The 115343-nt window shown below is 35.1% G+C and carries 95 protein-coding genes, 8 tRNA genes, 1 other RNA gene and 3 pseudogenes (2 of these 107 only partly in view); 78 read left to right on the top strand and 29 right to left on the bottom strand.

The genetic code is table 11. From position 1 onward, the window contains the following. Window positions 1–523, top strand: partial view of a Crp/Fnr family transcriptional regulator gene (locus tag ACPUVN_RS11725; protein WP_426360149.1) — the 3' portion only. 188 nt of this gene lie to the left of the window's left edge; the window shows 523 of its 711 coding nt (coding positions 189–711); its start codon lies off the left edge, out of view; it ends in the stop codon at window positions 521–523. 88 nt (window positions 524–611) lie between these two features. On the opposite strand, the gene ACPUVN_RS11720 is transcribed toward ACPUVN_RS11725, so the two are convergent. Continuing rightward, window positions 612–1286 (bottom strand): hypothetical protein, encoded by a 675-nt coding sequence (locus ACPUVN_RS11720; RefSeq protein ID WP_426369140.1) that lies wholly within the window; start codon window positions 1284–1286, stop codon window positions 612–614. Window positions 1287–1501: 215 nt separating this feature from the next. On the opposite strand from ACPUVN_RS11720, the gene ACPUVN_RS11715 reads away from it, so the two are divergent. Both ACPUVN_RS11715 and leuD read left to right on the top strand, forming a co-directional pair. Then, complete coding sequence (locus ACPUVN_RS11715) at window positions 1502–2905, top strand: 3-isopropylmalate dehydratase large subunit (RefSeq protein WP_426360151.1); 1404 nt, start codon at window positions 1502–1504, stop codon at window positions 2903–2905. Further along, entirely contained in the window at window positions 2905–3519 is a 615-nt protein-coding gene (gene leuD / locus ACPUVN_RS11710; protein ID WP_426360152.1) for a 3-isopropylmalate dehydratase small subunit, read from the top strand. Before ACPUVN_RS11715 ends, leuD begins: the two co-directional genes overlap by 1 nt. A 173-nt stretch (window positions 3520–3692) precedes the next feature. Here leuD and ACPUVN_RS11705 read toward each other — a convergent pair whose 3' ends face one another. Beyond that, window positions 3693–4556 carry an NmrA family NAD(P)-binding protein gene (locus tag ACPUVN_RS11705; RefSeq protein WP_426360153.1) on the bottom strand — a complete coding sequence of 288 codons (864 nt, stop codon included), beginning with the start codon at window positions 4554–4556 and terminating at the stop codon, window positions 3693–3695. A 388-nt stretch (window positions 4557–4944) separates the two neighbouring features. Between ACPUVN_RS11705 and ACPUVN_RS11700 the strand changes: the two genes are divergently transcribed. After that, entirely contained in the window at window positions 4945–5838 is an 894-nt protein-coding gene (locus ACPUVN_RS11700) for a DUF4437 domain-containing protein (protein WP_426360154.1), read from the top strand. A gap of 247 nt (window positions 5839–6085) precedes the next feature. Here the strand turns inward: ACPUVN_RS11700 and ACPUVN_RS11695 are convergent, their stop codons facing one another. Then, window positions 6086–7537: a catalase gene (locus ACPUVN_RS11695; RefSeq protein WP_426360155.1), complete on the bottom strand. Its 1452-nt coding sequence runs from the start codon at window positions 7535–7537 to the stop codon at window positions 6086–6088. Window positions 7538–8724: 1187 nt separating this feature from the next. Here ACPUVN_RS11695 and ACPUVN_RS11690 point away from each other — a divergent pair. From ACPUVN_RS11690 to miaE, 3 genes are all read left to right on the top strand, one after another. After that, window positions 8725–9399, top strand: coding sequence for a response regulator transcription factor (locus ACPUVN_RS11690; protein ID WP_426360156.1), 675 nt, complete (start codon window positions 8725–8727; stop codon window positions 9397–9399). Then, window positions 9400–10692 (top strand): sensor histidine kinase, encoded by a 1293-nt coding sequence (locus ACPUVN_RS11685; RefSeq protein ID WP_426360157.1) that lies wholly within the window; start codon window positions 9400–9402, stop codon window positions 10690–10692. A 91-nt stretch (window positions 10693–10783) separates the two neighbouring features. After that, complete coding sequence (gene miaE / locus ACPUVN_RS11680; RefSeq protein WP_426369139.1) at window positions 10784–11542, top strand: tRNA isopentenyl-2-thiomethyl-A-37 hydroxylase MiaE; 759 nt, start codon at window positions 10784–10786, stop codon at window positions 11540–11542. A gap of 708 nt (window positions 11543–12250) precedes the next feature. On the opposite strand, the gene ACPUVN_RS11675 is transcribed toward miaE, so the two are convergent. The 3 genes and pseudogenes from ACPUVN_RS11675 to ACPUVN_RS11665 all read right to left on the bottom strand — a co-directional run bounded on the left by ACPUVN_RS11675 (window position 12251) and on the right by ACPUVN_RS11665 (window position 15063). Further along, window positions 12251–13249: a GGDEF domain-containing protein gene (locus ACPUVN_RS11675; RefSeq protein WP_426369138.1), complete on the bottom strand. Its 999-nt coding sequence runs from the start codon at window positions 13247–13249 to the stop codon at window positions 12251–12253. A 531-nt stretch (window positions 13250–13780) separates the two neighbouring features. Beyond that, window positions 13781–14525 (bottom strand): annotated as a pseudogene (locus ACPUVN_RS11670) (UDP-2,3-diacylglucosamine diphosphatase). A 43-nt stretch (window positions 14526–14568) separates the two neighbouring features. After that, entirely contained in the window at window positions 14569–15063 is a 495-nt protein-coding gene (locus ACPUVN_RS11665) for a peptidylprolyl isomerase (RefSeq protein WP_426360161.1), read from the bottom strand. A 210-nt stretch (window positions 15064–15273) separates the two neighbouring features. Between ACPUVN_RS11665 and cysS the strand changes: the two are divergent. Further along, window positions 15274–16657, top strand: a pseudogene (gene cysS / locus ACPUVN_RS11660) (cysteine--tRNA ligase). 92 nt (window positions 16658–16749) lie between these two features. On the opposite strand, the gene folD reads toward cysS, so the two are convergent. Next, window positions 16750–17601 carry a bifunctional methylenetetrahydrofolate dehydrogenase/methenyltetrahydrofolate cyclohydrolase FolD gene (gene folD, locus ACPUVN_RS11655; RefSeq protein ID WP_426360163.1) on the bottom strand — a complete coding sequence of 284 codons (852 nt, stop codon included), beginning with the start codon at window positions 17599–17601 and terminating at the stop codon, window positions 16750–16752. A gap of 270 nt (window positions 17602–17871) precedes the next feature. Here folD and ACPUVN_RS11650 point away from each other — a divergent pair. Together ACPUVN_RS11650 and ACPUVN_RS11645 are read left to right on the top strand one after the other, a co-directional pair. After that, a tRNA-Pro gene (locus tag ACPUVN_RS11650) sits at window positions 17872–17948 on the top strand. A 118-nt stretch (window positions 17949–18066) separates the two neighbouring features. After that, window positions 18067–18143 (top strand) — tRNA-Arg (locus ACPUVN_RS11645). 263 nt (window positions 18144–18406) lie between these two features. On the opposite strand, the gene ACPUVN_RS11640 is transcribed toward ACPUVN_RS11645, so the two are convergent. Continuing rightward, complete coding sequence (locus ACPUVN_RS11640) at window positions 18407–19951, bottom strand: DUF3612 domain-containing protein (protein ID WP_426369137.1); 1545 nt, start codon at window positions 19949–19951, stop codon at window positions 18407–18409. 140 nt (window positions 19952–20091) lie between these two features. Here ACPUVN_RS11640 and ACPUVN_RS11635 point away from each other — a divergent pair, with 140 nt between their 5' ends. The 10 genes from ACPUVN_RS11635 (at window position 20092) to ACPUVN_RS11590 (ending at window position 33714) form a co-directional block, all read left to right on the top strand. After that, window positions 20092–22281: a malate synthase G gene (locus ACPUVN_RS11635; protein WP_426369136.1), complete on the top strand. Its 2190-nt coding sequence runs from the start codon at window positions 20092–20094 to the stop codon at window positions 22279–22281. 56 nt (window positions 22282–22337) lie between these two features. Then, window positions 22338–23936: an isocitrate lyase gene (locus tag ACPUVN_RS11630; RefSeq protein WP_426360166.1), complete on the top strand. Its 1599-nt coding sequence runs from the start codon at window positions 22338–22340 to the stop codon at window positions 23934–23936. Between the two features lie 537 nt (window positions 23937–24473). Next, window positions 24474–24549, top strand: a tRNA-His gene (locus ACPUVN_RS11625). A gap of 33 nt (window positions 24550–24582) precedes the next feature. Then, a tRNA-Pro gene (locus tag ACPUVN_RS11620) sits at window positions 24583–24659 on the top strand. A 287-nt stretch (window positions 24660–24946) separates the two neighbouring features. Continuing rightward, the gene (gene tig / locus ACPUVN_RS11615) at window positions 24947–26254 is read left to right on the top strand and encodes a trigger factor (RefSeq protein ID WP_426360167.1); all 1308 of its coding nucleotides are present in this window, start codon (window positions 24947–24949) and stop codon (window positions 26252–26254) included. Between the two features lie 88 nt (window positions 26255–26342). After that, the gene (gene clpP / locus ACPUVN_RS11610; RefSeq protein WP_426369135.1) at window positions 26343–26978 is read left to right on the top strand and encodes an ATP-dependent Clp endopeptidase proteolytic subunit ClpP; all 636 of its coding nucleotides are present in this window, start codon (window positions 26343–26345) and stop codon (window positions 26976–26978) included. Window positions 26979–27067: 89 nt separating this feature from the next. Continuing rightward, window positions 27068–28345, top strand: coding sequence for an ATP-dependent protease ATP-binding subunit ClpX (gene clpX, locus ACPUVN_RS11605; protein WP_426360168.1), 1278 nt, complete (start codon window positions 27068–27070; stop codon window positions 28343–28345). A 138-nt stretch (window positions 28346–28483) separates the two neighbouring features. Continuing rightward, a complete protein-coding gene (lon, locus tag ACPUVN_RS11600) occupies window positions 28484–30832 on the top strand; it encodes an endopeptidase La (protein ID WP_426360169.1) in 2349 nt (782 codons plus the stop codon). A 312-nt stretch (window positions 30833–31144) separates the two neighbouring features. Continuing rightward, window positions 31145–31420, top strand: coding sequence for a nucleoid-associated protein HU-beta (hupB, locus tag ACPUVN_RS11595; protein WP_426360170.1), 276 nt, complete (start codon window positions 31145–31147; stop codon window positions 31418–31420). A gap of 392 nt (window positions 31421–31812) precedes the next feature. Continuing rightward, window positions 31813–33714, top strand: coding sequence for a SurA N-terminal domain-containing protein (locus ACPUVN_RS11590; RefSeq protein ID WP_426360171.1), 1902 nt, complete (start codon window positions 31813–31815; stop codon window positions 33712–33714). Between the two features lie 396 nt (window positions 33715–34110). Here the strand turns inward: ACPUVN_RS11590 and ACPUVN_RS11585 are convergent, their stop codons facing one another. The 6 genes from ACPUVN_RS11585 to pspF are packed head-to-tail and all read right to left on the bottom strand — an operon-like array spanning window position 34111 to window position 40521. Continuing rightward, a complete protein-coding gene (locus tag ACPUVN_RS11585; RefSeq protein WP_426360172.1) occupies window positions 34111–34893 on the bottom strand; it encodes an ATP-binding cassette domain-containing protein in 783 nt (260 codons plus the stop codon). Further along, window positions 34894–35883 carry an oligopeptide/dipeptide ABC transporter ATP-binding protein gene (locus ACPUVN_RS11580; RefSeq protein WP_426360174.1) on the bottom strand — a complete coding sequence of 330 codons (990 nt, stop codon included), beginning with the start codon at window positions 35881–35883 and terminating at the stop codon, window positions 34894–34896. After that, window positions 35883–36776, bottom strand: a complete 894-nt coding sequence (locus tag ACPUVN_RS11575; protein ID WP_426360175.1) for an ABC transporter permease subunit — start codon at window positions 36774–36776, stop codon at window positions 35883–35885. Before ACPUVN_RS11575 ends, ACPUVN_RS11580 begins: the two co-directional genes overlap by 1 nt. Further along, a complete protein-coding gene (locus ACPUVN_RS11570; protein WP_426360176.1) occupies window positions 36766–37794 on the bottom strand; it encodes an ABC transporter permease in 1029 nt (342 codons plus the stop codon). The genes ACPUVN_RS11575 and ACPUVN_RS11570 overlap by 11 nt, the downstream gene beginning before the upstream one ends. After that, a complete protein-coding gene (locus tag ACPUVN_RS11565) occupies window positions 37794–39425 on the bottom strand; it encodes an ABC transporter substrate-binding protein (RefSeq protein ID WP_426360177.1) in 1632 nt (543 codons plus the stop codon). Before ACPUVN_RS11565 ends, ACPUVN_RS11570 begins: the two co-directional genes overlap by 1 nt. Then, the gene (gene pspF / locus ACPUVN_RS11560) at window positions 39415–40521 is read right to left on the bottom strand and encodes a phage shock protein operon transcriptional activator (protein ID WP_426360178.1); all 1107 of its coding nucleotides are present in this window, start codon (window positions 40519–40521) and stop codon (window positions 39415–39417) included. Before pspF ends, ACPUVN_RS11565 begins: the two co-directional genes overlap by 11 nt. 224 nt (window positions 40522–40745) lie before the next feature. On the opposite strand from pspF, the gene pspA reads away from it, so the two are divergent. The 10 genes from pspA (at window position 40746) to ffs (ending at window position 49433) form a co-directional block, all read left to right on the top strand. Further along, on the top strand, window positions 40746–41405 hold the full coding sequence (gene pspA / locus ACPUVN_RS11555) for a phage shock protein PspA (protein ID WP_426360179.1): 660 nt from the start codon (window positions 40746–40748) through the stop codon (window positions 41403–41405). A gap of 84 nt (window positions 41406–41489) precedes the next feature. After that, window positions 41490–41717 (top strand): envelope stress response membrane protein PspB, encoded by a 228-nt coding sequence (pspB, locus tag ACPUVN_RS11550; RefSeq protein WP_304369757.1) that lies wholly within the window; start codon window positions 41490–41492, stop codon window positions 41715–41717. Then, window positions 41714–42163, top strand: a complete 450-nt coding sequence (pspC, locus tag ACPUVN_RS11545; protein ID WP_426360180.1) for an envelope stress response membrane protein PspC — start codon at window positions 41714–41716, stop codon at window positions 42161–42163. Before pspB ends, pspC begins: the two co-directional genes overlap by 4 nt. A 339-nt stretch (window positions 42164–42502) precedes the next feature. Further along, window positions 42503–43879, top strand: a complete 1377-nt coding sequence (locus tag ACPUVN_RS11540) for a YcjX family protein (RefSeq protein ID WP_426369134.1) — start codon at window positions 42503–42505, stop codon at window positions 43877–43879. Continuing rightward, window positions 43876–44874: a YcjF family protein gene (locus ACPUVN_RS11535; protein WP_426360182.1), complete on the top strand. Its 999-nt coding sequence runs from the start codon at window positions 43876–43878 to the stop codon at window positions 44872–44874. The genes ACPUVN_RS11540 and ACPUVN_RS11535 overlap by 4 nt, the downstream gene beginning before the upstream one ends. A gap of 297 nt (window positions 44875–45171) precedes the next feature. Then, window positions 45172–45960: a phenylalanine 4-monooxygenase gene (gene phhA, locus ACPUVN_RS11530; protein ID WP_426369133.1), complete on the top strand. Its 789-nt coding sequence runs from the start codon at window positions 45172–45174 to the stop codon at window positions 45958–45960. A 53-nt stretch (window positions 45961–46013) separates the two neighbouring features. Continuing rightward, on the top strand, window positions 46014–46352 hold the full coding sequence (locus tag ACPUVN_RS11525; RefSeq protein ID WP_426360183.1) for a 4a-hydroxytetrahydrobiopterin dehydratase: 339 nt from the start codon (window positions 46014–46016) through the stop codon (window positions 46350–46352). A 186-nt stretch (window positions 46353–46538) separates the two neighbouring features. Beyond that, a complete protein-coding gene (gene tyrR / locus ACPUVN_RS11520) occupies window positions 46539–48089 on the top strand; it encodes a transcriptional regulator TyrR (protein WP_426360184.1) in 1551 nt (516 codons plus the stop codon). Window positions 48090–48280: 191 nt separating this feature from the next. Next, window positions 48281–49177, top strand: coding sequence for a DUF3014 domain-containing protein (locus tag ACPUVN_RS11515; protein WP_426360185.1), 897 nt, complete (start codon window positions 48281–48283; stop codon window positions 49175–49177). A gap of 159 nt (window positions 49178–49336) precedes the next feature. Next, an RNA gene (ffs, locus tag ACPUVN_RS11510) (signal recognition particle sRNA small type) lies at window positions 49337–49433 on the top strand. Between the two features lie 810 nt (window positions 49434–50243). On the opposite strand, the gene ACPUVN_RS11505 is transcribed toward ffs, so the two are convergent. The 3 genes from ACPUVN_RS11505 to ACPUVN_RS11495 form a co-directional block, all read right to left on the bottom strand. Next, the gene (locus tag ACPUVN_RS11505; RefSeq protein ID WP_426360186.1) at window positions 50244–50510 is read right to left on the bottom strand and encodes a late competence development ComFB family protein; all 267 of its coding nucleotides are present in this window, start codon (window positions 50508–50510) and stop codon (window positions 50244–50246) included. 153 nt (window positions 50511–50663) lie between these two features. Continuing rightward, on the bottom strand, window positions 50664–51275 hold the full coding sequence (gene priC / locus ACPUVN_RS11500) for a primosomal replication protein PriC (protein ID WP_426360187.1): 612 nt from the start codon (window positions 51273–51275) through the stop codon (window positions 50664–50666). Window positions 51276–51282: 7 nt separating this feature from the next. Beyond that, entirely contained in the window at window positions 51283–52056 is a 774-nt protein-coding gene (locus ACPUVN_RS11495) for a sulfite exporter TauE/SafE family protein (RefSeq protein ID WP_426360188.1), read from the bottom strand. Window positions 52057–52626: 570 nt separating this feature from the next. On the opposite strand from ACPUVN_RS11495, the gene ACPUVN_RS11490 reads away from it, so the two are divergent. Genes ACPUVN_RS11490 through ACPUVN_RS11465 form a run of 6 tightly spaced genes read left to right on the top strand, consistent with a single transcriptional unit; the run spans window position 52627 to window position 57570 of the window. After that, the gene (locus tag ACPUVN_RS11490) at window positions 52627–53406 is read left to right on the top strand and encodes a DUF3450 domain-containing protein (RefSeq protein WP_426360189.1); all 780 of its coding nucleotides are present in this window, start codon (window positions 52627–52629) and stop codon (window positions 53404–53406) included. Further along, the gene (locus tag ACPUVN_RS11485) at window positions 53406–54749 is read left to right on the top strand and encodes a MotA/TolQ/ExbB proton channel family protein (RefSeq protein WP_426360190.1); all 1344 of its coding nucleotides are present in this window, start codon (window positions 53406–53408) and stop codon (window positions 54747–54749) included. Before ACPUVN_RS11490 ends, ACPUVN_RS11485 begins: the two co-directional genes overlap by 1 nt. Continuing rightward, window positions 54749–55273, top strand: coding sequence for a MotA/TolQ/ExbB proton channel family protein (locus ACPUVN_RS11480; RefSeq protein WP_426360191.1), 525 nt, complete (start codon window positions 54749–54751; stop codon window positions 55271–55273). The genes ACPUVN_RS11485 and ACPUVN_RS11480 overlap by 1 nt, the downstream gene beginning before the upstream one ends. Window positions 55274–55285: 12 nt before the next feature. Continuing rightward, the gene (locus tag ACPUVN_RS11475; protein ID WP_076418675.1) at window positions 55286–55687 is read left to right on the top strand and encodes an ExbD/TolR family protein; all 402 of its coding nucleotides are present in this window, start codon (window positions 55286–55288) and stop codon (window positions 55685–55687) included. A gap of 3 nt (window positions 55688–55690) precedes the next feature. After that, window positions 55691–56308, top strand: coding sequence for an energy transducer TonB (locus ACPUVN_RS11470; protein ID WP_426360192.1), 618 nt, complete (start codon window positions 55691–55693; stop codon window positions 56306–56308). Window positions 56309–56310: 2 nt separating this feature from the next. Beyond that, entirely contained in the window at window positions 56311–57570 is a 1260-nt protein-coding gene (locus tag ACPUVN_RS11465) for a tetratricopeptide repeat protein (RefSeq protein ID WP_426369132.1), read from the top strand. Between the two features lie 1094 nt (window positions 57571–58664). On the opposite strand, the gene ACPUVN_RS11460 is transcribed toward ACPUVN_RS11465, so the two are convergent. Continuing rightward, window positions 58665–59642: a tRNA-dihydrouridine synthase gene (locus ACPUVN_RS11460; RefSeq protein WP_426360194.1), complete on the bottom strand. Its 978-nt coding sequence runs from the start codon at window positions 59640–59642 to the stop codon at window positions 58665–58667. 470 nt (window positions 59643–60112) lie between these two features. Next, window positions 60113–60721, bottom strand: a complete 609-nt coding sequence (can, locus tag ACPUVN_RS11455; protein ID WP_426360195.1) for a carbonate dehydratase — start codon at window positions 60719–60721, stop codon at window positions 60113–60115. Window positions 60722–61134: 413 nt separating this feature from the next. On the opposite strand from can, the gene ppiC reads away from it, so the two are divergent. Further along, complete coding sequence (ppiC, locus tag ACPUVN_RS11450; protein WP_426360196.1) at window positions 61135–61413, top strand: peptidylprolyl isomerase PpiC; 279 nt, start codon at window positions 61135–61137, stop codon at window positions 61411–61413. Between the two features lie 14 nt (window positions 61414–61427). Here the strand turns inward: ppiC and ACPUVN_RS11445 are convergent, their stop codons facing one another. Together ACPUVN_RS11445 and ACPUVN_RS11440 are read right to left on the bottom strand one after the other, a co-directional pair. After that, window positions 61428–61595: a DUF2897 family protein gene (locus ACPUVN_RS11445; protein WP_426360197.1), complete on the bottom strand. Its 168-nt coding sequence runs from the start codon at window positions 61593–61595 to the stop codon at window positions 61428–61430. A 10-nt stretch (window positions 61596–61605) separates the two neighbouring features. After that, complete coding sequence (locus ACPUVN_RS11440; RefSeq protein ID WP_426360198.1) at window positions 61606–62247, bottom strand: PilZ domain-containing protein; 642 nt, start codon at window positions 62245–62247, stop codon at window positions 61606–61608. 245 nt (window positions 62248–62492) lie between these two features. Between ACPUVN_RS11440 and ACPUVN_RS11435 the strand changes: the two genes are divergently transcribed. Genes ACPUVN_RS11435 through ACPUVN_RS11425 form a run of 3 tightly spaced genes read left to right on the top strand, consistent with a single transcriptional unit; the run spans window position 62493 to window position 65712 of the window. Then, window positions 62493–63749: a lipoprotein-releasing ABC transporter permease subunit gene (locus tag ACPUVN_RS11435; protein ID WP_426360199.1), complete on the top strand. Its 1257-nt coding sequence runs from the start codon at window positions 62493–62495 to the stop codon at window positions 63747–63749. Further along, window positions 63742–64443: a lipoprotein-releasing ABC transporter ATP-binding protein LolD gene (gene lolD, locus ACPUVN_RS11430; protein WP_426360200.1), complete on the top strand. Its 702-nt coding sequence runs from the start codon at window positions 63742–63744 to the stop codon at window positions 64441–64443. The genes ACPUVN_RS11435 and lolD overlap by 8 nt, the downstream gene beginning before the upstream one ends. Window positions 64444–64446: 3 nt before the next feature. Next, window positions 64447–65712, top strand: coding sequence for a lipoprotein-releasing ABC transporter permease subunit (locus ACPUVN_RS11425; protein ID WP_426360201.1), 1266 nt, complete (start codon window positions 64447–64449; stop codon window positions 65710–65712). 6 nt (window positions 65713–65718) lie between these two features. On the opposite strand, the gene ACPUVN_RS11420 is transcribed toward ACPUVN_RS11425, so the two are convergent. Continuing rightward, entirely contained in the window at window positions 65719–66822 is a 1104-nt protein-coding gene (locus ACPUVN_RS11420) for a GGDEF domain-containing protein (RefSeq protein ID WP_426360202.1), read from the bottom strand. 87 nt (window positions 66823–66909) lie between these two features. Then, window positions 66910–67428, bottom strand: coding sequence for a DUF2062 domain-containing protein (locus ACPUVN_RS11415; protein WP_426360203.1), 519 nt, complete (start codon window positions 67426–67428; stop codon window positions 66910–66912). A 37-nt stretch (window positions 67429–67465) separates the two neighbouring features. Here ACPUVN_RS11415 and ACPUVN_RS11410 point away from each other — a divergent pair, with 37 nt between their 5' ends. From ACPUVN_RS11410 to kdsB, 5 genes are all read left to right on the top strand, one after another. Further along, window positions 67466–69979, top strand: a complete 2514-nt coding sequence (locus tag ACPUVN_RS11410) for a DNA internalization-related competence protein ComEC/Rec2 (RefSeq protein WP_426360204.1) — start codon at window positions 67466–67468, stop codon at window positions 69977–69979. Window positions 69980–70104: 125 nt separating this feature from the next. After that, entirely contained in the window at window positions 70105–71886 is a 1782-nt protein-coding gene (gene msbA, locus ACPUVN_RS11405) for a lipid A export permease/ATP-binding protein MsbA (RefSeq protein WP_426360205.1), read from the top strand. A gap of 8 nt (window positions 71887–71894) precedes the next feature. Beyond that, entirely contained in the window at window positions 71895–72932 is a 1038-nt protein-coding gene (lpxK, locus tag ACPUVN_RS11400; protein WP_426360206.1) for a tetraacyldisaccharide 4'-kinase, read from the top strand. A 21-nt stretch (window positions 72933–72953) separates the two neighbouring features. Beyond that, entirely contained in the window at window positions 72954–73130 is a 177-nt protein-coding gene (locus ACPUVN_RS11395) for a Trm112 family protein (RefSeq protein ID WP_426360207.1), read from the top strand. Window positions 73131–73148: 18 nt separating this feature from the next. Next, complete coding sequence (gene kdsB / locus ACPUVN_RS11390) at window positions 73149–73913, top strand: 3-deoxy-manno-octulosonate cytidylyltransferase (RefSeq protein WP_426360208.1); 765 nt, start codon at window positions 73149–73151, stop codon at window positions 73911–73913. Between the two features lie 237 nt (window positions 73914–74150). Here the strand turns inward: kdsB and ACPUVN_RS11385 are convergent, their stop codons facing one another. Continuing rightward, window positions 74151–75251, bottom strand: coding sequence for a 1-acyl-sn-glycerol-3-phosphate acyltransferase (locus tag ACPUVN_RS11385; protein ID WP_426360209.1), 1101 nt, complete (start codon window positions 75249–75251; stop codon window positions 74151–74153). Window positions 75252–75844: 593 nt separating this feature from the next. Here ACPUVN_RS11385 and hpf point away from each other — a divergent pair. The 3 genes from hpf to nudC all read left to right on the top strand — a co-directional run bounded on the left by hpf (window position 75845) and on the right by nudC (window position 77917). Further along, the gene (gene hpf / locus ACPUVN_RS11380) at window positions 75845–76204 is read left to right on the top strand and encodes a ribosome hibernation-promoting factor, HPF/YfiA family (RefSeq protein ID WP_426360210.1); all 360 of its coding nucleotides are present in this window, start codon (window positions 75845–75847) and stop codon (window positions 76202–76204) included. Window positions 76205–76299: 95 nt separating this feature from the next. Next, window positions 76300–76710 carry an alternative ribosome rescue aminoacyl-tRNA hydrolase ArfB gene (gene arfB / locus ACPUVN_RS11375; RefSeq protein WP_426360211.1) on the top strand — a complete coding sequence of 137 codons (411 nt, stop codon included), beginning with the start codon at window positions 76300–76302 and terminating at the stop codon, window positions 76708–76710. A 232-nt stretch (window positions 76711–76942) separates the two neighbouring features. Further along, complete coding sequence (nudC, locus tag ACPUVN_RS11370; protein WP_426369131.1) at window positions 76943–77917, top strand: NAD(+) diphosphatase; 975 nt, start codon at window positions 76943–76945, stop codon at window positions 77915–77917. Between the two features lie 113 nt (window positions 77918–78030). Here the strand turns inward: nudC and ACPUVN_RS11365 are convergent, their stop codons facing one another. Continuing rightward, window positions 78031–78825: a peptidylprolyl isomerase gene (locus ACPUVN_RS11365; RefSeq protein ID WP_426360213.1), complete on the bottom strand. Its 795-nt coding sequence runs from the start codon at window positions 78823–78825 to the stop codon at window positions 78031–78033. A gap of 261 nt (window positions 78826–79086) precedes the next feature. On the opposite strand from ACPUVN_RS11365, the gene ACPUVN_RS11360 reads away from it, so the two are divergent. Beyond that, entirely contained in the window at window positions 79087–79494 is a 408-nt protein-coding gene (locus ACPUVN_RS11360) for a hypothetical protein (RefSeq protein WP_426360214.1), read from the top strand. A 162-nt stretch (window positions 79495–79656) separates the two neighbouring features. Here the strand turns inward: ACPUVN_RS11360 and pheA are convergent. After that, window positions 79657–80836, bottom strand: a pseudogene (pheA, locus tag ACPUVN_RS11355) (prephenate dehydratase). A gap of 798 nt (window positions 80837–81634) precedes the next feature. Between pheA and ACPUVN_RS11350 the strand changes: the two are divergent. From ACPUVN_RS11350 to msrQ, 5 genes are all read left to right on the top strand, one after another. Then, a complete protein-coding gene (locus tag ACPUVN_RS11350) occupies window positions 81635–82054 on the top strand; it encodes a hypothetical protein (RefSeq protein WP_426360216.1) in 420 nt (139 codons plus the stop codon). Window positions 82055–82241: 187 nt separating this feature from the next. Continuing rightward, on the top strand, window positions 82242–82793 hold the full coding sequence (locus tag ACPUVN_RS11345; protein WP_426360217.1) for a DUF2058 domain-containing protein: 552 nt from the start codon (window positions 82242–82244) through the stop codon (window positions 82791–82793). Window positions 82794–82883: 90 nt separating this feature from the next. After that, window positions 82884–83243: a glutaredoxin family protein gene (locus tag ACPUVN_RS11340; RefSeq protein ID WP_426369130.1), complete on the top strand. Its 360-nt coding sequence runs from the start codon at window positions 82884–82886 to the stop codon at window positions 83241–83243. Window positions 83244–83433: 190 nt separating this feature from the next. Beyond that, complete coding sequence (msrP, locus tag ACPUVN_RS11335) at window positions 83434–84456, top strand: protein-methionine-sulfoxide reductase catalytic subunit MsrP (protein ID WP_426369129.1); 1023 nt, start codon at window positions 83434–83436, stop codon at window positions 84454–84456. Beyond that, window positions 84456–85058, top strand: coding sequence for a protein-methionine-sulfoxide reductase heme-binding subunit MsrQ (gene msrQ, locus ACPUVN_RS11330; protein WP_426360220.1), 603 nt, complete (start codon window positions 84456–84458; stop codon window positions 85056–85058). The genes msrP and msrQ overlap by 1 nt, the downstream gene beginning before the upstream one ends. A 130-nt stretch (window positions 85059–85188) precedes the next feature. Here the strand turns inward: msrQ and ACPUVN_RS11325 are convergent, their stop codons facing one another. The 3 genes from ACPUVN_RS11325 to cmoA all read right to left on the bottom strand — a co-directional run bounded on the left by ACPUVN_RS11325 (window position 85189) and on the right by cmoA (window position 88629). Then, a complete protein-coding gene (locus tag ACPUVN_RS11325; protein WP_426360550.1) occupies window positions 85189–86538 on the bottom strand; it encodes an anti-phage deoxyguanosine triphosphatase in 1350 nt (449 codons plus the stop codon). 394 nt (window positions 86539–86932) lie between these two features. After that, on the bottom strand, window positions 86933–87898 hold the full coding sequence (gene cmoB / locus ACPUVN_RS11320) for a tRNA 5-methoxyuridine(34)/uridine 5-oxyacetic acid(34) synthase CmoB (RefSeq protein ID WP_426369128.1): 966 nt from the start codon (window positions 87896–87898) through the stop codon (window positions 86933–86935). Continuing rightward, on the bottom strand, window positions 87895–88629 hold the full coding sequence (gene cmoA / locus ACPUVN_RS11315; RefSeq protein ID WP_426369127.1) for a carboxy-S-adenosyl-L-methionine synthase CmoA: 735 nt from the start codon (window positions 88627–88629) through the stop codon (window positions 87895–87897). Before cmoA ends, cmoB begins: the two co-directional genes overlap by 4 nt. 370 nt (window positions 88630–88999) lie before the next feature. Here cmoA and aspS point away from each other — a divergent pair, with 370 nt between their 5' ends. The 24 genes from aspS to ACPUVN_RS11195 all read left to right on the top strand — a co-directional run. Further along, window positions 89000–90781, top strand: coding sequence for an aspartate--tRNA ligase (gene aspS, locus ACPUVN_RS11310; protein ID WP_426360223.1), 1782 nt, complete (start codon window positions 89000–89002; stop codon window positions 90779–90781). Between the two features lie 665 nt (window positions 90782–91446). Next, window positions 91447–93633: an ABC transporter substrate-binding protein gene (locus ACPUVN_RS11305; RefSeq protein WP_426369126.1), complete on the top strand. Its 2187-nt coding sequence runs from the start codon at window positions 91447–91449 to the stop codon at window positions 93631–93633. 123 nt (window positions 93634–93756) lie between these two features. Next, on the top strand, window positions 93757–94299 hold the full coding sequence (ruvC, locus tag ACPUVN_RS11300; RefSeq protein WP_426360225.1) for a crossover junction endodeoxyribonuclease RuvC: 543 nt from the start codon (window positions 93757–93759) through the stop codon (window positions 94297–94299). Between the two features lie 97 nt (window positions 94300–94396). Beyond that, window positions 94397–95014 carry a Holliday junction branch migration protein RuvA gene (ruvA, locus tag ACPUVN_RS11295; RefSeq protein ID WP_304369832.1) on the top strand — a complete coding sequence of 206 codons (618 nt, stop codon included), beginning with the start codon at window positions 94397–94399 and terminating at the stop codon, window positions 95012–95014. 77 nt (window positions 95015–95091) lie between these two features. After that, window positions 95092–96102, top strand: a complete 1011-nt coding sequence (gene ruvB / locus ACPUVN_RS11290) for a Holliday junction branch migration DNA helicase RuvB (RefSeq protein WP_426369125.1) — start codon at window positions 95092–95094, stop codon at window positions 96100–96102. Window positions 96103–97195: 1093 nt separating this feature from the next. After that, the gene (gene ybgC, locus ACPUVN_RS11285; protein WP_426360227.1) at window positions 97196–97603 is read left to right on the top strand and encodes a tol-pal system-associated acyl-CoA thioesterase; all 408 of its coding nucleotides are present in this window, start codon (window positions 97196–97198) and stop codon (window positions 97601–97603) included. Further along, entirely contained in the window at window positions 97593–98267 is a 675-nt protein-coding gene (gene tolQ, locus ACPUVN_RS11280; protein WP_426360228.1) for a protein TolQ, read from the top strand. Before ybgC ends, tolQ begins: the two co-directional genes overlap by 11 nt. A gap of 20 nt (window positions 98268–98287) precedes the next feature. Beyond that, the gene (gene tolR / locus ACPUVN_RS11275) at window positions 98288–98716 is read left to right on the top strand and encodes a protein TolR (RefSeq protein ID WP_426360229.1); all 429 of its coding nucleotides are present in this window, start codon (window positions 98288–98290) and stop codon (window positions 98714–98716) included. Window position 98717: 1 nt separating this feature from the next. Further along, window positions 98718–99614 (top strand): cell envelope integrity protein TolA, encoded by an 897-nt coding sequence (gene tolA / locus ACPUVN_RS11270; protein ID WP_426369124.1) that lies wholly within the window; start codon window positions 98718–98720, stop codon window positions 99612–99614. A 35-nt stretch (window positions 99615–99649) separates the two neighbouring features. After that, window positions 99650–100996, top strand: a complete 1347-nt coding sequence (gene tolB, locus ACPUVN_RS11265; protein WP_426360231.1) for a Tol-Pal system beta propeller repeat protein TolB — start codon at window positions 99650–99652, stop codon at window positions 100994–100996. Window positions 100997–101029: 33 nt separating this feature from the next. Further along, complete coding sequence (gene pal, locus ACPUVN_RS11260; RefSeq protein ID WP_426360232.1) at window positions 101030–101572, top strand: peptidoglycan-associated lipoprotein Pal; 543 nt, start codon at window positions 101030–101032, stop codon at window positions 101570–101572. Window positions 101573–101584: 12 nt separating this feature from the next. Then, window positions 101585–102376, top strand: coding sequence for a tol-pal system protein YbgF (gene ybgF / locus ACPUVN_RS11255; protein WP_426369123.1), 792 nt, complete (start codon window positions 101585–101587; stop codon window positions 102374–102376). Between the two features lie 145 nt (window positions 102377–102521). Then, a tRNA-Lys gene (locus tag ACPUVN_RS11250) sits at window positions 102522–102597 on the top strand. A 46-nt stretch (window positions 102598–102643) separates the two neighbouring features. After that, window positions 102644–102719: transfer RNA gene (locus ACPUVN_RS11245), tRNA-Lys, on the top strand. Window positions 102720–102763: 44 nt separating this feature from the next. Further along, window positions 102764–102839: transfer RNA gene (locus ACPUVN_RS11240), tRNA-Lys, on the top strand. A gap of 407 nt (window positions 102840–103246) precedes the next feature. After that, entirely contained in the window at window positions 103247–104296 is a 1050-nt protein-coding gene (gene nadA / locus ACPUVN_RS11235; protein WP_426369122.1) for a quinolinate synthase NadA, read from the top strand. Window positions 104297–104409: 113 nt separating this feature from the next. Further along, window positions 104410–104499: transfer RNA gene (locus ACPUVN_RS11230), tRNA-Ser, on the top strand. 292 nt (window positions 104500–104791) lie between these two features. Then, the gene (locus ACPUVN_RS11225) at window positions 104792–106681 is read left to right on the top strand and encodes a methyltransferase domain-containing protein (RefSeq protein ID WP_426369121.1); all 1890 of its coding nucleotides are present in this window, start codon (window positions 104792–104794) and stop codon (window positions 106679–106681) included. A gap of 755 nt (window positions 106682–107436) precedes the next feature. Further along, window positions 107437–110100: a hypothetical protein gene (locus ACPUVN_RS11220; protein ID WP_426369120.1), complete on the top strand. Its 2664-nt coding sequence runs from the start codon at window positions 107437–107439 to the stop codon at window positions 110098–110100. Between the two features lie 2 nt (window positions 110101–110102). Continuing rightward, window positions 110103–112646 carry a hypothetical protein gene (locus ACPUVN_RS11215; RefSeq protein WP_426369119.1) on the top strand — a complete coding sequence of 848 codons (2544 nt, stop codon included), beginning with the start codon at window positions 110103–110105 and terminating at the stop codon, window positions 112644–112646. A 234-nt stretch (window positions 112647–112880) separates the two neighbouring features. Continuing rightward, entirely contained in the window at window positions 112881–113471 is a 591-nt protein-coding gene (locus ACPUVN_RS11210; protein WP_426369118.1) for a hypothetical protein, read from the top strand. Further along, window positions 113465–114334 (top strand): DEAD/DEAH box helicase, encoded by an 870-nt coding sequence (locus ACPUVN_RS11205; RefSeq protein WP_426369117.1) that lies wholly within the window; start codon window positions 113465–113467, stop codon window positions 114332–114334. The genes ACPUVN_RS11210 and ACPUVN_RS11205 overlap by 7 nt, the downstream gene beginning before the upstream one ends. Further along, a complete protein-coding gene (locus tag ACPUVN_RS11200; protein ID WP_426369116.1) occupies window positions 114288–114779 on the top strand; it encodes a hypothetical protein in 492 nt (163 codons plus the stop codon). Before ACPUVN_RS11205 ends, ACPUVN_RS11200 begins: the two co-directional genes overlap by 47 nt. A 142-nt stretch (window positions 114780–114921) precedes the next feature. Beyond that, window positions 114922–115343 carry the 5' portion of a hypothetical protein gene (locus tag ACPUVN_RS11195; protein WP_426369115.1) on the top strand. The gene runs 391 nt beyond the window's last position, so the window shows 422 of its 813 coding nt (coding positions 1–422); its start codon is at window positions 114922–114924; its stop codon lies beyond the right edge, outside the window.

Raw genomic sequence — 115343 nt, 5'->3', positions numbered from 1 at the left:
TATTGCCAGCGGCATTGCTTTAATTGAGCGAATTGCAAGTAATGGTGATAGACAAGTATTAGCCTTTATTTTTCCAGGTGATTTTGTTGGTTTAACTCAATCTGAACACTTTGAATATGGTGTGAAGTGTATAACTGAAATGCAAGCTTATGCATTTAAGCGTACTGAGTTTACGGCGTTAACAGAAGAAATATCGCAGCTTAAGAAAAATGTTTCAGATATTGGTGCAAACGTATTAGCACGTGCTTTAGATCAGGTTTTTATTTTAGGGCAAAAGAAAGCAGAAGAAAGGTTATGCTTTTTATTTTTGCAATTACTTGAACGCTTACCAGGCGCAACACCTGACTATATTCACCTACCAATGACACGACAAGATATTGGTGATTATCTAGGACTAACTGTTGAAACTGTAAGCAGAGCGTTAGCCAAATTAAAGAAAGAAGGATTAATTAGTATTCCTTCACCACATATTTTAAAAATTGAAGATTTAGATGGTGTAACTGATTTAGGTGAAGTTGAATAATAAGCGTATTAATTTTTGTTATTATCGCATCATAAAAAAGCCTTAACTTTAAAAGTTAAGGCTTTTTTAATACGTTACATCTTATAAATTAGAAAGGTTTAGTTGCGCCTAAGAAAGCAACTGAAAGTATACCAACCCAATATAAGTAAGCTATATATCTTGATGTACGAATAGACTTCTCTAATTTCGCTTCCAATGCATCATCATGTTTAATGGCTAACTCTCTAAATACAGTTGTCCACTCACGCATAATAAATCTAAGGTATAAACCTATCATTAATAACCCAGAGAAAATTAATATTTTAACTGAAAACCAACGCATACCTTCAAACGCTACGAACGGTCCATGACCTAGTAAAGAAGATATTGAGCATATTATGAGAGCAGGAATTAATATGAACCTAAGACGTTCGTTTATTTTGGTTAACATAATACCTCGGTCGGTTTCGCGGAAATAAAACGCAGACCAACATAATAGAACCCAAGCAGAGAAAATACTCCAACTTGCTACAAGCGCCCAACCACCATGCGGCTGTACACCCCAATATGTTCCCATATGAAAGCCTAGAGGGAATAATAATAAAATTCCTGTTCTAGCTAAAACATCTATGCGGTAAGCGGTTTCGAGGTGACGTCTTCTTTCTTCCATCGACAATTTTCTGTTAACAATATTATAAGATGTTTGAAAGACCCCCCATTCACCACCAAGCCAATACACCATGCAAACTATATGTAACCAACGTAATACAGTTAATTCAACCATTGATCTCTCACAAAATTATAAGAATAAGATAGTGTCAAATTATCTGAAGCAGCAATAGGGCGCTTTAACAAATGTCAATTGCCTTCAAAATAGTTAAACTTTTCAGGTATCACTTACGTATTAACATGAGTTCTTAGTAACAAAATTGAAATAAAGGATATAAACGTATATAGTTATAACAATTGTTGTTTTGTTTTTATGATGAGTTAGTGAATATGGCAAAAACATTATTTGATAAATTGTGGGCAGATCATGAAGTGGCGGTATTGGAAGACAATGTTTCGTTACTTTATATTGATAGAATTTTTCTTCATGAACGAACAGGTTCTATCGCGTTAGAAAGTTTAGCTAGTGACGGAAGAGTCGTTAGAAACCCTGAAAAAGTCTTTTGTACTATGGATCATATTGTTGATACTCATACGGGTAGAACAGATGAAACGTTAGTACCAGGCGGAAAACAATTTATTCAATCTACGCGTGCCGCAAGTAAAGCCGCAGGAATAAAGTTATTTGATATAACGGATCCTTGGCAAGGTATTGCTCATGTTATTTCACCTGAATTAGGCATAGTTCAACCTGGTTGTACGTTAATTTGTCCTGATAGTCATACTTGTTCACAAGGTGCCTTAGGTGCTTTAGCTTGGGGTGTAGGTTCGAGTGAAGCTGAACATGCTATGGCGACTAATACGCTTGTTGTAAAACGACCGAATACTATGCGTGTTAATTTTGTAGGTAAATTACCTTTAGGATTAACGGCAAAAGATTTGATTTTACACCTCATTTCTAAATATGGCGCAGCGGGTGGTTCTGGTTGTGCGATTGAGTTTGCTGGTGAAGTTGTTGAAAGCTTAAGTATCGAATCACGTTTAACCTTATGTAATATGGCTGTTGAGTTTTCTGCTTTTACGGGCTTAATAGCGCCTGATCAAAAAACCATAGATTACCTTCGGGGTAAACAATACGCTCCAAAAGGTGAGAAATGGCTTGAAGCTAATAAATACTGGGCAACTCTATCTACAGACAGTGATGCTGTTTTTGATAAAGAAATTACGATTGTTTGTGATGAGTTGGCGCCTGTTGTTACTTGGGGAACTAGCCCTCAACATGCCTGTGGTGTATCAGATAATGTACCAAGCATCCCTTTTACCCTTGATGCAAATGATAAAGCGAGCTACACACGAGCCTATCAATACATGGATCTTCATGCGGATCAATTAATGGAAAGTCTTTCAATTGACGCTGCTTTTATCGGTTCTTGTACTAACAGCCGAATTACTGACTTACGTGAAGCTGCAGGTATATTAAAAGGGCGTAAAGTCGCCGAAGGTGTTAATGCTATTTGTGTACCTGGCTCTAAAGAAGTTAAGCGTATGGCAGAAAAAGAGGGCTTAGATAAGATATTTATCGATGCAGGCTTTGAATGGCGTGAACCCGGTTGCTCGATGTGCTTTTTTGCTGGAGGAGAAAACTTTGGTTTTCGTAAACGCGTGATCAGCAGCACTAATCGTAATTTCGAAGGAAGACAAGGGCCTGAAACTCGCTCGCATTTAGCTAGTCCTATTACGGTGGCCGCTTCAGCCATTACAGGTAAAATTACAGATCCTAGGAAGTTTTTATAATGAAAAAACTGGTCACACATCAAGGTGTAACAGCACCATTATTAAGAACAAATATTGATACCGATGCCATTATTCCATCTAGAGAAATGAAGTTAGTCTCTAAAAAAGGTTTGGGTGAAGGTTTATTTGCTGGTTGGCGATATACTGAAGCGGGTGGAAGAACACTTGATCCCGATTTTATTTTAAATAAAGATGCTTACAAAAATACAAGTATCATTTTATCGAGTAAAAACTTTGGTTGTGGCTCTTCAAGAGAACATGCGGTTTGGGCTTTAGCTGAATATGGAATACGGGTAATAATCGCGTCGAGCTTTGGTGCTATCTTTTATGGTAACTGTACTCGTAATGGTATTTTACCTGTTGTTCTACCTGACGATGTGATTGTGGAGCTTGCGGCACAAATTGAAGACCCTCAAACTGATAAAATTACGGTAGACCTCAAAGAAAAAGTTGTTATCTCAGTTAAAGGTGAAAAGCATTCTTTTATCATTTCTAATGGTTGTAGAGAGATGCTGCTAGAAGGTTTAGATCAAATAGGTATTACCATGAAGCAAGGCGCTGAAATTGTTAACTTTGAGAATACGTATACTAAAAGAAGATCTTGGCTTTATTGATATTAAAATATTATAAATATTGATGTACTAGGTATTTTACTTCAGATAATACCTATAAAAATGAATTCTATTTCAACAAATTCTTTAATTAAATGCCTTTGGTTATAACCCCAGCTTCCCCAGCTTCCCCGGCTTAGGTAGCTTAAATAACCGGAGGCATTTACTCCTCTATTCTACTCTTTTATAAAAGCAACTTTGTTATCTTCTACAAATTGCTGAACCGTTCTAGCAGGGCGTCCTAAAATTCTCTTTATATTTCCGGCTGCAATATAGTGTAAAGAGGAGGTTGATAAGCTATGCAACTCTTCGCAAACTGCATTAATTCGCCATTCATCATTGAGCCGTGTTTCTAACATTTTTCGATATTCAATAAGCGGTTGGCTCACATAATTAATTTCTCTATTAAGTACCTTAGAAAAAATTGCCGCTATGGTGTTAAAAGACAAAAACTCTGCGCCTGAAATGTCGTAACTTTTATTAATATGCCTAGGCTCTGTAAGTACTGTAGCCGCTATTTCCGCAACATCTCTAACATCTGTTGCTGCTACACAACCATCTGCCATTGGAAATATTAATGTGTTGTTAGCTTGAATTGTGTGAGCACACATTAATAACATTTGATTGAAGAAGGTAGGGCGTATTATCACCCAATCAAGACCTGAGTTTTTTATGTATTGTTCTGATTCAAGGTGAGCTTTAGGGATTGGATTGTTTGGATAAATTCTTGTTTCTAAAGAAGACTGCTTAACCAGTAATTTCACACCCGATTTTTTTGCACAATCGGTGATTAATTTTTCTTGTGTAAGCTGCTCTTCACTATTAGCTAATACGAGATAAACTTTCTCAATACCTTTAAGTGCTTGAGTTACAGCTTCTGGATCGCTCGCATCACCTATAACAACATCTATACCTTTTTCTATAAAGTATGTAGCTTTGTTAGAGTCACGTATTAATACTCTTATTGGTACATTACGGACTAATAGCTGTTTAATAATTTCACTACCGGTTTTACCTGTAGCACCAAAAATCAAGATCATTACCAACTCCAATATTGTATTAATGAGATATCATTATACTTAGTTTTTTTTAGATGTCTTTATGAATATAAAATATACGAAATGTATCTTTGTTTTTTTTAGTATGTAAAACAATCAATCATTAGTGTTTGTTTTATATTGTCTGTAGAGGTTTATATCTGATCTGATGTAAGTTGTTTTTACAGGAAAATGATTTTTTTCAATAATATAAACGTTGTCTTTTTGATGTGTAGCTCTGTTTGATTGAGTTAAGTACGAGAAGGTTTTTATGGTGTTTAATGGACGTGATTAAAAATACTTTAGAAACATGACATAAGTCATTGTTGAGTTATCGAGTATCAGTCAAAGTTTGTGCATACTTTACCAAATAATAATTATAGGAAAATATATGCGTCCTCATGTAGAACAAATTGATGAAAAAGATCTGATTTGGCATCCATCTGAATTAGTAGGTGCTACAGCAGGTAGTGCTAAACAACGTAACCTATCTTATGATGAAGAAAATGGTGCGGTTTCAGCTAAAATACAATTTGAATCATTTTGGTCTCGTCCTGAAGGCGTTCACAAAGCGCAAACTGAATGGTTTGTACTAAGTGGCGAAGTTAAAATTGGGGATGAAGTACTTATTGAAGGCGGTTATTGGTGTACACCTCCTGGCGTTGTATGTCCTGCGTTAGAAGTACAAGAAGGTACTGAAATTCTTTATTTCCGTGAGTTTGCTGGGTGGGAATTTGAAGCGGGTGCAAAGCAAAAAGATTTTGTACGTGAAGACCAAGCATTAGTCATTAAACACAGTAACTTGATGGAGTGGGTACCTGTTGAAATAGGTAGTCCAATGGATTTTTCTGCTGGTGGTTCGCCAGTACCAGGCTTATTTATAAAGCTATTGTGGAGAGATGTGAAAACTGATTTCTATACGCGTTTAATAAAAGCTAAAGCTGATTGGGTAGAGCATCCTTTAGCTCATCACCCTTGTTCTGAAGAAGCTTATACGTTGCAAGGAAGTTTTGATTTTAACTTTGGTCCACAATGGCCTGGTATATACTTCTATCGTCCACCTTTAATTCGCCATGGTGATTTTAAAGCAGGACCTGAAGGTGCTACATGGTTACTTCGTTGTGATGGTCGTTTAGTTGATTGGTATACTGATAATGCCAGAATGGAAATGCATGGTGACCCTGTAAACTGGGGATCTGACTATCCAGGTACGCAAGATCCTGCGCCATTACAACCAGTACGATCTAAATCTGCTGGTCCTATGAAAGACCCTTATTACACATAATATCTACATATAGGCTCTTTTAAAGAGTAGATATAGTGAATGTGAAAACCTCTATGCAAATAGAGGTTTTTTTGTTTCAGGCGTAAATATTTAGTCGGAAAGTTTTTGGATAGCTAAGTTCTAAGTCTTCCCCCGTTTTTGATGAAAAAAAAGCAGATAAAATATAATTTTATCTGCTTTTGTCGTTCTGATATTAATTAACGTTATCTATTAACCCATCAGATCACGAGATAGTTAATTTAAGTGCTTACGAACTAAATTCACTTGAATCAATACCAAGTAATTTACCAATTCCTTCGCCGTAAGCTGGGTCTGCTTTGTAACAGTGCTTAAGGTGACGTAATTGAATTTCTTTTGGTACATCGCCGATATTACGAGCTGTATTATCAAATAATATAGCTTGTTTTTCAGGTGTCATTAATCTGAATAAATCACCAGGTTGTGAGAAGTAATCTTCATCTTCTCTGTGATCCCAATGTGCTGCAGCACCATCTAAACTTAATGGTGGCTCAGAGAAATCTGGTTGTTCAGCCCATTCACCTTGATCATTTGGTTCATAACCTACTGTGCCGCCATGATTACCGTCAACACGCATTGCGCCATCACGATGGTAACTATGTACAGGACAACGAGGTGCGTTTACTGGAATACTATGGTGGTTAACACCTAAGCGGTAACGCTGTGCATCGCCATATGAAAATAAACGACCTTGTAACATTTTATCAGGAGAAAAACTGATACCTGGAACAACAGCTGCAGGGTTGAAAGCTGATTGCTCTACTTCTGCAAAGAAGTTTTCAGGGTTACGATTTAGCTCCATTTCGCCTACCTCAATTAGAGGGTAATCTTTATGAGGCCAAATTTTGGTAAGATCGAAAGGGTTATAAGGTACTTTAGATGCATCATCTTCCGGCATAATTTGAACTTCCATCGTCCATTTCGGGAAGTCTTTATTATCAATGCTTTCAAGCAAGTCGCGGTGATGACTTTCTCTGTCCTTACCTACAAGTGTTTCAGCTTCAGCATCAGACAAGTTTTTAATACCTTGCTGAGATTTAAAGTGAAATTTAACCCAATAACGTTCGTTATCGCTGTTAATAAAACTAAAGGTATGACTACCAAAACCATGCATGTGGCGATAAGTTTCAGGAATACCACGATCACTCATTACAATCGTTATTTGATGTAAAGCTTCAGGTAGTGAAGTCCAAAAATCCCAATTGTTTTTAGCACTACGCAAGTTAGTTCTTGGGTCACGCTTAACAGCATGGTTTAAATCTGGAAATTTCAGTGGGTCTCTTAAAAAGAAAACCGGTGTGTTGTTACCAACAAGATCCCAGTTACCTTCTTCAGTATAAAATTTCATAGCAAAACCACGAATATCTCGTTCTGCATCTGCAGCACCACGTTCACCAGCAACTGTAGTGAAGCGCGTAAATAATTCTGTTTTTTTACCAATTTCAGAAAATATTTTTGCTTTTGTATATTTTGTAATGTCATGAGTTACTGTAAATGTACCGTAGGCGCCAGATCCTTTAGCATGCATACGACGTTCAGGTATCACCTCACGATCAAAATGCGCAAGCTTTTCAAGAAACCAAACATCTTGTAATAGTTGTGGTCCTCTTTTTCCTGCAGTTTGAACATTTTGATTATGTGCGACAGGACAACCTGCTGCGGTAGTTAACTTTTTACTCATTTTAAATCCTCTGTTGATTTTTCTAATCGTTCCCAAATCATTACTTAATTATTTCAGGTCTAAGTTATGTGCCAGGTAGCAACAACTTATTCCCCCTAATGATATAACTAAGTAATAAATGTGAATTTGCCTGTGTCGTTATAACGACTTGTTTATAAATAACTTTTAAATATTATTTACGGCAAGTTATAAGGTTTTATTAGATTTACCTTTCGATAATCATATTATCACTGTGACAGACCATTGCTAGAGCTCATTGTTGAAAGTCGATTTAATAATAGTCAATTTTGGAAAAAACAGGTAAAAACATTCACGGTTGGATGTTTTTTAGCTAGTTACTTACTTAACCTAAGGGTATTAATTTGCGATGTTTTGATGTTTTTAGCAGAACATAAGAGAGAAAATGTTAAAAGTGCTACCGAGTTATATGATGTTTTATTAAGATTTATGGAAGGATGTTCAGTTTTTTAGAATTATATTATTGATTATCCAGTTTTTACTGAATCTGATTGTTCGGGCACAATAGCTTCATCTTAACTAAGCAAGGTGATTAAAATGAAATCATTATTCAATAATATAAAATCATTATTTAATTCAAGAAAGAAAACAGCACAATTGGTCAATTGTAATTACACGAATAATTATTATGGTGACCAACACTGTCAATCTAAACATTAGCATTCAGTCATTATAACTCTACTTAAAAGCAGAAAAAGTAACGTAGATTTATAATGACATATTTTTTATTTTATCATTTATTAACCCAACTAAGTGTTTCAATGAAAATACTTATCTTAAAATATCCTCTATCTTAACCGTCACTTAACCTACATTTCATTAGACTAAACCTAAACTCGGAATTATAAAGTTTTTCTAGCTGTTACTTCTCGACTCAAGTATAAAATTTACCAAGTTAAATCAGTAGTTAAAAATATGACTTTAGATTTCAATAGATTGAATTTATCTTAAATCGGATTTAGTTTATTTAATTTCCAGAGTGGTCAATATAGCAATCGTTATGATTTATATAAGTATGGCTTCGTTTCTCAGGAGAGGATGGCTTTAGATATGCTATCTTGTTTGATAGATTCATGTGTTATTAGTTGGGCCTTTCTCATCACATAAGAAAGGATAGTGAATGTGATTAATTCAATAATATTTCTAAGAATAGCGAAAGGGGTTAATGCATGAGCATTAATGTATTACTGGTTGAAGACGATATTGATTTAGCATCTACCGTTGTGGATTATTTAGAAATTGAAGGTATTTCCTGTGACCATGCCTCTAATGGGTTACAAGGGCTCGCGCTTTTTGAAGCGAATACTTATCAAGTGGTTTTATTAGATCTTAATTTACCTCGCTTAGATGGCTTATCTATTTGCCAAAAAGTTCGCAGTGATGGTAATGAAACGCCTATTTTAATGTTAACTGCGCGAGATTCATTAGGTGATAAAGCTGCGGGCTTTAGTGCAGGAACAGACGATTACCTTGTTAAACCTTTTGAAATTGAAGAGTTACTTATGCGTGTAATAGCACTATCAACACGTAAGAGCGGGCAAGTCAGCAAATTAACTTTAAATAATTTAGAACTAAATACACATAGTAGAAGCGCAACCTATGCAGGTGAAGCGTTAAAGCTTACACCAATCACATTTAAAATATTACAAAAGCTAATGCGTGAAACTTCAAGCCCAGTATCTCGTGAGGTTTTAATGCAAGCTATTTGGGGTGATGAACAGCCTGATAGTAATAGTCTTAAAGTACATATTCACCATTTGCGTAAACAACTAACTTTGGCTAATGCTAAGCTATCTATTGAAAATGAAGCTGGTTTTGGCTTTGTCTTACGAGCAACACAATAAATGATTAAAAAAAGCTATCAAATGAGTATCCGCACTTACACTTTTGTTCTTTTAACGAGTTTAGTCTTGTTGATAGCCGCCGTTTTTTCCTATCAAAGCGCAAGTATTTTTCTTGGCTCTTTCGATAAAATGACTGAAAGGTTAATGATTGATATTGCAAAGAAATATCCTGAAGAAGGGAAGGTTGAACAAACAGTGTTGAAATATCATGTGACCACCGATTGGCAACGAGTCCCTGAACCTGTTCGTAGACAGTTTAAAGATATATCCACAGAAAATAATACATTTCACTCAAAATTTATTGATTGGGTTTTTATTGTACCGCCAAAAGAAGTTTACGCTCTTATGATTTTTGAACACAATGGGCAGCAAGTTTTTGTTTCTCAATATAATGAAAACTTTCAAGAATACATTATTAAAAAACACAGTGAATATGGTTTTTTTATTGATCCTGTCATGACTATTATCTTGTTTGGTTTATCTGGTCTTATTATTTTTGTGTTGGTTTTACTCTTAATTTTTAAAAGAATTACCGTGCCGGTCGAATCATTACAACAATGGTCTAAAACCTTATCGATTCATGATCTCAAACATACTCATCCAGACTTTAAATTTAAAGAACTCAACTCATTAGCAAAGCTTATTCTCGAAAACTTAGAGTCAGTAGCTGATTCGGTTGAGCGAGAAAAAACCTTTTTAAGTTATGCTAGTCATGAATTACGCACTCCCATTGCTGTATTAAGAAGTAATAGCGCATTGCTTGAAAAAGTTAATCCTAACCCTTCAGAAAAAGAAAGAAAGATACGCGATCGTATTCAACGCGCAAGTTTAACCATGAAATCAATGACGGAAACCTTGCTTTGGTTAAGCAGGGAAGGTCATGCAGATATGCCGATTGAAGTAACAAACTTAGGTGATTTACTAAAAAACACTCAAGCAGAGCTAACTTATTTACTTAATGGAAAATCAGTAGAGGTAAGTATTGAAGTTGATGATAGTGAAGTTGCTATAGCCGTAATGCCAAGTTTAATTGTACTTAATAACCTGATAAGAAACGCATTTCAACACACGCAGCAAGGTATCGTAAATATTGTTCAAAAAGGTAATGAAGTAATAATTACTAATATTGAAAGCGACTCAGAACTAATAACTATTAACGACACATCTGCGGATAAAGAATTAGGTTTTGGTTTAGGCACTAAATTGGTTGAGAAGTTAACGAAGCAATTTGGCTGGAAATACACAACAACAAAGTTAAATAATGGTTACATGGTATCGGTATTTTTTAATTAACCACAATTTCTTATAAATAATCAGCTAGCTCTTAGAATGAATATGATAAAATTAAGCATTATTTCATGTAAATTTTAAAGAGTTTGGTTGAATGTCGACTGCAGAATTATTAACGCCCATCATGTCATTTCTAAAATGTGAAACACCTCAAGAGTGGATTGATGAAGCGATCAAACCTGAAAATTTAGATATTCTCTTAATTGATCATTTGATTTGTGAATTAAAAGCCGCGCAATCTGCTATGTTTTTGATCCGTAAATATGCAGTAGATAAAACCAGTGGAAGTGCATTATTAGATTGGTTACAGCCTTTTGAAAAACTTATTTATAAAAGAGAAGGCGATTGGCGTGAGTTGGCTGCTAAAAATAAGCTGACTAAATCTGTTATTCCAAAATCTGATTCACCTTACGGGCAAGATCTTATCGATAAAATGGTGATGTTGATTAAAGAAGAGCTTCATCACTTTTATCAAGTATTAGAAATGATGGATCATTACGGTGTTGAATATAAAAGCATCACGCCATGTCGTTACGCTAAAGGTATGCTTACACATGTTAAAACCCATGAACCAGATACCTTAATTGATAAGCTGATCTGTGGTGCTTATATTGAAGCTCGTTCGTGTGAGCGTTTTGCTAAAGTTGCTCCTCATGTAGATAAGCGCTTAGGCGATTTTTATATTTCATTACTACGTTCTGAAGCTCGTCATTATCAAGATTATCTAGCCTTAGCACAGTCTATATCACCTAAAGATATTACGGATAAGGTTGAATACTTTGGGCGAGTTGAAGCTGATCTTATTTCATCTGATGATACAGACTTTAAGTTTCATAGTGGCAAACCTGTTTAAGCTTATACCAAATGGATTAATTTATTGAGCAACTTAGAACTACATTAGCAAGCTTAGAACAAGCAAAATTGATTAAACATAGTTATTCTATATTTCTTCAATTTTGTGATGTTATCAGTTTGCTAATGAGCTCCCGAAGGGCAAGAATTTAAAGGCTCATATGCCGCATTATTGATTTTGACAAGGTTCCTACATGGATGTAGGACATTAGGGTAACGCAGGAGCAGTTACCGAGAATAACCATTCTCTTCAATCAATGCCTCGCCTACATGGATGTAGGTGCTTAGGTTCAGTCTGGAACTATGAACCTGTGCCTCTAAGCCTTTAAATTCTCGCTAAGTGAGCAATAAATTAATCCGTTTGGTATTTATATTAATGCAGTGCTCTTGGCTTAAGGCCATTGGTATTAGGCTAAAGGTACGAATTTATAGATTAAGAGGTTAATTGGAATGAACAGATTAGTTTAAATGTTTAACTGTGAGTTCTTAGTGCTAGGGGGCAGTTTTAGATATTAAGCGTTATATATTAAGTGTTCGGCATTAGTTGTTAAAGGTTAGCTGTAGCTAGTAACACCTAATAAGTTCAATTTACGCTTCCAAGATAACCTTATATAAGTGCTATCTTGAAAACGTAACGTATTGTCTAAATAAAATTAAGTCGAGTTAAGTTAAACTCAATAAAGCTAATTTTAGCTTTATTGAACTCTTACTAAGCGGCTATTTTTATACAGTTTCTGCCTGAGTTTTTGGCCTCATATAAGGCTTTATCTGCACGTTCAATAATGTCTTGCCAGTGTTTTTCATTTTTATTTTCGGCAATACCGATTGAGACAGATATTTTAGGTAAGAATTTGTCAGAATTTCTTTGCTTAAGCTTTAATTGGCTGATGGCTAATCTTATCTTTTCAGCAATATCTTGAGCTTCATATAGGGCTTTATGTACAGCCACCACCACAAACTCTTCACCACCATAACGAACAGCAATGTCTTCATCAGATAGTTGATCTCTGATCAAGCTAGTAACTTTTTGAATAACTTTATCGCCAATAGGATGGCCAAAGTTATCATTAATTAATTTGAAATGATCAATATCGATAATGAGGGTTGTATGGGTGTCTTCAATATTAATTTCAGCAAGCCTTTCATCTCCACCTCTTCGGTTTAAGAAACCTGTTAGGGGATCTGAAACAGCTTGTAGCTTAGCTTCAGTTAATTTAGATTTTAATTCGTTTATTTCATCATTGGTTTTGGTTAAGTCTTCCGACAAGCTTTTATGTTGGGTAACCGAGCCATTAACCGTATTTTGAACATAGCTAACAATTTGTTGGAGTGAGCTGTTTTGTTTTGATTTAGCGAGTACTTTATCTATTTTTTCTAAGTTAGTTACTGCTTGTTCTTCTGAAGTTACCTGTTGCTCTAATTTACTCAGCACTAAGTTAATAGATTCACTCAAAGGAGATAAAATTTCTTTATCTATTTGTGCTACTTGAGAAATATGTAATTCGTATAATTCATTGATAGAAGTATCATCAACTTGGTGGGATTGTACTAGTGATTCTAACTGTTGGGTTAGGACTGGAATACTACCTTTAATGTAAATAAAAAATACTGAATAATTAACGGGAGTTGGTGCTAACTTATGTGTACTTAGTAATTCATTAGTCAGTTGTGCATGTTTTCTAGCTATTTGATAAGTTTGGTTTACCACTTGTTTTTCCTCAAATATGAGTAATAACAAAATCCAATTTTATAATTAGTTTAAAAAATTAATTTTAACTAAATTGATTTATCTTCCTTGAAGCCAAAGAGTTTATCAATGTTATCGCATACTTATCAAACTAAATGTATTTAAATGATATATAAAATCAGTGTAATACCAAACGGATTAATTTATTGAGCAACTTAGAGCTACATTAGCAAGCTTAGAATAAGCAAAATTGATTAAACATAGTTATTCTATATTTTTTTAATTTTGTGATGTTATTAGTTTGCTAATGAGCTCCCGAAGGGCGAGAATTTAAAGGCTAATATGCCGCGTTATTGATTTTGACAAGGTTCCTACATGGATGTAGGACATTAGGGTAACGCAGGAGCAGTTACCGAGAATAACCATTCTCTTCAATCAATGCCTCGCCTACATGGATGTAGGTGCTTAGGTTCAGTCTGGAACTATGAACCTGTGCCTCTAAGCCTTTAAATTCTCGCTAAGTGAGCAATAAATTAATCTGTTTGGTATAACTTAGCTGAAATGCGTGTTGAGCAGTGTTTTTTCTGTAGGAGTAACTTTCAGCCAAGCACCTTGTTCGTACCAATCACCAAGAACAATACGTTGAGCATCGTTATTATTGGCTGTTAGGTTATGAACATTAGGGCGGTGGGTATGGCCGTGGATCATCAGTTGGCAATTGTATTCTTCTAAATCTTTAATCACTTCAGACTCTGTAACGTCCATAATATCATGCGATTTATTTTGTTGAGCCTGTTTGCTTTTTTCTCGATAGTTATCAGCAATGCGTTTTCTTAACCATAATGGCAGGTTGGTCATAAAGCCTTGCCACCACCAGCTTCGAGATTTTTTTTCTAAACTTTTGATAATCAACATCACGAGTACACAGTGTATCACCATGCATGAGTAATACTTTTTCATCGTAAAGTTCGATCAATTGTTTTTCAGGTAATAAAATCATATCAGCTTGTTTGGCGTAATGATCGCCGAGCAAGAAATCTCTATTACCGTGAATAAAATAAACCTTTGTGCCTGAGCTATTTAATGTTTTTACCGCATTAATAACAGCTTCAGTAAGTTCAGTTTTGTAATCATCACCAAACCACACTTCAAATAAGTCACCTAAAATGTAAAGCTTTTCAGCTTTTATTGCGTCATTTTTCATGAAAGCTAAAAAACAGGCCGTTATATCAGGTCTGTTTTCTGCTAAATGTAAGTCGGCAATAAAGTAGGTGACTTGTTCTTTATTATTTTTCACTAAAGGTGATAATCCAATTGATCAATTAATGCTTAGCTTTCGCTTATGCTTCAATAATTGTTTCAGTGATAATGATTTCTTCTTTTGGAACATCATCATGATGACCTAAACGACCTGTATCAACTAAAGTCATTTTGTCTACAATGTCCATGCCTTCAACTACTTCAGCAAAAACACAGTAACCCCAGCCTTGAGTTGTTTCACTTGAAAAGTTTAAAAAGGTGTTATCAACTAGGTTAATAAAAAACTGAGCAGAAGCTGAATGTGGGTCTTGTGTACGAGCCATAGCTAAAGTACCACGTGTGTTACTTACGCCATTATTTGCTTCATTTTTAATATTTTCGCTTGTGTTTTTTTCTTCTAAGCCTGAAGAAAAACCACCGCCTTGCGCCATAAAGCCTTTAATTACACGGTGAAAAATAGTGCCGTTGTAAAAGCCATCTTCAGCATATTGTTGGAAGTTTTTTGCTGTAATAGGTGCTTTATCAAAGTCTAATGCGATTTTGATGTCGCCTAATGTTGTTTTAAAAGTAATCACTATATGTTCTCTCTATTTATACGATATTTACAATGTGGAGATTGTACCTCAAGATTTCAATTATTTCTCTGCTAAAATCTATCCATCTGATGATTCAAAAGAAATGTTGATGTACAATTACGCTTCAATTTTTTGTTTAAATACAAGAAAGCATCTTTAATAAGTGCCATACAGATTTTATAAGCACAATAATAGGAATACGAAATAGTTATGCTGCAAATTTTTAATACGCTTAGCCGAAAAAAAAGAAATCTTTAAACCTATCACTGAAGGGAAGGTTGGCTTGTATGTTTGTGGTATTACCATTTATGACCGTTGCCACATAGGTCATGCAAGAACTTACGTCGCTTTTGATATTATTGCTCGCTACTTAAAGTATTCAGGTTATGAGCTTACACATGTACGTAACATTACCGATGTAGACGATAAAATAATTAAACGTGCGCTTGAGAATAACGAAAGCTGTGAATCGTTAACCACACGTATGACTGCTCAAATGTATCAAGACTTTGATGATTTAAACATCATGCGACCTGATATAGCGCCAACAGTTACAGGGCACATGCCTGAAATTATCAACCTTGTTGCTACATTATTAGAAAAAGAACACGCTTATGTTGCTTCAAATGGCGACGTGATGTTTGAAGTCAGTTCGTATGACAAATACGGGCAGTTGAGTATGCAAAACCTTGATATGTTGCAAGCTGGTTCGCGTGTTGATATTGATGAAGCTAAAAGAAGCCCGTTAGATTTTGTTTTATGGAAAATGGCTAAACCTGATGAACCTAATTGGGATTCTCCTTGGGGTAAAGGTCGCCCAGGATGGCACATTGAATGTTCTGCTATGAATCAAAAGCATTTAGGCGATCATTTTGATATTCATGGCGGTGGTTCAGATCTACAATTTCCACATCACGAAAATGAAATAGCGCAATCATGTTGTGCAACTAATACGCCTTATGTTAATTACTGGATGCATGGCGGTATGGTGCAAATTAACAAAGAGAAAATGTCGAAATCGTTAAACAACTTTTTCACCTTACGCAGTGTGTTAGATGAATACGATGCTGAAACGGTTAGATTCTTCTTAACGTCAAGCCATTACCGTAGCCAGTTAAATTACTCACAAGACAACTTAACGCAAGCTCGCGCGAGTTTAGAGCGTTTATACACAGCGTTACGTGATGTAACTCCTGTAAAAGTAGAGTTAGTAGGCAATGAGTATGTTAATCGTTTTGAAAAAGCGATGAACGATGATTTCAACTGTCCTGAAGCTATGCCTGTTATCTTTGAATTATCAAAAGAAATTAACCGCATTAAAGATCAAGATGCTAACAAAGCAGGGGAGTTAGCTTATATTCTTATAGAATTAGGCAAAGTGCTAGGTATTGCACAAAGCTCTCCTGAAGAATTCTTTAAAGGTAATGTTGAAGACGATTCTGAAGCTGAAGAAATTGAAGCGTTAATTAAACAACGTAATGATGCTCGTGCTAACAAAGACTGGGCATTAGCTGATGAAGCAAGAGATAAGCTTAAAGCGATGAAGGTGATACTTGAAGATTCAGCAGGTAAAACTACATGGCGTAAAGGTTAGTTTAAATTAATTAGCCTAAGCAGTTAAAAGTAAGTAATAAAAAGTCAGCTAATTAGCTGACTTTTTTGTTTTAAATGCTTTATAACGAGAAATTAATCTCTCGCTTCACATGCTAATAAAGTGTTTTCTATTAAGCTTGCTACTGTCATTGGACCAACGCCACCAGGTACAGGTGTAATAAATGAAGCTTTAGTTTTAGCAACAGCAAAACCTACATCACCTACTAATGAACCACTTTCTAAACGGTTAATACCAACATCGATCACTATAGCGCCTTCTTTAATCCAATCGCCTGGAATAAATTCAGGTTTACCAACGGCAACAACTAACAAGTCAGCAGCTCTTACTTTTGACTCTAAATCTTTAGTAAAGCGGTGAGTTGTTGTTACTGTGCAACCGGCTAGTAGAAGTTCTAAACTCATTGGTCTACCAACAATATTAGATGCGCCTACAACCACAGCGTCTAAGCCATGAGTTTTAACGTTTGTTGCTTTAATAAGCTCCATAATACCTTTAGGCGTACATGGACGAAGACCTGGTTGTCTAAGCACTAACTTACCTACATTCGATGGATGGAAACCATCAACATCTTTATTAGGATTGATATGTTCAATCACTAAGTTTGAATCTAAATGCTTAGGTAAAGGTAACTGAACTAAAATGCCATCAATTGAATCATCAGAGTTTAACTCATCTATTAAAGCGAGTAGTTCACTTTCAGAAGTTGTAATGGCTAAGTCAAAAGACTTTGAAATAAAACCGACTTCTTCACATGCTCTGCGTTTACTACCTACATAAACTTCAGAAGCAGGATCAGAACCAACTAATATAACGGCAAGGCCTGGAGCTCTTAATCCTTTCTGTAAACGAATTGTTACTTTGTCTTTTACAGAAGTTCTAACTTGTTGGGCAATTTCTTTGCCATTAATCAATGATGCTGTCATTTTACTTCTATTATTATATGGATGAAAAACACAGTTATTTTCTCATAATTTTAAGTGTAATTGTATAAGGAATTTCGTTTATTGTTATTAAATTAGATTTTAATGAAATAATTGCCCTTAGCTGTTATTTCGACATAAACGAGTTGATAATTAGTCAAGGTGGTGCAAAAGTAAGCTAACGCGTTTTTTTTTATAAAAAGTGTTTGACGCGACTCAGTCAACTAGGTAATATCCGCTCCCGTTGAAAGCGAGTATTGTTTTTAACATTGTCGGTGATTAGCGCAGCTTGGTAGCGCACTTGGTTTGGGTCCAAGGGGTCGCAAGTTCGAATCTTGCATCACCGACCACTTTTTAAATTTTAGTAAAAATTTATGCTTAAGAGGAATACGTCACTAGCTCAGCTAAACAGAGCGGGTACAAGACTCTAAGTAGTTACCACCTAAGGTAACAATGTGTTCTAAATGAGGCCCGTTAGCTCAGCTGGATAGAGCACTCCCCTTCTAAGGGAGTGGTCGCAGGTTCGACTCCTGCACGGGCTACCACCTTTTTTGTGCCGCCTTCAATCAGGCAAAACTCAACTCTTCTTATTTCATCTTTCAGGTTAAAACTTCAAAACATTCTATTCGATAATCTATTTCAATTTAATAACTTCAAACTTTCTAAATAAACACTTTTGTTTAATTTATTAAAAATTTCTTTCTATTAAAATATTTAGCGATAATTTAAATAATTTAGTGTGTTTAATTAATATTTACCCACGTTAATAACTCATACTATCGCTAATGTATTGCTTGATAATTAATTATTAGTCTGCAGATAAACATTCACCTGACGAATAACAACTTGGCTTTCTTGGGCATGATATTCCTCTTGAGCAAATCATTCTGGCGTCTTTTTCAATACCACGTTCAACCCAATTGATATTGAGGATCTTTGCAACACTACTAAGATCTGACTTTATACCTTTCGGAATAGCCACAGAACCACCATTATCTACACAAGCATCTTTTAAGTTTTCAGCTAAAGCAAAGGCATCTTTGCCTTGTGCTTCAATCGCAGGGTTGAGATCGATTCCCGCACATAACACATGATTATTGCCAGCAATATCTTTTACATTTATTGATTCACAGCAATATATTTTGGGTGTGCCAGCCACGTCCATTACTGATATTTGCGATGATGTGCCTGTTTCAGAAGTATTCATCATACGAAAGATAGCCCAATGATGGCACGGGTCTTCAACTGTACTCATATTTCCCCAAGGTAGCGGTATACCATTACCACGATAAACCGCTTTTAATTTACCTGGTGAATAAGCATCAAAATAATGCCAATGAGAATAAGGTGATACAGCCGTCATTCTGCGCATAGCAACAGATACCGATACATCAATTTTTTCACCAATATTTACTTCATAACCATGGCTATCTAATAGCTGGCGAAATGGTACTTTAGGACAGAGTAGAGCTCCTGCAAAAAAGCTACACTCGAAGTCTCTCCACGCATTAAGAATGTCTTGTGTATCAATAATCGAGGTTTGATATGCGTCACTTCTTTCTCGCCAACTATCTGAAGGCGCTTGTCCTGCAAACAATACGTTTCTCGTGCCATTTTTATCATGTAAAACGCAATGACCGATATGGACAGCAAGATCGTACTTCAATCTCAGCTGACGTTTTTTCATGACCTTATTTACAAAAATCTTATTCGGTGGCTCAAAGAATGAAGTCACTACATTTTTTGCTTGTTCGCTATAACTATCAGGGCTTGCCAAAATACCTTCAGGCGTTTTATCAAACCACTTAATAACCAGCCCAAGGTTTTTAGTAATAGCAATAATGTCGTCCAAACTTAAAGGCAATCTTTTAAGACCGACTTGCTCTGCAGCTCTTTCTAAGTCAGGGAAATGATTTTGATGGTGCTCTTGATGGGCTCTAATTAAAAGATGGGCAAATTGACGACCTGTTGTACCTGTTTGCGCAAGCATTTCAGGAATTGCTATTTGTAAAATTTCATTAGTAAATAAGAAATTTGGCTCTAAAGCCATACCACTTATCCCGCCAATGCTTTTCTTTATGGGGGTTACAGCTTCCTCTTCCTTTTCATCGTCAAGAAACCAAGCAGGCTTTTTCTGAAATATTGTCGCAATAATTTCAAGCACTTCTTCACTAGGAACACGCTTACCTCGTTCAATCATCGAGAGGTATGACACCGAAGGTGCGTACTCCGCATTTAGCTTGATACAGCGCGCCGATAGATCTTCCATTGTGAGCTTATTACGTTTGCGAAGATTACGAATTTTTGTTCCCAAGAAATGGGCTTTTCTCATTAGGCTTTTATTATTTTTCATTTTTGTAAAATTTACACTGTGTAATTTCTATTGTGAAATTATAGTAAAAACTCTTGTAGACTACAAATCAATCAGTAAGTGATTGCAAATTGTTTACTTGAAGACGAATAAAACAACAAATTAATTTCACGGGGCGAAATATGGGTACCAACTTAAAAATGAATAGTTTAATCAACACAAACTTTTATCATTTTGTTAATGAAGAAGTGCTACCTCATTTAAGTTTACAGCAAGGTAAGTTTTGGGATGATTTTCATACATTGATTAATGATTTTTCACCGTTAAACAGAGAATTATTAGAAACTCGCCAACTAATGCAAAACCAAATTAATGAATGGCATATGAGCCATGATGGAGAAATGGATAAGGCAGCATACCGCAGCTTTTTAACCGAGATTGGTTATATCGTTCCTGAAGGCGATGACTTCAAAATTTCAACCGATAATGTTGATGAAGAAATTGCAACCATGGCTGGACCACAACTCGTTGTTCCTTCAAGTAATGCGCGTTTCGCTTTAAATGCAGCTAACGCTCGTTGGGGAAGTTTATATGACGTACTTTACGGAACAAATGTTATTTCACAAGAAGGTGAGTTAGCACTAACTAAAGGTCATAACCTTGCACGAGGCGAGCAAGTTGTTATTTCAGCAAAGAACTTTCTTGATGAACATTTTTCATTAGTAGGAAAGTCTCATCAAGCGGTAACAAACTATTGTGTTGAAGATAACAAGCTTATAGCTACTTTCGCTGATGCTAGCCAAGCAGAGTTAAGCACACCAAGCCAATTTGTTGCTTTTGCTGGTGATAAACAAGCTCCTGAATCACTTGTTTTAAAGAATAACGGCTTACACATTGAAATAGTTATTAATAGTAAAGGTTTTAATGGTGCTAAAGATTTAGCAAACGTTGATGACATTATTATTGAATCAGCTTTAACCACCATTGTTGATTGTGAAGATTCGGTTGCCACTATTGATGCGGATGAAAAGCTAGAAGTTTATCAAAACTGGTTAGGCTTAATGCTCGGTAACTTAGAAACTGAAATAGAAAAAAATGGTGAAACATTTACCCGTAAATTAAACCAAGACAAAACATTCAGAGGTGTTGACGGCAAAAATTATCACTTACATGGCCGTTCACTTATGTTGATCCGTAATGTAGGACACTTGATGGACAGTGACCTGATGAAAGACAACGCGGGCAACTTTGTACCAGAAGGCATTATCGATACCGTAGTAACTACAGCTATTGGGCTTATTGACCTTAAAGATAATAAGAAAGGTCGCCTAAGAAATAGCAGAACTAACAGCATTTATATTGTTAAACCAAAAATGCATGGTCCAGACGAAGTCACGTTCACTTGTGATTTATTTGCTCGTGTTGAAGACATGTTAGAGCTGCCACGTAACACCATTAAGCTTGGCATTATGGATGAAGAGCGCAGAACTACGGTAAATCTAAAAGAGTGTATCCGTAGAGCGAAAGAACGAGTTGCCTTTATTAATACTGGCTTTCTTGACCGTACAGGTGATGAGATTCATACAAGTATGCGAGCAGGTGCTTTTTTACCTAAAGATGAAATTAAAACGCAGCCATGGATACAAGCTTATGAAAATAGAAGTGTAGATATTGGGCTTGAATGCGGCTTATCAGGTAAAGCACAAATAGGTAAGGGAATGTGGGCAATGCCAAACGAAATGGCAAAAATGATGAAGGATAAAATTACGCATCCAAGGTCGGGCGCTAACACTGCCTGGGTACCTTCGCCTACTGCCGCTGTTTTACATGCATTGCATTACCATGAAGTTGATGTGTTTGCGGTTCAAACTAAATTATTGGAAAGACAAAAGTCGAGCTTAGCTGATGTATTAACCATTCCATTAATGTCGTCAGTATCAGGTGAAAAAGCTAAGCAGCTTTCAACGAACGATATTGAAAAAGAGTTAGAAAATAATATTCAGGGAATTCTTGGTTATGTTGTTCGCTGGATTGAAATGGGTATCGGCTGCTCAACTGTGCCAGATATCAATAATATCGGCCTTATGGAGGATAGAGCAACATTAAGAATTTCTAGCCAACATATTGCTAACTGGTTATTTCATAACATATGTACGGATCAACAAGTTTTGGAAATCATGGAACGTATGGCCAAGGTTGTTGATGAACAAAATCAAAACAATAGAGGGTATAAGCCTATGACAGAAAATATGCAAAAAAGTATGGCTTTTCAAGCCGCAAAAGAGCTTATTTTTAACGGGGGAGAACAGCCTAATGGCTACACAGAACCTGTCTTGCATAAGTATCGGTTATTAGCCAAAGGCAACCATTAAATACCCCATTAACTTTTTAACAAATTAAACCTACTACTATGAAAAAGGGAAAGATTATGAACAACTACAGAAACGAAATTACTCAAGCTATCAATACTATTGCTCAACAAGGCGAAACTTGGAATAACATTGATCCAGAAAACATCGCTCGTATGCGTATTCAAAATCAATTCAAAACAGGTTTAGATATTGCAAAATATACAGCAAAAATTATGCGAGCAGATATGGGTGAATACGACCAAGACACGTCTAAATACACACAATCTTTGGGATGCTGGCATGGATTTATTGGCCAACAAAAAATGATTTCAATTAAAAAGCATTTTGAAACAACAAAAGGGCGCTACTTATACCTTTCCGGTTGGATGATTGCAGCTATGCGCTCTGAGTTTGGTCCGCTACCTGATCAATCTATGCATGAGAAGACTTCAGTTCCTGCATTAATTGAAGAGTTATACACCTTTTTGAAACAAGCTGATGCACGTGAACTACAAGATTTGTTCCAAGAATTAGATGCTGCTAGAGCAGAAGAAGATCAAATTAAAGAACAAGCGGTTCAAAACAAAATCAATAACTTTGAAACTCATGTTGTTCCAATTATTGCAGATATTGACGCAGGTTTTGGTAATGAAGAAGCGACTTACTTACTTGCTAAGAAAATGATTGAAGCTGGTGCTTGTGCAATTCAAATTGAAAACCAAGTATCTGATGTAAAACAGTGTGGTCATCAAGACGGCAAAGTAACAGTTCCACATGAAGACTTTTTAGCGAAAATTAATGCAGTACGATATGCATTTATGGAAATGGGCGTTGATGATGGCGTTATTGTTGCTCGCACCGACTCATTAGGTGCTGGCTTAACACAAAAAACACCTGTTTCACTTAGACCTGGAGATTTAGCTGAGCAATATAATTCATTCATTGATGGTGAAGAAGTAACTTCTTTAGATGCATTAGGTTCAGGCGATATGCTTATCAAGCAAGGTGACAAGTTAATTAAACCTGCTCGTTTACCAAATGGCCTTATTCGCTTCAAGCCAAATACAGGTGAAGACCGTGTAGTACTTGATTGTATTACCTCATTACAAAACGGTGCTGACTTATTGTGGATAGAAACTGAAAAACCTAACGTAGAGCAAATCGCTGGTATGGTGAATAGGATCCGTGAAGTATGTCCTAAAGCTAAGTTAGTATATAACAATAGTCCGTCATTTAACTGGACCTTAAGCTTCAGACAACAAGTATTTGATACATGGTCAGAAGCTGGTAAAGACCTAACTCCATATACACGTGAGCTATTAATGTCTAAAGAATACGATACGTCTGAATTAGCACTAGAAGCTGATGAGAAAATTCGTTTATTCCAAAAAGACGCGGCGGAAAAAGCAGGTATTTTCCATCACTTAATTACTTTACCTACTTATCATACAGCAGCTTTATCAACAGACAACTTAGCTAAAGGCTACTTTGGTGAACAAGGCATGTTAGCGTATGTTTTAAATGTTCAACGTCAAGAAATACATCAACAACTAGCCTGTGTAAAACATCAACACATGTCAGGGTCGAATATTGGTGATGAACATAAAGAATACTTTTCTGGCGCTCAAGCATTAAAAGCATCAGGTAAAGATAATACGATGAACCAGTTCTCTTAATATGGTGAGATAAATTTCACTAGGATTTAACACTAGTACAGAAATTTAGCCTAAGGCTCTTATATTGAATGTTCAATTCATAGTAAGAGCCTTTTTTATTTTCACAAAAATTCGATTAAGTACTCATTTCAGATCAAAGTAAGGTGATTACAAGCAGCATGAATTGATGACTTAGTCTAAAGCGCGAGTTCTTTATTCAATAAATAAAAGTGTTTCCATTTATCAAGCCCAAGACACATTTGTTATTTTTAACACTGTTTCTGTATGCTTATTAATCACCAAGTGGAACCAACATCTAATAAGCCTTTCAACCGAGAGAAAATTTATAAATATTGTGTATTTATGACATAAAAGTTGTTGACTTAATTATTAAGGATGATTAAGATACGCCCCGTTCTGAAGCAGTAGTGATTTTTAAAGGTAGCCCTTTATTTATAAGCCTCTTTAGAATGTGGTTTTTAGGATTGTTAACAATAAGTATAATATTTTAAGATGTTATTTTTCCTGTTTACTATCTTATTAACTCACTATACAGTGGTGGCTGTAGCTCAGTTGGTAGAGCCCCGGATTGTGATTCCGGTTGTCGAGGGTTCAAGTCCCTTCAGCCACCCCATTTAACACTGTATATATAGTAAATAAAGTTCATCGGTGATTAGCGCAGCTTGGTAGCGCACTTGGTTTGGGTCCAAGGGGTCGCAAGTTCGAATCTTGCATCACCGACCACTTTACTCCTCATATTAAATTCAAACACTTTCTTACTGATTTTTAATCATTTTTCATCAAAAAAGCATAAATATACGATTAAATGTAAATTTATTTGCCGATCCGCTCGACTATTGCTATGAGCACCGCTATAATTTCGCGTCATAATTTTTAATCTGAACGTCTTTTATTTGTAATTTTGAGTTCCGCTTTTAATCAAGTGGGGTAAGAGCAAACTTTATTGTTTGTTTACTGTATATAGATGAGTTATTGATAGCGTACTAAACGCTAAGTTTTGAGGTAATTAAATGCAAGTTTCAGTTGAGACTACACAGGGTTTGGAACGTCGTTTAACGATTTCTGTTCCTGCAGAATCAGTAGATGTTGAAGTTAAAAATCGTCTTCGTCATATCGCTAGAACACAAAAGATTAACGGATTCCGTCCGGGTAAAGTTCCACCATCAGTCATTCAAAAACGTTACGGTCAATCTGTACGTCAAGAAGTAGCTGGCGAACTTATGCAACGTAATTTTGTTGATGCGATTGTAGCAGAGAAAATTAACCCTGCTGGAAGACCAAACTTTGTTGCTAAAAGCAATGAAGAAGGTAAAGCATTAGAATTTGAAGCAACTTTCGAAATTTATCCTGAAGTTGAATTAAAAGATTTAAATTCAATTAATGTTGAAAAGCCTAAAGTTGAAGTAACAGACAGCGATTTAGATGAAATGTTTGTTACATTACAAAACCAGCATAAAACGTGGAAAGAAAACAAGCGTAAAACTAAGAAAGGCGACAAGCTAACTTTAGATTTCACTGGTCGTATTGACGGTGAAGACTTTGAAGGTGGTAAAGCTGAAAGTTTTGAACTTGAATTAGGCGCAAGCCGTATGATCCCAGGTTTTGAAACTGATATTATCGGTATGAAAGCTGGCGAAGAAAAAACAATCAAAGTAACTTTCCCAGATGATTACCACGCTGAAAACCTTAAAGGTAAAGAAGCTGAGTTTGATATCGTTCTTCATAAAACTGAAGGACCAGTTCTTCCAGAAATTGATGAAGAATTTGCGAAGTTATTCGGTGTTGAAGCTGGTGGCGTAGAAGCATTACGTGCAGAAGTAAGCAAAAACATGTCACGCGAATTAACTCAAGCTGTTAAAGCTAAAGTTAAAGAGCAAGTGATTAATGGCTTATTAGAAGCACATGAAGTAGATATTCCTGCAGCGTTAATCGCTCAAGAAGTTGATGTTTTACGTCAACAAGCTATGCAACGTTTTGCTGGTCAAATGGATCCTAACAACTTACCTGAACTTCCTGCAGAAATGTTTGAAGAGCAAGCTAAGAAACGTGTGAAAACAGGTTTATTATTAGGCGAAGTGATCAAAGTAAACGAATTGAAAGTTGATGAAAATAAAGTAAATGAACTTATTGCATCAGCGGCTTCTGCTTACGAAGATCCGAAAGAAGTGATTGAATATTACACAACTAACAAAGAGCTTAATCAACAAATGCAAAATGTTGCATTAGAAGAGCAAGCTGTTGAAGTTGTACTTGCAAGCGCAAAAGTTAAAGAAAAAGCGGCAAGTTTTAAAGATATTATGAATCCTGAAGGAAAATAACCCTTTTAGATTGACATTTTATCTAGCAATCGCTTAAATGGCTTGTATGGAAACATACAAGCCATTTTTTTAATCTAAGGACTATCTGTTGTTTACTTCTCATACTTCTCAAAATTTAACAAGTGTTACTGAAAGCGCTTTGGTACCTATGGTCATCGAGCAAACTCCTAAAGGCGAGCGCTCATTTGATATTTATTCACGCCTTCTTAAAGAAAGAGTAATTTTTCTATGTGGTCAAGTTGAAGATCATATGGCTAATCTTATCGTTGCTCAGCTTTTATTCTTAGAATCTGAAAGTCCTGATAAAGATATTTTTCTTTACATCAATTCACCTGGTGGATCTGTTACTGCAGGTATGGCTATTTACGATACGATGAAATTTATCAAGCCTAATGTAAGTACAGTTTGTATTGGTCAAGCTGCAAGCATGGGTGCATTTCTTTTATCAGGCGGCGCTAAAGGCAAACGTTACTGTTTACCAAACGCACGTGTAATGATTCATCAACCTTTAGGTGGTTTCCAAGGTCAGGCTTCTGATTTTGAAATACATGCTAAAGAAATTTTATATATTAAAGATAAAATGAATCGTTTAATGGCAGACCATACAGGGCAGCCAATTGAAAAAGTTTCAGTAGATACAGATCGTGATAATTTCTTAAGTGCAGAAAGTGCGGTTGAATATGGATTAGTTGACGCTATATTAGAAGAAAGACTAGATAAATAACCTTTATCAACTTTCGCAATATTATTTGCAAACATGATTAAATACTTAAATGTATAAGTAAATTCAAATTAAAGAATTAGAGGTACCGTATGACCGATATAACTAAAGGTGACGGTGATAGCGGCAAGTTGCTGTATTGTTCATTTTGTGGCAAAAGTCAGCATGAAGTTCGCAAGCTAATCGCAGGTCCATCTGTGTTTGTTTGTGATGAGTGCGTTGAACTGTGTAACGATATTATCCGTGAAGAAATAAAAGAAATTTCTCCAAAAGAAGATAAAGAAAAATTACCTACGCCTATCGAAATCAGAGAAAGTCTTGATGATTACGTTATTGGCCAAGAACACGCTAAAAAAGTATTGTCTGTAGCTGTGTATAATCACTATAAACGTTTACGTAATGGCGATTCTCATAATGGTGTTGAGTTAAGTAAAAGTAACATCTTGCTTATTGGACCTACAGGTAGTGGTAAAACACTATTAGCTGAAACTTTAGCAAGGTTACTTGATGTACCATTTACTATGGCAGATGCGACTACATTAACTGAAGCAGGTTATGTAGGAGAAGACGTAGAGAATATTATTCAGAAGTTATTACAAAAATGTGATTACGATGTAGATAAAGCTCAACGTGGTATCGTCTATATTGATGAAATTGATAAAATTTCTAGAAAATCTGATAACCCATCGATTACTCGAGATGTATCAGGTGAAGGTGTTCAACAAGCTTTATTAAAACTAATTGAAGGTACAATTGCTTCTGTTCCTCCTCAAGGTGGTCGTAAGCATCCTCAACAAGAGTTTTTACAAGTTGATACGTCTAAAATATTATTCATCTGTGGTGGTGCTTTCTCAGGGCTTGATAAAGTTATTGAACAGCGTTGTCAAACGGGAACTGGTATAGGCTTTGGTGCTGAAGTTCGCGGTAAAGACTCTGAAAAAACGTTAACAGAAAACTTTCAACAAGTTGAGCCTCAAGATTTAGTTAAATACGGTTTGATCCCAGAGTTTATTGGGCGTTTACCTGTTGTGGCAACACTAACTGAATTAGATGAAGATGCATTGATACAAATATTGCAAGAGCCTAAAAATGCTTTAACTAAGCAATTTGTAGCGCTTTTCGATATGGAAGGTGTTGAACTTGAGTTTAGAAAAGATGCTTTATTAGCTATTGCAAACAAAGCGATGACGCGTAAAACAGGAGCTCGTGGTTTACGTTCTATTGTTGAAAGTGTTTTACTTGAAACAATGTACGAATTACCATCTCTTGAAAACGCAAGTAAAGTGGTTGTAGATGAAACTGTTATTAAAGGTGAATCTAAACCTATCGTGATTTATGAAACGCCTCAAGATCAAGCAGTTTCGGAATAGTTTCTCTGGTTAGTTAAGTTAATCATTTTAAACACAATAAAAAAGAGCCTTTATGGCTCTTTTTTTTATTTACCTGTTGAAAGCTTTACTATAATCCCCATATCCTTTTTAAGTATAAAATTCCCGAGAGAGTGACCTATGACCGATGAGTTATCTGGCGTAACAGAAATCCCAGTATTAGCCTTACGTGATGTTGTTGTATATCCACAAATGGTTATTCCATTATTCGTTGGCAGAGAAAAATCAATTCGTTGCTTAGATATTGCTAATGAAAAAGATAAGCAAATATTTTTAGTGGCGCAAAAAGATGCTGCTATTGATGATCCAACATTTAATGACGTGTACCAAACAGGTACCGTAGCGTCTATTTTACAAATGTTAAAGCTACCAGACGGTACTGTAAAAGTATTGGTTGAAGGTGTTAAGCGCGCTAAAATTGCAGAATTTGTTGAAACTGAAGAGTATTTCACAGCCAATATCGACTTTCTTAAAACTACAGACGATGAAGTAGAGAATAGTGACGTTTTAGTTCGCTCTGCCATCTCGCAGTTTGAAGGGTATGTAAAACTCAATAAAAAAATACCACCTGAAGTATTAACGTCAGTGTCGGGTATTGACGATCCAGAACAACTAGCAGATACCATGGCTGCACATATGCCGCTTAAGCTAGAAGACAAACAGAAAGTCTTAGAAATCATCAATATTTCAGAACGCTTAGAATACTTGATGGGCTTAATGGAAGGCGAAATTGATATTCTCCAAGTTGAGAAGAAAATTCGTACCCGTGTTAAAAAGCAAATGGAAAAAAGCCAACGCGAATACTATTTGAATGAGCAAATGAAAGCCATTCAAAAAGAGCTTGGTGATATGGAAGACACGCCAGATGAAGCAGAAATCATTAATAAAAAGATTGAAGATGCTCAAATGCCAAAAGAAGCTAAAGAAAAAACTTTAGCTGAAGCCAAAAAATTACAAATGATGTCACCTATGTCAGCAGAAGCTACTGTTGTACGTAGTTACATTGATTGGATGACTAGTGTTCCATGGAAAAAGAAAAGTAAGCTTAAACGTAATCTAAAATTAGCTGAAGAAGTATTAGACCAAGATCACTACGGTTTAGATAAAGTTAAAGAACGTATTCTTGAATACCTAGCCGTGCAACAACGTGTAACTTCACTAAAAGGTCCTATTTTATGTTTAGTAGGTCCTCCAGGTGTTGGTAAAACGTCATTAGGGCAATCTATTGCTCGATCTACGGGTCGTAAATATGTACGTATGGCATTAGGTGGTGTACGTGATGAAGCTGAAATTCGTGGTCATAGAAGAACTTACATAGGTTCATTACCAGGTAAGCTTATTCAGAAAATTGCAAAAGTGGGCGTTAAAAACCCATTATTCTTACTTGATGAAATAGATAAGATGGCTTCTGACATGAGAGGCGATCCAGCATCAGCTTTATTAGAAGTACTTGATCCAGAGCAAAACAGCAGCTTCAACGATCATTACCTAGAAGTTGATTACGATTTATCTGACGTAATGTTTGTAGCAACATCGAACAGTATGGATATTCCTGGTCCGTTATTAGACCGTATGGAAGTGATACGTTTATCGGGTTACACCGAAGATGAAAAATTGAATATTGCTAAAAACCATTTAGTTAAAAAACAAATAGAACGTAATGGCTTAAAAGAAAGCGAAATCAGTATTGATGACAGTGCCATTGTTGGCATTATTCGTTATTACACACGTGAAGCGGGTGTACGTAATTTAGAAAGAGATATTTCTAAATTATGTCGTAAAGCAGTTAAAGCGATTTTATTAGATAAGAAATTAAAAAGTGTCACTATTAATCAAGACAACCTGTCTGATTACTTAGGTGTACAACGTTTTGATTACGGTAAAGCTGATGAACATAACCGAGTAGGTTTAGTAACAGGCTTAGCGTGGACATCTGTTGGCGGAGAGTTACTTACCATCGAGACAGCATCTGTACCAGGTAAAGGTAAGCTTTCTTACACTGGTTCTTTAGGTGATGTAATGCAAGAATCTATTCAAGCGGCAATGACGGTTGTTAGAAGCAGAACAGAAGCTTTAAGAATTAATGAAGACTTCCATGAGAAACGTGATATTCACGTTCATGTTCCTGAAGGCGCAACACCAAAAGATGGTCCAAGTGCGGGTATTGGTATGTGTACCGCGCTTGTTTCGAGCTTAACGGGTAACCCTGTTAAAGCCGAAGTGGCTATGACAGGTGAAATTACCTTAAGAGGTGAAGTATTACCTATTGGTGGTTTAAAAGAGAAGTTATTAGCTGCTCATCGTGGTGGTATTAAAACGGTAATTATTCCGAAAGATAACGAACGTGACTTGGAAGAGATCCCTGAAAATGTTATCGCAGACTTATCTATACACCCAGTAAAATGGATAGAAGAGGTGTTAGCTATTGCCCTTGAAAATCCTATTGAAAAGGTGAAATTAGAAAGTTAATACTGTGGATTTTAGGCTTTTTTTGATAAAAAAGCCTAAAAAATAGCTATAATTTGAAAAAAATTGAGAAAAAGTGCAATTTTAGCTTTTCAAACGCTCAAACTGTGGTAAGTTAACAACGCTAATGATGTCAGACCTCAATGTAAATGCGGGGTCTAGTGGAGATAATGAACAATAACACTTATTGTCTTATCTCATTTTAAATTTTTAACTCCGTGCTTGATGTTCATAAAAAAGCTTAATATAAAATGCTTTTGCAGGACGCTAAAACAAACGATAGCGCTGGAATAATTATAATTGAAGGGGAAAACTGTGAATAAATCTCAACTAATCGAAAAAATTGCAGCGGGTGCTGATATCTCTAAAGCTGCTGCGGGTCGTGCGTTAGACTCTTTTATCGAAGCAGTTACAGAAGAATTAAAAGGTGGCGATCAAGTAGCGCTAGTTGGATTTGGTACTTTCTCAGTACGTGACCGTGCAGCTCGCACAGGTCGTAATCCTCAAACAGGTGCAACAATTGAAATTGCAGCTGCTAAAATTCCAGCATTCAAAGCTGGTAAAGCATTAAAAGATGCATGTAATAGCTAATATTAGTTATTTCATAAAATAAAAAACCACCTACTTAGGTGGTTTTTTATTATCTAGAGATTAATAAATGAGTGTACTTTAACTTGGTTATTGTTTTTACCAATTAAATTAGTAGATAAAAACATCATTTTTTACTTTTTTTGTAAAAATAAATCACAACCATCAATCTGTAATTATTGCTTAAAGAGCAATAAATTAGCCCAATTAGTCATAAGAATAACTCAAAGCCTATTCTAGTAAGAAAATATTTGATATTTATCTTTATTCTAGCTTCAAGCGGCGTGTGCATTCTGCTAAAATCACGAGCAACGGATCTACCAGTTTATTTAAATCGCATAAATCATAATGTTGATTGAATATAATATAAGCACTCGGTGTAATAAGAGAGAAACATGTTAGAAAATATTCGAGAAAGTTCTCAAGGTATGGCAGCTAAGGTTATTCTTGGCTTAGTAATTTTAACTTTTGCGCTAGCGGGCATTGGTAGTTACACAAATTCAACGGATACATCTGTTGCTGACGTTAATGGTGAGAAAATCACATTACAAGATTTCAATAAAGCTTACCAAGCGCAAAGAAATAACATGCAACAACAGTACGGTGAAATGTTTGAAACACTTGCTGCTGATCAAACTTACATGGCTAACTTTAGAAACGGTGTTGTTGATAATTTAATTAACCAACGTTTAGTTGATCAAAACTCAGCTAACTTAGCCATTAGAGTATCAGACGATCGTATTAAACAAACGATTGTTAATATGCCTGAATTTCAAGTAGACGGTGTATTTGATAATAATCGTTACTTAGCGCTAATCAATCAAGCGGGTTTCTATCAGTCTTCTGATTTCAGAGATTACTTACGTTTAGAGATGAGCCGTCGTCAATTGACTCAAGCTTTAGTGTTAAGTGAATTTACTCTACCTTATCAAGATACTATGGTTGCTGAATTACAGAACCAAACACGTGATATTCGTTTTGCTTCAATTGGTTTAGAGCAGTTTAAAAACACTGTAGAAATAACTGATGAAGAGATAAACAGTTTTTATCAAGAAAACCAAGAGCGTTTTTTAAATCAAGAACAAGTTAAAGTGAATTACATTACGTTAAATGTTGAAGATATCGCTAAAGATATCGTTGTTTCAGATGACGATGTTGAAACTTTTTATAATGAAAATCTTAATGATTTCGGCGATGAAGAGCAACGTCGTATTTCTCACATCCTTATTGAAGTAGATGAAGACGAAGCTGTAGCAAAAGCCAAAGCAGAATCAGTTCTTTTACAAATCAATTCAGGTGGCGATTTCGCAGAGCTTGCTAAGCAATATTCATCAGATACTTTTAGTGGTGAAAACGGCGGTGATTTAGAATGGTTAGAACGTGGTTCTATGGATGAAGTTTTTGACGAAGAAGCTTTTGCATTAACAGATATTGGTGCGGTAAGCGGTGTTGTTAAAACTGAGTATGGTTTCCACCTTATTAAATTAACTGATTTAAAACCTGCTGTAGTTCAGCCGTTAACAGAAGTGTTTGATGAATTAAAAGTTAGAATCAGCAAGCAAAAAGCTCAAGAAGAGTTTTATGTACTTCAACAAGAAATGGCGCGTTTAAGCTTTGAATTTCCAGATAGCTTAGATGATGCTGCTGAAGCAGTTAATACTCAAGTAGTTACGTCTGAGTGGTTATCTCGTAATAGTAATACAGGTCCTTTTAGTAATGCTAAAGCAATTGATGCTGCATTTTCTGACTTAGTACTTAATGAGCAATTAAACTCTGATGTTATTGAAGTGAGTGATTCATTAGCTATCGTTATTCGTTTAAACGAATATCAAGCAGCAAATGTTAAGCCTTTAACTGAAGTGACTGAAGTAATTAAATATAACCTAGTTGCAGAAAAAGCAAAATCTGAAGCTCAAAGTGTTATGGATGAGTTATTAGTTGAACTGCAATCAGGTGCTGATATTTCTGAAAAATTAGTTGAATATAGTACTGCATTTGAAACTAAAGCTGATGTTGTTCGTTACTCACCTGAAGTGGCTCCATCAATTGTTGAGAAGGCTTTTACATTGCCGCATCCAGTTGAAGGAACTGTATCTGCAGGTTTATCTGATTTAGCAAATGGTGACTTTGTTTTAGTTGAAGTTCAAGCGGTTAAGAATATGGAAGCTAAATTAAGTACCGATATTCAAAACCAACAAGTGAACCAATTGGCTCAGTCAGCTTACTTAGCTTACGTAGAGTCTTTAAAAGTAAATGCTTCTATTACTAAAAACACATTAGTTCCTTCAGTTAACTAAATTGTGAACCTTCGCTACTCACTAGCTAAGTATTAATAGAATATGAAAGCTGCTTAATCAAGCAGTTTTTTTTGTCTAAAAATTGACAACAGCATGCTTCAATAAATATTAATCCGTTTAGTATTACTTGGTTATTAAGTCTATAGGGTGTTTTATTTGAAAAGTATTAATACGGCTTTGAGGAGGAGAAAAAGATACATAAACTAATATTCTAATTAATGGGGTTAAACATATTAGAAATATGCTGTTAAAAGCTTTCAGAATAAAAATAAGATACTTGAATGATTAACTAACCTCATCATCACTTAATTAATATAGATAATGCACGAGGGTATTAGTACTGCTATACAAAGCTGACTTAAAGTTAGAATTATTAACTATTAAGTTGGTTTAAAGCTAACGCGAAAATAGCTGAAACTGTTGGCTCATAATTAGCTTCTTCGTATACTTTTGTTGAGGTCTAGAAAGAACGTCTATGGTATTACCTTGTTCAATAACCTTGCCTTGGCTTAATACCATAATTTGATCGCTGAAATGTTTAACAATACCTAAGTTATGAGAGATTAAAATAAAAGCTAATCCCATTTGCTCTTGTATTTCGAGCAAAAGATTGATCATTTGAGATCGTAGTGAAGGATCTAAAGAGGCTAAGGCTTCATCTAATATGATCACTTGGGGCTTTAAAATGATAGCGCGAGCGAGAGATATTCTTTGTTTTTGTCCACCTGAAAACATATGAGGATAAAAATTCATATGGTCTGATAGCAAACCCACTTTCTGTAATGTTTCACTTATTAATTGCGCACGTTCTAACTCGTTTAGTTGAGTGTTTAATTTCAGTGGTTCATCAAGTAACTGGTGAATAGTTAAGCTCGGGTTGAGTGTTGTACTTGAGTCTTGAAAGATCATTCGAATGTGTTGGCAACGTTGCTTAAAATTACCTATTTCTAATACTTGACCATTTAGCTCTACTTCACCTGTTGTTGGCTTTTCAGCACCCACTAGTAGCTTTGCTAAAGTTGATTTACCCGAGCCAGAATCACCAACAATTGCCAGTGTTTTATACGCATCAATACTGAAGTTTATTGGGTAAAGCGCTGTACTAACTTTATGCTTAAAGAAAAATTCACGTTGTTTATATTCTTTCGATAAGTTAGTAACTTTAAGTAAAGCGACCATCTAATAAGTATCCTTTAGAGAAAAATGACAACTCACTAAATGACCATGATGATTCTTAGTTTTAGGTGCATCTACACAGGCCTTTTGTGCTCGTGGGCATCTAGGCCCTAAACGACAACCAATTGGTATATGTTTTAAAATAGGAATACTGCCTGGCAATGCTGACAATTTAGATTTAGGTGTAACATTTATATTTGCATGCGGCGTACTTTCAACTAAAGCCTTTGTATAAGGATGAAAAGGCGTTGTAAATATTTGTTCTGTTGTGCCTGCTTCTACAAATTGTCCGCTGTACATTACCGTGATGCGATTCGTCCAATGAGTCATGTTTTCTAAATCATGGCTGATCAATAATACTGACATATTCTTAAGCTGGTTCAAACTCGCCAACAAACGGAATATTTGACCTTGGTTGGTACTTTCCATTGCTGCTGTAGGTTCATCTGCAATTAAGAGGATAGGGCGTCTAGCAAGTGCCATTGCAATCATTACACGCTGACATAACGCTTCAGTTAATTGATGCGGGTAGCTACTTGTACAATGTAGATGTCTTTTAATACCCACCTTATGTAATAGTTTGATAGCCGCAAGTTTACGTTGTTTCTTTTTCTGCCAAAAATAACCCGTTAGCTGCTCGTCATCTACGGCTTCTTCTAACTGAGCACCTATGGTTGTTGTTGGATCAAGACAAGACATAGGCTCTTGAAATATCATCGCTACATCTTTAGATATAATCTTTTTTCGTTCAGATACTGATAGACGCATAAGATCGGTACCGCGCCAATGAAACCTGTCAGCATCAATTATCCATTTAGTGTCTAATACGCCCATTATTGCTTGCGCTAGTAATGATTTACCCGAACCAGACTCGCCTACTAAACCACGTAATTCACCTTCTTTCATAGTGAGAGATACACGGTCAATCACCACAACTCTCTTGTTACCAGAAAGCATGACTAATGAAAGGTTTCTAATATCGAGTAAGTTCATTAGTACACCTTTCTTTGTTTAAGTGCATGGCGAAGTCCTTCACCAACAAGGTTGGTTGCAATCACTGAAAATAATATCGCTAAACCTGGTAAGTATACTGTCCAAGGAGCGATATAAAATAAATCGATACCATGAGAAAGCATAGCACCCCATTCTGGAATTTCTGAAGGAGCACCAAGCCCTAAAAAGCCTAACGCTGCTATATCTAATATTGCAGCTGACTGAGCTAAGGTTGCTTGAGTGATAACTCTTTCAATAATATTGGGGAAAATAGAATAACGTAACAGTCTTAACGGACTCGCTCCATCTAACTTTGAAGCCAAAACATAATCTTTTGAGAACTCTTTTTTAACTTCATTTTTAGTGATGTGAACAAACTGAGGAATAAGCACAATAATAATAGCGAGTACTGTATTACTTAAACCTATACCTAAAATGGCAACAATAACTATGGCCAATAAAAGAGAAGGAATAGATAAAATCACATCAAGAAAATGATTTAAAAAGCTCGATTTAATACCTGAAGTAAGGGCAGATAACGAACCGATAAGAACACCAATAAAAGCGGAAATGATAACGATGATAAAGCTTAGGCCAAAAGTGAAAGAGGCTCCATGCATCAGCATTGAAAGTATATCCCGACCTAATTTATCAGTACCTAATAAAAAGCTAACATTACCATCGTCATTCCATGCGGGCGGAAGTAAAATATATTCCAAATGACTTTGTGATGACGAGAATGGCGTTAAAATCGGAGAAAATATCGCTAAAATGGCCAAGGCTAAATAAGAACCGAAGGCTAGCATTACCATAGGGTTCTTTTTAAAGTTATGCCACAGTTGCATTAGCGGTGACGGAAACTCTTCCTCTTGATAAATATTCTCACGAGCCATGTTTGTGCTCTCTTGCTAGTGGGTTTAATGCGGCGTAAATAAAGTCAGTTAATATATGTACGAGGAAGATGAAGCTAGACAAAGCCAACAACCCCCCTTGGATTGCGGTGTAATCTCGCTGGAAAATACTTTCAATTAACCAACGGCCTATACCTGGCCAACTGAATATAACTTCTGTAACCATAGCTAAAGTAACTAAGTTAGCAAAGCGTAAACCAACATATCTTATAACATTGACTAATGCGTTTCTGATAGCATGACGGTGAATTATTTGCCAAAAAGTTAAACCTTTCGCTTTAGCTGCTTTAATGTAACTTGACTCAAGCACTTCCATCATTGATGTTCTGGCAAGTCTTATAAAAGTGGTCATTGGTGCAATGGCGATAACACAAGCAGGCATAATAATGTGTAAGGTCGCATCTTGAAATGCTTGCCATTTATATTCACTCTTGCTCATTAAAATATCAAAAAACTGTATGCCAGTGATAGGCTCTATTTCATAAACCAAACTTAAGCGACCAGCTGAAGGTAGCCAACCTAGTTCTATTGAGAAGATTAATATCGCGAGTAAACCTAACCAGAAAATTGGAATGGAATAACCAAGCATTGAAATAAATAAAATGGTGTTATCAGTAAACTTCTTATGGCTAACGGCAGCAATAAAACCCAACGGAATACCTATAACCATAGCAATAAATAATGCCACAACGCTGAGTTCAATTGTTGCAGGTAATAAGCTCATTATTTCAGATGAGATTGGCAAGTGAGTAGAAATCGAAACACCTAAATCACCATTAAATAAATGGGTTAAATACGCCCAATATTGTTGGAATACGTTGCCATTATATTGGTATTCTTCAATAAGCATTATACGCTGTTCAGGTGTCGCGTTAATTTGCCCTGTCATGTTTATAAGGGCATCACCAGGGAATAAAAAGCTTAAGCTAAACGAGAGTGCGGTTAACACGATTAACGTGAAAATAAATAAATTGAGTCTTCTTAAGGTAAATATAAGCATTAGTTTTTCTTTACCTTCTCAAAAGTGATACCGCCGAAAGGTTTTAATAATTGACCTGAAATGTTCTTACTACGACCTTGAAAGCGTTTTGAATGGGCAATAGGGATCAAAGGTATTTCATCTTCAGCTATTTTTAATACTTCTGAATAGTATTCTTTTCGGCTACGAATATCACTGGTTTGTAATGACTGTTTAATCAGTTCATCTACGGCTTTATTACACCAGAATGTGCCGATATAACCTTGAGAAGTTGAAGAGCAACTTAGTAACGGAGTGAAAAAATTATCAGGATCAGGATGGTCTGCTGTCCAACCTAATAATGCGGCATGATGTTGGCCTTCACCGATAAGTTTTAAAAATATATCCCATTCGTAGTCATAAATAATATTGACGTTAATCCCTATTTTTTGTAAATCTCCAGCAATCAATTTTGCCATAGTAAGCGCATCGGGATTAAAAGCTCTTTCAACAGGCATAGCCCATAAGTTCATGGTAAAACCATCAGGATAACCAGCTTCATTTAATGTATTGATGGCTTTAGATATTGAATACTCTTGTTCAGGAATATTTTTATCATACGCCCATGATGCAGGTGGGATAATGGAACTGGCAATATCTGCCTTGCCAAAATAAATAGCATCAATAATCGCTTCTTTATTTATCGCGTAAGAAATAGCTTTTCTCACTAATTTATTATTAAAAGGTGCCTTAGTGGTATTAAAACCTAAGTAAGCCAGATTAAATGAGGTTATTTCGTTCAATACTAAATCTTGTCTTTCCGTTATTTTGTTATGAGCAATAGGGTAAGACACAACATCGCATTCTTTAGCGAGTAACTTAGTTAATCGTCCTGTGTTACTTGGTGTGATATCAAAAATTAAATGCTCAATATTTATATTCTTTTGCCAATAGTTTTCGTGTGCAGAATAACGAATAAAAGAACCTGCTCGGTATTCTTTATATTTAAATGGACCTGTGCCTATTGGTAATAAATCTATTTGTTGTTGAGAGTAGGTTGCTGACAAATTATCGGCGTATTCTTTAGATAAAATAACTGCGAAATCAGTGGCTAAGTTAGCTAAAAATGAGCTATCAGGTCTACTTAAGGTAAAGCGCACCGTATACTCATTTAGTTTTTCTATGTCTTCAACAAGTTCATCAAAATTAATTCTTTGAAAGAAAGGGTAAAAGCCGCCTGAAACATCATGATATTCGTGTTCAGAATCTAATATGCGGTTAAATGAGAATAATACATCGTCAGCATTTAATTTTCTTGTTGGTGTAAAATAACTTGTTTGATGAAAGCTAATGTCTTGGCGTAGATAGAAGGTGATTTTTGTTCCGTCACGAGTAATATGCCATGACTTAGCAATTGCGGGAGATAACACATTGTCATCACCTTTATGCGTTATTAAACTGTTGTACAACTGATTAGAGGTCGCATCAATAGTGGTGCTAGATATAACGATTTGAGGATTAAAGCTTTCAGGAGAGCCTTCACTGCAATAAATAATACTTTTTCTACTTAGTGTGGCAGCATTCTCATTACTACAACCTACCAAGAATAAGTTGATACATAAAAAAGCTAAAAAACAACGAGTGGAATCGAATGACATATTTCTAGTCTTCATTAACCATTTTACCATCTAATAAATTATATTTTTTTAAGTAGCCGCGTAGTTGATGATACGTTAATTTAAGCGCGTCTGCTGTCTTTTTCTGATTAAATTGACACGTTTTTAACGCTTCTTGAATAAGATTTTTCTCATAGTCTTGAGATAAGTCTTTTAATGAAAGTGGAAATTGATATTCAACGTCTTTTTGTTCGGCTTTAATAACATGATTTGCAGACAGTTCAGTTTCAACAGACTCCTCTTTAGATGACGAAACTACCGTTGGATTGTGGGTTATTCTATCGTTAGTTTTGATTCGTTTTGTCGGTCTATAAGGTGATTCAAAAGGGTCGATAACTAAATTATGCACAGGCAGGTGAGGATTGTTATTTCGATAAACACTTCGCTCAACCACATTCTTTAATTCACGTACGTTACCTGGCCAACTATATTCCAATAAACTACGTTTAGCTTTTTCAGTAAAACCACTAAATAACTCAAACTCAAGTTCTCGTGTCATTGAAATAGCAAAATGTTCAGCGAGCAGTAAAATGTCTTCTCTTCTTTCTCTTAAAGGCGGAAGGGTAATTACGTCAAAGGCTAATCGGTCAAGTAAATCAGCTCTAAATTCACCTGTGCTCGCTAGTAAAGGTAGATCTTCATTGGTTGCAGCAACTAATCTCGTATCTGTTGTAATTGTTCGTGAACCACCAACACGCTCAAACTCACCATACTCAACGACACGTAATAATTTTTCTTGAATTAACCCTGAAGTATTAGCTATTTCATCTAAAAATAAAGTGCCTTTATCTGCACGTTCAAAACGACCTTCATGACGTTTTGTTGCGCCAGTAAATGCACCCGAGTCATAACCAAAGAGTTCAGTTTCTAATAGATTTTCGTTTAACGATGCGCAATTAAGTTTAAGGTAACTTTGATCCCAGCGTTGAGACAAAAAATGTAACCTTTCTGCTATAAGCTCCTTACCTGTACCTCGTTCACCAATAATCAATACAGGTTTACTTAGCGGAGCTATTTGAGATATTTGCTCTAACACTTCTAAAAAGCTGTTTGATTGACCAATAAGATTATCTTGCTTGTTAAAACGAGTCATTACGAAGACCTAAGATTTGGTTTATTTCACTAACAAATAGTGTATTTTATTAACTACTTTGATTAAAGGGTTTTCGTTAAATAAATAAATACATTAAAAACATAGAGTTATAGTAGTTAAAAAGTTGGCGTAGAACATGAATATAACTTAAGTATATTCAAAACATATTCTAGTGCGACTTTTAGGTGTGTTTTTACATTAATTTTATTTTAGAGGAATGAATTATGGGTATTTTTTCAAGATTCACAGACATTATTAATTCAAACATTAATAGTATTTTAGACAAAGCAGAAGATCCTGCAAAAATGGTTCGTTTAATTATTCAAGAAATGGAAGACACGTTAGTTGAAGTGAGATCTTCTTCAGCAAGAACCTTAGCGGACAAAAAAGATTTAGTTCGTCAAATTGAACGTTTTGAAAACGAAGTTGTTGATTGGCAAGCTAAAGCTGAATTAGCCTTAAATAAAAATCGTGAAGATTTAGCAAGAGCAGCATTAGTTGAAAAGAAAAAGTGTGCTGAAAATGCCGAGTCATTAAACAATGAACTAAACAATATTGAAGATCATATTGCTAAATTGCAGGAAGATATTTCACAGTTACAAGATAAACTGTCGGATGCTAAAAATCGTCAAAAAGCTATATTAATACGTGAGAAAACGGCTCAATCGCGTTTAAAAGTTAAGAAAAACATCAATACCGAAAAAGTTAATGATGCTTTAGGCCGCTTCGATCAATACGAAAGAAAAATTGATGATATTGAATCACAAATTGAATCGTACGATATAGGGAGTAAATCATTATCAGATGAAATTTCAGAGTTAGAAACAAATGAAAGTGTTGATAACGAGCTAGCTGAATTGAAAGCTAAACTAAATAAAAGCTAATCAATAACCTTCAATCAAATAAAAGTAACAATCTATACTGTTAAATAATAATGAAGTTATCGATTAATAAAGAAGGAGAAACCTGTGGAAGAAGTATTTATAGCCCCAATAGTGATTTTTTTGGTCGTTGTGGCGCCTATTTGGTTGGTATTACATTACCGAAGTAAGCGTCAACTTAGCCAAGGATTGAGTGAAGAAGAATACGCACAACTATCAGAGCTTTCTGAACTTGCAGATAAAATGACAGACAGAATAAAAACACTTGAAGCAATACTTGATGTGGAAACTCCTGAATGGAGAAGTAAGGTATGACACAGCAAACCAAAAAACAATTATACCGAGACCCACAAAATGGCAAGGTTGCAGGTGTGTGTGCAGGCTTAGCCACTTATTTTGGTTGGGAGCCTTGGCTAGTACGCGTGTTAGTGGCTTCTGGTGTTTTATTAGGTATGGGCTGGTTTATTGTTATTTATATAGCTGGTTGGTTTATTTTAGATAAAAAGCCTAAGCAATCTAAATCTTTCAACTCTAACGGTAATAATGCAGCAAACAATGCTTATACAAATAGCAATAATCAGAACGCTGATGACGAATCTATTAAGGTAAAAGCTAAAATATGGCAAGCAGGTGAGCCGCCTAAACAAGCTTTTCATGACATAAAACGTAAGTTTACTAAGTTAGAAGGTCAACTCCGTACTATGGAACGTTATGTAACATCGCCTGAATTTAGTCTATCTAGAGAAATTAATAAATTATAAAGCGACATTGTCGCTTTTCTTTTATCTGCTTGCTCCACTCTCAATAACGAAGGTTAATTAATTTCATCATTGAACATTACCTTTTAATTATTTGTAATATTTATTTTTTGTTAAAATAAGGTATTGTGTATAGAGGACTGGTGGTAATCAGATTTAATCAAAAGTTAATTCAATTTATACGGATAATAAGTATGAATTTATTCACAAGGTCTTTGCTCTTTCAGGATGAAACTTTATCTAAAAAGACCAATAGACTCGAATTAACACTAAAATAAATAGATAAAATGGCTATTATTAAAAAAGAATCAATTACAAAAATTTAAACGTAAAGCAAACGACTTGCTTAATCGCACGTTTGATCAGCATATAACTCTTGCTGTTACTGGTTTAAGTCGAAGTGGTAAAACCGCTTTTATTACCTCATTAGTTAATCAATTAATTAATGAAGGCAATAACTCTCATTTAAGTTTTTTCAATCCAGTACATCAAGGTCGTTTTATTGCGGCTAAACGTGTACCTCAAAAAAATCTTCATATCCCTCGTTTTGAATATGATGCCTCGTTAGCTGCTTTTTGTAACGAGCCACCAACATGGCCAGAAGCTACAAATGGTATTAGTGAATTACGTTTAGCTATTCGATATACGCCAAAAGGTTCATTGCTAAAATATGCTAAAGATACAGCAACATTATATTTAGATATTACTGATTACCCAGGGGAATGGCTGTTAGATTTGCCTATGCTAAACCAGACCTATGAAGAATGGTCTGAAAGTACATATGCCTTGATGAAAGAGTCGCCTCGTGCTGAACTTTCACAAAGTTTGATTGAAAAGATCAATCAGTTAGATCCCTTAGAGCCTGTTGATGAGCAACTACTTGCTGATATTTCAAAAGAATATACCGATTTATTACATGTTTTTAGGCATGAGTTAGGTTTGTCAGTTATTCAGCCAGGTCGTTTTATACTTCCTGGGGAATTAGCCGATGCACCTATATTACAATTCTTCCCTTATACCGCTTTTGAAAATATAGAATTAAATGCTTATCAAAATGCACAAGACGATACTTTGATAGGTATGCTTAGAGCACGGTTTATAGAATATAAAGAAAGAGTTGTACGTAAATTTTATAAAGAACACTTTATTAATTTTGACCGACAAATAGTATTGGCTGATTGTTTAACGCCTTTAAACAAAGGCGAATCTAGTTTTAACGATTTACAACATGCTATTACCTTGATTTTAGAAAGCTTTAACTATGGGCAATCAAGCTTATTTTCGCGTTTGTTTTCACCTAAAATCGACAAGCTTTTATTTGCCGCCACTAAAGCCGATCATGTTACTCCAGAACAACACCCCAAGCTTGTGTCTTTATTGAATCAATTGGTTTATCAAACTAAACATCAATTGAATTACGACACGATTGAAATGAAAACATTAGCGATAGCTTCGGTTAAAACAACCAAAGTCGGTAATAGTTTACATAATGGTCAGCCTTTACCTGTATTACAGGGTAGAAGAGCAGATAATGATGAGTTGATCACCTTGTTCCCTGGTGCTGTTCCTGAAAAGCTGCCTAAAAGTAGTTTTTGGGACAATCAGCAATTTAATTATATTGCCTTTAAACCTCACCAAGTATGTGACGTACATGAATGTTTACCTCATATTAGAATGGATCAAACCATGCAGTTTCTATTCGGAGATAAAATGAAATGATAGATAAATATCAACAACAAATATTATTTGATGAATTAGACACTAAGTCAGCAGATAATCAGCAAGAGCCTGAGAATCAGGTGATTTTTGAGAATGATGCTTGGCAACCTGAAGTTGAAGAAATCGCTGAAAATAACGAGATTATTGAAAAATCAAAACCACGCTGGTTATGGCGTATAGCCATTGTTTTATTTTTAGGTTTAGTTTCATATGAGCTAATCGAGTTTTTTATTTTAGGCTTTGAACAATCGCCTATCATATCCAGCATTTATGGTTTATTGCTCTTTATAATTACACTTATATTTGGTTCAACAGCTTACAGAGAATTTTCTTCATTACGTCAGTTATCACGCCAAGATAAAGTAAGGTGTCAAGTACAAAATATTTTAGAAGGTGAGAGTAAGTATGACGCCCGAGAATTATGTGAAAAAATAACTGAACATTTACCGTGCGATATTAGTAACGATAAAACGTGGGCTGATATTGTTCAGCCAGAATATACTGATGTAGAAGTTATTAACCTCTATTCTCAAGAGGTACTCACAAGTGTTGATCAAAAAGCTTTAGACGAAGTCGCTAAGTTCTCTACTGAATCTGTTGTACTTATCGCTATTAGCCCTGTGGCTATTATAGATATGATGCTGATGTTTTGGCGTAACCTGCGCATGATTGATAAAGTTGCTGGCTTATATGGTTTGAAGCTTGGTTACTGGAGTCGTATTCGTCTAATCAAACATGTGTTTATCAATATGGCTTATGCTGGCGCGAGTGAAATAATATCTGATTTTGGTGCTGACTTATTAGGTGCCGATTTGCTAGGTAAACTTTCTGGTCGTATGGCACAAGGTTTAGGTGCAGGGATGTTAACGGCTCGATTAGGTATTAAAACGATTTCTTTATGCCGTCCCGTTCCTTTTCAAAACCAACCACCTAAGTTAAATACTATTCGCAAGAAAATTGTTATGCAGATAAAAGGCTTACTTAAACCTGCATAGAGTCTTTATTTCAAACTGTACTCGCTTTATAAGTGATGAATATTTTAAGTTTTATTTTAACGATATAAATATTCATCACTAAAAATATGACTCATCTCTGTATTTCTTTGATTACGAAACTGTAATTAAAACTGTACAAAATTGGGGGTTGGTTAAAAACTATCACATTCCCCTCTAGTGCTTTTTCCTAAAAAACTATCGTACTATCTAGTCATTGCGTTACTCACGTTATTCACATTACTTCATCCGATATAGAAAAACATTTTCGGTTAATGGTAATTACAAGGGTTTGTAGAAATGGCTAAATCAACAATATATGAATCAAGACAAGCTGACAAAAATGGCTTTATAGAATGGTCTGATGAAGAAAACTCAATTTGGAATGAATTAATTACTCGACAATTAAAGGTTGTGGAAGGCGTTGCATGTGATGAATTTACCCAAGGTCTAAAACTATTAAACTTACCTTTAGACAGAATTCCTCAATTACCTGAAGTTAGTAAGGTATTAAAAAGTACAACAGGTTGGCAGTGTGAGCCTGTAAATGCACTTATCGGTTTCGGTGAGTTTTTTAGATTACTTTCCGAACGTAAATTTCCTGTAGCGACTTTTATCAGAACACGAGAAGAGTTTGATTACTTGAAAGAGCCTGATATTTTTCATGAAATTTTTGGACACTGTCCATTGCTGACCAATCAATCGTTTGCAGATTACACTCAAGCGTACGGTCAAATGGGACTTAATGCGACCAAAGAGCAACGTGTATTCTTAGCGCGCTTATATTGGTTTACCGTAGAGTTTGGTTTATTAGATACTGAAAATGGTATTAAGCTATATGGTGGAGGCATACTATCCTCACCTAAAGAAACGAAACATGCGGTTTATGGTAAAGATGTAAAACGTGTGCCGCTAAATATTTTAGATGTATTAAGAACACCTTATAAAATCGATATTATTCAGCCTATTTATTACACCTTAAACAAGGTGAAAAATTTAGATGATATTAGAAAGTTTGAAGTAGAAGAAATTATGGCATTTGTTGAAGAAGCCAAAGAACTTGGTTTATATGAAGCACTATATTCATAATTATTAAAGAACACTCACTTATATTTACTCATTAAAAAGAGGTTATAAATTCAATGACTGATCAATTATCAACACAAAAATGCGAAGCTTGCCAAGCAGGAGCTCCTGCAGTTACTGATGAAGAGCTAGCGGTACTTTTAAAAGAAATCCCAGATTGGACACCTATTGTTAAAGACAATGTAATGATGTTGGAAAGAGTGTACACCTTCAAAAACTATAAACTTGCTTGGGCTTTTGCTAATAAAGTTTCAGAGCTTGCGGAAGAAGAGTTTCATCATCCAGGGACTTTACTTGAATGGGGCAAAGTAACGGTTACTTGGTGGACTCATGCAATTAGTGGTTTACACAAGAATGATCTTATTTGTGCAGCTAAAACAGATAAACTTTTATAAGCATCTCTAGTGTTTTAGAAGTTCAGAGTTTCCCACCTCTAAGTTTGTGATTCAGGACGAATATATCTATTCGTCCTAAACTTAGCTAAATATATTAAGAATTATGTACTTAGTGTCGATATTTTTATTGTTGTAACTATTAGTTTACATTAAAGTGTATGTCTCTTCATTATTTAGGTTTGTTGTATGCGCTTAGAACTATTTTGTCGTAATCGGGTTGGTATTCTTCAAGAAATAACCGCTATATTTGTTGAACATAATATAGATTTAGTCGGTATTGAATTACATCAATCTGGACATGTTTTTATTAATACGCCAAATATAGACTTTGTTGAGCTACAACAAATCATGCCACAACTACGTTTGATCGATGCAGTTGACGATGTAAAAACTATTCCTTTTATGCCATCTGAAAGGGAAAAAAATGAATTTGAAACACTGCTTAAACACTTCCCAGATCCCTTCATATCGATAAATGCCAAAGGGCAAATTCGAATGCTCAATAATCTGTCTTCCTCAATGGTAGGAAACAGAGAAAACGCTTTAGTTGGCGAGCAAGTTAATAGTATTCTAAAAGGTTTTAACTTTAATAAGTGGTTAGATCATCATGAGGTTTTAGCGCAAACCATTCGATTAAAACTTCATAACGAAGACTTTGTTGCTGACTTAATGCCAATACATGTTAGTGAAGGTGACAACGATCATGTTTTAGCTGGCGCTATCGTTATTTTGAAATCTGAAAGTAGGCTAGGGCAACAGGTTAGCGCACTTAAACAAATTGATGATAATAACTTTGCTGGTATACAAGCAACTAGTGGTGCGATGAGGAAAGCTATCAGAGAAGCGAGAAGAATGGCGCTTTCTGACTCTTCTATTTTGTTATCAGGTGAAACAGGTACAGGTAAAGAGCTTTTAGCACGTGCATGTCATGCAGCTAGTGAAAGGGCAGAGCACGCTTTTATGACCTTAAGTTGTGCTGCTCTTCCTGATGACTCGGCTGAAACTGAGTTGTTTGGCTTAGGTTTACGTGGTGAAGCATCAAGTAAAAAAGGGCTATTTGAATTAGCGAATGGTGGAACTATCTTTCTTGATGAAGTCAGTGAGATGTCGCCTAAGCTACAAACTAAATTATTACGAGTGATCCAAGATGGTCATTTTAGAAGAGTAGATGATGAACAAGAAATAAATGTAAATGTGCGTATTATTGGTTCAACTAAACGAGATTTACTACAACTGGTTTCGCAAGGTTTGTTCAGAGAAGATCTTTATTACCGTTTGAATGTTTTAGGTTTAAGTATTCCATCATTAAGAGAAAGACGTTCTGATATTATTCCTTTAGCCGAATACTTTATTGCTAAATCAGGACTTAAAATTGGAGCTACCAATCTTTCAATGTCTGATGACTGTCGTGAGTTTATCGAATATTACCCATGGCCTGGCAATGTCCGACAATTAGAAAACGTGCTTATTAGAGCGGTATCTTTAATCGAAGGGCAGGTGATTGCGATAGAGCATCTCGAACTGCCCGCTTATACCCGCGAACACGGATATTTAGAACAAGACTTCGAAGGGACTTTAGACGAAGCGGTTAAAAAATATGAAGCTGACTTGCTGAGAAAGCTCTATCCAGCATATCCAAGTACTCGACAACTCGCTAAAAAATTAGGTTTAAGCCATACGGCTATAGCCAATAAACTTCGCGAATACGATATAAGTAAAAAAACAGTAAAAATTTAACAATATTATTATCTCATTGTCTGGCTAATCTTGTGTTTTATTACATAAATAATTAAGTGTCGAATTTGTTTTGTAACAACTGCAGACACTTAAAACAAAAAGATACATAATAATAATATGATTATCTCAAGCACGAATTATACTACCCTCTAGTAGAACGTGTTTTTAAGTTAAATAAGGTTGTTATGAATATGTCTTCAGATGAAACAAAACCATCCTCATGGGCTCTTGTTACAATAATCATCGTTATTGTTCTTGGTGTGTTTTTAGCTTGGAAGTTTTTACTCTCTGATCCTCAAATTGAAGAAGTACCTGTCATTATTGATGAACCTGTTGTTATTGAGGCGCCTTTAGAGTTTCCGCCTGCCATTGACGAGCCCATTGATGAAAGCTTCACTACTTCACTTCCTGATGAACCATCACAAACAGAAATACCGACACAAGAACTACTCGAGCCTGAAATCATACCTATTACACCAATATTAGATGACAGTGACTCTTGGGTACAAGAAAAATTATCAGCCATTATTTGGAGAAAAGAACTCCTCGAACTATTGATTGATGAAGACATGATCCGCAGATTTGTTGTATTCGTAGATAACTTTGCTCAAGGAAGTGTTGTATACAGCCATAGCCCTTTTATTAAACCTAAGAGTTCTTTTATTGCGAAACAAGAGGCCGTGGATAATACCCTAAATGAAGAAAGCCAAGTATTTAAACTTGATGAAGCAAGCTTCAAGCGCTTTTCTTTATATGTTGATTTGTTTAGAGCTGCAGATACTGAGACCTTAGTAGAATGGTATGAAGAATTACATCCTTTAATTGTTCAAGCATACTCAGAGTTAGGCTACCCAGATAAAGAGTTTGATGAAGTGTTACAAGCTTCTATAACCAAAGTTTTAGATTTAGAGTTTCCTAAAGAAAGCGCTGAACTGATTCGTCCTAGTGTTATGTACCAATATAAATCAGCTGAAATTGAAGCTTTAGATGATGCAGACAAACTAATGCTTCGTATAGGTAAAGACAATTTACTTATTATTAAATCTGTACTGCTAGAAATTAACGAGAAACTTAATAAAGATCATTAATCGACTCTGCTTTTAGTATGATTTCTTCTTTGAATGAATACTTGATTATTTATATTTGTATGAAAAAAAAGCAGACGAAACAAATCATGATTTTAGTACTTGCAACACGCTAACGGTTTAGGGATAATCCCTGCCGTTAAACAAGCTCTATGGTGACCACTTCGGTCCCCTCGCAATGATACTTTGTGAACTCAGCCAGGTCCGGAAGGAAGCAACTGCAGCGAAGAACTCATGTGCCGAGGTGTGGCTGATTTGGTTACCACCACTTCTTACCATCTAATATCCTCTTTTTATAAATTCTAATCGTTTCTATTTTATATATTGAATCTTTAAACCTTTTTATTATCTATTATTGTATCCAGCATTCTATTAAATTACCTTTTAACGATTTTAAACATTATGGCAGCCTTATTATTTAGGCTCTAGGTTATCTAAATAACCTGATCTCGGCTTAATATATTCTTCTATAACAGCTAATTTTACTTTCATCATCGTTAAATTTACTTGTAATAGGCTAGCTATTGACGCGAAATTTACCTTGAAGAAAGAAAAACTATCAAGCTAGCGTATAAGTTAAATTTTATTAGTAATAATCTCAATGAATGTTTTTATAGCCGTTACACTTTGTGAGTTTGTCCTCAGATATACTTGTAATAGGAGGGCTATGAATGTGTTTTATTTTGAAATAAGAAAACTTATAAAGCTAGATCTGAGATTGAAAAATACTATTGATTGCTGATGAGGTTTTTACATAATAGGATTGATTGGTCACTTCTGATTACTTCAAAGCGTGTACACATAAATAGTGTGTACTAAACGAGTAGGTAGATACTCTAAGGACTCTAGTTTTGTATTCTTAATATGCTGTGATTATGTCGCTCATAGGTTACCAATGAAGAAGCTACTAGCAATGAGTGATATAAAAATTTGTGCAGAGACTTGATATGAGAGTGATTGAGTAAGTCCTATCAATACTTTACTGATTAAATTCTTGTTACGTTAATCAGTAAAGCTAATAAATATGGTACTTATAATTAATAGATAGCTAGGCTCTAATTCTCTGTGTTTATTCTGTATGATGTAATGTCATAAACTCTATCGCTTTTTCTATTGCTTTTTTTACTTTGCTTTCCATTTCAAAACGTTCAGAGGCTGGCGAATAAAATGCCATGTCTACTTCATGTCTAATATAGCGAGTAGGTAGCTGGTTAAGTACAACACATGTTAGATCAGCAATAAAATCTTCGTCATACTTCTCATCAACTTTCATTAAAACAAAATGCTGTGAAACTAATTTTTCATAATAATTATGAATGTCGTCAGATATTTTCATCAAAGTTTCCTAAATTAATCATCTAAAGCCAAGTATAGACAGTATATTCGAAAACAGAGAGATTTAACATTTAACAGATTGATACTTGGTGAATAAAGCTATTTAAGTTTATATTTTATTGAAGTGTATATTAATATGATTTTTTAAAAGGGGCTAGTTACGACTCTCAAACTTAACAATGTCAGTTTCTATTTTTGAGATTGCTTGTCTACATCGACCTAATCGTTGGTGTAATGTGAGAACCTCTTGAGATACTTTATCAAAATTAGTATTCGAAGCTTGAACACGTTCTTGTTCTTTGTCTTGCAGCATTTGTGAAAGTCGACGTTCAAATTCATGATGTTCTGATAAGTTTTGATATAGGTTTTGTGTAGGTTGAATAACGGCTTTTACCGCTTTTTTATATCTACGACTCGCCATTGCATTTAAACGATTTTGGGCTTCATCATGGATATTTTTATTTGACTGAAAAGCATTATGTAAAGATGATATTTGTTTTTCAATAAGCTCGATTTGGTATTTTGATAACTCTTCATTTTTATTTTTAATCAAGCGTTCAAGTTGTAATGTTTTATTTTTGATTTCTATAACGTAGTCATTAAACAAATCACTTTTGGTATTAAATAAATCTATAGAAAACATAGGAGAGTCTTGTAATAAAGAATGTGCCTTTAATTTACTATTACTACTATCTAGCGCTAAAGCTGTTTCTTCTAAATCAGCAAGTATGAGGTATATTTTTTCTATAGAAACTGAATTTTTCATAGGTGTTTTACCAAGCTTGATAAGCTAAGTTGATAGCCATACCAATAACGATTACTGCGAAAACAGGACGAATAAATTTACTGCCTAACTTTATAGCAAAATGTGACCCGACTAGCGCGCCCAACATAATGAAAATACCTATCGATAAACCTAAGATGAAATTTACGTGACCTAAATAAATAAAGGTTAATAAACTACAGAAATTACTTACAAAGTTTGTTGAACGCGCTAATCCACTACTAATTAATATATTAATTTTATATAGTATTGTAGAAGATACCATCCAAAATGCGCCTGTTCCTGGGCCCGCAACACCATCATAAAACCCTAATGTTAACCCTTGTATAACTTGCTTAGTAAATAACTGTTTATCTTGTTTAGGAAGATCTGTTGACTCTTTAATTACATTTTTCGAAAATACGGTATATATAGCGGTTAATACGATAACAACAGGTAGAGCTATCTCTAAAAATCCAGTACTTAAATGATTAACTATCAAGGTACCTACAACTGCGCCGACGGCTGTTGTGTATAACGAGTATTTCCAAAACACGGGATTAAAAAGTTTCTTCTTATAAAATGCGACAGAAGCTGTGAAAGAGCCGAATGAAGCTGCAAGTTTATTTGTGCCTAAAGCTAAGTGAGGAGGAAGTCCTGCTGTAAGTAGTGCGGGAATAGTTAACATTCCACCGCCACCAGCAATAGCATCAATCATTCCGGCTATAAAACCGATACTACATAATGTAATCCATGTATTAAGATCAAGAACCACTTCGGTCAAGGTCATTTCCTAGCTATTCATAAAAATTCGGAGAGGAAGTGTATCATATTAAATTAATAAGGCGCCTCATGTTTTGAGTTGACGCTAATTAATGTGTTTTTAGCCCATAAAATCGACATTATTATGAAATTGACGAGTAGAGGGGATGAATACTTTTTTGAGTGAAAAATGTACTTATATGAGAAAAAATAACCAAAAACTTACTTTTATTTAACTTTTATTATAAGAATGTTTGACTTAGTACGAATGAATTAGTAAAACATATGCTGGCAAATATAAGTATAGTGTGGAAACTAAAAGTTTTATGGATAAACACTTTAATTATAATTACTGATAAACATATTATTCTTGTGTAGTATTTTTCTGGGTATAACATTATAAAACACAAAGAAAGTCTTCTATAAAAATCTTTTAAACTTATTCTCTTTTGTTGACACCAGTGTCAACTGGGAATATCGTATTATTCTTATTCTAGAGAAATAAAGTAATGCGTAAAATTTAATTAGATAATTTCATTTGCGTTAACAATAATATTTGTTATCAAAATTCAATAGCAATTGGTTGGGAACTATGTCCAAATTAAGTAAAAAAAGCCTTATCGCTTCATCAGTGATTGGCGCAATAACACTAGCAGCAAGCACTTTTGCAGTTGCAGATCAGTTATCTGATTTACAATCAGCAGAAGCTCGCACTTTCAAAGCATCGGTTCAGTCTCAAAAGAAAATCGATAGCATTTATGAACAAACCATTGATCTTTTAGGTGAATACCGTAATACAGTTGACGAAGCTGAAGTATTAGCTGGCTATAACGATCATGTTCAACTTATGGTTAACGACCAAGTTAAAAACATTGCTTCTTTTCAAAAGCAAATTGACGGCGTTGATAAAGTTAAACAAGGTGTTGTTCCATTAATGTACAAAATGATTGAAACATTAGAAAAGTTTGTAGAACTTGATGTTCCAATGGCTATTGATACTCGTAAAGATCGTATCGCAGGCTTACGTACAGTAATGAGTGACTCAAACGTTACTACTTCTGAGCAATTCCGTTTAGTTCTTGAAGCTTACGAAATTGAAGCAAACTACGGTACAGCTTTTGAAGCTTACCAAGGTGAACTTGATTTAGGCGATCGTACTATCACTGCTGACTTCGTTCACATGGGTAGAGTTGCTTTCGTTGCTCAGTCATTAGATATGAAAAATGCATGGGTTTGGAACAACAATACTCGTTCATGGGATGTATTAGGAGATGAATATATCAAAGCAGTTAAAGAAACCATTGCTATGGCACGTAAACAATTACCAATGGATTTAACAAAATTACCAGTATTTGCAGCAGGAGCTAAATAATGAAAAAGTTTCTTAATTATGTAATGCTTTCTGCTTCTTTTACATTAGCAGCTTCAGCTTCAGCAAACGATTTAAATGACCTTTTAAACCAAGTTAAAGCTGACAGAATTTCAGTAGCTAAACTTGATAAAAAACGTGAAGCAGAATTTATTGCTGCACGTGCTGACAAGCAAGCACTTTTGAAAAAAGCTCAAAATGAATTAGCAAATCAAAATGCTCGTAACAAACGTTTAACTCAAGAATATGCAGCTAACGAAATTACATTAGCTCAAAAAGAAGTTGAACTTGATAATGCTAAAGGTACTTTAGGCGAAATGTTCGGTGTGAGTCGTTCTGCAGCTGCTGATGCTTTCGGTGCTATCTCATCTTCAATTGTAAGTGCTGAATACCCAGGTCGTGGTGAAGCATTAAGCCGTATCGCTAACTCTAAAGAGATTCCAGCTTTAGAAGATTTAGAAGAATTATGGTTTGCATTACAAACTGAAATGACTCAATCAGGTGAAGTTTCACAATTTAACGTTGAAGTAACTGCACTAGATGGTTCTAAGTCAACTGAGTCTGTAACTCGTATCGGTACTTTTAACTTAGTTTCTGATAGCGGTTATTTAACTTACAATGATGAAGTATCTCAAGTTCAACCTTTAGCTAAGCAACCTGCTGGCTATATTTCAGGTACAGCTTCAAGCTTCTTCAATACATCTTCTGGTTATGCTCCAGTTTATGTTGATCCATCTCGTGGTGGTATCTTAGCGCTAGAAACTCGTAAACGTACTTTAATGGAATTTTACCATCAAGGTGCTGAAGTTGGTTACGCTATCACGGCTTTATTATTCTTAGGTATCTTAATTGCTCTTGAACGTTTCATCGTTTTAGGTTCTATGAGTGCTAAGATTAGAGCTCAAGAGAAAAACCTTGACCAACCTAACTCAAACAACCCTCTAGGTCGTTTACTTCAAATTTACCATGACAACAAGTCTGTTGATGCTGAAACGCTTGAACTTAAACTTGATGAAGGTATTTTACGTGAAACTCCAAAAGTTGACCGTGGTATTAACTTAATCAAAATGTTTGCTGCTATAGCTCCATTAATGGGTCTATTAGGTACAGTTATCGGTATGATCATGACGTTCCAAACAATCACGTTGTTTGGTACAGGTGACCCGAAAATTATGGCTGGTAATATCTCATTAGCACTTGTTACAACTGCTTTAGGTCTTATTTGTGCATTACCTCTAATTCTTATTCACAGTGTAATTGCTGGTCGTGCTAAATCAGTACTTCAAAAATTAGACGAGCAAAGCGCTGGTTTAATTGCTGCAATCGCTGAGAAGGAGTCTAAATAATGTTATTCCTGATAGAGCTTATAGAATCTGTCAGGAGTTTTATTGCGACAGGTGGTAATGTACTTTATGTTGTTGCCTTCGCTCTCTTTTTGATGTGGATATTGATGATAGAACGTTATTGGTTTTTATCATCTGTGTACCCAAAAATGAAAGACGATATCGTTGGACGTTGGGATGCACGTGAAGACACTACGTCTTGGTATGCACATCGTATTAGAGATACTTGGATCTCCGAAGCGACAGAATTATTAGAGCAGCGTATGCTCACAATTAGAACTTTAGTAGCTATGTGTCCTCTTATCGGACTATTAGGTACGGTTACAGGTATGATTGGTGTGTTTGAAGTTATGGCGCAACAAGGTACTGGTAACCCACGTTTAATGGCTGCAGGTATATCTATGGCAACAATTCCTACAATGGCAGGAATGGTAGCTGCATTATCAGGTGTATTTTTTAGCTCAAGATTAGACGCTAAAGTTAAACTAGCAAAGGCTAAACTGGTTGACAGTTTACCTCATCACTAGAGAGAAATTCGAATGGCACGTAAACGTACTCGTGAAGACGAAGAAGCAGTAATTGATATGACACCGATGCTCGACATCGTATTCATCATGCTGATCTTCTTCATTGTAACTACTTCTTTTGTTAAAGAAGCTGGTATTGAAGTTAATAAACCTAAAGCAGCGAATCAAAGTAAACAAAAATCAGCAAATATTTTCATTGCGGTGAAAGATACTGGTGAAGTTTGGTTTGATAAACGTCGTGTAGATATCGAACGTTTAGCCGCTAACATTGAAAAAGCATTAGCTGAACAACCTACTGACGTTGTTATCATTCAAGCTGACAAAGACGCTAAACATGGTGTTGTTGTTAAAGTGATGGATGCAATTAAAGATGCAGGTATAGACCGAATTTCTATTGCTGCAGCTAAGGGGTAACTTATGGTTCGCTTTTTAGTATCAATACTACTAGGCGCCGGGGTAACATTTGTACTATTTTCATTTATGGCATTTCTTGTTTCTAGCGGTGATAGAAACAAGGAAGAGCAATTAGAGAACATAATAGTAGAAGTTAACACTACGCCGCCGAAGTCGTCAGCAGAAACACGTAGACGTGTTCCGCCGCCGCCACCGCCGCCGCCTAAGTCTCCACCTAAGCCTCAAGCTCCAGAGCCTGAAGCTAACAACAATACAAGTGGCATTAGTTTCAACATGCCTGGTATTAAGTTGTCAGGAGCGAATGCAGGTATATCTGCACCGGGTGCTGGTTTTGGACGCGATGGAGATGCAACACCAATTGTTCGTATTGAACCTAAATATCCAATGCAAGCAGCTCGTGATGGTAAAGAAGGTTGGGTTAAACTTTCATTTACAATCAATGAAATTGGTGGAGTTGAAGACGTAGAAGTTATCGAAGCACAACCTAAACGTGTTTTTGATAAAGAAGCTAAACGTGCACTTCGTAAGTGGAAGTATAAACCTAAAGTTGTTGATGGTAAGCCTATGCGTCAAGCTGGTTTATCTGTTCAACTAGACTTTAAAATGGATGGAGGTAGCTAATTATGAATAAGGTTATTTTATCTTTAGTTATTGCTGCTTCGGTAACTGCAATGCAGTTACCTCTAACTTCGACTGCTTTTGCAGCAGGAGTTGGTACTGAAGAAAAAGCTAAACGACCAACACAACTTGTTGGCCCATCTGTTGGTAAAAAAGTTGCTGCTGCATTTGAATTGTATTCTGCTGATGATATCCCTGGTGCATTACAAATTTTATTAGATATAGATGCTAAGAAAGATTACGACAAAGCTTATGTTAATCGCTTTATCGCTATCATGTATGCAACTATGGGTGATAAAGAAGAAGAAGCTATTAAATACTTAGAAATGGCAATAAAACCAGATATCCTTAATGAAGGCGATCATGGTGATGCAATTAAGTTAGTAGCTGATTTACAAATGCAAACGCAAAAATATAGACCAGCATTAGTAAACTATAATCGATGGATGGACTTTACTGGTAAATCGGATGGTGACACATGGGTGAAAATTGCCAATGCTCACTATTCTTTACAAGAACTAGATAAAGTTATTGCTCCAGCTGATAAAGCGATAGCAGCTTTTGGTGATAAACAAAGTCAAAATCCTTACATTTTAAAACTTACCTCTTATTACGAGCGTAAAAAGTTTAAAGATGCGGTTAATGTTTTAGAAACGGCAGTTCAATTGTTTCCAGATGTTAAAACATTTTGGGTACAATTAGGTCAGTTTTATACATTAGTTGAAGATTATGATAAGGCATTAGCCACTTTAGATTTAGCTTATAAACAAGGTTACCTTGAGAAAGAGTCTGAAATTAAAGTACTTGCTAGTTTATATTCACAAAAAGCGATACCGTTTAAATCTGCAACCTTGTTAGAGAAGCATATTGCATCAGGTACAGTTAAAAGAGATGATAAAAACTTATCTACTTTAGCAAATGCTTGGCATGCGGCTCAACATATCGATAAAGCGGCTAAATATTATGGCGAATTGGCTAAGATGACCAATGAAGCTAAATATTACAGCAAGCAAGGTATGTTACTTAAGCAAGATGAGCAATTTAAGAGCTCTATCGTTGCTTTCAATAAAGCATTAGAACTTGGTGTTGATAATAGAGGTCAGTTATACATGAGTATTGCTGAAGCACATTTCTATTTAGAACAATACAAATTAGCTAATAATGCGATTGAAAAAGCAATGAAAGATCCTAAAACTAAGAGAGCTGCAAAAGGCTGGTCTGGTTTTATCAAGGATACTGCTCAACGTAAAAAAGTTTCTATTTAACTTCTTAATAGCGGCTTAATAAAAACCAGCATATATGCTGGTTTTTTTATATCTGAATTATCATATTTTGTCGTTAAGCCCCTCTGAATATACTTCCAGTTATCTCGATCTATTTACTTGTCCTTCCAATATATATAGAAATAACTTTCCTCAGCTAGAGTTAATACCAAACGGATTAATTTATTGAGCAACTTAGAGCTACATTAGCAAGCTTAGAACAAGCAAAATTGATTAAACATAGTTATTCTATATTTTTTTAATTTTGTGATGTTATCCGTTTACTAATGAGCTCCTGAAGGGCGAGAATTTAAAGGCTCATATGCCGCGTTATTAATTTTGACAAGTGAATAACCATTCTCTTCAATCAATGCCTTGCCTCTAAGCCTTTAAATTCTCGCTAAGAGAGCAATAAGTTAATCCGTTTGGTATAAGATCAATAAACTTTAAAATTGACTAAAAGGTTTCGTGAGGTAGTAAGTAGGTTTTAAAAGGCTTATAGAAATGAATGTTTGTTTTATATGAAAGTGAGCTTTATATCAAGATGGCGTTGTTCATTAAAACGTTTAATCTTTACTTATGATTTACCAAACACTTAAAAAAATGAGTTAGCTGATTAAGATAGCTTAGATGATTGGCTTAAGGTAAGAGTCTTGAGAGTTAAGATATTAGATTTATACCAAACGGATTAATTTATTGAGCAACTTAGAGCTACATTAGCAAGCTTAGAACAAGCAAAATTGATTAAACATAGTTATTCTATATTTTTTTAATTTTGTGATGTTATCAGTTTGCTAATGAGCTTCCGAAGGGCGAGAATTTAAAGGCTCATATGCCGCGTTATTGATTTTGACAAGGTTCCTACATGGATGTAGGACATTAGGGTAACGCAGGAGCAGTTACCGAGAATAACCATTCTCTTCAATCAATGCCTCGCCTACATGGATGTAGGTGCTTAGGTTCAGTCTGGAACTATGAACCTGTGCCTCTAAGCCTTTAAATTCTCGCTAAGTGAGCAATAAATTAATCCGTTTGGTATTACTTAATTAAGTCAGCTTAGATCTTCTATATTCTTATAAGTAAGGATTAATGGAGTATTAATTTATAGTATGGATAAAGTGTAATATTTCATCTTTGTTTTTTAGTCTTTTGATAGATTGGAACAGTTGCTCTGCTTGAGGATATTGCAATTTCAAATATTTAAGCCATTGTTTTAACCTGCTAGAGAAGTAAAAACTTTTATCCCCATTCAACTCAAGGTCACTATAGACAAGTAATAACTCTTTTAAATCAGTCCAACTCATCTCCTCTTCATTATATTTAATTGTATTTGCAATATTTGGTAAGGAAAGAGCACCTCGACCTAGCATCAGGTTTTTAGTGTTTGATACGTCAATACATTTAAATGCATCATCACTATTCCATATCTCACCATTAGCGTTAATTTGGATATTTGTTGTAGATACTGCTCTATTAATATATTCCCAATAAGCGGGTGGATTATAGCCATTAAGTTTTGTTCTAGCATGTATTGTCAGCTCATTAGCGCCTGAAGACTCTATAGCTGAAACAACTTCATCGAAAAGGTAAGTATCATTAAAGCCTAAACGTATTTTTGCTGAAAGGGGGTGTTCACTACTTATCGATTGCTTGATTGCTAAAAGTATTTGGTAAATTTTTTCAGGCTCATCGAGTAAGACAGCTCCACCTTTGCTTTTATTAACGGCTTTAGCAGGACAACCAAAATTTACATCAATACCATGAGAGCCTAGCTCAATAGCTCTGACAGCATTTTCAGCCATCCACGTAGGCTCTTGCCCTAAAAGTTGTATACGCAATGGTGTATTGTTGCTGGAGACACAGCCATGATGTAATTCAGGACAAATTCTATGATAAATAACTTTAGGTACAAGAGAGTCAACCACTCTAATAAACTCTGTAATACATAGATCGTAATCATTTATTGTGCAGAGTATCTTGCGCATCAAAGGATCAATAACACCTTCCATTGGGGCTAATATAAGCTTATTTACTTTAGGTGTTTGGTTTGCAGCTTTAATAAGAGTTCTCGGCACTAGAATGGCTATTATGCGTGTTTTATTAAGTTATGGCGGATTAGGAGCTATAAATTATTTTAATTCTAACATTAGGGTCTGTTGACCTTTCGAGATTGTTTTTACAGCAATGTGTTTGATATTCAGACAAGGCTGAGTCTGTGACGTGTAGCTAGCTACTCGAACAGACGATAACGTGGTATAAATTTCAAACACATGCTGCCCTTTGGGTTCATTTAAAACGAATTTACTCATTGCTGTTCGCTTTTTTAATAGAATAACTATTAGACAAAGCTCACATCGCGATTAAATCCGTTTTAAATTGAATAAAATTTAACCCTGAAAGATCATCATACCCTAGACTTAGTGTTTTAAGTTCAAAGGCGATGACATTTAATCAATTAGAGTATGGAGTGAAAGTGAAGTAATAAGTTTAACTACACTTTCATTCTGAAATAAGATATTTAATATCAACCTAATTCAAGCGATGATTATTTAGTCGAGCTTAAATCAACAGAAACATTTAAGTCTTTTAAAATTCCGTCATGCACATTGTAAATAAAACCATGTACGGTAATTTCTTGATTATTTTTCCAAGCATTCTTCAATATAGTGGTTTTCGAAACATTAACAACTTGTTCCATTACGTTTAATTCACTCATTAAATCAGCTTTCTTATCTAGATCTTTAACTGTATCAAGTTGCTCTTTATGAAAGCGATATACATCTTCAATATGTCTCAGCCAATTATCAATAAGACCATGGCTTTTATCATCAAGAGCAGCTTTAATACCACCGCAGCTATAATGACCACAAACAATGATATGCTTTACTTTTAAAACATCTACAGCAAACTGAATTACAGATAAACAATTTAAGTCAGTATGTATTACTTGATTAGCAATGTTTCTATGAACAAATACTTCACCAGGTAATAAGCCCATTAAGGTATTTGCTGGAACACGAGAATCAGAACATCCTATCCATAAATATTCAGGAGATTGTTGCTCTGAAAGGAGCTTGAAAAAGTCAGGCGTTTCTTTTTTGATATCTTCAGCCCATTTAATATTACTTTCAAATAAATGATTGATAGAAGCCATTTCATATTCTCAATTGTTAAAATTGCCTCAGTCTATATGAAAAAAGCTTAGAGCAAAATAACCTAATTAAAATTTAGTGATGTTTTGGTATTTGTGGTTAGGGTCTGTTTATTTTTCGAGATTATTTTTACAGCAAGATGTTTGATATTTAGACAAAGCAGAGTATGAGACGTGTAGCTGGCTACCTGAGCAGACGATAACGTGGTATAAATTTCAAACACATGCTGCCCTTTAGGTTCATTTAAAACGAATTTACTCATTGCTGTTCGCTTTTTTAATAGAATAACTATTAGACAAAGCTCACATCGCGATTAAATCCGTTTTAAATTGAATAAAATTTAACCCTGAAAGATCAACAGATCCTAATGAATGATGTAATATATAATAAGAAAAATATTAATTTGGTGACTCTAATGGCAACAGCCAGCGCAATACATATATTAGTGAAAACTGAAAAACTCGCACAAGATCTACTTTCTCAATTAGAAAAAGGAGCTGATTTTGCGGCACTTGCTAAAAAACATTCAATTTGTCCTTCTAAAAAGAAGGGCGGTGATTTGGGGGAGTTTAAAAAAGGGCAAATGGTTAAGCAATTTGATGATGTGGTTTTTAAAAAAGCGCTTTATAAAGTTCATGGTCCTGTAAAAACAAAATTTGGTTTTCATCTGATCAAAACGCTTTATCGTAGTTGATGTGTAAAAAGAGTTTATTCTTCTTTTTTCTCTTCTTGTTCTAATTCAACATTACGTTTATTTATATCTTCAAGTTGTTGTTCCGATAAATTGAATTTTTTAGCTGATTGCTTTAATAATAAAATGCCACCTACTATTAGCCCTAAAGCGATTAATGCGATGATAATTCCTATTGTTGACATGATGACATCCTTATTGGTTTGATTGCTTATGACGCTCTTTTGCGAGCTGCTGTAATTGTTTAGATTGAAGGTGAAGACTTGAGCGAACGAGTCTTTCTCTGTCATCTTCTCTTATGTGACGGAAAATAACTTTATGGTGGTATTGTTTTTCATTGCTAGCAGCATCAATTCCATCAGTAACTTGTAATGACTTTTCATCAACAGATATAATTTCTGAATGACAATATATAGCGCAATTGATATGTGTTAAGAATATTTTCAACTCAATAACATCATTCAGACAAAGTGCTGTATCACTAATAAATTCAATACCGCCACCTCCAAAGGTTATTCCTTGAAAGCGAAACGCTTTATTATCTTGTTCACTAAGTATGTGATCAACAAGTAGATCGATTTTTTTAGCTTGATAATTTAAATATTGAACGAGTTGACCCGCTATACCTGATATTGCACCTAAAGGAGCTAAGGCTTCTTGGTCTAATATATCTATATCATTAGCTAGTTTAAACGGAGTAGGCATGTCATTAACAAAGTCGTTATATGGAATACTTTTGCCATCCACTAATGGTTGAACATTAATGTTGAATTGATGTGTTATGGAAAAAAATTCATCAAACTGTTTTAATTTTAAATCGATCTGTTCGTCTGACATTAGTTCAACCTTCACTTGTTTATTCATTGAGTATAAAAGGCTTTTAACAAATACTCACTTAAAAAATATTAATTAACATTTATTTAGCTGTTTTCTACTATTCAAATTTGATTACAAAATTGCGTTATTAATCATAATAGAGTTTCACTTGATTATGTTATGCTATAAATTATCAATCTAATCGAATTTTAGTTTATAGTTCGATTATATAATATAAAATCAACTGTTTAAGAATAATACTATTCATGTTTTTACCTGCAAGTTTTTTTATTGGTCTACGCTATAGCAGAAGTCAGAGAAACTCTGGTTTTGTATCTTTTATTACTTTTTTTTCAATAGCAGGTATCGTTTTAGGTGTCGCATCACTTATCACCGTTGTTTCTGTGATGAATGGCTTTGAAGGTGAGTTAAAAAAACGAATTTTAGGCATAGTGCCGCACATCGTTGTTGACCTAAAATCGACAGGTGGGTCTCCTTCATCCAATAATACTACTTTTAATAACTGGCAAGAAGCTCGCGAAAAGCTTTTAAGTTATCCTCATGTGAAGCATGTAACTCCTCTTTTACAATCAGAATCTTTAATTCAATCTAACAAAGCCTTACAAGGTGTTTTAGTTGTAGGTATTCTTCCTGAATTTGAACAACATAATATTATTAATACTAATATGGTTTCAGGCGATCTGGAGTCTTTAAATAATACTCCATACTCTGTTGTTATTGGTAAAGCGTTAGCTTACAAGTTGAATGTATCAATAGGTGACACAGTACGTATTGTACTGCCTAATAAAACTATCTTTACACCTATGGGACGAATTCCTGTTCAGCGTACATTTACTGTTTCTGGTGTCTTTAACGTAGGTTCAGAGGTCGATGGTTCTGTTGTTTATGTTCATAGCAACTATGGAGCAAAACTGTTGAAGCAGAAGGGCGATGGTATTAGTCATTTACGACTCTACCTTGATGATGCTTTTAATGCTGATTTGCTGTCAAAACAGATACATAATGAATTACCTAATTTAGATATTGCCACATGGAATGATAGCCAAGGGGCTTTGTTTTCCGCAGTGAAAATGGAAAAAAACATGATGTGGCTGATGCTAAGTTTAATTATAGCTGTTGCTGCTTTTAATATCGTTTCAGCACTTGTGATGGTGGTTATCGATAAGCAAGGTGAAATAGGAATTCTTCAAACATTAGGTATGAATCGAAAAAACATTTTAAATATTTTTATTGTTCAAGGTGTATCTAATGGTCTTTGGGGCGTAATTATTGGTTCTGTTTTAGGGACATTAATTACAGTAAATCTAAATAGTATTTTATCGCTTATTGGTGTGAGTGTTCTTGGCGCTGCTTTTGCTGGTCAGAACTTACCTATTGATCTGAATGTGAATCAAGTCATTATCATCATAGCTTCGGCATTATTTACTAGCTTTTTAGCTACCTTATATCCAGCTTATCAAGCATCTAAAACATTACCCGCAGAGGTTTTAAGAAATGAGTGATCGTTTACTGTGTAAAGCAGTATCTAAATCGTACTTTAATGGTAAGCACGAAACAAAAGTACTTGATGAATTAAACCTTAGCGTTAGCTCGGGCGAGCTTTTGGCTATTGTTGGAAGTTCAGGTTGTGGTAAGAGTACATTCTTACATATCGCAGGTGTTCTTGATTCGCCAACATCAGGTGAAGTTATTATTAATGATGTTAATGTTCACTCCTTATCTGATAAAGAACGAGCAAGCTTCCGCAATAAACATATTGGCTTTATTTATCAATTTCATCATTTAATGATGGAGTTTTCAGCCGTTGAAAATGTCGCTATGCCATTACTTATTCGTGGCGTTTCGCCCAAAGAAGCGAAATTAGCGGCGCAAGAAATGTTATCTAAAGTGAGTTTATCTCATCGTTTTGAACATCGACCTTCAGAATTATCGGGAGGAGAGCGTCAACGTGTTGCAATCGCTCGCGCATTAGTTACAAACCCATCAATTGTACTGGCAGATGAACCTACGGGGAATTTAGACTTTGATACAGCTGAGCAGATATATGGGTTAATCAGAGAGCTAAACGCTACCTTAGATACAAGCTTTGTTATTGTGACGCATGACTTAGTTTTAGCTAGTAAAATGGACCGCCAATTAACCTTAACACAAGGTCAATTAAAACCAGGTTCACCTAAAATTGATGGAAGCTGTTAAATAATGTTTAAACCACTCAGCTTATTTTTAGCCTTACGCTACGTAAGAAGTCGACAAGGTAATGGGTTTGCTTCTTTCATTTCGGCATCTTCTACTGTCGGAATAGCTCTAGGTGTTATGGTACTTATCGTGGTTTTATCTGCGATGAATGGTTTTGAAAAAGCATTAGCTGACAAGTTCCTTTCTGTTATTCCACATGGGCAACTTATTGGTGTAAATGCACCTATTCCTCAATGGAATACTAAAGCTGCTCAGGTGTTAAAGTCTGAACACATTATTGCTGCCGCTCCTATGATCAACGTGTCTGGAATGATGCAATACAAAGGACAAGTGAAAGGCATTGAGCTTAAAGGTGTTGATCTAAAATTAGAGCAACAAGTTTCATCAATTGCTGATTATATTGTTGAAGGTAAGTGGAATGACTTGTCTGAGCCTAACGGTATTCTTATCGGCGCGGGTATCGCGAAAAAATTAGCTTTATCGCTAGGTGATTCAGTACAGCTATTGTTGCCGCAACATGTATCACTTCAGGGCAATCATAATGTTAATCAAAGCTTTCCTATTCCGCTCACCCAACAGGTGACTATTGTTGGTATATTCAAGTTTGGTGGTGTTGTTGATGACATGAATGCCTATATGCAGTTTGATAATGTATCTACATTAATGGGCTACAATCCAGGTCAAGCACAAGGTTTAAGTATCAAAGTTGATAATGTATTCAATGCGCCTAAAATTATTCGTGAAGCTGCATATAAATTAGATCATTATGTTTATGTGTCAGATTGGACAAATGAACAAGGCCATCTTTTTAACGATATTCAACTTGTTAGAATGGTGATGTATATAGTTTTGATTATTGTTATTGCTGTTGCTAGTTTTAATATAGTTTCGACGCTTATTATGGCGGTAAACGAAAAGAAAGGTGATATAGCTATACTGAAAACTATGGGGGCTAGCTCTTTTGTCATTATGTGTAGTTTTATGATCCAAGGACTTGTTAATGGTATTGTGGGTGTTACTGCTGGGGCATTTTCGGGGATATATTTGGCAAATAATTTAACGGATATTATTCGTGAAATAGAAATGTTCTTTGGTATTCATTTTCTTTCATCAGATATTTACTTTATTGATTTTCTACCGTCTTACTTACATTACCCTGATGTGTATGTAACGGTCATCACAGCCTTGTTTCTTTCTTTAGTCGCGACTTTATATCCTGCTTGGAGTGCAACTAAAATAGACCCAGCACAAGTGCTAGGACAACTATAAGTATCATTAGTCAGGTAATATTTCTGCATCGTTTGTAAATGTTTTATTTTTACCTGAATTTTTTGCTTTATATAAGTTTTTATCAGCTTCAGATATTGCCGTTTGAATATTTTTATCATCCACCATCGTACTGATCCCCATACTAACGGTAACATCAAAAGTATGCTCATTTGACAGTGGGTATTTATCTTTAATGGCTTTATGTATTTTTTTAGCTGTAATGCCTGCTTGTATTGACGTGGTATAAGGAAGAATAAATAAAAACTCTTCGCCTCCCCAACGTGCAATGGTGTCTTGTGTTCGCACACATGATTTAAATATTTTAGCTAATTCAACAAGAACTACATCTCCAATATTATGACCATACTCATCATTAATTCTTTTGAAATTATCAACGTCACAAATGATTATGCTGAGCTCTGTTTGGTTTCTTATCAAACGACGTTGTTCGTATTCAATAACGTGTGTTGCATCTCTGCGGTTAGATAACTGTGTTAGAGGGTCTATTTTCGAAAGCTTTTCAAACTTATCGCTCATGTCATGCATTGCACGGTAGGAACTTTCTCGTGCGTATTCGTACAAGGCACTTAATGCTGATACTGTAATAAAAGAAGAGAGTAAGCGTAATTTAAAATCTAATGGGTAATAAGCGATAGCTAGAGATTCAAAAGGCATTAATAAAATACTTGAGGCTACCATGATAAATACCGATAGATTAAATATCCCAGTCTTTAAACCACAGATAAAAAAGGTAACAGGCGCCGTTAAAAATATCCACAAAGGTCCTGTTTGGTTAGCACCACCAGTACAGAGCAAATAGAACATTAAAAAATAGACTTGATATAAAATGATCGAAGAGGAAAGGGTGTAATTGTTAATGTATTTTTGTGTTATTGGACCTAAGGTAAAAATAAAGCTAACGATTGATAAGATAAGACAGAGTTGGAAATTTTGATTTGAATACGCAAAACCACTAGCTACAGCAGTGATTAAAGTGCCAATTAAAGCAAACAGATGAAGAATAAAGATTTTCTTATTTGTCTCATCTGAATTATGTTTTTTAGCCCCAGCATTTAAATAGGCTAAGAATAAAGATTTTAATGAATTCATTATTACGGTCTTTAGAATTGATGATTAACAATAACTAGCTCTTATTCTAAAGTATAGCCCTTATTCTGAAAGGCATCTGCTGAGCGGCTATTTAATTCGTAAGTTTTTACGTTTTTGCCATTCTTTTGCTACTGATGAGCGCCAAATAATGTTTATTCCAACATAGCCAACAATAGAGAAGAATGTTGCGCAAATTAAGCATCCTAATAAAAATGCAGGGCCAATAGTTGTTAAGCTATCGCTAACCCATTGCCAACTAGGATCAAACTCAAATGCTTTTTCTGGAGCATTGATTACCCAAGTACCTACTAAATAACACAAATAGAAAATTGCTGGCATAGTGAGTGGATTGGTTATCCAAACAAGAGCAAGTGAAATCGGTAAATTAGCGTTAACTAAAATAGCTATACCTGCAGCAAGTACCATTTGGAAAGGCACAGGAACAAATGCAAAAAATAAACCTACTGCAAATGCTTTAGCAATCGAGCGTCTATTTAAATGCCAAAGACTCGCGTTGTGTAATAAACCGCCAAAAATTTGTAAATATTTATTGTTTTTTATAGAGTGGGGATCTGGCATTAAGCGCTTAAGAAACTTTTTAGGCATATATACAATAATTTAGATTTTTGGGGAATTAATCACTATGGATAGGTGGCTAATCACGTTTTTTATTGGCGCTATTTTGTCACTATTTATGCCAATAGTGCCACAGTTTTTTTGTGTTATTTTATTTATAGCACTAGGGATAACGTGTTTATTAACTAAAAGAGCTCGAATTGTTAGCGGATTTTTTTTTGGATCAGCTTGGATCCTCTTTAATGGCTTTCAATATAATGCCGTTTGGGATCGTAATAACTTAGACACAACCCAAATATTCAGTACTTCACATACGGTTATAGGTACAGTCAAAAGTATTCCTTCAAAAACAGTCATTAATATCGATAATAAAAAGAACGGTAAAAGTAATAATGGAATATCAGGGCCTTCACCTAAAATAAATGACACATTCAATTATAAATTTAACTTTGAAGTATCACACATCAATCAACAAGTATTAGAGCAGCCATTTATTCTACGATTGAATTGGAATAGAACCACCGAAATTATTCAACAAGACGGAAGGTATAATTTAAACGTAAAGTTCAAACCACCTAATGGTTTAGCTAATAAAGGTGGATTTAACTATCAAGTATGGTTAAGACAAAATCAAATTGTCGCTACAGGTTACGTAGTAAAACCTCGTGATAAGCAGGTTAATCAAAACTTCACTCTTGAAACACCGTCGAGTCACCGGCAAAAACTATATTCACAATCCCTTAAACTTTTACCTGAACATGATTTATCTCCGCTGCTTACCGCATTAAGTTTCGGAGAAAGAAGTACAATCGAATCTAATATCTGGACCATTTTAAATAAAACCAATACACAGCATTTGATTGCTATCTCAGGTCTTCACCTCGGTTTGATCGCGACAGGTAGCTTTTTGTTGATTAATTTTTTACTAAGAATACTCCCGTTACGTTTGTTTATGAGTAGCACTTCTAATATCAGTTACTTTCTCCTATCAAATAACATTAAGTACTTTGCTGTTTTATTGAGTTGTAGTCTTACTTTTTATTACGCCTATTTAGCAGGTTTTTCTTTACCCACAGTAAGAGCGTTGATCATGCTTTTATTGTTTTGGACTTTCAGGATCGTTGGCATTAAATGTAGCTTAGTTACTTGGTTGTTTCTTACTGTATTTATTGTACTTATATCAACACCCATGAGTTTGATCAGTGGCAGTTTCTGGTTATCTTTTTATGCAGTAAGTTTAATTCTATTAACTTCTTGGAGGTTTAAGCATACTTTTGTGGGTAAAAATAAATTAAGCACGTGGCTTAAATCACTTTTTTGGGTGCAACTTAGTTTAAGTATATTTATGTTACCTATTTCGATGTTGTTCAACTTTCAGCTTTCCTTCGTATCTATTTTTGCTAATTTATTTGCTGTACCCGTAATGAGTTTTACAAGTATTCCACTGTCATTATTAGCTGTATTAATAATGCCTTTTAGTCATTTATTATCAGAGGCTTTATATCAACTCGCTTTATTCAGCATTGAAGGTGTATGGTTTTGGCTAACATTTTTAGCGGAACAACCTTGGGCAACAGTGAGTGTTTCATTTATAGATATTGTAATTATTAGCCTATTATTATCTGTTGTTGGGGTGATCAGCTTTTTGTCTGTTAAAAAGAGCTCTGCTGGTTTTCTTGTTTTAATAAGCATTTCATTCATCGCTTATTTGGTTATTACTAACAAACAGGATGCTGATTGGAAGATCGTTGTGCTAGATGTTGGGCAAGGATTGAGTATTGTTATTGAGAAAAATAACAAAGCAATTCTTTATGATACAGGCGCAAGTTACCCAAGCGGATTCAATATGGTAGAGGCATCGGTATTACCTTATTTAAAGTTCAAAGGAATTACAGCGTTAAATAAAGTTATTATTAGCCATAGCGATAATGATCATGCTGGCGGCTTAAATGTTTTAAAAGAATCCATCCATATTACTGAACTGATTGCTAATGACCCTGAATTAAAAGGCGATAGCAGGTGCACACAAGGTGACTCTTTTAATTGGCAGGGTTTAACCTTTAATGTGCTTTGGCCATTAGATGATGATAAGTACGTAGGAGATGAAAACGATGACTCGTGTGTTATAAAAATAAGTGATGGTTCAAGCAGTGTATTACTCACGGGGGATATTTCTAAACGCGTTGAAAAGTTACTTGTTGCTGACACTCATATGGCTCCGTTATTAAAGAGCGATGTAATTATTGCGCCTCATCATGGTTCAAAAACCTCATCAAGCCATACTTTCATTCAGGCCGTGTCACCCCAATATGTTATTTATAGTACAGGTTTTATGAATAGATGGCGTATGCCGTCTACAATTGTTCAACAGAGGTATACGGATGAAAATATTCAAGCATTCAACACCGCCCATACAGGTATGGTTGAGGTGAAAATCGAGATGGAATTTCTCGATGAGGAAAGCATAATGGGCAAAGCTAAGCTTAATAAAAGTAATTTAACCTCAATCAATACACACGAAACAAAGATTAAAGTAACGCCATATAAGCAAGAAATGTATCCATTCTGGTTTGCCCATTAGTTGGCTATTATCAAATCAGTAATGAGTTATAAGCCTGTATTACCTTTATTCATCGTCAATTAGTTGGTGTAAGCGTTAAATATCGGTAAAATAGACAAGTATTTATTAAATGAATGAGAGACTTAATGTCTAAAGAGACTGCTGCAACGACCACTCAAGTTAGCGATAAAACATTAACTGAAGCAACAACATGGGAAAATTTTAAACGCCTAATGTCGTATGCTAAACCTTATAAAGTAGGGTTTATTGCTGCCATTCTCGGTATGTTAGGTTATGCAGGTGTCGATACTCTGTTTTTCTCTCAATTACAGCCATTGATAGACGAAGGTCTTTCAGGAGCTAATCCTAATTTTATGAAATGGGCACCACTATTCGTTATTGTGTGTTTTATTGTGCGTGGTATTTGTCATTTTGTTGGTAATTATTGCTTAGCTTGGGTAGGTAACAATGTTGTTGCTGATATCAGACAGAACTTGTTTGAACACATAATGTCACTTCCCGTAGCTTTTCATGATAAAGAATCAACAGGCTCTCTTATTTCAAAACTTACCTTTGATACAGAGCAAGTGCTTCAAGCAACGAGTAAAGCCTTAATCACGCTAATTCAGCAAGGTGCTTTTGTTCTTGGTTTACTTATCGTTATGTTTTACAAAAGCTGGGAACTATCAGCAATATTTCTGCTTATTACCCCTATTATTGCCGTTATTGTTACTATCGTGTCTAAACGCTTTAGAAGCGTAAGTAAAAGTATTCAAAGTGCTATGGGACAGGTTACGAGTGCTGCAGAGCAAACATTTAATGCCCATAAAGTTGTGTTAACGTGTGATGGGCAAGAGCGTGAATATAAACGTTTTAATCAAATTAATAAGCATAATCGCCAACAGCGTATGAAGTTAGTCGCTACAAGTTCTGCGAGCGTTCCTATTATTCAAATTATTGCGTCTTTTGCTTTAGCGTTTGTATTGTATGTGGCAAACCTTGAATCGATGAAAGCAACGTTAACTCCAGGTATTTTTATTACCGTAATTACTTGTATGACGATGTTACTTAGACCACTGAAACAATTAACGACTGTGAATAGCGAATTCCAAAATGGTATGGCGGCTAGCGTAAGTATTTTTAGAGTATTAGATGAAGCTAAAGAAAAAGACAGCGGCGTCATTCATATTACTAAAGCGAAAGGATCTTTAGCGTTTAATAATGTCAGCTTTTCATATAAAAATGATAAAGACTTAGCGTTAAAAAATATCAGTTTTGAGGTTAATCCAGGAGAAACTACGGCTTTTGTAGGTCGCTCGGGTAGTGGTAAATCAACAGCAAGTTCTTTATTACTGCGCTTTTACGATGCAACTTCAGGTGAGGTACTTATTGATGGAAAAGACATTACTCAATACAAACTTCAAGAGCTACGTAAACAATTTGCTTATGTATCACAACAAGTGGTTCTGTTTAACGATACCTTAGCGAATAATATTGCCTATGGAAATCCTAATGCGACAGAAGAAGAAATTAGAGCTGCTGCAAAAAGTGCTCATGTTCTAGAATTTGCTGAGAAAATGCCTGACGGTTTAAATACTAACGTAGGTGAAAATGGCGCATTACTTTCTGGTGGACAGCGTCAACGAGTCGCTATTGCACGGGCTTTATTATGCGATGCACCTTTCTTAATTTTAGATGAAGCAACCAGTGCTTTAGATACTGAGTCTGAACGTCATATTCAAGATGCTTTACAAATACTACAGCAAAACCGCACATGTATTGTTATCGCTCATCGTTTGTCGACGATTGAAAGTGCCGATAATATTATTGTGATGGATCAAGGTGAAATTATAGAGCAGGGCGATCATAAGTCACTACTTGAGAAAGAGGGTGCCTATGCACAATTACATCGTTTTCAATTTAGTTAGTTGAAGTTATGCGATTAATTGAAAAAGTATGGTTCAAACAACATCAAGCTAAATGGTTGCTTGTACCTTTGTTATTGCCAATTACGCTGTTATTTTACGTATTAACTGGCTTACGTCGATTATTCTACCGTCTGGGTTTGTTTAAATCTTTTAAGGTATCAGCACCTGTAATTGTTGTGGGTAATATCGGTATTGGTGGCAATGGGAAAACGCCTGTTGCTATTTTCCTTATTGAACAATGTCAAAAAATGGGCTTAAAAGCTGGTGTTGTTAGTCGAGGTTACGGCGGTAAGGCTCCTCACTATCCTTATTTATTAAATGAAAATAGCACAGCAAATGAAGCAGGTGATGAACCCGTTTTAATTTACAATCGATGTAACGTTCCCGTAGTTGTTGGTTCAGACCGAGTGGCTGCAGCTGAGTTATTAATACAGCAAGGCTGTAATATTATTATCGCCGACGATGGATTACAGCATTATAGATTAGCAAGAGATATAGAGCTGATAATCGTTGATGCGAAACGAGAATTTGGTAATGGTTTATTACTACCTGCTGGCCCTTTACGTGAAGGCCGTTGGCGTTTAAATAGCGTAGATTATGTTATTTCTAACGGCGCATTAAAACCTGAAAGTTGTATTAATCTTGCGGACAATCATCTAGAAATGATTTTGTGTCCGCAGTTTGTTTGTAATGTAAAAACAGGCGAGAAAATATCACTACAAATATTTATTAAAGCAAATAATACCGTTAATGCTATGGCAGGTATTGGTGATCCCGAACGTTTTTTTACAACATTACGTCAACAAAATTTCGCCCTTAATAATGCAGTAGGTTTTGTTGATCATCATCACTTTACTGTTACCGATTTAACTCAATTCTCTGCAGAAGTTCCTTTATTAATGACAGAGAAAGATGCGGTTAAGTGTCAAGGTTTCGCGCAAGAACATTGGTGGTATGTACCTGTAGGTGCAGAGTTTTCAGAACAAGCAGTAAAACCATTATTAGATAGAATAAGTGAATTGGTGCATAAAGCCGATCTTCAATAAATTAATCAAAAGAGAAACATCATGGTATTTGATACAAAATTAATGGAAATATTGGCGTGTCCAGTATGTAAAGGTAAATTAGACTTTGATAAAGAAGCAAAAGAACTTATTTGTAAATTTGATCGTTTAGCATATCCAATCGAAAAGAACATTCCTGTTCTTCTAGAAAACGAAGCACGCAGAATTACTGAAGAATAACTAAAGAAAGGTTCACACATGTCATTTATTGTTGTAATTCCAGCTAGATACGAATCTACACGTTTACCAGGAAAGGTATTAGCGGATATTAATGGAAAGCCTATGATCCAATGGGTTGTCGAAAAAGCTAAGCGTAGTGGTGCCAGCCAAGTCATTGTTGCAACGGACAACGACGAAGTTGAAGCCGTAGTTAAAAGCTTTGGTGGTGAAGTGTGTAAAACACGTAGTGATCATCAATCAGGTACTGAACGTTTAGCCGAAGTGATGGAAACGTATAAGTTTTCTGACGAGCAAGTTATCGTTAATGTACAGGGTGATGAACCTTTTATTCCACCTGAAAACATTGCACAAGTGGCTGACAACTTAGCGTTGCAAAACAGTGCGAGAATGGCAACATTAGCCATTAAAATAACAGATGTAGAAGAAGCCTTTAATCCAAATGCTGTAAAAGTATTATGTGATAAAGATGGTTACGCACTGTATTTCAGCCGAGCTACCATTCCTTACGATCGTAACCGTTTTTTAAATAAAGATATTGTTACTGAAATTGGCGAGTTTTATTTAAGACATATTGGTATCTATGCCTACCGTGCAGGTTTTATTAAAGACTACGTTACTTGGCCAGCAAGCCAACTTGAACAAATAGAATCGTTAGAGCAACTACGTGTTTTATGGCAAGGTGAAAAAATTCATGTAGCGGTAGCTGAGTCAACAGTGCCTGTTGAAGGTGTTGATACGCCTGAAGATCTTGAAAGAGCAATACAGTACGCTAAATCTTTATAACTTAGTGGTCATACCTATAACTAATAAGATAAAAGGCAAGTATTCTTCATAGCTTAAAGCTATGTCAGCTTTTTATCAGAAAGAGTAAGTTGTTTAGAGTGATAAGCAGAGCTTGATTCAAGAGTGACATTTATTTTTATAGTTATTGAAAATAAATGTCACTAGATTGCTTTAACTTATTATTTTAAAAGAATAAGTTAATTAGGTTTTAAAATAGGTTTTTCGCTAGGTTTTGAGTTAGCTTTTAAGTGACTCTTTAGCAAAAACAGGATTGGCATACATGGTTAATAACCATTGTCTTTGTTCTTTCGTTAATTGTTGAAGTCTATTATTTAGTGGGTTTTCTTCAGTAGAAACAGGAGTATTATTCAATACATCGTAAGCTTTTTGGTTGCTATCATAAAGTTTATAGTTAGCAATAATTTTAGTATCAATTGCTTGAGCTATGGCTTTACTGTCTTCAAAATCACCTAAAATAGGATCACAAAACTCAATGTGAACGTGTCCTTTCTTACCTACTAAACCTCGGGTAATACTATCAAAATCTTCGTTTTCAGACTTTATATATTCACCAGTCGCTTCTTTAGCAGCTAACTCTCTGGCTTTATCTCTATCGCAAGGATCAAACTCATAAGAAATGGCAACAGGAATGATATTCAGCTCTTCTAAATATTCGGCAATATTCCTTTCTTTACCTTTATTGAGTAGTAACATAGAAATAAGTGCTGAATTGGTTTTATCTATACCATCTTTAGCTCTACCTTCACGTTGCGCTATCCAAATATTCTGTTTGCTCTCACTAAGAGTATGGTGAATATAGCTAGAAAGGTTCTTTGATGCCGTTAGCATAGCGCGTTTCGTTTTCTCACTACGTTTCACAATAAAGCTTTTATTCAAACGCATTAAATCAGACACCCACGGCTGATTTAATAAGTTATCACCTACCGCAGCTTCTACAGTTGTTATGCCACTTTGATACAAAGCTAAATTAACAAAAGCAACGTCGAGCACTATGTCTCTGTGATTACTAATGAACAATGAAGGTTTGTTAGGATCTATTTTATCGATACCGTTATAAGAGAAATTAGTGCAGCTGGTTTCGATCAAATGATAAAGATATTTAGCCACTTCTTGTTGAATATCATCAATAGAATTAACTTTTCTAGAGCGAACTTTTAAGTACATTTTAACGATAAGTTGCGCTAACTTCGGCACAGTTTTATGTATTGAAGGAAGTTTTATACTAGCAATTGATGATTGCAATGCTGGTTCATTAATTAGCTTCTTTATTACAGTAGCTACCTCATCATTTCGATAAGGGCGGATATCATCAAACATTCATAGATCCAAATTAGGAGATAAATAAAAATAGAAATTTACATAAATAATTTGAACGAATTTAACATCGAGAGTTCAAAATATTTAGTTGTATTATAACATGTGATTATAGCAGGCGATTATAACGTAAACATTACATTCATAGATGTTTTTATTTTTGAATGAGCAATCTGTTTATATAAAGATTTAAGCTTAAATTTACATTAAAAACAATACCTAAAATACGTAGTTTTTAAGAAAATATAAGGGTCTGTAAATCTTTTACAATTAAATTGTGATCATGACATTTACTTTATTGAAAAGCGATGCTTTACTTAAAACTGAGTCTTTAAGATAAGCTGTTTTATCATTTTAGTAATAAGTGTTTAGTTATTTACGAGTGAACAATTTTTTTCGGATGACTTAAAGACCATTAGATAAACAATAATTGTAATTAGCTGCATACGGAAACATTTACTGTTATTTATTTACAATCTATCTAATCAATAAAAACAAGAGGTTATAAATATTTAAGAAATAATTTTTTAAAAAAGCTTGTCTTTTTACCTGTAAGCCCTCAGGTTATTTATGAGTAACAACTAAAAGGAAAACCTATGAAAATAAATCTTTCTGGTCATCATGTTGAAGTTAAAGATTCAATCAAAGAGCATTTAGAAGAGAAGTTTGCCAAGATAGCGAGCCACTTTCCGACAGTCATCACATTAGATGTCATTCTTTCTAAAGAGCATGGACAATTTCAAACGGAGTTAATTACCAATTATGAAGGTAGTAGGATTTCAACTTCAGCTAAAAATGATTTGTTGTATCCAGCAATTGCAGCTGCTGCGAAGAAATTAGATTCGGCGCTTAATCATAGAAAAGGTCAATTAAAGGCAAATTTACATAGTAAACCTGAGCCAACAACCCCTATAATTGCACATGAGCGCGTGCAAGAGATGAATTTAAACTCGTAAATCACCCTCAAGGTTATAAAACCTAACTTTTGTCAGGAGGAGACTCCTGACATACTTCCTCAAATATTTCTAACTCAATCTATAATTGGTTCTTTGTGATAATTTCTAACACAGTCGTACTTCAAGATCATGAATATGAACTTCATGCTATTCGTGCTCAAGGTGCTGGCGGGCAAAATGTTAATAAAGTTTCTTCAGCTATTCACCTGAGGTTTGATATTAATGCATCGTCACTTCCTGACTTTTATAAAGAGAGACTACTCGCATTAAAAGATAAAAGACTCACCAAAGACGGCGTCATCATAATTAAAGCGCAAGTACATCGAACACAAGAAAAGAACAGAGATGATGCTGTTAGTCGCTTAAAAGAGTTAATTAAAAGTATCGCGGTAGTACAGCGAGCTAGACGAGAAACTAAGCCGACAAGAAGCTCGCAAAGAAAGCGAATGGACCATAAAAAGCAACGAGGTAATGTTAAAACTTTAAGAAAGCGAGTCGAAACCTAGTACTTTATTTTTAGCTAGCTTCACCAAACTCACATAGTATGAAAGTATATGTATGTTACTTAACGCCGCTTATTTTTTAGTTTTATCCGCTTTGCATGGAATAGGCTCTGCAAAACCTTTCTCTGTATAAATATCAGGTTAATAGCTGACAAAACAACTTAATAATATCAACAAAACCTATATCTTTAGGGCGTCGGCTATACCGTAGTACCTTTTTTCAAGGATAACTTACATGAATAAACTTACATCAAGGTGTTCATTCACTCAGATGACATTAGATCGTGCTTCAAATAAACGTAAAAGCGATGAATGGATCTCGGCACAATTAGCTCAAGAAAACTGTCAGATCATTCCTGTTTGGAATACGAGCTTTATCTTTGTAGAAAGTCATTTAGTTCTATTGCAAGGAGAGGCTAAATTAAAAGTCTTATCTTCAGACGTTACCTCAAAAATAAATATTCAAGAGAAAGAGCAGCATCTTATATTTTTAGGATTAAATGACGCTGTTCCAATCTTTGCCATTGATATTTCATCGGTAGAAGAGGGCGATCTTGCTAATTTATTTGGTGACTCGGCAGAGCCTATTCATTTAAGAGCTGCTCTTGGTCTTATAAATCATGAACAAGCGTCGATTTTAGGTTTTGCTAACAACTTACTTTATTGGAATAAGTCGAATCGATTCTGTGGTGTATGCGGTACTGCAACACAAACGAATAACGGTGGACACTCCATTGTTTGTACTAATAAGGAATGTAACAAAGAAATTTTCCCTCGAACAGATCCTGTTGTCATTATGCTGATTGAATATAAGCCTGAAAGCGGTCCTGCACAATGTTTACTGGCTGAACATTATAGATCGGCAGACAAGTGTGTTTCTACATTAGCTGGCTTTATTGACCCCGCAGAGACACTTGAGCAGGCAGTAATACGAGAAGTTAAAGAAGAAGTTGGAGTTAATGTATTTGATGTTGAATATGCTAAGTCGCAACCTTGGCCGTTTCCGAGCTCATTAATGTTAGGTTTTTATGCAAAAGCTAATGATCCTGCTATCCAGTTAGATGATGATGAAATTAGAGATGCTCAATGGTTTACTGCAGATGAAGTAAGATCATTCAGCAATTGGGGAGATGAAGATGAAAACTATAAACTACCTCGTAAAGAGTCTATCGCACGTTATCTTATTGATACCTGGTTAGAAGCGAATTAAAAAGTCTGCTTTGTACTTTAAAGAAGGGCTGCCATTTTAAATAAAAGAATAGCGCTTTAATAAAAGTTGAGTATAAATGTAAGCACTTCAACTCTTATTAAATTGATTTTATATTAACTCTTTCTTGTTAATTTTCTAGCACTTAAACCCGTAACTAAAGCGATTAACACCCAGAACATGCTTCCTCCACTACTACCTGATGATGTTTCAGAGTCTTGCCCAAGAATTAAAGTATTTATTGCTGGCGATAAATTTTGTGCGGTCGCTGATGAAGAGTCAACAATAACAACTTGGTTAATCGTAATGTAATTTTCTTGTGAAGGTACTCCATCTGAATTACATTCGTAATTTACTAAAGGTAAATCACTAAAATCAGCTTCAGAACAAGTTGTTATGTTTTTTATCGTATCTAATGTAGCGAGGGTTTCTACACCATCAGCACCTTCCGTCATAATTTGTCCAAAAACAGTAAAACCATCGTTTTGTAAATCTAAATTAGCGCTGTTGTCAGTTAAGTTAAAAAACCATTCACTGGTTGCGCTATCAGGATCACCAGAAATTTTGGCCATAGCGATAGTGCCTTCAACATTTGAAAATACAGGCTCATTAATCACTGATGCATTTTTAGTAATTGCATCAACTTCTGTTCCACTAACAGTATAACCACCCGACTGGATAATAAAATTAGCGATGCTACGATGGAAAATGCTATCAGTATAAGCTCCATCTTCAATATAAGATAAAAAATTAGCAACAGTTTCAGGTGTTTCTTCATCAAATAAGTTAATGTGAATATTGCCCTGTGATGTTTGAAATTCAACGGTAGTAGCATTAACCGATAAACATGATATTGCAGTGGCAACAGTAAAAATAGACGCAAACGACTTGCGAATTAACTTATTTAACATAAGTACCTCATAAATTAGAAGATGGTGTAAAACGTGTGGGTAGATACTAAAGATAACTTGTTAAAACAACAATAGTGAATACCAATAATGTTTGGTAAATGCAGGGGATTGTTTTTCGTTTATAAATATTCACTTTGTTATTAAGATATATTCTGCGGGACATTAATTGAGGAAACTTAGCGTTTAAAAATATATTGATTAAAAAATAGTCTTGCTATATAAAATACATCAATAATAATTATAAATAAGAGTAATACTCCTATGAATGTTAATAAAAAACTCTGGTCTTTTATTTTTGGTTGCTTAATTGCTGCTTCATTTGTTTGGTTAATCAGCTTAGGTAAAAGCGCTGGTGTTATCGAATATTTTCATCAGTATCCTGAATTTGTGATCGACTACTATGCCTTGATGATAACCGCTATCGCAACAGCTTGTTTAACCTTGTTTATCGTTTTGATTATGAAATGGGTGTTTAATTTATTACCAAGAGAACATCCATTTTGGTTAATTTTACCAAGTGTTACTTTTGTAAGTTTAACCTTTTTCTCATCTAAATTAATGGTGGTATCTATCTTAGCTGCCGCTATCCCAGCTCTTATTATTTTAGTCGTTATAGCTGTGATGGGACGGTTAATGAATATTTCTCGTTTGAAAAATCAAGTCACATAACTTAAGTACAAATTTATCTATCGCCATAAATGGTAGTTTGAGCTGTTAGTTAAACAGACACAAAAAAGGTTGCTTATTAAGCAACCTTTTTGATTTTTAATCATATGTATTTTCAGTGATGTGTTTTTACTGAACTGTATTTAAACCGAGCTAAACAATAGATTAAACTATCGCACCACTTGGAACACTTGTTGGACTGATGTGCTCTATAGGATAACAGCCAAGTACTTTAATGAAATTTGTATGTTGTGTAATTTCAGAAATAGCTTCTTGTATCGCTAAACTTTTTAAATTAGCTTCAACGTCTAAGTAAAACATCTCTTCCCAAGGTCTACCTTGAATCGGGCGAGATTCTAACTTACACATGTTAATGCCTTTCTCTTTTAATACGATTAAGCATTCTACTAAGGCACCAGGCTTTTGGCTGGTCGCTAAAACAATAGTGGTTTTAGCGGGTATTTGTTCAGCTACATCAACAGGTTTACGTGCAACTAAAACAAATCGGCTGTGATTTTCTGCTTGGTTAGCAATCGACTTTTCTAAAGCGTGTAATTTATATAAATTACCGCCTTCTTCACTACCAATAACCGCAACAGTTTCATCTTGTAGCTCGTATGCTTTAGCCATGGCTTCAGCTGTACTTTCACAATATTCAATGCGAAGGTTTTTTTGTTTATCTAAAAAGTTACTACATTGTGCAAACGGCTGACCATGAGCATAAATTGTTTTGATCTTACTAAGCTCAGTATTTACAGCGGTAAGTAAACAATGCTCAATAGGCTGTGTAATTTCACCTACAATCGAAAGGTTAGTATGCTGTAAAACATCATATACTTGGTTAATACTGCCTGAACTTGTATTTTCTACAGGTAACATGCCGTAATCAACTTGTCCTGATTCAACTTGCTGCATAATTTCAGCAAAGCTTTTACAACCAGACTCAATGATTTTTTCAGCTCTACGAGAGAAGTATCTATGGCTTGCTAAATAACTGTAAGAACCTTTGTCACCTAAAAATGCCACACTTACTGTAGGAACTTGAATGTTAGGGTTAGCAAGGGTTTGTAAATAAGCTTGTTGATTCAGAAACTGAATCTTCAATAATAGTATGGAAAACACTGGTAACGTAATGCGCGTCTAAACCTAGCTTTTTACCTTCGGTTATCAATCTAATTAAAAGCGCTTGCTCTCTTTGTTGATCACGTACTGGTCTAATTAGGTGAGCTTTGCTTTTCGCTACATTTAATGTGAGAGAGCGCCTTTGAGCAAAAAGTTCTAATAACTGTTGGTCAAGGTTAGTGATTTTCTCACGAATTTTGTCAAGATCTAGATCTTCGTTCACCGTATTATTTCCTATAAAAATAAATGAAATAGTTAATACCAATGTTTCCATTTTTCCATAAAAAAACCTCCATTTGGGAGGTTTCATTATCGTTAATTGTACGAATAAAAAACTCCCTCATCCTTAATTTATAAAAGGAATAAGGTTAAATCGTGCAAAATAAAAAGATTGAATAATGTTCATGCTTGTATCCTATCTATCACGCGTTAAATATTCAACCGTTTCCTTATATGTTTTTTATTGAGAATATAATCAATTTCGTTATGTTTTTACCTTTATATCCTCATCTATTATTTTTACTGTTATTTTATTTTTTGATTAAAAGTGCATGTGTTTTTTAAAAAGTCAGAGGGTAATTGGAGAAAACAAGTCAAAATTTTTTATGTGAAAAATTCGGTTACAAATAATTTTTATGCTAAAAATGTTTGAGTCTTGTATGGATTACAACCGAAATACTTTGTATCTCTTTAGATAAAACATTGAATTTCACTTATAAAAAAAACGTAGTGAATTCAGGTTGAATAGGTGGTGTAGTCGCTTGTCTCCTAAACAAAAAATCAATATGTAGTGCCTAAAGACCTTTAGATAAATTTAGTTTTTGTAAATAAGATTTTATTTGTTAAGATAATGTAAGGAGTTGGTTGCCCTTTAGGTTTTTTAGCATTATTTTTTAAAGCGTGCTAAGCAGTATAAGTTTATATTTTTTAATAGAATATAAATCTAATTTCACATTTATGTGTAATTGAAGACGTAACAATATCGTTATTCAATAGTTACCACTTTACATGACTATTTATCATGGCAGATAAAATAGCTATTTTTTATATAGTCCCAACAAGTATTGTTGGCAGGCTAGAATTTACGGTAAATAAAATGTCAGATGAAAATGCTCGCTATATCCAAGTAGGCGATTGGGTATTTGAAGTTAAAACAGTAAGAGCTTTAAGAGTTGATGAATATGGTAAACCTTATTCAGCCATTGCTAATTGTAATTTAAATGGCGATTCAATGTATATTGATGGCTTATTAACTAAAGATGATAAAGAGTTTAGTAAAGAAGACCTTTTGACTTTTCATAAGTTTAGTCAAAAAATGGGATTAGAAAATATGTCTTACCATAGATACCAAAATGGTGAGTCAGTAACAAAGGACGTTAAAGTTCAATCCTTTGATAAGAAAACAAAAACAAAAGATGTAAAGATGAGATTAGTTAAATAGCTTTAACTTAGATCCATTATCAATAAATGAATTGTTATTATTTTTAATAACAATTCATTTATTCGATCCCAAATACGTTAAAAATAGCATAACTCATCACAATCCCTTCTTTTGTTCCTTTAATAAATTAATAATAGTGCTAAAATACGGCTTTTTTATGTATGAAATAAACTAGAGCAAAAAATTTATGGCATCGTTACAAGAACAATTGTTAAAAGCTGGTCTAACAACTAAACAAAAAGCGCGTCAGGCTAATAGCGATCAACGTAAAAAAAACAAACAAAAGCGTAGTGGAGTTCAACATGATCTCAGCTTGCAAGAAAAAGTAAAACAAGATTTAGAAGCAAACAAAGCTGAAAAAGCTAAGAAAGATTCTGAGTTAAATGCACAAAAGCAAAAGCAGCTTGTTGAAAAAGAAACTCACTTAAGAATTCTTCAAATTCTACAACATCATCAGTTGTCTAAAATTAACGGTGAAACCGAATACAATTATACTTTTAATAGTAAAGTTAAGAAGTTACTTGTAGATGCTGTTACGCATAGAGCATTAGTTAATGGTCGTTTGGCTGTATGTGGTTTAGATGAAAAAACGTATGTTGTTACATTTGAAACAGCAGAAAAAATAGCAACATTAAACAGCTCTGTTATTTTAGTTCAAAATGATAAAGTTGAAGCAGATAATGTTGATGAGGATGACCCTTATGCAGAATTCCAAATCCCAGATGATCTCATGTGGTAATACACTTCTAAAAGCTTTATCACTTCAACCTAACTTCGTTTGGGTTGAGGTTTAATTTAAAACGTTATTTCAATTATATAAAGAGACAATATGTTTATTATCCGATGGCTTGTGGGTTGTATTATTTTAGGAATAAATTTTATTTTTACTCCTCGCTCACCTAAGCGTGAAGCATCTGTTCAAAAAGAAATTAATGATAAAACTCAGTATTTCACACTTTACCAATTACCTGCTTGCCCGTTTTGTGTAAAAGTACGTAGAGCGATTAAGCGTGAAGGTTTACAGATTAAAATTGTAAGCACTAAAGACGATGTATACCGTAATGAATTAACTAATGAAGGCGGTAAACATAAAGTTCCATGTTTGAAAATTGCTCGACCTAATGAACCTGTTGAATGGTTATATGAATCAAGCGATATTGTGACTTACCTAAAAACATTTTCTAGTTAAACTCCTCCTTTAAATTTATCCTTTTCTATACTTAAGTATAAAGTATGAAATTAATCATACTTTATACGGTCTTATTAAATATCCAGCTAAACAAAAATACATTTATTAATATCTATTGTATTTAACTTTTGAGCCGAGTTTGGGCTTATTAAATTGTTTTAATATTTTATTCAAAAGAAAAGGGCGAAGTATGCTTATTAAATCTCCAGTAAAGTCTGCTCTAAAAGAAAGTCAGGTTACCGACGAAGGTGTTTATAACGGTAGACGTAGTTTATTGAAGTCTATGGGCTTTATTGGAGCAGGTACATTACTCTCTAATTCAATTGCTACTTCTGCTAATGCTGAAGGTTTTGGTTTATTCTCGTCTGATGAAGTAAAAACGTTTGAACAAAAGCCACTTAAATATACACCTGCGAATGTAACTGAAAATTCTGAAATCTTAACGCCTGAAAGCAAGGTAATAAGTCATAACAACTTTTATGAATTTGGTACCAACAAGTCAGATCCAGTAAATAACTCTCAAGGTTTTAACGTTAATCCATGGTCGTTAAAAATATCGGGTGAAGTGAATAAACCATTTACTTTAGACTACGATGATTTATTTAATAAATACGCTATTGAAGAGCGTATCTATCGCTTACGTTGTGTTGAAGCTTGGTCGATGGTTATTCCTTGGTTAGGTTTTTCATTATCTGAAATAATTAAGCAAGCGGATCCAACATCAAAAGCTAAATATGTAGCGTTTGAAACGTTAGATGATCCTAAGCAAATGCCAGGGCAGAGAAGCCGTCGTGTGGGTGGTGGTATCGATTTTCCATATGTAGAAGGTTTACGTCTGGATGAAGCGATGAATCCTCTAACCTTTATGAGTGTTGGTGTATACGGTAAAACATTACCGCCGCAAAATGGTGCGCCAATACGTTTAGTTGTGCCATGGAAGTATGGCTTCAAAAGCATTAAATCTATAGTCGGTATTAAGCTTGTAGAAAAAATGCCTCCAACAACATGGAACATATTAGGTCCAAATGAATATGGCTTTTATGCAAACGTAAATCCAGAGGTTTCACATCCACGTTGGAGCCAAGCGAGCGAACGTAGAATTACAGCTGGCGGCTTATTTTCAAGAAACAGAATAGAAACCTTACCTTTTAACGGTTACTCTGAAGAAGTAGCTCACATGTACAAAGATATGGATTTACGGAAACATTATTAATGCCAATTAAGAAATACTTTCCACCCACTTGGCTAGCTAAAACCTTTATACATTTAGCCTCGTTATTGCCTTTAGTTAATCTTTATTGGCTGGCGTATTTTGATGAATTAGGTGGCGATCCTGTAAAAGAAGTTATTCACTTTACAGGTATTGGCGCGCTTAACTTACTGCTACTGTCTTTAATGTTGACACCTTTAGCTAAAATATTAAAGCAGGGTAAGTTTATACAGCTACGCAGAGTTATTGGTTTATATGCCTTCTTCTACGGCTTATTGCATATATTAAACTTTTTGTTTTTTGAAGTTCAGTTTGATTTTTCTTTATTTATTGATGAGATTTTTGATCGTCCGTATATCACTGTGGGCATGACAGCGTTATTAATTTTAACGGCTTTAGCAATTACTTCTGTTGGCTTTATACGACGTAAAATGGGGCATAATTGGCAAAAACTGCATAACTTAACGTATTTGGCTGGTGCTTTAACGGTTATCCATTTCTTTTGGTCGGTTAAGTCAGAATTAACTAGCCCGTTAATGTATATCGCTTTTTTCTTGTTTTTACTTTATTTACGAAAAGATAAATTCCGTCGTTGGTTTAAATAACTTTAGTTTATTACAAAAGCCTAATGTGAAATAAAAAGCTCAAACTGTATTTTATCTACAGATTGAGCTTTTTTGTTTTATCTTTTTTAACTTTCGATACGAGCTTAACTTTTCAGACTAACTACTGAGGCTAAGTATTATTATCTTTAAGATTATTCTGTGTCATCGGAATAAATAAAGTTTGATACAACCTAGTCGCATAATCATCTGTCATACCCGCGACATAGTCAGCAATAATACGATGTGCGTTTAAGTTGTTATCTATCGCATGTTGCCATCTACTTGCTGTTGATTTAGGTAACAGACGTAAAGGGTCTGATTCGAATGCTTCAAACAACTCCATCACTATTTGTTGACCTTTATATTCAATACGTTGAATGCTGGTTTGCTTGATTACAAACTCAAATACAAAGTCTTTAAATATTTGTAGTACGTTAGCAGCTACTTCTGGCAGCTTTGCATTAAATTGTAATAAGGGCTCAGCAAAATTTAATGATTCAGAGTCATTTAAATTTACTAATACAATCTCAGTAATTAAATAGTTAACTAAGCCGCCAATAGCTTCTTTTTGTAAATAAAAGTGCTCGCTAAAGAGTTTGCTTGATAAATCCTTACAGTAAAGGGTCAGCCATTCATTATCTAAGGCTTTAAGCTTCTCTATTACTTGGTTATCAAAGTCAGTTTGGTTAACTACACCTGTGACTATGGCATCTTCTAAATCATGAATGCCATAAGCGATATCATCAGCTAGCTCCATAATCGAGCAATCAAAAGATTTGAATTTTGTTTTATTATGTCTATTTTCTTGCTGTGATATTTGTTGAAATAACTGTCTGTCCATCTCTGACAAAGGCTGTAATACCCAAGCTAAAATATCTAAATCATCAGAATAAATACCTTTTGGTGGATGCCATTGCGAAGCTTTTAACTGCCTAAACGAGGTAGGATCAGGCTGACTTTCTGAAGTATGTAAGTTGTCGATAGTTTGCGGATATTTAAGTAAGCCTAATAAACTTCTGCGAGTCAGGTTCATCCCGCAATCTTTACTAAAAGGTTCTAAACGCGCGACTATTCTTAAGGTTTGTCCGTTACCTTCAAAGCCGCCGTGATTTCTCATCATGTAATTTAAAGCAACTTCTCCACCATGACCAAAAGGTGGATGTCCGATGTCGTGTGCCAAACATATCGATTCGATTAAAGTATCATCTTCAGGGAGTAAGTTATTACATTCGTCTGGATATTTACAACGTAATTGAGAGGTTATACCTGAGCCAATTTGTGCAGCTTCTAAAGAGTGAGTTAAACGGGTGCGATAAAAGTCGTTTTGACCACTGCCCATCACCTGAGTTTTAGATTGCAAACGTCTGAAAGCCGCCGAATGTAATATTCTGGCTCTATCTCTTTGAAAAGGTGAGCGATGATCATGCTGACGTTTTGTCATACTTAGCTGACGTCTTTCTAACCAAGGTGATTCCATTATTTCCCTTACTTTAGTTTATAGCTGATGAATTATAGGCTTTTAATCATACAAATTAACTTTATACGATGTTGCTTAACGCTTAAAGAGCTAATTAACCTCAACTCTGAATAAATGATTATGCCTAATATTGTTATTTAATCGTCTAACGTCGTTATTTTTATTGCTAATAGCCAGCTATTAGTCAAGAAAAATGCCTTGTTATACAAATAAATTCCAACATTATGAGCTTAATTAAACTATCTAATCATTATAAATCAACGACTACAAAAAACATTATCCCGAGTTCAGGTTAATTGCATAAAAACTGTTTACAGGAGAGTCAGTTAGGAGGGGAAGGTTAATAAATGTAAATAATGAAAAGTTGATGAGCCGAAACCCATCAACAAGTTATTGTTTAAGTACGTGCTATAAAAATAGCTCTTTTCGGAGCAGGGTAGCCTTCAATAGTTTTACTTGGATCGTTAGGATCTAAAAAGTCTTCTAGCGATTCAGTATCTATCCAATCGGTTTTTCGTTGTTCGTCTAAAGCGGTAACGTCAGTATTTACAACCTTAATATCTTTAAATCCACAACGTTCCATCCAAGCCACCATAGCGTCACAACTTGGTAAAAACCAAACGTTTCTCATTTTCGCATAACGTTCACCTGGTACTAAAACGGTATTAATATCACCATCAACCACTAAGGTCTCTAATACTAATTCGCCACCTTTAACCAACTGAGATTTTAGTTGGTATAAAAAATCGATAGGTGATTTTCTGTGATAAAGCACACCCATAGCAAAAACTGTATCAAAGGCTTTTAGCTCAGGTAAATCTTCAACACCTAAAGGTAAAAGGTGTACGCTATCGTCTTGTGCGAAATGCTTAACGGCATTAAATTGCATAAAGAATAATTGTGTAGGATCAATACCCACAACAAACTTAGCGCCTTCGCCTCGCATTCTCCATAAATGATAACCACTGCCACAGCCAATATCTAAAACATATCGGTTTGATAAATTACTAATGTGTGGAGCTAGTCGATCCCATTTAAAATCTGAACGCCATTCTGTATCTACGTGCAATCCGTGAATATGATATGGACCTTTACGCCAAGGTTTAAACTTTTTTAGTAAGTTTTCAATACGTTTAAATTCACCGTTATTAATATCGCTTTCAGCGCCAATGGTTACGCTATTACTTAAGTCGATTGAAGAGGGCGAAGTATTAGGTAAAGCATCTAAGGTTTTTTCCCAGTGAGAAAACTCACCGTGCAGCTCACTTTTTTGCCAAGCGGTTAATTGTGCAGGTAAAACATTAAGCCATGAATTTAAACGATTTTGCGCGATGAGTTGGTAAAATTTATTGAAAGAGATCATTTTATTGCAACAAGTGACATGAAATTAAAACATTGAAACCACTGATTAACATGATTAAAACCTGAATCTTTAAGTCTAGACAAATGAACTTCTAAACTATCTGGGCGCATAACATTTTCTAACGCCGTTCTTTTTTGAGCTATTTCTAATTCGCTATAACCATTGGCTCGTTTAAAATCATGATGTAAATCAATCAACAACTCATTACAAACATCGTCGGCAGCTTCTAATTTCTCAGACAACACCAAAATGCCACCCGGTTGTAAGCCGTCATAAATCTTTTGAATTAAGCTTTGGCGTACTTCAGGCTCAATAAATTGTAGGGTAAAGTTTAGAACTACCATTGAGGCATTGTTAATTTCAGTCTCTAAAATATTACCTTCACGAATCTCTACATTCGACACACCTTTAAATGCGTTAACGTGCATTTTACAACGCTCAACCATAGCTGAAGAATTATCAATACCAATAATTGAGCAATTTTTTTGCACGATTGACTTCTTCATCGCGATTGTTGCAGCGCCTAACGAACAACCTAAGTCGTATATATTGGTATTCGCTTGTGCATATTGATGACTCAAATTACCTATAGTATTAATAATAGTATTGTAACCAGGCACAGAGCGAGAAATCATGTCAGGAAAAACCTCAACAACTTGCTCATCAAAGGCAAAGTCTTTTATTTGAGATTTTTTACTTGAGAAAATAAGATCAGTATCAGAATTTGTCATTAGCAATCTTTGAAAAAATAGCGGTATAACAAGTATTTTAACCGAAATTTATAAGGCAAACCATAAACACACCATGATTAATTAATACAGATCAATATTTGACTGCATTTCTATAGCGTTATCGAAGAAGTGTTTGAGTAAAACTATCTTCTTCATTAACGCTTTTTATAAGGGAATAAGCATTATTGCAAAGTGTTTTCTTAATTTGATATCGCTCAAGCACTCTGAATAGATAAATTGATTGGCAATGGCTATATATTTATTAGTGCCTCAGAGGTGACATTACCTCTCAGTACTATATAATATCGCCAATTTTTATATTCATTAGCTTGTGAATTAATCACAAGTGCAAATGCTCAGGAATTGCTAAATGCGTACTATGTATTGTGGTGAGGTTAACGAATCTCATGTTGGTCAAGAAGTTACTCTTTGTGGATGGGTTAATCGCCGTCGTGATTTAGGCGCAGTTATCTTCTTAGATTTAAGAGATAGAGAAGGTATGGTTCAGGTTGTTTATGATCCAGACTTACCAGAAGTTATCGCTAAGGCGAACACCTTAAGAAACGAATTTTGTGTCCAAATTAAAGGTAAAGTTCGCGCACGTCCTGAAGGTCAAATCAATAAAGATATGGCAACTGGCGCTATTGAGATTTTAGGCTTAGAACTAAACATCTTAAACAAAGCAGCTCCATTACCATTAGATTCAAATCAAACAAACTCTGAAGAGCAACGTTTAAAATATCGTTACTTAGATTTACGTCGTCCTGAAATGACAGAACGTTTACGTTTCCGAGCAAAAGTTACCGCTACAGTGCGTGAATCGTTAGAAAACTTAGGCTTTTTAGACATTGAAACACCTATTCTAACGGCAGCAACACCTGAAGGCGCAAGAGATTACTTAGTACCAAGTCGTACTCACAAAGGTCAATTTTTTGCTTTACCGCAATCACCACAATTATTTAAACAATTGTTGATGATGTCTGGTATGGAGCGTTATTACCAAATCGTAAAATGTTTCCGTGATGAAGATTTACGTGCTGATCGCCAACCTGAATTTACACAAATAGATATTGAAACGTCATTCATGTCTTCTGATCAAGTAATGGCTGTTACTGAAAAAATGATCCGTGAGCTTTTCTTAAAACTACTTAATGTAGATTTAGGTGAATTTCCACGTATGGCATATTCAGAAGCGATGACACGTTTTGGCTCTGATAAACCTGATTTACGTAATCCATTAGAGATTGTTGACGTTGCTGATATTTTAAAAGACGTTGAATTCAAAGTGTTCTCAGGTCCAGCTAATGATCCTAAGGGTCGTGTTTCAGTAATTTGTGTTCCTGATGGCGCGTCTAAATTCTCACGTAAGAACATCGACGACTTAACTAAGTTTGTAGGTATTTACGGCGCTAAAGGTATGCCTTGGTTAAAAGTAAACGACAGAGCTGCAGGGCTTGAAGGTTTACAATCGCCAATCCTTAAATTTTTAACTGAAGAATCTGTCAACGCTTTACTTGATAGAGCTAATGCTAAAGATGGCGATATCGTATTCTTTGGTTCAGACACATACAACGTGGTTACTGAATCTTTAGGTGCTTTACGTCTTAAATTAGGTGAAGACTTAGAATTACTTCAAGGTGAATGGAAGCCGTTATGGGTTGTTGATTTCCCAATGTTTGAAGAAGTAGACGGGCACATGCACGCTATTCATCATCCATTTACAGCACCTACTAACTTAACTGCTGAACAACTTGAAGCTAATCCAGTTGGCGCATTATCGGATGCATACGACATGGTATTAAACGGTTGTGAATTAGGTGGTGGTTCTGTTCGTATCCATAATCAAGACATGCAAGCTGCAGTATTCAGAATTTTAGGTATTAGCGACGAAGAAGCTCAAGAGAAATTTGGTTTCTTACTTGAAGCATTACAATACGGTGCTCCACCGCATGCTGGTTTAGCGTTTGGTTTAGACCGCTTAGTTATGCTAATGACAGGTACTACATCTATCAGAGACGTAATGGCATTCCCTAAAACAACAACAGCGGCATGTCCTTTAACGAATGCACCTGGTCATGCAAATCCAGCACAACTTGTTGAGTTAGGTATTGCAACGTTACCAAAAGAAGTTAAAGCCCCAACTGAAGATTAATCCTTTAGTTTTTAATCTCTGTATTAAACAGTGTATTGAATTTAAATAAATGAAAAACCTGAATATTGTATATTCAGGTTTTTTTTGACCTGCTTTTCTACTTTCTTATTAGGGTCTGTTGATCTTTCAGGGTTAAATTTTATTCAATTTAAAACGGATTTAATCGCGATGTGAACTTTGTCTAATAGTTATTCTCGGCTTTGTCTCCTGAGTCGCCCTACCTTCTGCATCCATGCAGTCGTATTAAAAAAGCGAACAAGGGTTATACGTTCCAACATAACCCAAGTACGGACTCCATGTAGGCAGCAATGAGTAAATTCGTTTTAAATGAACCCGAAGGGCAGCATGTGTTTGAAATTCCTAACTTTGGATAGACAGGGCGTTATCATCTGTTCGAGTAGCTAGCTACACGTCACAGACTCTGCCTTGTCTAAATATCAAACACCTTGCTGTAAAAATAGCCTTGAAAGATCAACAGACCCGAAATAAATGGTTCTTATTGAATATAAACTTGCAAGTACTGAATATTGAAATATGATTAAAGTCTTAGGTTTATACTTATAAGTAGTCTTATTATCAAACTTTTCGCTCTAATCATTTTTATTGGATTTGGTATAACTTCACTGGCTCATGCTAATGAAAAAGTTATATTAAAATTAAAGTGGGTGCATCAATTTCAATTTGCAGGATATTATGCAGCCAAAGAGCAAGGTTACTACAGAGAGCTAGGCTTTGATGTTGATATTCAAGAGCGTAATCGAAAAACGAGCCCAATTGATGACGTACTCAATAAACGAGCTACTTTTGGTATAACCGACTCCAGTATTGTATTACACCGTTTACAAAAAAAACCTGTTGTTGTTTTAGGTACTATTTACCAGCATAGTCCGTTAGTTTTAATGGCGCTGGCTGATGCTAATATTAGAAGCCCTGAAGACTTAATCAATAAAAACATATCTTTCCAAAAAGGCATAGATGGAGCCTCCATTACGGCATTACTTGCAGCAGCAGGTATAACTGAAAAAGATTATAATTACATACCTTTTTCATTTGATAACGACATGTTACTCAATTCAGATGTTGATGCGTTTTCAGTTTATGTAACTAACCAGCCCGGATATTACGAGCATAAAGGTCATCAAGTTACTATTATTGACCCGAGAAATTATGGTATCGACTTTTATGGCGACATGGTTTTTACTTCTCAAGAATATGTAGAAAAATACCCTGAGCGAGCACAAGCCTTCATGGAAGCAACAATTAAAGGTTGGATGTATGCTCTGAAATATCAAGAAGACACTGTTGATTTAATCATTAATAAATATGGTGTTAAAACTGATAAAGCGGTATTGATGCAAGAAGCCGCTAAAACAAGAAAGCTAGTGCACTCAGAAGTTATTCCTATCGGCTCAGTCTCTAAAAATCGCTTTCTTCGTATTGCTCAAATATATCGAGAACTAGGTTTAGTTGATGTTAATACAACCTTAGATGGTTTGATCTTAGATGATTATTTGAATGCTGATAATGGCATTAATCGCTTTTATGTAATTGGTATTGTAGGTTTTTTTATTACAGTATTAATGGTGTTTATGATTTTTAACCGTAAGCTGCAAAAAATAGTTCAAGAAAAAACTTCAGCTTTACAATCTCTAAATATTGATCTTGTCCAGAAAAACACCATCGTAAGTTCACAAAACGATCTTTTAGAACAAGAAAAAGAAAGAGCTGAAGTCGCTAATAATTCAAAAAGCTTATTTGTTGCAAATATGAGCCATGAAATTCGAACACCCATGAATGGGATTTATGGATTGCTGCAACTATTAGAAAATGAAAAGTTATCTGAAAATGGCGCAGAGTTGGTAGAAAGTGCAATATCATCTACCAAAAACTTACTTACAATAGTAAATGATATTTTAGATTTTTCTAAAATAGAAGCAGGGCAAATAGAGCTCGAAGCGCATCCTTTTAATTTGACCGAACTTATTAAAGAACTTGAAAGTAATTTTAGCCCATTAACCCAGAGCAAGCGTCTAAATTTTGAAACACATATTGAAGAAGGTATTCAACCTTATTGGATAGGCGATCAAATTCGTATAAAACAGGTAATTGCTAACTTAATATCGAATGCGGTTAAATTTACTGAAGCAGGCTCTATTACCCTTACTGTATCAGTACCCAAGGAGGAGAATGAAGGTATTAGCTTATCACTTAAAGATACCGGCATCGGCATGGACGAAAAAACGGTAAGTAAAGTTTTTCAACAATTTACTCAAGCAGACCCTTCAACGACTCGGAAATATGGCGGGACAGGTTTAGGCATGGCAATATCAAAAGACCTAACAGAGTTAATGGAAGGTGAAATTGAAGTCACGAGTAAACTTGGTAGCGGTACAACATTCACCGTATATTTACCTATTCATAAAGCTGAAAATCAAATAAGTAAAACGAGCGAAGCATTAGCTGCAGATGAAATGGTTATCCCTGATTTAGGTGATAAAATAATACTCGTTGCTGAAGACAACCGTATTAACCAAAAGGTTGTTACAAAAATGCTTGAATTAACAAAAGCTAAAGTTGTTATCGCGCAAAATGGACTTGAGGCAATAGAGTTATATAAGCAGACACATCCCGACATTATCTTAATGGATATACAAATGCCAGAGCTTGATGGTGTGCAAGCTTGTCAAGAAATCCGCTATATTGACGGAGAAATAAAAATTATCGCTTTAACGGCCAATGTAATGAAAAAAGAAGTTGAGCACTATTTAAATTCTGGTTTCAATGCACATGTTGCTAAACCTATTGTGCAACGAGACTTATATAAAATGCTTACAAAGAACTTCGCTAAATAATAACAAGGTTAAGATCAATAACTCGATTTAGCCAGAGCGTTTGATGGGCATATAAAATTTACAACAATACGAATGAAAACTGATAAACTCCGTCATTCATAAATATAATAATCAGGTTTAAATTTGTCTATTATTCTCGGCATAGATCCAGGCTCTCGGATCACTGGCTACGGCGTTATAAAAAAAGAAGGTCGCAAGTTAACTTACCTTGGTAGCGGCTGTATTAAGGCCTTTTCCACATCAAAAGAAGATGGCGATAATGCCTTTAGTGATCGTCTTCAAACCATCTTTGCTGGCGTTTCTGAACTTATTCTACAATTCTCACCAGAACTATTTGCTATAGAAGAAGTGTTCATGGGGGTTAATCCTGGTGGTGCACTTAAATTAGGACAAGCGCGAGGTGCAGCCATAGTTGCAGCAACTAGTAGAGGCTTGCCTGTAGCAGAATACTCAGCCAGACAAATTAAACAATCGGTTGTAGGTACAGGCGCAGCTGACAAAAGCCAAGTGCAACACATGGTAAAAACCTTATTAAAATTACCAGGTACACCTCAAGCAGATGCTGCTGATGCATTAGCTATTGCTTTATGTCATGCCCATAGTTACGAATCTCTCAGTAAAATGTCAGGACAAGTCGTTAAAACCGTACGTGGTAGGCTGAGATAATCATTTTTTAAAACTCAGTTTAAATATACAGTTAAAATAATTTACTGTGTATATGAACAGTGGTACTCTGTGCCAAACTAATTGTCTGGAGAATAGTTTGATAGGTCGTTTACGTGGTTTGTTACTTGAAAAAACAGCACCCGAAATTTTAATAGAATGTAATGGTGTGGGTTATGAAGTGACTATGCCAATGACAAGTATTTACACCTTACCTGAAACAAACAAAGAAGCCGTTATTTACACGCACTTTGTTGTAAGAGAAGATGCGCAATTACTCTACGGCTTTGCTAATAAAGTAGAGCGTAAATTATTCAGACTGTTAATCAAAGTCAATGGCGTAGGCCCTAAACTAGGCTTAGCTATTTTATCTAGTATGTCGGCAGATCAGTTTGTAAGTTGTGTTATTCACGACGACTTAACAACCATAGTTAAAATTCCTGGTGTAGGTAAAAAAACAGCTGAACGCTTATTGATAGAAATGCGCGATCGTCTTAAAGATTGGCAGCTTGATGTTAACTCATCAGAAATTGATAATATTTTGGTACCAAATACCGTTGAAAATACCTTTGTTAACGACGAGAAGGGCGATGCTATAAACGCATTAATCTCTTTAGGTTATACTCAAACGCAAGCAGATAAAGCGGTTAAGTCAGTTTTCCAAAAAGGCATGAAGAGCGAAGATATTATCCGTCACTCATTAAAAGCCATGTTATAACGCTTTTATTTAGTCGTATAATTAGCAAATATAATTACCTCCGATAAACACAAAATACCAATACAGAGATTGTTGAAATGATTGAAGCTGATCGCTTAATTGAACCACAAGTAATGCACGAAGAAGAAACCATAGATCGTGCTATACGTCCTAAAATGTTGGGCGATTACACAGGTCAAGATCATGTTAAAGTACAAATGGAGATATTTATCTCTGCTGCGCTTAAACGTGAAGAGCCGCTCGATCATTTACTTATATTTGGTCCTCCTGGTTTAGGTAAAACCACGTTAGCAAATATTGTTGCTAACGAAATGGGTGTAAATATCAGAACCACTTCAGGTCCAGTATTAGAAAAGGCGGGCGACTTAGCTGCGCTACTTACCAACCTTGAAGAAAACGACGTACTTTTTATTGATGAAATACATCGCTTAAGCCCAGTAGTAGAAGAAATTTTATATCCAGCGATGGAAGACTACCAATTAGATATTATGATTGGAGAAGGACCAGCAGCACGCTCTATCAAGTTAGATTTACCCGCCTTTACATTAATTGGTGCAACAACACGTGCTGGCGCATTAACGTCGCCATTGCGTGATCGTTTTGGCATTGTGCAACGCTTAGAGTTTTACAATACAAAAGACCTTACCGAAATCGTAAAACGTTCAGCTCACTTTCTAAATTTAGTTATAGATCATGAAGGTGCATTTGAAGTAGCAAGACGCTCAAGAGGCACGCCACGTATCGCTAACCGATTACTTCGACGTGTACGAGATTACGCTGATGTAAAAACTAACGGCATTGTTAGCGAAAACACAGCAGCTTTAGCTCTTGATATGTTAGAAGTTGATCATCAAGGTTTCGATATCATGGATAGAAAACTGCTTGAAGCTATTATCTATAAATTTATGGGCGGACCTGTAGGTTTAGACAACGTATCTGCAGCAATAGGTGAAGAGCGGGAAACCATTGAAGACGTATTAGAACCTTTCTTAATTCAGCAAGGCTTTCTGCAAAGAACACCACGTGGTCGAATTGCAACAGATTTGGCTTATCAACATTTCGGCTTAGACAGACCAGAAAGAACTTAATCGTCTTTTAGCTCAACATAAGGTTTGTTGAGCTTTATCTGTTTCTCTTTATTTGTTTCTTTTGATCAATGTTACATTGAATAGTTACATCGAATATTTAGTTTTATCTCACCTTCCTATAAATCTTATCTTTTACCGCGTATTTAACTTTTTCTAGTTTTTCTTATTTAACCCAAGTCATGATTATTTAATCCAAGGTTTTGCTTATTTAGCCCAAGTCATGATTACTTAGTCTTCATCTCATTACATGCTTAAGCTAATTCAATTACTGTTGAGTATTTATCAATGATCAAGCGAGTAGTGGATAAGTATTAGCTTGGTACTAGGAAAGCCTTAGATGAGTGGAAGAAGAATATTTGGGGAATATTAGATTAATGCTAAGTTTATAATAAGGTAAGTATTAGAAAAGCTAGTAAAAACACCAACCAATTCTCAATACAATATTTGGGTTCACACTTTAGTACGAGCTAACTTTGATTCCATACTTCCGATAAACATATCTTCAAAAAAACATTAAATGCTGAAATTTCATGCATAAAATTTAATAATTGATCCATAAAGCATTTTACGAACTCTGTATTATATCGGTCTCTTTTTAACCATGAATATAAAGGGGTAGAGTTAAAGTTAATTAAATCAGTTCTTTACCTTATTCGTGGTCACTGTTTTTTAGGCAAAAAAAAGCCTACATAAATATGCAGGCCAACTAATTATACTTTGGGGAAATTAGTTTATAAACATCACAGGGAATCATCTATGCATCAATAAAGTTCAGTCAAACCCGTATGGGTAATTAGCGCTTTATCTCTGTTAGATAAGAACAGGTGCTATTCTAACGATAAGTAAAAAAACAACAAGCTAATTAAATTTGTATTTATCATTAGAAAAACTAATGCGAAACCACGCCCATTCAACAGAATTAATAAATTGATACAAAGTTTTCTTTTTTAATTGTTAATAAACAGTAAAATACACAGTCATAAAATGTAGAAACGATTGTTGTTTTAATAAGATATCTATTAGTATATCCATGAAAATATTTATCTAGCTTTTAACACTAGCCCCAACAACAAAACAAAGTGGTTACTTTTTAATGTTAAAGAAAGAAGACAAGTTTGAATTACGTGTTTATTACGAAGATACCGACGCTGGTGGAATTGTATATTACGCGAATTATTTGAAGTTTTTTGAGCGCGCCAGAACGGAGTGGCTTAGAAAACTAGATGTACATCAATCTTATTTTCTTGAACAAGGTTTAGGCTTTGTTGTTAGAAAAGTTGAAATGGACAACCTAGCATCAGCTAAGCTTGATGATGTATTAACGGTTGTTTCACAAATAAGTGAAATAAAACGCGCTAGCTTGAAATTTCAACAAAAAATATTAAAAAATGAACAAGTAATATGTACAGCCGAAATACGTATTGCTTGCGTTAATTTACAACGTGTTAAACCATGTTCTATACCTGAAAGCATATTAGGAGCTTTAAAAAGTGGAAGCTGAAATCTCTATTTTAGATTTATTCTTACAAGCCAGTTTATTAGTAAAATCAGTAATGTTGATTTTATTGGGATTTTCAGTAACTTGTTGGGCAATGATCTTCCAACGTTCAAAAGCTTTAAGTGAAGCAGAAAAACAATTAAAAGCCTTCGAAGACAAATTTTGGAGTGGTGCTGATTTAGGTAAGTTATACAACGAAGTATCTGCTCGCACTAAAGTAATAGGCATTGAAAATTTGTTTGTTTCAGGCTTCAAAGAATTTGCTCGCTTAAGAAAAAACAACATAACCTCTTCTAATGCGATCCTTGATGGCACAAACCGCGCTATGCGTGTTTCATTATCAAGAGAAGTTGATCAACTAGAACAAAGTCTACCTTTCATGGCGACTGTAGGTTCTATCAGCCCATATATCGGGCTATTTGGAACTGTTTGGGGGATCATGAATTCATTTATCGCTATAGGTTCAGCCGAAAATGCCACACTGGCACAAGTTGCTCCGGGTATTGCAGAAGCACTTGTTGCTACGGCAATGGGTCTATTTGCAGCCATTCCAGCCGTTATGGCATATAACCGTTTTAGCCATAAGGTTGAAAAGCTAGAAAACAGCTACGGTAACTTTATGGACGAGTTTTCAAGTATTTTACAACGTCAATCAACGTCTGAATAATCAGTCAATAGGTTTACCTTATGTATAAAAGAGTTAGACGTCGTAAAGTTTCAGAGATTAACGTGGTTCCATATATCGACGTAATGTTGGTATTACTTATCATCTTCATGGTAACAGCACCCTTAATTACCCAAGGTGTAAAAGTAGAGTTACCTAAAGCTGATGCTGAAGCATTAGATAAAGACAGTAAAGTTCCATTAGTTGCCTCGGTAGATGCCGACGGTAAATATTACTTAGCCGTAGGAACAAGTAAAAATGAACCTATGTCTGCTGAAGAAGTAGCTACCTTAGTTGCAGCTCATTTAGAAGTAGAACCAGGTACACCTGTGGTAGTGAATGGCGATGGCTCAGTATCTTACGATGCTGTAATTCAACTTATGGTGTTATTGCAAAAGAAAGCAGGCGTACCTTCGGTTGGCTTAATGACAGACTCTGCGGAGAAGAAGTAACGTGAATCATAAGTTTAGAATAGCATTAGGCTTAAGTGTCGCTTTACATATAGTTCTAGGTCTTGCCTTATTCTTAGGTAACTTTACTCACGATCCTAAACCAACGCCTGATGCGGCTCCTATGGAACCTATTCAAGCGGTAGCTGTTGATAAAAGTAAAGTTGAAGCACAAGTACAAAAAATCAAACAACAAAAAGTTGATGATGCGCGTAAGTTAAAAGAATTAGAAGACAAAGTTGCTTCAGCCAAGCGTAACAGTGCTAAAGAAGAGCAGCGTATAAAAAACTTAGAAAAACAACGTAAGCAAAAAGAAGTAGAAAAGAAAAAATCAGATGCCGCTGCTAAAAAGTCTAAAGCAAAAGCAGACGCTGCAGAAAAAGATCGTAAACAAAAAGTCGCTGAAAAACAGAAAGCAGATAAAGCTGCTGCTGATGCAAAAGCTAAACGAGTTAAAGAAGAAGTTGCCGCTAAAAAAGCTGAAGACTTAAGAAAGAAAAAAGCTGAAGAGAAAAAGCGTCAAGAAGAATTAGCAAGAGAGCGTGAAAGACAAGACAAATTGTTAGCCGAGCAAATGGCGTCAGAAATGGCATCAAGACAAAAAGCCCGTAGCCAACAAGTTATGACTGAAATTAGTCGCTATACGTCACTCATTAAGCAAACCATTATTCGTAACTTAATTACCGATCGCAGCACAATGGAAGGAAAGTCTTGTAAATTAACCATAAGTCTTGCACCATCTGGTTTTGTTACGAATGTAAAACTAGGTCAAGGTGATGGAACGGTATGTGCGGCAGCTAAAACAGCCATATACAAAGCGGGAACATTACCTGTTTCTAAAGACCCAGAAGTTTTTAAAGAAATGAGAACAATCAGCTTAACCGTTGTTCCTGAATTTTAAACATTATTTACTTAAATAGATTATAAATTATTCATATGAAAAAACTTAATACATTTATCGCGTTAATCGTTTTATGTTTAACTCCTAAAGCCTTTGCAGCTTTAGAAATTGTTATCACCGAAGGTGTTGATAGCGCTAGACCTATTGCAGTACTCCCATTCAAATGGACAGGCACAGGCGTAATGCCAGAAAGCCTTTCTCAAGTTATTAGTAACGATCTACGTCGCAGCGGTAAATTTAACCCTGTATCAGCAAGTACATTTCCTCAAAGACCAAGCAGCATTAGTCAAATTGATTACACCGCTTGGGCAAATAAAGGTATTGAAGCAGTATTAATAGGTGAAGTAAGTGAAGTTGCTATTGGTAGATACGAAGTTAAATATCAGTTAGTTGATGTTATTCGTGGTCAAATAACAGGTGGCAAAACTCAAATGATGAGTAACGGTCAACTTGTACAAGCACAAGATCATGTTTACGTAGACAAAGCCGCTGAAATTACCACCAACCAATTTAGACGTTACGCACATACTATTAGTAATGTGGTATACGAAAAACTTACAGGTACACGCGGTGCGTTCTTAACTAAAATTGCATACATCATCGTAAGAGATACAGGTAAATACCCGTACCAACTGGTTATTTCAGATTACGATGGCTTTAATGAACACGTATTATTGAGCTCAAAAGAACCAATGATGTCGCCAAGCTGGAACCCAAATGGTAACCAACTGGCTTACGTAACGTTTGAAAATCATCAAGCACAAATTTTTAGCATTGACATTTACACGGGTCAGCGCAAAATGATGACCTCGTTCAAAGGTATAAACAGTGCACCTAAATGGTCACCAGATGGTAAACAACTTGCCATGGTTTTATCTAAAGACGGAAATCCAGAAATTTACATCATGGACATAGCCACTAAAAAGCTTCGTCGAGTAACTCGTCATAGAGCTATCGATACAGAGCCAAGTTGGGCTCCAGATGGTCAATCGCTGGTATTTAGTTCAGAACGTGGTGGAAAAGCACAACTTTATCGCGTAGATTTAGTAAGTGGCAAGAAAAGACGCTTAACATTTGACGGCGAAATGAACTTAGGTGGATCAATAACACCTGACGGACGCCAACTCATTATGGTTAATAGAACGAGAGGGCAGTATCATTTGGCGAAGAAAGAGTTAAGCTCTAATCTTTTCCAAGTTTTAACATCAACTCGTTTAGATGAATCTCCTAGTGTTGCTCCTAACGGTGGGATGATAATATATAGTACTTTACATAATAATAGACAGGTATTAAGTTTAGTGTCTGTTGATGGGCGATTTAAAGCTCGATTGCCTGCAAAAGATGGGGAAGTTAAAGCCCCTGCGTGGTCACCATTTTTATAACATAGTAATTTTTGATACATAAGGAATAATAAAATGCGTTTGAATAAAACTGTTAAAGCTCTTGCTGTTGCATTACCAATGTTAGCATTAGCTGCATGTAGCTCTACATCGGAAGAGACTGAAGCAAGCCAAGTTGATACTAATTCACAATCTGTTGTTGAAGATACTGTTCAAGTTACTGCTGCTCAAAAAGAAGCAATGATTGCAGAACAAAAACGTCAACAACTTGCTGACCAATTAGAAGCACTTCGTTCTGAACATATCGTTTACTTCGATTTTGATACTTCTACATTAAATAGCCAGTTCACTTCTGTACTTAATGCACATGCTAAGTTTTTAAGCGAAAACTCAAATGTAAACGTATTAGTTGAAGGTCATGCTGACGAACGTGGTACTCCTGAGTACAACATCGCGTTAGGCGAGCGTAGAGCTAAAGCTGTAGTAACTTACTTAGAAAACATGGGTGTTTCATCTTCTCAGATTTCTGTAGTTAGCTACGGTGAAGAAAAGCCAATGGTTAAAGATCGCAGCCAAAGTGCTTTCGCTAAAAACCGTCGCGCAGTATTAGTTTACTAATCAGGGATATAAATGAAACTGAATAAAGTTTTATTTGGAATGATTTTGTCTGCTAGCACATTTAGTGTGCTGGCAGCGGAGCCAGCTCCAGTTATAGATATTAGCCAACGTAGTGGTTCAAGCACAGGTACTGGCTCTAGAACGTTATCTGAACAACTTGAAAGCTTAGAACGAAAAATTGATTCTCGTAACCAAGCTCAAGTAAATGTTCAAAGACAACTAGACGACCTGCAAAACGAATTAAATGAATTACGTGGTGTAACCGAACTTCATACTCATCAACTCAGTCAAGTCCTTGAGCGTCAACGCGAGCTCTACCAAGAACTCGACAGAAGAGTATCGCAAGCCATCACAGCAGCTCCTAGTCAGCCAGCAACACCTGATTATAACGCATCAAATGTAAACGATGTGGTATACAGCTCTGACGTACCAGAAAATGAAGCCTACGATAGGGCGGTAAATCTAGTACTCAAAGAAAGGCGCTACGAAGAAGCTATTCCAGAATTCAAAGCATTTAACTTAAAATTCCCTAATTCTTCTTATGCGGCTAATGCACATTATTGGTTAGGACAACTACTTTTTAATAAAAATGATTTAGAAGCAGCCAAAGCAGAATTTGAAATTGTTTATAATAAATTCAAAGAATCACCAAAAAGAAGTGATTCAATGTTGAAATTAGCTATCGTTGAGCAAAAATTAAACAACAATGCGACAGCTAAAAGCTTACTAAATGAAGTTATTTCAAACTACCCAACCTCAAGTGCAGCTAAGTTAGCTAAGCCAAGATTGGAAAGTTTACAATAAAGTTGTAGATTCCTTACTCTTATTGCTTTCTTTTTATGCAAACGAACAACAATAACGAAAAAAGTTTAATTTGTTGTTGCACTAAAAAAAATTATGAGTATTATATGCGGCGCGTCAGACGAGTAGTGTGATGCAAAACAAATGTCGGTCGTTAGCTCAGTTGGTAGAGCAGTTGGCTTTTAACCAATTTGTCGAAGGTTCAAATCCTTCACGACCGACCACTTACTTTACCAAGGTATGTGGTTGGCATTTGTAGAATATAAATATCGGTCGTTAGCTCAGTTGGTAGAGCAGTTGGCTTTTAACCAATTTGTCGAAGGTTCAAATCCTTCACGACCGACCACTTTCTTTAAAGTGCGTTATGATATTTATTTGGGAGTTTTAAATCGGTCGTTAGCTCAGTTGGTAGAGCAGTTGGCTTTTAACCAATTTGTCGAAGGTTCAAATCCTTCACGACCGACCACTTCTTCTTTATTTAAATTCTAGTAAAACCTCTGTTCTAAACATTCAAAACAACAATCTCATAATTTCTAGTTCAATATCTCTTATTAAAAAAATTCAATTCAATATCTCGTTATTTATATTTATCTATTTCTCGTTATTCTTATTTGCAAAACTCATATCAAAAAACATCAAGCAAGACTGCTCATAGCAACATAAAGCCAACAGCAATTACATAGAAAGCCCATACAACATACCTAATAAAAAAAGATAATAAAATAACCGAATAATACTGCGAATAAAATAAGCGGCTAAATAAGTAAAAAAATAGCATATCTCCAACCAGGCTTAATCAAACTGATGTACACATTAGCGTTATATTGCCGTATAATTTATGTGTTTAAATTCAAACCTAACTAGAGAATATCCATGTCACAATCAAATTTAGCTGTAGAGTTCGATTTCCAGTTTCCTGCTAAACCTTTACCTCTATCTCCTGAAGAAAAAGTCGAGCATAAAAATCGAATTAAACAATTGTTGATTGAAAAGAATGCGGTACTCATAGCTCATTACTATACCGATCCTGAAATTCAAGCCTTGGCCGAAGAAACCGGTGGCTGTGTTGCCGACTCGCTTGAAATGGCACGTTTTGGGAATAATCACCAAGCAACAACATTAATCGTTGCTGGTGTTAAATTTATGGGTGAAACAGCGAAAGTGCTAACACCTAACAAAACCGTAGTAATGCCAGACCTAGAAGCAACCTGTTCACTAGATCTAGGTTGCCCAATAAAAGAATTTAACGCTTTCTGTGATGCCAACCCAGACAGAACCGTAGTGGTATACGCTAATACCTCAACAGCAGTTAAAGCCAGAGCCGATTGGATCGTCACATCGTCGTGTGCGCTAGAAATTGTTGAACACCTAGACTCACTAGGCGAAAAGATTTTATGGGGTCCAGACCGCCATTTGGGCGTTTATATACAGAAACAAACTGGTGCCGACATGTTAATGTGGCAAGGCGCTTGTATAGTTCATGACGAATTTAAAACAAAAGCCCTAATCGACATGAAATCGTTACACCCCGATGCGGCCATATTAGTTCACCCAGAGTCACCAGCCGAGATCATCGATCTTGCCGATGCTGTAGGCTCAACCAGCCAATTGATTAAAGCGGCTCAAGACTTACCGAATAAAAAGTTTATCGTAGCGACAGATCGCGGCATCTTCTACAAAATGCAACAGCTATGCCCAGACAAAGAGTTTTTTGCAGCACCAACAGCAGGAGAAGGCGCAACGTGTAAAAGTTGTGCCCATTGCCCGTGGATGGCAATGAACGGCCTTAAAGCGATTGAAGAAGCGTTAATCGACAGCTCAGGTAAAGAAATCTTTGTTGATATGGCATTACGTGAAGGCGCATTAAAGTCGTTAAACAGAATGCTAAACTTCAATATAGAGTTTGCAGCAAACAAAATATAATTAAATTTACCGTTTATATATCAATTAAAGCACATTGTTGTTGCGTTATGTTGTTAATTTACCTACCATAGCGCTGCTTTTTTACAGAGCAAAAGCAAAGTAAAAAATGTAATGGAGAGATGGCTGAGTGGCTGAAAGCGCACGCCTGGAAAGCGTGTTTAGGGTCAAACCTAACGAGGGTTCGAATCCCTCTCTCTCCGCCATTTTTTAACCAAGAAATCTAATCAAAATCCCTCGTAAAATCTCGCTAAAAACATTCTAATCCTGAATTATCTTTTTTATATAAGCACTAATCAAATTTATGTTATCAAAATTGCAAAGCTCCATTTACCTCCTGTTAACAACTGCCGGTATTTATTAATCTTAATTATTGATTTATAAAGAAATGATTTATAAAAATCAGCTCTAGCTTTATTGACAAAAAATTGTAAATAGTTGAATGTACATACAAGGATATTGACTTTAATTTAATAGTTGTGCAGAAGGGATACGTAATTGTCACATAATTTCTACAACGATAATGCTACAGAACTTGCCAAACAATACCTTTCAAAATCATTTGAACAGGTACATAAAACCTGGGCGCATTTCTTACCTGCCATTATTAACAATCCTGATGCACGAATACTTGATTTAGGTGCTGGTGCAGGGCGTGACGTAAAATACTTTGCCGAACAAGCGCAACAACGATTTGGTCAAGATCATAATATCCATATTTATGCCGTTGAACCTGCAACAGACCTTGCCAATATTGGCAAACAAATAACAAGAAACATCTCACAAAAAGTCAAAATCACATGGCTTGAAGACTCGTTACCTGCACTAAGTAACGTAACCAAACAAGAAGTCAGTTTCGATCTAATACTGCTAAGTGCCGTTTGGATGCATATTCCACCAAGCGAGCGCGCTCGTTCAATTCGCAAACTTGCCAACTTACTTAAGCCAGGTGGAAAACTCGTTATATCTCTTCGCCATGGGCAAACAGAAGACGACTACAAAACCCGAAAAATGTTTGATGTGTTCGCTGATGAATTAAAACAATTAGCTACCGATGTGGGTTTATTTACCAAACTAGAAACAGCAAAACAAACCGATGAACTAGGTCGTAATCATATTCATTGGCAAACGGTAGTTCTGCAATTACCCGACGATGGCACTGGCGCATTTCCATTCATTCGACACGTTGCCATTAACGATGGCAAATCAGCTACTCATAAGCTAGCATTGCTAAGAGTGTTATTACGTATTGCTGATGGTCATGCTGGTGCTGTATTACGAAGAGAAGCCTCTCCATTTGGCGATCGCGTGATAATACCTGTGGGGTTAGTTGCCCTTTATTGGTGTCACCAATATAAAGACTTAATCGATACATACCAATTATTTCAATCACCGAGTAAAAGTCCAAACATGGGGTTTATGAAACCAGATGGCTGGCACAAACTAACTCACCGTAGCGCTTCCGATTATCGTATTGGTAATTTATTTATAGGTGACGATGCTATCGCTTTACATAAAACAATTTCAGCGGCAGTTAGTAATATCAAAAATATGCCTTGTAAATATATAACGCTCCCTAATAGCGATAAAAGTGTATTTGAAGTTGCGAATAAAACAGTTAAAGCAAAAGACAGTATATTTCTTGATTTGAAAACACTGGAACAATGGGGCGAGTTTTCATTACCAGAAACAACATGGCTCGCTTTTAATCGTTACGTTTGCTGGATTGAACCTGTGCTAGTAAATGAATGGGTAAAAACAATGGCAAGCTATAAAGGCAATGCAGAATATTCATCACCTGCAAAGCAATTTCATTTATACCAAGCATTAAATTGGCTAGAACCTAAACGTACAACTACAGAAGTACGTAAACGCTTTGAACAACTTAAACAGCAAACGCCTGAAATAGCACAATGTGTTTGGTCGGCTAAATCATTAAAGAATAAATTCGAGATTGATCACAGCATGCCATTTGCTCGTTGGCCAAATAACGACTTGTGGAATTTACTGCCAACAGACAGTGTTATCAATAATGAGAAAAGTGACCGACTACCAACTGAACAGAAATTAAAAGAATCTAAAAATCGCATTCAAAATTGGTGGAGTGAAGCTTGGCTGAATGATACCAAACCAGTAATTACTCCAAAGAAAAAAGAGGTGAATGATGTATCAGCTGGTTATGCAATAAGCTCAACATTTTTTACTAAAACACTTACAACCAATGCAAAAATTCAAGATGAAAACACTCAGCTTAAAAGATTTTTTGCCGAAGCTAATATCGCCTTGCCAGGACTAACTTCAGACAACAGTTCAATTGATGACTTGTTTGAAGCATTGGTAATGCAGCGAGGTAGACTGAAAGAAATGCAGCAATTGAGAGAATGGTAAAGTAGCTTAACTTTCCAGCCAATAATAATTAAATAACCTGAGTTAATATGCAAAAAGAAACGTTAAAAAATAAAATAATTGATTTAAAAAAATTTTTAATAAAAAACTAATAACTAAGTACCTTATTACACGACGTATAGGTAGCTTTCATGGCTTTTTATTTTTGACGACATTAATACTAGTTATAGGTGAAAGGATAACTAATATTAAAATAGGAAATATCGGTGTTTACGATTCATTAGCATATATAGGTATGCTCCTTTGGTTAATTCCTGTTATTCGATTAACGTATTTAAAGAAGTTTAAAGGGCCGGCGAATGTTAGTGATGACGAGAGAGAAATAACTAAAGGTAAATTCTTTGTTGAGGCTCTATTCTGGTTTAATTTCACTGTCACTATTTTATACCTAATTGTTTTAATAAACTTTAACATACCCAATGTATTTGTGTGTTTATCCGCGCTATTTTTAGTTATTTACTTAGCTTGTTATCTTTCTAATAAACAATATGGTTGCACCCGTGGTTGGGCAAGAAATGAAACTTATTATTTCTTATTGGAGACACTCGAATAGGAAGTAGAACACCTAGATGTAAATAACAATATTTCATCAAACTTGATGAATCTACATCAAAATTTACACGAATAATTAAAGCTCAACTTCAAGAACGTCAACGCGATATTATTGGCGATTACCTTTCTACAAGTGATTCTGCGTTTTCGTGGATCAAAAACATTAAAAAATAAAGATAATAATTATGACAAATAAAAAAAATAAAACACCGATCGTACTAGACTTAAACAAAGTTGATTTTGAAAGAAATATTACAGGTGGTGATATTTGGCAGCAAGATGCTGTTTATGAGTTTAATAAAAGACTTGAGAAAACCGCTTTGCAAGCAAAAAATCAACCCGAAAATGATCATTGTCAAAGCCCAACTATCATACATGATGCCATTTTTATTGGCGGATCTCGTGGAACGGGAAAAACGGTATTTCTACAAAATATAGAAGGCTTTTGGGGAAATTATAAAAAAGATAAAAGCAATGCACCTAAACTCCATTTTTGTGATTCTATAGACCCTACATTACTAGTAGATCACGATAACTTCGCTAATGTTGTTATCGCACACTTATATAATGAAGTAGAAGCAAAATTAGATTCTAAAAGTTGTGAGAGTTCCAACCAAGATAGTTTTTATAATGCATTACGAGTGGTATCTAAATCACTAGGTAAGCAAGAACATTTAGATAATGGTTTGAGTGGTTTAGATCGTATTATTCAATATCGTAGTGGTATTCAATTAGTTAAACATTTTGATAACTATATCAACGAGTGTGTAAACGTATTAAAGGTTGATGCGATCGTATTACCAATAGATGATATAGATATGGCATTAGAGCGTTCATATGAAGTATTAGATGTGGTACGCCGTTTATTAGGTTGCCCAAAAGTTATCCCTGTGATTACCGGTGACTTAGAGTTATATGAGCCAATAATTACAGATCGTTTTGAACACGGGGATAATAATAAAAGACATGAAATTATTGGAAATGAACAAGCAAAAAGATTGACACAAGAATATTTAAAGAAAGTATTACCCCATCATAATCGTATTAGTTTACAGCCAATAGAAAAATTATTAACAACTATGAGAATTATTGATTTTTGTAAAACCAAAGAAGAATCATTACTTTACCCCAGTTATGTTAAAAAATTAACAAAGTGCTTTTTTGGCCCATTAAATGGGGAAGAGAAAAGTTGTGACTGGCCTAAACCTGAATCTGCACGTGAAGTAACACAATTGATACGTGACTTATCACCCAAAGAATTAGAAACAGAAAATAGAGCTGAATTATGGCAACGATACAAAGTTTGGGCATGTTTAAAACAAGACAGTGTAGCTTATTCAAATGCAGTAACAGCGCAGGAAATCGAAGATTTATGCGATGAAAAAAACAATGATTACGTAACTTTAAATAGGTTACACGCTTTTAATCCGCTACTCCAAATGGAAGACTTAACTCCCAAATGGCGAGGGAAACGATTCTTTGAAGAGCAAGTTGCTAAGAATTTGAATACAGATAATTCACTCGCAACAAACATGTATCAATACTTTAAACAGTATGAAGGTAAAACTATTTATAAAAGCATGCCTGTTATAGAACATTTTTATGGAAAATTTAAGCTAAGCGAAAAAATATTAATAGATGAAGAAGTCATTGATATTAAAGATATAGAAGATGGGATTGAAATAATTAAAAGAAATGATAAACGAATGCTTCTAGATATTTTTACTTTCAATAATTATTACACTTTAGACCTAAAGAGCCACCGACAGATATTTTTCAGTAGAGCATATGAACTACTTGCCGTCTCATTATTAAATTTTGATTTTAATGGAGGCACTAATAAAGAAAATAGTGTATTAAAATGGACAAAACTATTGGAAGACTTATTTGGCCGAGCACCTTTTTATACGGTACCAGCGCTATTTCCGACTAAGGCATTTAATATAAACACATCAAATGATGAAAACGAAGGAAATAATGAAAATAGTATTAAAAATGTATCAAGGATGACAATTAATGAATTAGCCCAAGATATAGCTATCTGGGAAAGGGATAATATAGATAATTTAAAACATTATAAAAATGATTCATTAATGCCTATTCTGTTTTCTGTGTTTAATAAAGTATTTACTCAATTGAGGTTGTTAAAAGATACGATTCAAAAAAGTTCAAACTATACGGATGAGACTCTTGCTGACCTAGCTCTTAGATTTAAATATATAAGCATTAATGCCTTTGCTACTTTTATGAAACCAGCACCTGTGGTTTTACAAAATGTAGCTTTTACACCTAATGTAGATTTGATCCGTGACTTTAAATCTTACAGGAGTGTATCTCCACCGCTAAGAGATAATGTCGGTTATTTTTTCAACTTTTCTGAGGCAGAGACTAAAGAACCATTTTCTAAAATAAAGAATAATTTAGAAGAGGAATGGCACCCTAAAGCACTCTTATTACAGACAATTTCGAAACATCCAATTTTTGAACTACTTGATAAACCAGAAATGAGCAGCGATGTTTTTCCTTTATTTAAAAAGAGAAATAATACAGCTAAAGATTCAGAATTAGCAAAAATAAGTATTCCAGACTTAAATATTGAAGCACTGACACAGGCAGAATTATCTTCATTAAAAGAAAAGTTAAAAAATAGAAAGCTCAATGAAAAGGATCATATTTTAATATTTGGGGTAACCAAGGGTGATATAGCTAGTTGGAGCGATGAACATAAACAGAAAAATAAAGAACTGGTTGTTAATCGAGCTAAATTAATATGTGATTTATTGAATATAAGTTTTAGTAATAGACTGGCACAAGTTAAGTTTTATACCGATAACTTGAAGGGCCTTTAGCAATGTTAATTCTTGATCTTGAATGGCTTACACCAGTAACAAGGATACGTTCAGATCGCTGGCTTGAATTTTACATTCAATACGGTAATGATGGCTCATTTTTAGATAAAAAAAGTAAAGCTGAAAAAACTGCGAACTTAGCATTAACTGACCACCAATTTTATCAAGAGAACATGCACCGACGTGATGATAACCACGCAGCGAATGAAATTTGGGGAAGCGGCCATCAAGCAGATGCAGTTTTAAAGCAACTACAGCTAATGCAACAAAAACTATTAACTTGGCAAGGTAATCACTTTGCGGTTAACGCTAAACATTTGAACCACTGGTCTGCGCTGATAGCTAAGGTCGATCCTGTTTGGTTATTAGCAATAGGTTATAGTGATAAACTAAAGCAAAGTTCATTACAAGTTACCCATGTAATCAAACTAGCAGAGCAACAATGTTTTGCTGCATTTCCTAAACAGTTCAATCAAAAACAGTATGCCGATAACCATGTTCACTTAGGCGGTAATGGTAACTATACGCCAGCATTAGCCGAAATATCTTTGTTTTTAAAAAATAAACCTACAGTATTCAATAATAGTAATGCGACTGGCCCAAAGCTCGCCGAGTTTACTAAATATGCCAGTGGTGAGCGTGATGTGAATGAACTGCCCGTTCTAACTAAACTGCTATTTAATGATTTATTAAACACGCTACTACAAACTAATAAAGTTATAAAAAATTCATGTTCTAAAATAGACTGGCAGCAGCCTAAATTTTGGAGTATTCCGGATGAAAGTGCATCAGAATTGTTAGCGACTCAAGCTCTGAATAATGATGTAGTTAAGCTTCTTAATGCCGCAATTAATTGTTGTCATCAAGACTCTAATAAAATGTGGCTATTAATTGCAACGGCGCTAATCCATCACGCGAATACGAATGCAGCTTGTGATCACTGGTTATACAAATTTAATGCTTATGTTACTTCGAATAATATTCTCCGTTCTATGATGATTAGTACAGGTGTTGGTTTAACAAGCTTTGTTGAACACTTTAGTTTTAAGGCACGCCAAGGTAATGATCAAATAATACCTTATGGAGTTCATAGCTATAACAGTGATTTTGATGAAAACACCTTACGTGAATTTAAGATACTAGATTTACAGGTTACAGCGAAAAATCTCGCGCGTTATGGCTTAGATTTTTTTAAAAAAAATAAATATAGCAATAAACAATTTACCTTTCATTTTAGCCGTTCACTAAAAAAAGGTCAAAAATCAAATGATAGTCGTTACACCACGAAAAGAACTGAATTATTAAAGTCACTACGCAATTTACAAAACGTATTTTCATCATCATCTTTACAGCAACATAAATATTTACAGCTTGGTAGTAAAAAAGTCACTAAATTAAACCTGATCGCTTTAGTCCGTGGAATTGATGTTGCGGGTAACGAAAATGATTTACCCATTGAAGTCTTCGCTCCTACCATTAGGCTATTAAGAGCAGGCCTTTTCTACCCAGATCATCATGAGTTTATTCCTCAACGAAAATTGCACTTAAGTGTTCATGCTGGTGAAGATTTTAGTCATATATTAACAGGCTTAAGAACCATTGATGAAACCGTTGAATTTTGTGATTATCAAGTAAATGACAGAATTGGTCATGCTTTAGCGTTGGGTGTGAATGTTAAACAATGGGCTAAACGACAACAACGAGCTTATGTACCTGTTCGCTCACATTTAGATAATTTAGTATGGGCACATCATTATGCGATTGAAGTAATAAAGACAGCACCTCAGTTTTACGCGGTGTTAGCCATTTTAGAACGAAAAATAGCTAAATGGAGTCATCATTTATTTGGTAAAGAGGTATCAAAATACACTTTATTTGAAGCTTGGTCACTGAGAAAAAACTGCCCTGAATATTTTGATACTGAATTTAAAAGTAGGAGCGAAGAAACAAAGGCTTGGTTGCCAGATAATCAATCTAAGCTAAAGATAAAAAATGATGAAGCAGTTATTTTTTGGCAAAAACATACAGATAGCGGTATAAACAAAACAGATGAAAAAAAGGTAAAAAAAACGATCAGTATCTATTTTGGTGATAACCCACCACCCTTCATTAATGATAAATATAGTGAATTAGTCGATACTTCTGAACTAGATTTTTATGAAGCGTTACAAGATTACTTAATAGAAAAATACAGTGATAAAGGCATTATTATTGAAGCTTGTCCAACCTCTAATATTTATATTGGACGCTTTAAATGTTATTCGGAACATCCTGTTTATCGTTGGTATCCAGCTAAAGATAGTTCACTTAATGTGGGTGAAAAATTTAATCGTTTTGGTATTCGAAAAGGGCCAATCACCGTATGTATAAATACGGATGATGCTGGTTTGATGCCAACAACCATTGAAAATGAACATCGTATCTTAAAAGAAACTGCGATCAATCATTTTAATATAGGTAGTGAAACTGCTGAATGTTGGATTGATAGATTACGAGAGATAGGTGTTGAAGTATTCAAAAGTAACTATATAGATAGCAGGAAATGATTTTTTGATGAATTAGTGATGTAAAAGGGCGTTTGGAAAAATTGCAGCAACTGGGAGGTTGAGTCGCTATCTTTACTTTACCCCCATAATTACAACTCTATAAGGTTAACAATAATTGCAGTAGTAACAATAGAAGACAAAGAATGGGGTTGTGAACATTTAGAGTATCTTGATGACCACAATGTAAAGGCCTGTATTGTCACAATTGATGATTTAAGCCGGATTGCAAAGGAGTTGACTAAATCTATCTTAGATACATCATGGATGCTATCTCTTGATAAAGGAACAAGGAGGTCTTATCAATTTACAGCAAATGAAACAGCACAGGCTCTTGTATCGGTTTTTAAAAATTATAGTGGTACTTTGCCGGTTGGCGCTAAATTTGGTGAAATTATGGTGTCAATGAGCTCAACTCGTTCTTTAGCTGTACTGTTTGATCATAAAGTTGTACCAATTGCAGAGCTTTGGAAACCTCAAAAAAAACAGAATGAAGGCTTTGATTTTCACACTGAGTGTCCTATGAACTTGATAAATTTTGGAGAGGCTAAGTATTCGGGTGTTGTAAATCCGCATGGTAACGCGATAACCCAAGAGGATGGTTTTATTAAAGTTCAAAAGCACTTGAGGGACAGAGTTCATTTAACTAATCTTACTAACCAGTTATCAGTCTATAATTTAGATGATGAAAAATTTGGTGTAGTAGCCGCATTCTCTATTAATTCTAAAAACTTAGCTTCTATCATGGATAATGCATTGAAAAATATCGGAAGTTCCGACTTAATGAACAATGCTCAAGTTGTGTATTTAGTGGGAGTGGTATGCTAAATATAAAAGAGATAGAAAGTACTTTAGATCCTAGAGAAAGCCTACAGAAAATTATCAATACTTTGCACAAAGATGGTCCTGTTGCAAATAAAGTTATTGAAAATCTTACTTATCATAAAATATTTCATCCTGAACTATTCTACGAATTTGAAGAAAAAGTCCTTTCTGTTTTAGGACTGTTTTATAAAATTCCAGCACCAAAAAATTTATATTCATTTCTTCTTTCTGGTATAGGTGAAAGTCACCAAGCTGAATTCGGTGAATACTTAACCCCTGTTCAAGCTAGTGTTAGGTTTGCGGTGGAAGAGCAGCAGTATGTCTCAATATCAGCACCGACTAGTGCAGGAAAGTCCTTTTCAATTAGATATTATATTTTTGGTCTGGAAGGGGATAGTGTAATCATTGTACCTTCAAGGGCATTGATTGCTGAATATATCAAAACAATGAGAGATAGGTTTAAGGATGATAAAAATGTAATGATATCATCTTTTGTTGATTGTGTTTTTACTGAAAGAAAATTAAGACGAATATTTATTTTAACCCCCGAAAGAGCAAGGGAGTTATTCGCGCTTTCATTTAATTTTAAAATATCATTAGTCTTTTTTGATGAAGCTCATATGTCTGAAGAAAAGGAACGTGGTGTTATCTTTGATGTTTTGGTTAGACGAGTTATAAAAACATTCCCTGATGCAAAGTTAGTATTTGCTCATCCTTTTGTTGATAATCCGAATACACAGTTTAATAAACACTCAATTGACGGTGAAAAATCATATTCAAGAGCTTATCCTCATAATACTGTTGGAAAAGCATTTATTTATGGTCATACGAACCATAAAGATTATTATTTTTCTGCCATTTTTTGAAAATGGTCATCATGTAAAAAAGTGTATTGATATTGGTTCAAAATTTGAAAATTTTGCATTTGATGGGACAAAGTCTATTTTAGTTTTTGTATCTAAAGCTTCTATTTACCGAGGTGAATTCATAAATGACTTTCAAAAGTTTATTGATGAATTTGAGTTTTTAGAAAGTAAAAGAGCTCTAGATATAATTAATGATGTTGAAAATTTATTAGGGGCAAATAATAGTGATCATAAATCCAAGCTTGTACATTTACTGAAACGTGGAGTTGTTATACATCACGGATTTGTTCCCTTGGATGTGAGATTTTTAATTGAAGACTTTATTCGAGAAGGGTTTGCAAAAATTTGTTTCGCCACTAGTACGTTAGCGCAAGGTATTAATATGCCTTTTGATATTGTTTGGTTAGATAATATGCGTATTCAAGGGAATAGTGAAGAAGTTTAGCTTTTAAATTCTTATAGGACGAAGTGGTCGGCTTTCTAAAGAGCCAAAATTTGATTTTGGATACGTTTATACAAAAAATCCTCAACTATTATCTTCAAGAGTGAATTTACCATTTAATTTATCGAATGATTCTGTATTAAATATGGATATTAACGATTTTACTGATGAAAGAGAACTTGTTTCATCAATTATTGAAGGAACATTTGACGAAGAAATTAACTTACCAGAATCCAAAGTAGAAAGACTTACAACAGATGAAGTTATAGAGCTATTGAAAGAAGTACTTGAATTAATTTATTCAGATGAATTTGGTTCTAGATTATTCGGTGCGAATAACAGGGGGAATCGTAATGTTGTTAAGCAAAATTTATTAAGGATATTTGAAATATCACTAGGTCGTGATTTACTTGATGGTGAGTCAAAAGTGTTTAATTCAGCTATAGAGATTTTTTTCCACCTTATTCAAGGAAAATCATTCAGAGAGATCGTTGGTATTAGGTATAATCAAATATCTAATAGGGGAGGTAATCCAAACCAACCAGCTAATTTTACGCAACCGGCCAA

The sequence above is a fragment of the Pseudocolwellia antarctica genome, from assembly GCF_049933045.1.
In the GTDB taxonomy this organism is placed as follows: Bacteria; Pseudomonadota; Gammaproteobacteria; order Enterobacterales; family Alteromonadaceae; genus Pseudocolwellia.
The sequence above is the reverse complement of the archived record's forward strand: the minus strand, read 5'-3'. Positions and strand labels throughout refer to the sequence as shown.

Excerpts from the sequence above, each read along its gene's own strand:
- ACPUVN_RS11720 (WP_426369140.1), bottom strand. The coding sequence starts at position 1,286 with ATGGTTGAATTAACTGTATTACGTTGGTTACATATAGTTTGCATGGTG.
- ACPUVN_RS11715 (WP_426360151.1), top strand. The coding sequence starts at position 1,502 with ATGGCAAAAACATTATTTGATAAATTGTGGGCAGATCATGAAGTGGCG.
- leuD (WP_426360152.1), top strand. The coding sequence starts at position 2,905 with ATGAAAAAACTGGTCACACATCAAGGTGTAACAGCACCATTATTAAGA.
- ACPUVN_RS11705 (WP_426360153.1), bottom strand. The coding sequence starts at position 4,556 with ATGATCTTGATTTTTGGTGCTACAGGTAAAACCGGTAGTGAAATTATT.
- ACPUVN_RS11700 (WP_426360154.1), top strand. The coding sequence starts at position 4,945 with ATGCGTCCTCATGTAGAACAAATTGATGAAAAAGATCTGATTTGGCAT.
- ACPUVN_RS11695 (WP_426360155.1), bottom strand. The coding sequence starts at position 7,537 with ATGAGTAAAAAGTTAACTACCGCAGCAGGTTGTCCTGTCGCACATAAT.
- ACPUVN_RS11690 (WP_426360156.1), top strand. The coding sequence starts at position 8,725 with ATGAGCATTAATGTATTACTGGTTGAAGACGATATTGATTTAGCATCT.
- ACPUVN_RS11685 (WP_426360157.1), top strand. The coding sequence starts at position 9,400 with ATGATTAAAAAAAGCTATCAAATGAGTATCCGCACTTACACTTTTGTT.
- miaE (WP_426369139.1), top strand. The coding sequence starts at position 10,784 with ATGTCGACTGCAGAATTATTAACGCCCATCATGTCATTTCTAAAATGT.
- folD (WP_426360163.1), bottom strand. The coding sequence starts at position 17,601 with ATGACAGCATCATTGATTAATGGCAAAGAAATTGCCCAACAAGTTAGA.
- ACPUVN_RS11640 (WP_426369137.1), bottom strand. The coding sequence starts at position 19,951 with ATGAAAAATAATAAAAGCCTAATGAGAAAAGCCCATTTCTTGGGAACA.
- ACPUVN_RS11635 (WP_426369136.1), top strand. The coding sequence starts at position 20,092 with ATGGGTACCAACTTAAAAATGAATAGTTTAATCAACACAAACTTTTAT.
- ACPUVN_RS11630 (WP_426360166.1), top strand. The coding sequence starts at position 22,338 with ATGAACAACTACAGAAACGAAATTACTCAAGCTATCAATACTATTGCT.
- tig (WP_426360167.1), top strand. The coding sequence starts at position 24,947 with ATGCAAGTTTCAGTTGAGACTACACAGGGTTTGGAACGTCGTTTAACG.
- clpX (WP_426360168.1), top strand. The coding sequence starts at position 27,068 with ATGACCGATATAACTAAAGGTGACGGTGATAGCGGCAAGTTGCTGTAT.
- lon (WP_426360169.1), top strand. The coding sequence starts at position 28,484 with ATGACCGATGAGTTATCTGGCGTAACAGAAATCCCAGTATTAGCCTTA.
- ACPUVN_RS11590 (WP_426360171.1), top strand. The coding sequence starts at position 31,813 with ATGTTAGAAAATATTCGAGAAAGTTCTCAAGGTATGGCAGCTAAGGTT.
- ACPUVN_RS11585 (WP_426360172.1), bottom strand. The coding sequence starts at position 34,893 with ATGGTCGCTTTACTTAAAGTTACTAACTTATCGAAAGAATATAAACAA.
- ACPUVN_RS11580 (WP_426360174.1), bottom strand. The coding sequence starts at position 35,883 with ATGAACTTACTCGATATTAGAAACCTTTCATTAGTCATGCTTTCTGGT.
- ACPUVN_RS11575 (WP_426360175.1), bottom strand. The coding sequence starts at position 36,776 with ATGGCTCGTGAGAATATTTATCAAGAGGAAGAGTTTCCGTCACCGCTA.
- ACPUVN_RS11570 (WP_426360176.1), bottom strand. The coding sequence starts at position 37,794 with ATGCTTATATTTACCTTAAGAAGACTCAATTTATTTATTTTCACGTTA.
- ACPUVN_RS11565 (WP_426360177.1), bottom strand. The coding sequence starts at position 39,425 with ATGAAGACTAGAAATATGTCATTCGATTCCACTCGTTGTTTTTTAGCT.
- pspF (WP_426360178.1), bottom strand. The coding sequence starts at position 40,521 with ATGACTCGTTTTAACAAGCAAGATAATCTTATTGGTCAATCAAACAGC.
- pspA (WP_426360179.1), top strand. The coding sequence starts at position 40,746 with ATGGGTATTTTTTCAAGATTCACAGACATTATTAATTCAAACATTAAT.
- pspC (WP_426360180.1), top strand. The coding sequence starts at position 41,714 with ATGACACAGCAAACCAAAAAACAATTATACCGAGACCCACAAAATGGC.
- ACPUVN_RS11535 (WP_426360182.1), top strand. The coding sequence starts at position 43,876 with ATGATAGATAAATATCAACAACAAATATTATTTGATGAATTAGACACT.
- phhA (WP_426369133.1), top strand. The coding sequence starts at position 45,172 with ATGGCTAAATCAACAATATATGAATCAAGACAAGCTGACAAAAATGGC.
- ACPUVN_RS11525 (WP_426360183.1), top strand. The coding sequence starts at position 46,014 with ATGACTGATCAATTATCAACACAAAAATGCGAAGCTTGCCAAGCAGGA.
- tyrR (WP_426360184.1), top strand. The coding sequence starts at position 46,539 with ATGCGCTTAGAACTATTTTGTCGTAATCGGGTTGGTATTCTTCAAGAA.
- ACPUVN_RS11515 (WP_426360185.1), top strand. The coding sequence starts at position 48,281 with ATGTCTTCAGATGAAACAAAACCATCCTCATGGGCTCTTGTTACAATA.
- ACPUVN_RS11505 (WP_426360186.1), bottom strand. The coding sequence starts at position 50,510 with ATGAAAATATCTGACGACATTCATAATTATTATGAAAAATTAGTTTCA.
- priC (WP_426360187.1), bottom strand. The coding sequence starts at position 51,275 with ATGAAAAATTCAGTTTCTATAGAAAAAATATACCTCATACTTGCTGAT.
- ACPUVN_RS11490 (WP_426360189.1), top strand. The coding sequence starts at position 52,627 with ATGTCCAAATTAAGTAAAAAAAGCCTTATCGCTTCATCAGTGATTGGC.
- ACPUVN_RS11485 (WP_426360190.1), top strand. The coding sequence starts at position 53,406 with ATGAAAAAGTTTCTTAATTATGTAATGCTTTCTGCTTCTTTTACATTA.
- ACPUVN_RS11480 (WP_426360191.1), top strand. The coding sequence starts at position 54,749 with ATGTTATTCCTGATAGAGCTTATAGAATCTGTCAGGAGTTTTATTGCG.
- ACPUVN_RS11475 (WP_076418675.1), top strand. The coding sequence starts at position 55,286 with ATGGCACGTAAACGTACTCGTGAAGACGAAGAAGCAGTAATTGATATG.
- ACPUVN_RS11470 (WP_426360192.1), top strand. The coding sequence starts at position 55,691 with ATGGTTCGCTTTTTAGTATCAATACTACTAGGCGCCGGGGTAACATTT.
- ACPUVN_RS11465 (WP_426369132.1), top strand. The coding sequence starts at position 56,311 with ATGAATAAGGTTATTTTATCTTTAGTTATTGCTGCTTCGGTAACTGCA.
- can (WP_426360195.1), bottom strand. The coding sequence starts at position 60,721 with ATGGCTTCTATCAATCATTTATTTGAAAGTAATATTAAATGGGCTGAA.
- ppiC (WP_426360196.1), top strand. The coding sequence starts at position 61,135 with ATGGCAACAGCCAGCGCAATACATATATTAGTGAAAACTGAAAAACTC.
- ACPUVN_RS11445 (WP_426360197.1), bottom strand. The coding sequence starts at position 61,595 with ATGTCAACAATAGGAATTATCATCGCATTAATCGCTTTAGGGCTAATA.
- ACPUVN_RS11440 (WP_426360198.1), bottom strand. The coding sequence starts at position 62,247 with ATGTCAGACGAACAGATCGATTTAAAATTAAAACAGTTTGATGAATTT.
- ACPUVN_RS11435 (WP_426360199.1), top strand. The coding sequence starts at position 62,493 with ATGTTTTTACCTGCAAGTTTTTTTATTGGTCTACGCTATAGCAGAAGT.
- lolD (WP_426360200.1), top strand. The coding sequence starts at position 63,742 with ATGAGTGATCGTTTACTGTGTAAAGCAGTATCTAAATCGTACTTTAAT.
- ACPUVN_RS11425 (WP_426360201.1), top strand. The coding sequence starts at position 64,447 with ATGTTTAAACCACTCAGCTTATTTTTAGCCTTACGCTACGTAAGAAGT.
- ACPUVN_RS11420 (WP_426360202.1), bottom strand. The coding sequence starts at position 66,822 with ATGAATTCATTAAAATCTTTATTCTTAGCCTATTTAAATGCTGGGGCT.
- ACPUVN_RS11415 (WP_426360203.1), bottom strand. The coding sequence starts at position 67,428 with ATGCCTAAAAAGTTTCTTAAGCGCTTAATGCCAGATCCCCACTCTATA.
- ACPUVN_RS11410 (WP_426360204.1), top strand. The coding sequence starts at position 67,466 with ATGGATAGGTGGCTAATCACGTTTTTTATTGGCGCTATTTTGTCACTA.
- msbA (WP_426360205.1), top strand. The coding sequence starts at position 70,105 with ATGTCTAAAGAGACTGCTGCAACGACCACTCAAGTTAGCGATAAAACA.
- lpxK (WP_426360206.1), top strand. The coding sequence starts at position 71,895 with ATGCGATTAATTGAAAAAGTATGGTTCAAACAACATCAAGCTAAATGG.
- ACPUVN_RS11395 (WP_426360207.1), top strand. The coding sequence starts at position 72,954 with ATGGTATTTGATACAAAATTAATGGAAATATTGGCGTGTCCAGTATGT.
- kdsB (WP_426360208.1), top strand. The coding sequence starts at position 73,149 with ATGTCATTTATTGTTGTAATTCCAGCTAGATACGAATCTACACGTTTA.
- ACPUVN_RS11385 (WP_426360209.1), bottom strand. The coding sequence starts at position 75,251 with ATGTTTGATGATATCCGCCCTTATCGAAATGATGAGGTAGCTACTGTA.
- hpf (WP_426360210.1), top strand. The coding sequence starts at position 75,845 with ATGAAAATAAATCTTTCTGGTCATCATGTTGAAGTTAAAGATTCAATC.
- nudC (WP_426369131.1), top strand. The coding sequence starts at position 76,943 with ATGAATAAACTTACATCAAGGTGTTCATTCACTCAGATGACATTAGAT.
- ACPUVN_RS11365 (WP_426360213.1), bottom strand. The coding sequence starts at position 78,825 with ATGTTAAATAAGTTAATTCGCAAGTCGTTTGCGTCTATTTTTACTGTT.
- ACPUVN_RS11360 (WP_426360214.1), top strand. The coding sequence starts at position 79,087 with ATGAATGTTAATAAAAAACTCTGGTCTTTTATTTTTGGTTGCTTAATT.
- ACPUVN_RS11350 (WP_426360216.1), top strand. The coding sequence starts at position 81,635 with ATGGCAGATAAAATAGCTATTTTTTATATAGTCCCAACAAGTATTGTT.
- ACPUVN_RS11345 (WP_426360217.1), top strand. The coding sequence starts at position 82,242 with ATGGCATCGTTACAAGAACAATTGTTAAAAGCTGGTCTAACAACTAAA.
- ACPUVN_RS11340 (WP_426369130.1), top strand. The coding sequence starts at position 82,884 with ATGTTTATTATCCGATGGCTTGTGGGTTGTATTATTTTAGGAATAAAT.
- msrP (WP_426369129.1), top strand. The coding sequence starts at position 83,434 with ATGCTTATTAAATCTCCAGTAAAGTCTGCTCTAAAAGAAAGTCAGGTT.
- msrQ (WP_426360220.1), top strand. The coding sequence starts at position 84,456 with ATGCCAATTAAGAAATACTTTCCACCCACTTGGCTAGCTAAAACCTTT.
- cmoB (WP_426369128.1), bottom strand. The coding sequence starts at position 87,898 with ATGATCTCTTTCAATAAATTTTACCAACTCATCGCGCAAAATCGTTTA.
- cmoA (WP_426369127.1), bottom strand. The coding sequence starts at position 88,629 with ATGACAAATTCTGATACTGATCTTATTTTCTCAAGTAAAAAATCTCAA.
- aspS (WP_426360223.1), top strand. The coding sequence starts at position 89,000 with ATGCGTACTATGTATTGTGGTGAGGTTAACGAATCTCATGTTGGTCAA.
- ruvB (WP_426369125.1), top strand. The coding sequence starts at position 95,092 with ATGATTGAAGCTGATCGCTTAATTGAACCACAAGTAATGCACGAAGAA.
- ybgC (WP_426360227.1), top strand. The coding sequence starts at position 97,196 with ATGTTAAAGAAAGAAGACAAGTTTGAATTACGTGTTTATTACGAAGAT.
- tolR (WP_426360229.1), top strand. The coding sequence starts at position 98,288 with ATGTATAAAAGAGTTAGACGTCGTAAAGTTTCAGAGATTAACGTGGTT.
- tolB (WP_426360231.1), top strand. The coding sequence starts at position 99,650 with ATGAAAAAACTTAATACATTTATCGCGTTAATCGTTTTATGTTTAACT.
- pal (WP_426360232.1), top strand. The coding sequence starts at position 101,030 with ATGCGTTTGAATAAAACTGTTAAAGCTCTTGCTGTTGCATTACCAATG.
- ybgF (WP_426369123.1), top strand. The coding sequence starts at position 101,585 with ATGAAACTGAATAAAGTTTTATTTGGAATGATTTTGTCTGCTAGCACA.
- nadA (WP_426369122.1), top strand. The coding sequence starts at position 103,247 with ATGTCACAATCAAATTTAGCTGTAGAGTTCGATTTCCAGTTTCCTGCT.
- ACPUVN_RS11220 (WP_426369120.1), top strand. The coding sequence starts at position 107,437 with ATGACAAATAAAAAAAATAAAACACCGATCGTACTAGACTTAAACAAA.
- ACPUVN_RS11215 (WP_426369119.1), top strand. The coding sequence starts at position 110,103 with ATGTTAATTCTTGATCTTGAATGGCTTACACCAGTAACAAGGATACGT.
- ACPUVN_RS11205 (WP_426369117.1), top strand. The coding sequence starts at position 113,465 with ATGCTAAATATAAAAGAGATAGAAAGTACTTTAGATCCTAGAGAAAGC.
- ACPUVN_RS11200 (WP_426369116.1), top strand. The coding sequence starts at position 114,288 with ATGGTCATACGAACCATAAAGATTATTATTTTTCTGCCATTTTTTGAA.